Genomic DNA, 113,875 nt, shown 5'->3' on the forward strand with positions numbered 1-113,875 from the left:
TCCATGAAGGCGCGCAGCTGCTCGCGCAGCGCCTCGACGCGTGGGCTGTAGGCGAAATCCATGGCTAACCTCTGCTGATCGGGAAACGATGCAGCCACCTTAGCCCCCGCTGCCGCTAAAGCAACGAGGCTACGGCGACTGAATCAGGCCCGATAAGCACGGAGCGAAGCCCCAGCCGAATTGACCCTGATCATGACTGCGACTGGCAAAACTGGTATGCAGCACAGCCTCACCAATGCAGGTAGAACATGCCCTTGGCGAGCAGCACGATACCGATCATCTGCAGCAGGATCGCCCAGTGGATGGCACGGTAGCGGGTGGGCGTCATGCGTCCCTTGCGCAGCAGGACGGCGACCAGGCCGAAGGTGATGAACACGCCGATCGCCAGCAGAATCTTCAGCGCCAGCAAGGTGGCGAAGCTGCTGGCAAACGGATCGGCCAGCGCCTCGCGGTGATACCAGCCCAGGCCGATGCCGGCACCGTAGACGAACAGCACCACCCAGTGCAGTACCACCCGCGAACGCGCCCCGACCGCACGCTCCACCAGCGGCATGACTTGCTCGCCGACCTGCTGGCGGATGCGGCCGAGGATCATCACCTCGAAGAACAGCGTGCCGATGAAGAAGATCGCGGCCAGCAGATGCACCACGTGCAGAACGGAATAACTCATCAGCGCCTCCTCGGTGTCAGTCAGCCGCGATCATCCCCCAACACCCGCCGCGGGACTACCTGCCCGCCGTCATTTCGCCGCCGCGGTGATCCGAGCGCCGTCACGTTCTATGTGCTGCCCCTGCAGGAAGCGGTCATCAGATGTACGAATGCGAGCAACGCTGCCATCTTCGCGCTTGACCACATACAGCGTCTGTTCGAGCCCGGCAGCATGCTGCGCGCCCTGCCCCATCAGGTAGCCGATGCCGCCACCGACCAGCGCCCCGACCGGGCCACCCGCCGCAGCTCCGAGCATGAAGCCACTGAGCCCACCGAAACCGCCGCCGACCGCCCGGTCTTCGTGGACTTCCAGAACCTCGTCTGCGCTGGCCAGACCGCTTGCCAGAATCGCTGCTGCTGCCATCAGAACCATTGCCTTTTTCATGTCACGCTCCTATCGAGTAATGAGTTGCACCCATTCTCTTCTTCACGAAGCGTGCCCAATATTTAACCCAATAAAATCAGATAGATAATAAATTAAGGGTATATATGACCAACCATCTATAAGTCATAAAAACCATTCATAGAGTATTTTTTACCCTAGCGCTTCAGTATCTTTTACCTAGACTCAGAGGCAGGCTCCGGAGGTACTGATGATCCAGTGCAAACGCGCATACGAACCGCCGTCGCTGGAAGACGGCCAGCGCATACTGGTCGACCGGTTGTGGCCAAGAGGTTGCCGCAAGGACACCCTGGCGCTGCACGCATGGCTGCCGGACCTGGCGCCTTCCACGGCACTGCGCAAGGCGTTCAAGGGCGGGGAGATCGGGTTTGCGACGTTTCGCCAGCGCTATCGGGACGAACTGGCCGGCCACCCCGAACACTGGTGGGCGCTACTGGAGATGGCCGGGCGCGGCATGCTGACGCTGATCTACGCCGCGCAGGACGAACGTCAGAACAATGCCCGGGTGCTGGCCGAATGGCTGGAGGAGGAAATACAGCGACTGGAGCGTCCCAGCTCGCCGGCCTGCCTTGCCGGCGAACTGGACGGAAGGATCAACGGCGACGGTTGACCGTCATGGCCGCGCGAATCAGGTCGGCGCCGATTTCCGCTTCATAGGTTTTCCAGACCGGCAGCATCCGCTCGCGCCAGGCCTGGCGTTCTTCCGGCGTCAGAGTGATCAGCTGGCTGCTGCCGCTGGCGAGAATGCGCTCGCGATCGCGGCGATTCACGGCCGCGGCCTCTCGGTTCACCGCCTGGGTCACCTCGAGAATGATGCCTTCCAGCTCCGAGCGTACGGCGAAGGGCATGCTCAACCAGAAATCGTTGTTGGTAATCAGCATGTAGTCGAGCACGCCGTGGTTGCTCTCGGTGATGTACGGCTGAACGCTGTGCATGTTCTGGCTGAGGATGTTCGACCAGGGATTCTCGGCGCCCTGGACCACACCACCCTTGAGCGATTCATAGACCTTGGCGAACGGCAGCACGACCGGCTTGGCGCCGACGACGGCGAACTGCGACTCGAGCACCGGCGACGGCTGGATGCGGAAGGCCAGCCCACTGGCATCGCTCGGCTTGCGCAGCGGTGTGGTCGCGGATAGCTGCTTCAGGCCGTTGTTCCAGTAAGCCAGGCCGTAGACGCCATGGGACGCCATCGAACGCAGCAGCTCACGCGCCGCCTCGCGCTTCTGGAAACGCTGCAGCGCTTCGGCGTCATCGAACAGGAAGGGCAGGTCGAACAGCTGCAGTTTCTTGGTGTAGGGCGCGAACTTCGACATCGACGGCGCCAGCAGCTGCACCTTGTTGTCGAACAGTGCCTGCATCTCCTCGGCATCGCCGACCAGGGTCGAGTTCGGATAGACCTCGACCTTGATCTTGCCTGCCATGCGCTCCTCGACCAGCTGCTTGAGCAGCAGCGCGCCCTTGCCCTTGGGCGTGTCGTCCGCCACCACGTGGGCGAACTTGATGACGATCGGCGCATCGGCGGCCATCGCCGGAGCACTCAACCAATACAGGGCTGCGATCAGCGCAGCGACACAATACTTGTACATCTGACCCCCAACGGGAAAAGCCCGAAGGCGCCTCGTGAGCACCGTTCGAGTAGTTGATCGATTTTGATAAGGCCTGGGCTGGCGCAGGCGCGCAGCCGGTCTTTTATCTGAGGCGGCCAGATCAGCGCGTGTGGCAGTCGCCGGCTGGCCTTTATTGGAATGTGGCTGGCGAGGAAATCGGCGCGAGAGCCGTCGCCAGCCAGACGAAAGTCTAGTGATCAACGCGTGCGGCACAAGGCCGAAAAAGCCCGACCAGCTCTCAAAACGAGACTTTGGTCGTAATTCGGCAGGCTTTGCCACAGGGCCTGCGGGAACGCTCCGGCAGCAGAGGCCGGAGCTGTCGGGTCAGCGACGATTGACGGTCAGCGCCGCGCGCAGGATGTCACTGCCGATCTGCGCCTCGAACGACTTCCACACCGGCTGCATCTTCGCCCGCCAGGCCTGGCGCTGCTCCGGCGTCAGGGTGACCAGCGTGGCGCCGCCACTGGCGAGCAGCTGTTCGCGTTCACGCGCGTTGATCGAGGCGGCCTCGGCGTTCACCGTCTGGGTGACCTCGAGCAGGATGCCGTCCAGCTCCGAGCGCACCGCAAAGGGAATGCTGGTCCAGAACCTGGAGTTGGTCACCAGCATGTAGTTGAGCACGCCATGGTTGGTTTCGGTGACATAGCTCTGCTGGCTGCTGCCGCTCTGTCCGCGGATGTTCGACCAGGGCCCCTCGGTGCCCTGCACGGTGCCACTCTGCATCGCCTTGGACACCTCGGAGAACGGCAGGCGCACGGCTTTGGCATCCACCGCGGCGAACTGCGCCTCGAGCACCGGCGACGGCTGGATACGGAACGCCAGACCCGCCGCATCGGCCGGATTGCGCAGCGGCTGATTGGCCGACAGCTGCTTGAGGCCGTTATTCCAGTAGGCCAGCCCGTAGATGCCCCGATCGGCCATCGAGCGCAGCAGCTCGCGGCTGGTTTCGCGCTTCTGGAAACGCGCGACGGCCGCCTCGTCGTCGAACAGGAACGGCAGGTCGAACACTTCCAGCTTCGGCGAATACTCGATGAACTTGGACAGCGAGGGCGCCAGCATCTGCACCTTGTTGTCCAGCAGTGCCTGCATCTCGTCGGCGTCGCCGACCAGCGTCGAATTCGGGTACACCTCGACCTCGACCTGGCCGGCCAGGCGCTCGCGCACCAGCTTCTGGAACAGCAGCGCGCCCTTGCCCTTCGGCGTGTCGTCGCCGACCACGTGGGCGAACTTGATGACGATGGGTTCCGCGGCTTGCGTGATGACTGGCGACAACAGCAGGAACAGCGCCGCACAGGGCGCAACAACCAGAGACTTGAACAACTTTTTACCCCCACGGGAAATAAGCTCGGCACGGCGCCTCGTGAGCTCCGTTCGAGTGGTTTTGCGATTGGATGTGGTTCAGCCCACGCCTGGTAGGGCGCTGCCGAGATGTGTAGCGCGGGATCAGCGCACGGCGAACGAATTCGCAGGCTGATCTTTATTGGAATGGCGGTGACTGTTCAGTATCGGTTGGATATGCCCGGTCATCGAGCCGCGAAGTGTTGGCCATCAGCGGCTCTGGCACAAGGCTCGAAGCTCCGACCAGCTCTCAAAACCGAACATTGCATCGTTCAACCTCGGCGAACTTTATCGCCGCCGCCGGCTTCTACTGGCAACGCCCCGCCACCGGCCAATGCAATGACGCCCGCACAAACCGACCCGCAACCCATCGTGATCGACTGCCTGATCGTCGGCGGCGGCCCCGCGGGCCTCACCGCGGCACTGTACCTGGCGCGCTTCCGACGCAGCTGCATGGTGGTGGACGCCGGCTCGAGCCGGGCTTCGTGGATTCCGCGCTCGCGCAACTACCCGGGCTTTCCACCAGGCATCAACGGCAACGACCTGCTGGCAAGGCTGCGCGAACAGGCCAGCGGCTATGGCGCCCGCCTCGAACAGGGCCACGTCGAGCACATCGAGCCCCACGCCGAAGGCTTCAGCGTGCGCTACGGTGATCGCCTGTGCATAACGCGGCGGATCATTCTCGCCACCGGAATCGAGGACACGCTGCCGGACATGCCCGGCGTCGAAAAGGCCATCGACGAAGGCAAGGTGCGGCTGTGCGCGATCTGCGATGGCTACGAGGTCGATGGCGACAACGTCGCGGTCTACGGCGAGGCGGAAAGCGCCATCACCCACGCGGTGTTCCTGCGCACCTTCACCGACCGGGTCACCGTGATCGTGCATGGCGAGCAGGATGCCTGCGATCAGGCCATCGCCCTGGCCGAGCACTACGCCATTCGCCTGATCGGCGACCGCGTCGAGTCCCTGCACCCCTGCGAGACCGGCATCGAACTGCTGACCTGTCGCGGCGAGCGGCACCACTTCGACATCATCTACCCCAGTCTCGGCGCGCGCTTTCGCTCCGAACTCGCCGTGCAGCTCGGCCTCGACTGCGACGAGTGCGGCGGCGTTAATGTGGACGAACATCGGCAGACTTCGCTACGTGGCCTCTATGCGATCGGTGACGTGACCATGGGCCTGAAGCAGATCAGCGTCGCCATCGGCCAGGCCGCGCAGGCCGCGACCGCCGTGCACAACAGCCTGGAAGCCAACCCCTGGGGTGGCTCGGCGGCTACCCGCGCCTAGAGCAGTTCGCGCAGAAGCCTCCTCCCGGCGAATCGCGCCGCGGCCGAAACCCGGCAACATCCATGCGCCACCGAAGGTCCAGTGGCCTGCGCGGTGAGTTGGTTGAGGCAAGTTCGGATGAACATGGCTCCAAGACAAGGCGCTGCGACTAGTCATAGCGGGCTATGGTAAGGAGCAGCAACGCAGTATCGGGGCCATGGGCGCCGAAATTGACCCACTGAACTTACCAAACAGGCCACTAGACTTAGACAAGCCTCGCAGCGGAGCCCCTCATGTCACTCAGCGTCTTCGACCTGTTCAAGATCGGCATCGGCCCGTCCAGCTCGCACACCGTCGGACCGATGCGCGCGGCGCTGCGCTTTGCCGAGGGTCTGCGCAACGAGGAACTGCTCGCCACCACCGACCACCTCAGGGTCGAGCTGTACGGCTCGCTCGGTGCCACCGGCAAGGGCCACGGCAGCGACAAGGCTGTGCTACTGGGGCTCGAGGGCGAGCTACCGGAGCGCGTGGACACCGCAAGCATTCCCCTGCGCATGGCGGCGATGCGCGAATCCCACGAGCTGCGTCTGCTGGGTGAGACAACCATTCGGTTCGATATCAGCAATGACCTGCAATTCATCCGCAAGCCGCTGGCCTTCCATCCCAACGGCATGATTTTCCGCGCCTTTGACGCCGCCGGCCTGCAGGTGCGCAGTCGTGAATACTATTCGGTGGGCGGTGGTTTCGTGATCGACGAGCAGGCCGCCGGCGACGACCGCATCGTCGAGGATGCCACCACGCTGCCCTACCCCTTCCACAGTGCCGCCGAGCTGCTGCAGCACTGCACCGGACACGGGCTGTCCATCAGTCAGCTGATGCTGGCCAACGAGGCGGCTTGGCGCCCGGAGGCGGAAACCCGCGCCGGCCTGCTGCGCATCTGGCAGGTGATGCAGGACTGTGTCAAAGCGGGCTGCCGCACCGAAGGCGTCATGCCCGGCGGCCTCAAGGTCCAGCGCCGTGCCGCCGGGCTGTACCGTCAGCTCAGCGAACACCCGGAAGCCAATCTGCGCGATGCGCTGAGCGTACTCGACTGGGTCGACCTCTACGCCCTCGCGGTCAACGAGGAGAACGCCAGCGGGGGCCGCGTAGTCACCGCGCCGACCAATGGCGCCGCCGGGATCGTACCGGCGCTGCTGCACTACTACATGCGCTTCATTCGTGGTGCCAATGAGGATGGAGTAGTGCGTTTCCTGCTGACGGCGGCGGCCATCGGCATCCTCTACAAGGAAAATGCGTCGATCTCCGGGGCCGAGGTTGGCTGCCAGGGCGAGGTCGGTGTGGCCTGCTCCATGGCTGCCGGGGCGCTGTGCGAGGTGCTCGGCGGCACGCCGCAACAGGTCGAAAACGCCGCCGAGATCGGTATGGAGCACAACCTGGGACTGACCTGCGACCCGGTCGGCGGGCTGGTTCAGGTGCCCTGCATCGAGCGCAACGCCATGGGCGCGGTGAAGGCGATCAACGCCGCACGCATGGCCCTGCGTGGCGACGGCAGCCACTTCATCTCGCTGGACAAGGTGATCCGCACCATGCGCCAGACCGGCGCCGACATGAAGAGCAAGTACAAGGAAACCGCCCGTGGCGGGCTGGCGGTGAACATCATCGAGTGCTGAGGTTGATGCTGCGCATGTGCAAGTGCGCCCCCAAGACCTGATGCCCTCCGGCATAGCGCGCGGGCTGCCCACGAATCAACTGGGCGCGGCCAAACCGGCCCAGCCGAGACGGCGCGGCGTAGCTCACGCCTCCGCCTTGCCCACCCCATGCTCGCGCAGTTTGTTGGCGATGGTGGTGTGCGACACGCCAAGTCGCTTGCCCAGCTGGCGGCTGCTCGGGAACTGCTTGTACAGCCCTTCCAGCACGGCCTTCTCGAAGCGCCCGACGATGCTCGCCAGATCGCCCTCCAGGGAGAAGTCGCCCAGCGGCTGCGCCGCGCCGTAGCCCGGCAGGCGGATGTGCTCGGGCTTGATGGTACCGCCCTCGCACAGCGAAACCGCCTGGAACAGTGTGTTCTCCAGCTGCCGCACGTTGCCCGGCCAGTGGTAGCCGGCCAGCCGCTCCAGCGCCTGCGGCGAGAGCGTCGGCAGCGGACAGCCGATCTGCCGGCTGGCCTGGTCAATGAAGTGCAGCGCCAGCGGCTGCAGGCCGTCGAGGCAATCGCGCAGCGGCGGGATATGCAGCGACAGCACGTTCAGCCGGTGATAGAGATCCTGGCGAAACTGTCCGCTGGCGCAGAGCTCGGAGAGATCGAGCTGGGTCGCGCAGATCACCCGCACATCGAGATAGACCTCCTCGTCGCTGCCGACCCGACGAAAGCCGCCGTCCTGCAGAAAGCGCAGCAGCTTGGCCTGCAGCCGCGGGCTCATCTCGCCGACGCCATCGAGAAACAGCGTGCCGCCAGCCGTGAGTTCCAGCAGACCGAGCTTGCCTTCCGGCCGCGCACCCTCGAAGGCGCCGGGGCCGTAGCCGAACAGCTCGGTCTCGGCCATCGACTCCGGCAGGCCTGCGCAGTTGAGCGCCATGAACGGCGATTGCCCGCGCGGACTGGACAGGTGACAGGCGCGCGCCAAAAGCTCCTTGCCGGTGCCGGTCTCGCCTTCGATCAGCAGCGGCGCATCCAGCGGTGCCATGCGCCGCGCCTCACGCACCACCGCGGCCATCACTTTCGAGCTCTGGAAGATGCTGTCGAAGCCGCGCAGCTCCTGTTTGCGCACCTGGTAGATCCGCTCGCCGACCCGGTCGGCGCGATGCAGGGTCAGTACCGCGCCGGCCAGTGCCTCGCTGTCGTCGTGTTCGGATTGCAGCGGCGCGATGTCGGCGAGGAAGACATCGCCCTTGATCTTCACCCGCAGGCCGTTGATCCGCGCCTTGTTGGCGCGCACCAGTTCGGGCAGGTCAAAGTCCTCGGCGTAGCGCGACAGGCTCATGCCCGGCACTTCGTCGACGCGCACACCGAGCAACTGCGCGGCGGCACGATTGGCGGCAACGATGGCGCCGCTCATGTCGATGGACAGCACCGGAAACTCCAGCGCGCCGAGCAGCGCGTTGAGTTCCAGGGAATGCCGCTCGCTGGGCATCAGGCTGACCTTGCGTAGCTCGAACACGCCGGGCAGCGCCTCGATCTTCGGCCGCAGGGCCTGCAGCTGCAGGTTCATCAGGTTGGGACAGTGGAGGTAGATGGCGTTGCCCTGCTCGCCGCCGACCTCGCCACGGGCGACGTTGATGCCGTAGTCGACCAGCAGGTTGAGCATGTCGCGCAGGATGCCGACGCGGTTCTGGCAGAGAATCTTGATACGCATGGCGAAGCCCTGTTGTTTTGTTGTGGGGCCGACGGCGCTTCGGTCGAGCGCCGCAAATTTCCGTCAAGATTATTTGCCAGATAAGCCGCTTGGCAATGCCGCCGATCCGGCCGCTGACGAAAACGTCAGACTTTCCTTACAGACAACACCAGGCAAGGTGCGACATCGCGCCACAGCGGGACTCGCCGAGGGTACGTCTTCGCGTTCGAATGAGGGCAACAACAAGATGCCCAAGCGGCCAGGAGTACCGATGAAGACGACCCACTACGTAGCCCGCGAACCGGACGCGCAGGGGCACATTCATTACCCCGACGCCGAACACGCGGTGTGGCAGACGCTGGTCGAGCGGCAGCTGAAGCTGCTCGAAGGACGCGCCTGCCAGGAATACCTCGACGGCCTCGACCAGCTCGCCCTGCCCCGCGAGCGCATCCCGCAGCTCGGCGAGATCAATCGTGTGCTGGAGGCAACCACCGGCTGGCAGGTGGAGCGCGTACCGGCGCTGATCCCCTTCCAACGCTTTTTCGAACTGCTGGCGAGCAAGCGCTTTCCCGTCGCCACCTTTATCCGCACCCCGGAAGAGCTGGACTACCTGCAGGAACCGGACATCTTCCACGAGATCTTCGGTCACTGCCCGCTGCTGACCAATCCGTGGTTCGCCGAATTCACCCACACTTATGGCCAACTCGGCTTGAAGGCCAGCAAGGAAGAACGGGTGTTTCTCGCACGGCTGTACTGGATGACCGTCGAGTTCGGTCTGGTGGAAACCCCGGCCGGGCTGCGCATCTATGGCGGCGGCATCCTCTCGTCGCCGAAGGAGACGCTCTACAGCCTGTCCGCCGAGCCGGAGCGGCAGCCGTTCGATGCCAGGGAAGCCATGCGCACGCCCTATCGCATCGATATTCTGCAGCCGCTGTACTTTGTCCTGCCGGACCTCAAGCAGCTGTTCGATCTGGCCCAGCAGGACATCATGGCGATGGTGCGTGAGGCCATGCGCCTGGGGCTGCACCAGCCGAAGTTTCCGCCAAAGGCGGCGTAGTGGTGGACAACGTCGCAGGCCGGTTCACGCGTTTCGCAAGACACCGTTCGGCCTACAGGCCAGGCGTGCTGGTCGAAGCCGACGCTGACCTACCCCCCCTGCGGAAGGAACCTGGCCGCGAATCCTCTTGCCTTGTAGGGTGGATAACGCCGAAGGCTTATCCACGCGGCCGCCGCCACACCACCCGCCATTTCACCTACCCTTTCCAATCATCAAACAAAAGGACCGACACGATGACCGCCCTCGCCCAAGCCCAGTGCGAAGCCTGCCGCGCCGATGCACCCAAGGTATCCGATGAAGAACTGGCCGAGCTGATCCGCGAAATCCCCGACTGGAACATCGAAGTGCGCGGCGACCACATGGAGCTGGAGCGTGTCTTCCTGTTCCGCAACTTCCGCCACGCCCTGGCCTTTACCAATGCCGTCGGCGCCATCGCCGAGGAGGTCGGCCACCATCCCGCCCTGCTCACCGAATGGGGCAAGGTCACCGTTACCTGGTGGAGCCACGAGATGCGCGGCCTGCACCGCAACGACTTCATCATGGCCGCGCGTACCGACCAGCTCGCCGCCAGCGCGGAGGGCCGCAAGTAATGCACTTCGGCCAGATTCCCCGCGTGCCCGGCGATCCGATCCTCGGCCTGATGGACCTGTATCGCGCCGATACCAACCCGGCCAAGCTCGACCTCGGCGTCGGCGTCTACAAAGACGCCCAGGGCCTGACGCCGATCCCGCGCGCGGTGAAGCTGGCCGAGCAGCGCCTGGTTGATAGCGAGCAGACCAAGAGCTACATCGGCGGCCACGGCGACGCCCAGTTCGGTGCCCTCTTGCTGCGTCAGGTGCTCGGCAGCCGCGCCATTGCCCTTGGCGAGCAGCGTGCCGGCTGCACCCAGGCGCCGGGCGGCACCGGCGCGCTGCGCCTGGCCGGCGAGTTCATCGCCAAATGCCTGCCAGGGCGCAGCATCTGGCTGAGCGATCCCACCTGGCCGATCCACGAAACCCTGTTCGCCGCCGCTGGCCTGCGCGTGCAGCACTACCCCTACGTCGGTGCCGACAACCGGCTCGATGTCGACGGTATGCTCGCCGCACTGCAGCAGGTGCCGGCCGGCGACGTGGTGCTGCTGCACGCCTGCTGCCACAACCCCACCGGCTTCGATCTGGATCACGACGACTGGCTGCGGGTGCTGGAGGTGGTGCGTGCGCGCGAGCTGCTGCCACTGTTCGACTTCGCCTACCAGGGCTTCGGCGACGGACTGGAAGAGGACGCCTGGGCAGTTCGACTGTTCGCCGAAACGCTGCCGGAAATGCTCATCACCAGCTCCTGCTCGAAGAACTTCGGCCTCTACCGCGAGCGTACCGGCGCGCTGATCGCCGTCACCAGCGATGCCGAGCGCCTGCTCGACGTGCGCAGCCAGCTCGCGTCGCTGGCCCGCAACCTCTGGTCGACGCCACCGGCCCACGGCGCCGCGGTGGTGGCGACGATCCTGGCCGATGAGCCGCTGCGGCAGATCTGGCAGGACGAGGTGGAAGCCATGCGTCGGCGCATCGCCAGCCTGCGGCAGGGGCTGGTCGAGGCGCTGACGCCCTATGGGCTGGCCGAGCGCTTCGCGCACATCGCCCAGCAGCGAGGGATGTTCTCCTATACCGGCCTTACCGCCGAGCAGGTACGTCGGTTGCGTGCCGAGGATTCGGTGTATCTGGTGGAAAGCGGACGGGCCAACGTCGCCGGGCTGGATGCCGAGCGCCTGGATGCGCTGGCCAAGGCCATCGCACGGGTGGTTTCGAACTAATCGAGGTGCGCGCCGGTGACGCCGCTTCTGGCGACGCCGCCGGGTACGCCGGAGCGAGGAGACAGTCGCGCGGCTCGTGACCACGCAGCTGGCTGCCGAAGCAGCGCTGGCACAGTAGCGCGGCAAGCTTTCAGCCGGCTTTCAACGCGCGCCCACGCTGCCTATGCTGAGCGATAGTCGTCCGACCGTTTGCCGCCATGCCTGAATCCAGCGACCTCCAGCAACAGCTCGCCGCCCTGCACCAACAGGGCTTCGTGCTGCTGCCTGCGGTGATCGATCCGCCAACGATCACGGAGCTGCGTGAAGCCATCAACCGGCTCGAACCCATCCATTGGGACTACCAGGGCCTGGTCGACGACCACTTCAAGTGCGTGTTCAATCGCTCGTCTTTCTGGTTGCGCTTTCTCGATCTGCCCGGCGTGATCGAACTGGCCGAGGCGGCGCTCGGCACGGACTGCCACATCATCGGCCAGACCGCCTGGCGCAGCCGCCCGGGCTTTATCGGCGGCGAGCTGCACGCGGACTATCTAGCCATGGAGCTGCCGGAAAGCCTGCTTGCCGACCCCACCTTCGAGCTGCCGATGCAGGTCTGTACCGCGCACCTGTACCTGGACGACATCGACGCCGACCTCTGCCCGACCCTGGTGATCCCCGGCAGCCACCGCGCCGGACGTAGGCCGCGCCCGGGCGAAGCGCAGTGGCACGGCCGCGCGGCCGAGCCGGTGCTGTGCAACGCCGGCGACGTGCTGCTGTTTCGCAGCGACCTCTGGCACGCCGGCAGTCGCAACCGCACGACCGAGCGCTGCCGCTACCTGCTGCAGATCCACTACGGCCGACGCATGGTGGCGCAGAAGTTCTCGCCCTACCTGCACTTCAGCTTCAACCCCGAAGTGCTGGCCGCCGCCACGCTGCGACAGCGTCGCCTGCTCGGCGAGCACGAAGCGGCCGAATACGACTGAAACCCCTGGCACCGAACCTGCATCGACCGAGGCCCGCCGCGCCCGCGCGGCCATTGACTCGCATTCGCCAGATGAGGATTCGCCATGATCAGCAGTCGTGAACAGGTCACCCAGATGATCGTCTCCGCCAAGGTGCGCAAGGGCCTGAAGTGGGCGCATGTCGCCGAAAGCATCGGCATGTCCAAGGAGTGGACCACCGCCGGCTGCCTCGGTCAGATGGCCTTCGACAAGGCCCAGGCGGAAACCCTGGGGCAGCTCTTCGAACTCTCCGACGAGGCCGTCGCCTGGCTGCAGATCGCCCCCTACAAGGGCTCGCTGCTCACCGCGGTGCCGACCGACCCGCTGATCTACCGCTGGTACGAGCTGGTCAACGTCTACGGCACCACCATCAAGGAGCTGATCCACGAGGAGTTCGGTGACGGCATCATGAGCGCCATCGACTTCTCCATGGATATCCAGCGCCAGAGCGACCCCAAGGGCGATCGCGTCAACGTCGTGCTGTCCGGCAAATTCCTGCCCTACAAGAGCTACTAAGCGGCCGGGCCAAACCCATCAGCGGGTGCAGATCTCCCCGCGTGCCAGGCTTTCCACGCTGTTGCCCAGCGGGTCGGTGGCACTCAGGTCCGCACCACGTCCGCGCAGCACCTGGAGCAATGCCTTGCGCTGGCCGGGATCGCACTCGCTGGCCAGCTGGGGAGAGAACGTCGCTCCGCTTGCGGTAGCTTCGCGCTAGGGCGCCATTCCGGTGCGCGCATCCAGCTCGTTGCACCAGCACGAGCCAGCCTTGATGAAGGCGTCATCGCGTGCGCGCCGAGTTGGCCGATCGGTCAGCAATGGCATGGCATCTGCAATCTGGCTGCATCCACCTTTGCGGAGCATCCACCATGAAACAGCCCGTCGATACCGACTACCCCTTGAGCGAAGTGCCAGCCGGCGCGCGCAAGGGGCTGTGGTCCACCTCCATCCTGCTGTTCGGCTTCACCTTCTTCACCGCCACCATGTTCGCCGGCGGCAAGATCGGCCTGGCCTTCGACTTCAAGACCATGCTCTGGGCCGCGGTGATCGGCAATCTGCTGCTCGGCGCCTATGCCGCAGTGCTCGGTCTGATCGCCTGCCGCAGCGGGCTGAACTCGGTACTGATGGGGCGCTTCTGCTTCGGCGAAGTCGGCAGCCGGCTGTCCGACTTCCTGCTCGGCTTCACCCAGATCGGCTGGTACGCCTGGGGAACGGCGACCATCGCCATCGTCCTTGTGCGGCTGCTGGAGTTGCCGGAAAGCTGGACGCTGCCGTTGATGGTGCTGTTTGGTTTCGGCTTCTGCCTGACCGCCTTCGTCGGCTACAAGGGCCTCGACCTGCTCTCGCGCATCGCGGTGCCCGCGATGCTGGTACTGCTGATCGCGTCGCTGTGGACCGCCACCCGTGACATTGGCGGGCTGGACGGCCTGCTCGCCGTGCAACCGGGCGACACCCTGACCCTCGGCATGGCCATCACCATGATCTTCGGCACCTTCGTCAGCGGCGCGACCCAGGCCACCAACTGGACGCGTTTCGCCCGCAGCAGCAAGGTCGCGGTATGGGCCAGTTTGATCGGCTTCTTCATCGGCAACGGCCTGATGATCATCGCCGGCGCCTACGGAGCAATCGTCTACCAGCAGCCGGATATCGTCGAAGTGCTGGTGCTGCAGGGCCTGTCGATGGCCGCGGTGGTGATGCTCTTCCTCAACCTCTGGACCACGCAGGACAACACCATCTACAACTTCGCCGCTGCCGGCTGCAACCTGCTGCGCACCGAGCGCCGCCGCCTGGTGACCCTTGGCGGCGCCTTCGTCGGCACGCTGCTGGCGCTGGGCGGCATGTACGAACTGCTGATCCCCTTCCTGATCCTGCTCGGCTCGATCATTCCGCCCATCGGCGGCGTGATCATGGCGGACTACTTCTACCGTCATCGTGGGCAATACCCGAAACTGGCCGAGGCGCGCCTGCCGAAATACAACAGCCTGGGCCTGGCGGCCTATGTGCTGGGCGCCGCCTGCGCCTATTTCTCGCCCTGGGTGGCGCCCATCGTCGGCATACTGGTGGCCGCCGCAGCCTATATTGTGCTGTACGAGGGTCAGCGCCTGGCCCTGTCGCGCACGGTGCTGACGCAAACCGACGCACGCTGATCAAGGAGTCACCATGAACATCCTCAACGCCCGCCTGCGCGGCCGCAGCGGCCTGTACCGCATCGAACTGGACGGCGCGCGGATTGCCGCCATCAGCTCGCAACAGGCACCAGCCGAAGCCAACGAGGGCGATATCGACGCCGCCAGCAATCTGGTGGTGCCGCCCTTCATCGAGCCGCACATCCACCTCGACGCCACGCTGACCGCCGGTCAGCCGGCCTGGAACATGAGCGGCACGCTGTTCGAGGGCATCGAGCGCTGGGGCGAGCGCAAGGCGCTGGTGACCCACGAGGACACCAAGGCACGGGCGAAGAAGACCATCGACATGCTGGTCGACCACGGCATCCAGCATGTGCGCACCCACGTCGACGTCACCGACCCGACGCTGTCGGCGCTGAAATCGATGATCGAGGTGCGCGAGGAAACCCGCCACCTGATCGACCTGCAGATCGTCGCCTTCCCACAGGAGGGCATCGAGTCGTTCAAGGGCGGTCGCGAGTTGATGACCGAGGCGATCGCCATGGGCGCCGATGTGGTCGGCGGCATTCCGCACTTTGAGAACACCCGCGACCAGGGCGTCAGCTCGATCAAGTTCCTCATGGACCTGGCCGAGCGCAGCGGCTGTTTGGTGGACGTGCACTGCGACGAAACCGACGACCCACAGTCACGCTTTCTCGAAGTGCTCGCCGAGGAGGCGCGGGTGCGCGAGATGGGCGAACGCGTCACCGCCAGCCACACCACGGCGATGGGCTCTTACGACAACGCCTACTGCTCCAAGCTGTTCCGTCTGCTCAAGCTGTCGAAGATCAACTTCGTTTCCTGCCCGACCGAGAGCATCCACCTGCAAGGCCGCTTCGATACCTATCCCAAGCGCCGCGGCCTGACCCGTGTGGCCGAGATCGACCGCGCCGGGATGAACGTCTGCTTCGGTCAGGACTCCATCGTCGACCCCTGGTATCCGCTGGGCAACGGCAACATCCTGCGCATCCTCGAAGCCGGGCTGCACATCTGTCACATGCTCGGCTACGAGGACCTGCAGCGCGGCCTGGACCTGATCACCGACAACAGCGCACGGACGCTGAACCTGGGCGAGCGCTACGGACTGGAAGTGGGGCGCCCGGCCAACCTGCTGGTGCTGTCGGCGCCGGACGACTACGAGATGCTGCGCACCCAGGGCCATGCCCTGCTTTCGGTGCGCAATGGCGAAGTACTGATGCGCCGCACGCCGGCGCAGATCCAGCGTTACTGAGCGGCGGCTGTAACGTTGCGCAAACGGTTGATGTTGGCCATCTCCTCGGCCGGTGTCAGCTTCAGCTGCGAGAGATAGGCCGCCAGCGCCTCCACGTCTGTCGCGGAAAGCTGCGCGGCGACGCCAATCATCACCGAACCTGCGCGGCTGGGATCGTTCTCGCGGAAACGCGTCAATGCCTTACGGATGTACTCGTCCGGCTGTCCGGCCAGCCGCGGCATGGTCTCCATGCCCTCCGCATGCGCGCCATGGCAGCCGGTGCAGGTGGTCTGGAAGATCTTCTCGCCGGTATTGCGCAAGGCTGCATCCGTCGCACCTTCCGGCGGATTGACCTTCTGCTGGCTGAAGAACACCGCGATGTTCACCCGCTCCTCCATGCTGAGGTTCTGCGCCAGCTTGGACATGACAAAGTCGGTGCGCTCGCCGCTGGCGAACTTCTCGAAGGCGTGGAACAGGTATCGCGGATTCTGCCCGGCAAGATTGGGAATGTGCTTGCGCTTGCTGTTGCCGGTTTCGCCGTGGCAATAGGAACAGAACACGGCGCGTTCCTGACCGGCCAGGCTGGCCTGCTCGCGCCGTTGCTCATCGGCCATGACGTAGTTGAAGCGCTCGACGACCGCCTCGCTGGCATGAGTCAGCGGAACGAAGCAGGCGAGCAGGGCAAGAGCGAGCGTACGCATGAGGAGGCATCCGTTACTGAAGTAGTTAGTGGACTGTTTGGGTTCAGTTGGTCAATTTCGGCGCCCATGGCCCCGATACTGTGTCGCAGCGCCTAGTCTCGGAGCCCTGTTCATCCGAACTTGCCTCGACCCACTCACCGCACAGGCCATTAGGATTTTTTGGGCATCCGACTATAAAAAGCGCCAGGCCAGCGGACCCCGGCACAGGTCAACAAAAGTGCTGTTGTGCGAGGCGTCGGCGCCATCCGTGAGCCGCGTCACACGTCGCCGCCGGACGTGAGGACAGGAACATGACACTCATGCCGTAGCTGGCGCTTTTTCCGCCAAATGACAGAAGTGCGCGCCTTTGCCGCATTGACGATAGAAAAAATCGATGAAGCGTTTTGCTGGAAACGCCAGACAGGAAGGAGGCATTCGACTAAAGTAGCAACCCTTCACCACCGAGGAGCCGTAACCCCCATGCTAGATGGACATGCAGAGCTGACCATGACCGTGCTGATGACGCCGGACAAAGCCAATTTTTCCGGCAACGTACATGGCGGCACGCTGCTCAAGTATCTCGACGAGGTCGCCTACGCCTGCGCCAGCCGCTACGCCGGGCAGTACGTCGTCACCCTCTCGGTGGATCAGGTGGTGTTCCGCCAGCCGGTGCATGTTGGCGAACTGGTCACCTTCCTCGCCTCGGTCAACTACACCGGCACCACTTCGATGGAGATCGGCATCAAGGTCGTCACCGAAGACATTCGCGAGAAGACCGTGCGCCATACCAACAGCTGCTTCTTCACCATGGTCGCCCTCGGCGAAGACGGCAAACCGGTAGCGGTACCGCCGCTCAACCCGAAGACACCTGAACAGCAGCGTCGTTTCGCCCAGGCCTACCAGCGCCGCGAAATACGCCGCGAACTGGAACATCGCTACAGCGAGCTACGCGCTGGCAACGAGCGCCTCACCGCCGTGAAGTAAGCGCTACTCCGTGAAACCACGTGGAATCCGGCCAGCCTGGATTCCACGGCGGCCCCAAATTTGTAACAAAACCTTATACAATGCACGGCTTTCCGCATCCCGCCCCCTGAGGATCTGCCGTGAGCTCGCTGCCACCCTGCCCCAAATGCAACTCCGAATACACCTACGAAGACGGCCAGATGCTGGTCTGCCCCGAGTGCGCCCATGAGTGGTCCGCCACCGACGGCGCGGCTGCCGCGAGCGAAAGCGACAAGGTGATCAAGGACTCGGTAGGCAACACGCTGCAGGATGGCGACACCATCACGGTAATCAAGGACCTCAAGGTCAAGGGCTCGTCGCTGGTGGTCAAGGTCGGCACCAAGGTGAAGAACATCCGCCTGGTCGACGGCGACCACGATATCGACTGCAAGATCGACGGCATCGGCGCGATGAAGCTGAAGTCCGAGTTCGTCAGAAAAGTCTGAGCCGCGATGCTCGTCCGAAAGCCCGGCATTCGCCGGGCTTTCGCGTTTCAGAGCAGCCGCAACAGCCAGTCCAGCCGCTCGCGGGTAAAGCCGCTACCAACGAACAGCAGATCGATCCAGAACGCCTGGTGCAGCACCACGATCAGCCAGAACGCCAGCTGATAGTTCAGCTTGCGGGTCTTGTGGCGAAAGACCTGCTGCGCCACGAGCGCACCCGGCCAGCCGCCGACCAGCTCGAAGAAATGCAGTGTGGTTTCCGGTGTGCGCCAGCGATCCTTCAGCGCGCTGTGCTTGTCGCGCCAGTAGAGGACGAAGGTCAGCAGGCTGGCGACGGCATAGATCGCCAACGGCAACACCGCACCGAGGCGCAGGAGGCTACCCGCCAACGGCAGCAGACAGAGCAGCCCGAACAGCACCAGCTTGATGGGAAGCTGCTGGATGTTGCCGGCGACCAACTGGCGAGCAGGCTTGCCAGCGGCCCGCGCCGTCGCGCGCGGACGGGCCTGTTGCTCGGCCGGCTTGCGCTGACTGCCCGGGCGCTGGCGAATCGCTGGCTGGTCCAGCGTCAGCGGCGCATCCAGCCGCAGATGCTCGGCACGTAGCCGGCCCTGGGGATCGCGCCCCGACACGTAGAGCACACGATCACCAACCAGCGGCCGACGCTCACCATGCACGGCCGAGATATGCGCGAAGACATCCTCACCGCCCTGCTCCGGGCGAATGAAGCCGAAGCCCTTCTGGTCGTTCCAGCTTTTCAGCGTGCCTCGCTGTTCCATGCACCGCAATCCATGTGATCAAAGCCGCGCATGCTAACCGAGCTCGGCATGCGTTGGCAGCACGCCGCTATGGCCATGGCACGGTGGTCGGCGTTATGGTCGGACGATCTCCAGTCCAGGGAAGAAGCATGGCCAGCAAGCCCAACAGTTCGAACAAGCAGAAGCACCTCGCCGTGCTGATCGACGCCGACAACGCGCCTGCCGCCATCGTCGAAGGGCTGTTCGAGGAGATCGCAAAATACGGCGTCGCCAGCGTCAAGCGCATCTACGGCGACTGGACCAAACCCAACCTCGGCAGCTGGAAGAAGGTGCTGCTCGACTACTCGATCCAGCCGATCCAGCAGTTCGCCTACACCTCGGGCAAGAACGCCACCGACAGCTCGCTGATCATCGACGCCATGGACCTGCTCTACACGCGGCGTTTCGACGGCTTCTGCCTGGTTTCCAGCGACAGCGACTTCACTCGTCTGGCCGCACGCATCCGCGAGGAGGGCCTGACGGTGTACGGCTTTGGCGAACAGAAGACGCCCTCGCCCTTCGTCTCTGCCTGCGACAAGTTCATCTACACCGAAATCCTGCGCGCCGATGCCGCCAAAACGACATCCGAGCCACCGTCATCCGAAAAGCTCGCCGCAGCCGCGGCTCAGGTGGAAGAGACGAGCAAGCCGCCGAAGGCCGGCGACAAGGGCGACACCATCAAATGTCAGCAGGTGCCGGTGGACTTCATCGCCAAGGTGCTCGACGACCTGTCCGAGGAGGACGACTGGATTCAGCTGGGCACTCTCGGACAGAACATCAGCAAGCTGCGTCCGGCCTTCGATCCGCGGCTGTATGGCTGCAAGAAGCTCAGCGACCTGATCGCCAACCAGCCCAAGCGCTTCGACCTGGAATCACGGGGCAGCAGCGCCACCGGCGGCAAGGACCTCTACGTGCGCCTACGCAAACCCGGCAAGCACTGAGCACCGCCACTCAGCTCGCCTGCTCGTCCGGCGCATGGCAGCAGACGCGGTCCCGGCCCTCATGCTTGGCGCGGTACAGCGCGGCGTCGGCACGGCGCAGCAGGCTGTCCACCGTGTCCGTCGCGTTTAGCTCGGCGACACCGGCGCTGAGGGTCTGCGTCTGGCCAGTACTGAAAGACAGCGCCCGCGACTGCTCGCAGAGGCGCTCGGCAAACGTCAGCGCCTGCCGATCGGTGGTTTCGGGGCACAGCACCAGAAACTCCTCACCACCCCAACGTCCCACCGCGTCACTGCCGCGCAGGCAACCAACCAGTAGATCGGCAAACTCCTTGAGCACGCGGTCACCCATCTGGTGACCGAACTCGTCGTTGATGGATTTGAAGTGATCGATATCAAGCATGACGATCGACAGCGGCCGGCTGTAACGCCGTGCCTGCGCCAGCGCTCTGGCGAAACGCCGATCCAGGGCGGCGCGGTTGGCCAGCCCGGTGAGCGGATCAGTCTGCGATTTGACCTGCAGCTGCTCGTTCAACCGGCGCAGCCGGCCAATCCAGAACAGGCTGGTCAGCATCATCACCGAAAAGACCACCACGATCTGCACGACCAGGCGATAGTCGGTGCCCGACTCGACGCGAATCGGCGCATGCCTGTTGGCGATCTGGTTAAGCTCCCCCGGGGTGATCGTCGCAATCGCCTTGTTCAGAATGTCGCGCAACACCGGCTCGCTCTTCAGCACGCCGATGCGAAACTGATTGTCGAGACTCGTCAGTTGCCCGGCGATCTTCAGATTGAACCAGCCTTCGCGGCGAATGGTGTAGGCGGCCACGGTCAGCGAGCGCACGGTGAGATCGGCCTTGCGCTCGTTCACCAGCGCCAGCGCCTGGGCATCCGTGTCGGTGCTGATGACGCGCAACCGGGGAAAGTCCCGCCGAACGCTTTCCTCGACGAACGTGCCCGCCGGCAAAGCGACCGTTACGTCTTCGAGCGCGGACAAGTCAGCCACATAGGGATGGTCTTCCCGCGCGATCACCACATTGGCGTCGGTGAACAGCGGTTGGGTGAAGATCAGCCAGGCATCACGCACCGGCGTCTGGTTGAGGAAGCTGAGCAGCTGGCAGCGGCCAGCCTGGGAGAACGCCACCGACTGGCCCCAGTCGCTGGTCGCCACGATATCCAGTTGCAGCCCCGCCCGTTGTGCTACCAGCCGCAGCAGGTCGGCGGCGATCCCTTCATGCTCCCCGCGGGCATTGAGCATCTCGAACGGCAGCCAGTCCGGGTCGACACAGATGCTGACCGAGCGGTTGCCAGCCAGCCAGTCACGTTCGGCTGCGTCAAGCTCGAGCGTTACATCGGCGGTTGCCGCTGCACCACCTGCAAATGCCAGCAACGCCAGAAGCAGATACCTAGTCACTTCAGCCACCCTCGGGAGGAGCGCACGTAACATTGGCGACGGCTGCAGTTCAACACGGCGCAAATGGCACGGCAAGATCAATCATGGCTTTGAGCCATCACAAATCATGCCAACCATTTTTTTGACGCTTCTAATCATTTGCAATCATTGATTGGCGCAGCGATCGAACCGACCCCCGGTCAGCTCTTCTAAAGGGGACCAAATAGTGGAGGTTTCAATGAGCAAGCAGCTATTTCTCGCCTGCGGTCTGGCGCTCTGCGCCCCGCTGGCGTTCGCACAAACGCCGCCGCCGGAAGTGGTCACCCACCTCAACGGCCTCGATGTTGAGATCAGCCCAATGGGCGTGCCGGCCAAATCCGAGGGGGTCGAAGGCGAGCTGCTTGGCGTGCGGGCGGTGAAGGTGATGAACCGCACGGGCGGCCAGATCACCTGCGAGTTCCATGTACCGAACGACGCGCGCTCGGATACCTCAGCGTCGCCGGTTTTCACCGTCGCGCCAAATACCCAGCGCACCGAGCGGGTTCCCGGCGACTACTCGCCGGACGAGCCCTACGCGGAGATCACCTGCCGCTCCAGCGACCTGAGCCCAGCGCAATAAGCGCCGCGGCCTTCAGCGGCGCTCCTCGCGGATAAAGGGAATACCCAGAGCGCCGGGCTGGTTGCCCGCCACGTTCTTGCCGCTGGCGACCCAGATCATCACCGCCAGGGTCACGGCGTAAGGCGTCATCAGCACGAAGTACTGCGGCAGGCGCACGCCGGCGGCGGCCAGTTGCGGGATCAGCGCCTCGATGCAGCCGAACAGCAGCGCTCCGGCCAGGGCCTTCCACGGCGACCAGCGCGCGAAGATCACCAGCGCTACGGCGATCCAACCACGGCCGCCGGTCATGTCGGCGATCCACAGCTTGGTGCTGAGCACCGAGATATAACCGCCGGCCAGGCCGATCAGCGCGGAACCCGCGAGAATTGCTGCGAGCCGATAACCGAGCACGGAAATCCCTGCTGCATCCGCAGCCTGCGGGTTCTCCCCGACCGCGCGCATCCGCAGGCCGGTAGTGGTGCGGGTGAGAAACCAGACCACGGCAAGAAAGATCAGCGGCGTCATGAACACCAGCGGGTTCTGAACAAAGACCTTGCCCAGCAGCGGCAACTCCGACAGCGGCCACAGCTCCACCGCACCCAGCCCCTTGATTGGCTTGTTGGTCCAGTCCAGCAGCGTGCCGAGCAAGCCGGTCAGGCCCTGGCAGAAAAATACCAAGGCGAGCCCTGCGATCACCTGGTTGATGCGCAGCACCAGCACCATCAGCGCGAACAACAGCGACACCACGGCAGCCGCGCCCATCGCCATCAGCAGCGAAGTGCCGTGGCTGCCGAACGCCAGTTGCGCGCCAATCCCGGCCAGGGCGCCCACCAGCATCAGCCCTTCGGCGCCCAGCGCCAGGACGCCCGCCCGTTCCGTGAGAATCAGCCCCAGCGCCGCTAGGGCGAAAGGCACGGCGAAGTCCGGTGTGTTGCCTAGCCAGTTGGCGATCATGTCCATCAGCTTTCGCCTCCCTGAACGCGGCGGATACGGTGGCGGATAAAGAAATCCGAGGAGGCGACGCAGATCACCAGGATCGCCTGGATCAACTGCACCATGGAAAACGGGATCTGGTAGAACACCTGCAGGCTGCGCCCAGCGACGAACAGCATCGCCATCAACAGCGCCACCACCAGCGCCGCCACAGGGTTGTTGCGCGCAAGAAAGGCGATGAGAATTCCGGAGAAGCCGTAGCCCTGATAGAACGACTGGGTCAGCCGCCCCTCCTGCCCGGCAGTGACGAGAAATCCGGCGATCCCGGCCATGGCACCGGAAACCAGCACCGTGCCGATGATCATCTTTTGCACCGGCACGCCCACCGCGCCCGCCACCCGCGGGTTGGCATCAACGAAGCGCAGGTACAGCCCGGCGCGGGAAATGCCGAGAAACCATAGCGCCAGCAACGCGACGAACACGGCCAGCGGCACTGCCGCGCTGATGCCGTCGAACAGCTCGGGCAGGCGCTCGAACGGCTGGAATTGCGGTGAATAAGGGAACGAGCTTTTCGGGTCTTTCCAGCTTCCGTACAAAAGGTGCAGCAGGAAATTGATCGCCAGGTAGTTGAGCATCAGCGTCGAGATGATCTCGTTGACCTTCAGCCGCAGCTTGAGCAACACCGGCGCCAGCGCCCAGAGCAGCCCGCAAAAGATCGCCGCAGCGAGCATCAGCGGCAGGCGCAGCGTTTGCGGACCGACCTCGAACAGGGAGATCGACGTCGCACCGATGGCGCCCCAGATCATCTGCCCCTCGAGCCCGAGGTTCCAGAACTTGGCGCGAAACGCCATGCAGCCGGCCAGGCCGACGAGGATCATCGGCGATGCCTGAAACAAGACCGCTTTCAGGCTCTGCGCATCGAACACCGTGAGAATGACAAATTCATTGAGCAGCTCGCCGGCCGGCACGCCTGCGGCGATCAGGATCGCGGCGGAAATGCCCAGCCCCAGCAACAGGGCTAGACCGATGATCGCAGCCTGCCAATGCCAGGCCAGTTGCTGGCGGATCTCCAGTGCGTAACGCCGCGACAGCAGCGGCTGTTTCGGGCGCTCGGTCGCTTGCGCAGCTTGCTCCAGCATCACGGGGCGTACCTGTTCATTCATGGTTTACCCCTTCTGGATTCAACTCGCCATGGCTCAGCTCCCCATGGCTGACCATCGCCCTACCAATGGCCTGGCGATCCGCCGGCCGGTCGAATTCCGCGACAATGCGCCCGGCGTTCATCACGCCGATTCGATCCGCCAGGGCCAGCACTTCGTCGAGGTCTTCGCTGATCACCAGCACGGCCGCGCCGGCATCGCGGGCGGCGCGTAGGCGGCCATGCACGGCTGCGGTGGCGCGTACGTCGAGCCCGCGGCTAGGGCTATGTACCAACACCAGTTGCGGGTCGCGGGAAAACTCGCGGGCGATCACCAGCTTCTGCGCGTTGCCGCCGGAAAGCAGCGCGGCCTTCTGCTTCAGCGAGCGCACGCCCTGCACGTCGAACCCGGCTACCGCCTCGGCAGCGTCTTCCTCCAGACGCTTGCGCCGGAGATTGAAGAACGAGCCATAGCGCCCGCTGTGGATCTGCCCGACACCGAAGTTCTCCGCCACCGAGAGCTCGCCAGCCAGCGCGGTGCCGTAGCGGTCGGCCGGGATCGAGGCGATGCGCAACTCCCGGCGCTGTTCAGAGCTGGCCCGGCGCAAGTCGCCAAAACCGGTCAATTCCAATGCGCCTTCGCAGGACTCGGGCAAGCCCATCAGCACATTGGCCAACTCGCTCTGGCCATTGCCGCCGACACCGGCGATGCCGTAGATCTCGCCCGCGCGCAGGCCCAGGTTCACGCCATTGAGCACGCCGTGGCCACCCGCGCCCGTCGACCTGAGATCACGCACCTGCAGCCGCACCTCGCCCGGTATCGCCGGCTGGTATTCGCTGGCCGGCGCCGACTCGCCCACGGTCAAGCGCACCAGCTCGGGCACCGAGACCGTTTGCGGATCGAGTGTTTGTATCGTCCGACCGCCCCGCATCACGGTGACGCGATCGGCGAAGCGCTTCACATCGCTCATCTTGTGAGTGACCAGGATTACCGCCGCGCCCTGCCGTGCGAAGGCGCGCACCGTTTCCAGCAGGCGCTCGGCCTCCCCATCGGTGAGTACCGCCGTCGGCTCGTCGAGGATCAGGATCCGCGCACCGGCCAGCAGCACCTTGAGAATTTCTACCCGCTGCTGCTCGGCCACCGATAGCGACTCGGTGACCTTGCGCGGGTCGATGGTGAAACCAAGCTCTGCCGCCTTGTCGCTGATCCGCTGTTCCAAAGCCGTCAGCCGCTGCCGGTGGCTGCCCGCGAAAGCATGATTGCCGGGCCCCACGGGCAGCCCCAGCTGGATGTTCTCGGCCACGGTGAAGGGCTTCACCAGCTTGAAGTGCTGATGAACCATGCCGATGTGGTAGCGGCTGGCATCCCGCGGGCCGCTGAACCGCACCGCATTGTCGTTGATCAACAGCGATCCGCTTTCCGGTGCGTAGAGGCCGGCGGCGATGTTCATCAGCGACGACTTGCCCGCGCCGTTCTCGCCGAGCAGCGCATGCACCTCACCCCACTTGGCGGTGAAGTCTGCCTGGGACAGAGCCATGAAGCCGTCGAACGACTTGCTCACCCCGGTCAGCTGGATCGCGTTCAGGTTGCTCATTGCTGGGTGATCACTCCCTTGACGAACCAGTCCATCTGCCACAGCGCAGGGTCGGCCATGACCTCACCAGCGGCGATGCGCTCGGTGCCGTCGCGGTCGAGCATCGGGCCGGCGTAGATCTGCTTCTCGCCTTTGAGCAGCTCTTCGCGGGCAGCCATGATCTTGGCCTTGTCCGCTTCGGAAACCGCCGGGCCGCAGCAGGCCGCGTCGGTGCCGCCCTCGGCCATGGACAGCAGCGCGCCGTTCTCCGGCGGCGTCCAGTTGCCGGCGCTGATCTTCTTCAGCTCCGGCGCGAGGAACTTGTCCCAGACCCAGACCGATGAGCAGACGGTGGCGTCAGGGGCGAACTCACTCATGTCGCGATGGTGCCCGGTGCCGTGCACGCCGCGCTCCTGGGCGACGATCTGCGGTGTCGGGCTGTCGACGTGCTGGCCGAGCACGTCGGCGCCAGAGTCGATCAGCGCCATGGCGGCGGCGCGTTCCTTGACGGGGTCGTTCCAGGCGCCGGTGTAGACCACGGTGACGGTGGCATCCGGGTTGATCTGCTGCGCGCCAAGGGCGAAGGCGTTGACCGTCCAGTTAACCTGGCCGAAAGGATTGGCGGCGACAAAGCCCAGCTTGCCGGTCTTCGACGCCGCGCCCGCAGCCATCCCGCACAGATACTGGCTTTCGTAGGTGCGCCCGTAGAAGGATTCGAGGTTGCCGCTGTTGGTGGTGCCCGAGCCGTTGAGGAAGGCCACATCCGGATACTTGTCAGCCAATTCCTTGAAGGTGTCGGAATAGCCGAAGGCAGTACCGATGATCACGTTGGCGCCGCGCTGGATCAGCCGGTCCACCGCCGGGCGGATCGAAGAGGCGTTCTCCGGCACGCTCTCGACGTACTGGATCTTGGTATCCAGCTCGGTTTCGAGCTTCTGCCGCGCCTCGTCGAAGGCCTGGGTCCAGCCGCCGTCATTGCGCGGGCTGATGTAGAGCATGGCGATCTTCGCCGGTTTATCGAGCGTCAGCCCCTGCCCTTCCTGCGCCGAAGCCAGGCCCGCCGCGCCTGTCAGGCCGAGAGCCACCGCCGCACACAAGGTCCGTTTCATGAACTTATTCAGCATTTTTAATTTCCTGATGGTGGGATCGTCAAAGCATGTGGTTGATGCGGAACACGTTTTTCTCGGGGTCCAGCAGCACCGCTTGGTACCAGTGGTAGTAGGTTTCGTAAGGCGCCTTGATCAGCGTCGCGCCCATGGCGACGGCAATGGGCACCAGGCGGTCGACCTCGCCTTGCGAATCGACGTCGATGTTCAGCAGGAACTTGCAGCCGCGGGTGTCGGCGAATTCGTCCAGCCGCAGCAGTTCATAGGCTTCCGGCGCGTTGAAGCCGATGCAGCTCTTGCCGGTATCCAACCCGCGAAAGATCGGCGAGGCGATTTCGGGAATGTTCCGGAAGCCGAACAGCTCGCGGTAGAAGCCGCTCAGGGCTTCGATGTCGCGGGCGAAGACGTTGACGTAGGAAAGGGTGCTCATGCGACCTCCAGCCCTTTGCCGAAGGTGGTCTGCTTGACGAACTTGGAGAGCAGGTTGTCGCCAGAGGTGACCGGCGCGTGGCGTGGCGCTTCGCCCTCGCTCAGGCATCCCGGCAGGCACTCGATCAGCGCGTCGTAGTTGGGCTGGTGGAAGAACACAAGTGACTGTCGCCCGTTGTCGGCAGGGCTGTCCTCAGGCGGATTGACCACCCGATGCAGCGTGGAAATCCACTGATCGTTGGTCCACTGCATCATCAGGTCGCCGATGTTCACGGCGAAGCCGTTCTCCACATAGGGCACATCCACCCATTCGCCCTGACGGTTGCGCGCCTGCAAACCGCCCAGCGCGTTGTCCGGCTTGACGATGGTCAGGCTGCCGTAATCGGTGTGGGCGCTGGCACGCAATTGCCCGGGCTCCACCGCGCCCTTCACGTCCGGATAGCTGAGGCTGCGGAACATGCTGATGTGCTTGTCGATCTTGTCGTCGAAGAAGGTTTCCGGCAGCTCCAGTGCCAGGGCGAAGATGCGCATCAGCGACTGCGACAGCTCGCTCATGGCAGCGAAGTACTCGCGATAGGCCTGCTCGAAGCCTTCGATGCCGGTGGGCCAGACGTTTGGCGCGAAATGCGGGCCGGCTGCGGCGCAACGGTAGTAGTCCTCATCCGGCACATCGCTGGGCCCGATGGAAAAGGATTCCTTGAGATCGCCGGGCGCGGCCTCCTCCATCGAATACGACAGGCTCTCTTCGGCGATGGCGCTGTAGCCGCGCACCATTTCCGGGCTGGGCCGGTCGACCTTGCGCTTTTCCGGCAACGGCAAGGCGAAGAACTGCCGCGTCAGCCGCGACACGCGCTCGATCAGTTCAGTGGGGATCTGGTGATTGGTGATGACCAGAAAACCGATGTCGCGACAGGCCTGGTCAACGGCCTTGGCTACCTGGGCCTTGCCCTCCGGCGTGCCGGCGAAATACGGCGCGAGGTCGATGATGGGAACGTATTGCAGAGTCATGGATGACGCACTCCTCTGACGCAAGGCTGAAACCTGAGCGCGTCGCCGATGGCGCGGGCGCTTCTCTGTATGCGTGACGCTGCCGCCCTTTTGCACACGGGCGACTTTCTAGGAGAGAGCAGAAAGCGTGCCACCGGATCGATTCGCTTACAGATCAGTGGCTTAGCGATTTGACCAGGGCAAAACGGATCAAATGGTCCGGTTCAGAGCACTTGGTTTGTGCGCGAGGCACGAAAAATGGGCGCGAGCAGCAATGGCCGAGAGCTGCGCGCCGCTCGGCGATATGAGTGAACTAACGGTCGCACAGCACGATCCCCTCTTAAGCACCTTCAGAGCGATCCGCGCCGCGCAGGGCTGGTCGAAAGCAATGAGGAGTTCCTTGTGACCGTCATCACCTACCGCACCACAGAAACCACTCACAGCGTTTCCCGCCACGTGCCGCATCCGCTGCACTCGATCCTACTGGCCGGGAGCGTGCCGTTGTTTCTCGGCGCACTGCTGAGCGACGTCGCCTACTTTCGCAGCTACCAGATTCAATGGAGCAACTTCGCCTCCTGGCTGATCGCCGGCGGCCTGGTGTTCTGCGGGCTGGCAATCCTGTTCGCGGTCGTCAACCTGATCAAGGCCAGGCACAGGACAGGGCGACCGCTGATCTATCTGCTGGTGCTCGTGGCGACCTGGGTAGTCGGTTTCATCAATGCCCTGCAGCACGCCAAGGACGCCTGGGCAGTCATGCCGACCGGCCTGGTGCTCTCGGTGATCGTCACTCTGCTGGCCTGCGCCGCCGCGTGGATCGGCCTTTCCAACCTGCGTGACGGAGGTGAAGCATGAAGCACACCAATGCACTCTCCGCCCTGACCATCGCGTTGTTCCTTAGCGCCTGCGGTGGCGATGAGCAGGACGCCGCCAGCCTGTATGGCGCCAACCCCAAACTGCCGGAACCCGACCGCGGAATGCTGCCGAGCATGAAGATCGCCGAGCCGACACCCTGGGGCGATGCAACACCCACGGTGCCGGAAAACTACAGCGTGACGGCGATAGCCACCGATCTGCAGATCCCGCGACAGACCCTGGTGCTGCCCAACGGCGACATCCTTGTGGCCGAAGGTCGTGGCGGCAATGCAGCCAAGCTGAAACCGAAAGACGTGATCGCCGGTTACATCAAGGCGCAGGGCAACACGTCGGTCAAAAGCGGTAACCGGCTGACCCTGCTGAGAGATGCCGATGGCGACGGCCGCTACGAAATGCAGAACGTCTTCGCCGATGAACTTAATGCCCCCTATGGACTGGCCTTCCACGACGGCAACCTCTACGTCGCCAACCAGGACGAACTGGTGCGTTTCGAATACGAGGAAGGTCAGACCGAAGCCAGCGGTCCGCCGACCAAGGTCGTTGACCTGCCCTCGGAGATCAACCACCACTGGACCAAGGCGATGACCATCAGCCCCGATGGCCAGTACCTCTACGTCGGCATCGGCTCGAACAGCAACATCACCGAGCGCGGGATGGAAGCCGAGGTCGACCGCGCCGTGGTCTGGCAGATCAACACCAAAACCGGCGCCTACAAGCCCTACGCCACCGGCCTGCGCAACCCCACGGCCCTGGCGATACTGCCCGGCACCGACCAGCTGTGGTCGGTGGTCAACGAGCGCGACGAACTGGGCGAAAACCTGGTGCCGGACTACCTGACCTCGGTGCAGGAAGGCGGTTTCTATGGCTGGCCCTACAGCTACTGGGGGCAGAACGTCGACGATCGCGTCCGTCCGCAGGACCCGGACAAGGTCAAGCAGGCGATCACCCCGGACTACGCCTTGGGCGCCCACGTCGCCGCGCTGGGCCTGGACTTTTCCTCGGATGTCATGGGCGAGCAATTCACCGAAGGCGCGTTCGTCGGCGAGCACGGCAGCTGGAACCGGGAAGATCCGTCCGGCTACAAGGTGGTCTTCGTGCCGTTCCGCGATGGCCGCCCGGCAGGCGAACCTGTCGACTTCATGACCGGCTTCCGCAAGGACGGCAAAACCCGCGGTCGTCCGGTGGGCGTGACCGTCGACCCCAGCGGAGCCCTGATCGTCGCGGACGACCTGGCCAATGTGGTCTGGCGGGTGACGCGCAACCAGTGACGAGTAGCAGGCCGGTGACCGCGCGGTTACCGGCTGCTCGTCATGCGCCTGCAGGTTGGTCCCTTGCGGCTTTCTTGAAGGCATAGGATGACCTTATGGCGCAGCGCTCGCCGCGAACAAATGGAAGAACTCAGGGGAAGCCGGCAAGCCTGGGTGCGCTGCTGGTGGTGCTTGCCGCACTTTGCTGAGGACTATCGGGTGGGATAGGCGGCGTCCTCATTAGCGAGGGCTGGAGCCCCACCGTAGTCTCGCTCTACCGGGGCCTGATCGGCCTCGTGTGCGTGCTCATCTGGCTGGCATTACGCCCGGCCGGCAGTGGAATGACGAGCCACAGGCTGTGGTTCTGGTCGGTAATCGCCGGCATCGGCGTGGCGGGCAACTTCTCTTTTTACTTCTTGAGCATCGCCGAGGGCAGCGTTGCGGTGGCAGCGACCCTGATGTACTCAGCGCCGGTGTTCGTCTACCTGGCATCCTTCGCGTTCGGACTCGAAAGGCCGACGCTGTTCAAATGGGCAGCAATCGCAACGGTGATGCTCGGCGTCATCTTGCTGACCGGTATCCATGACGTCGGCGCGAGCGACATTACGCTCGTGGCAGCCGGAGCCGGCCTGCTATCCGGTTTGTCCTATGCGGCTTTTATTTTTGCGTTCAAGTACGCGGCGCCCCACGGCAGTCCTCAGGCGATTCTCGTCATAGCGTTCGCGGTGCTCGTTGGCATACTCGCCTCGATGAGCGACGCGCAACAGGCAGCGTCGGTGCCAGGCGCCCCGAGTTGGCCACTGTTCATCGTTCTGGGTGTGGTCGGTGCAGGGCTGTCCTTCATTCTGTACATCGTCGGGCTCAGACATACCGCACCGGCTGTGGCGTCCATCGTGGCGATGGTCGAGCCGGTAACCGCTTCGCTCTTCGGCGTCGTGGTACTGGATGAGAGTCTGGCAGCGCTGCAGATCCTGGGCATGGGGCTGATTCTATTGACGGTGACTGCGCTGGGCCTCCAGGGCAGAGAACCGAACGAGATGTAACGATCCGGCTCGTCGAACGCTCGCCTTTCCTGACAGTCTCTACCCGACAATTCCCGCTGGACCTTGCGCATGCTCCGCTCCATCCACCACGTCGCGATCATCTGCTCGGACTATGTCGTATCGAAGCGCTTCTATACCGAGACGCTGGGGCTGACGGTGATTGCCGAGCATTACCGCGAGGCGCGTCGCTCCTACAAGCTCGACCTCGCGCTGCCGGATGGCGCTCAGCTCGAGCTGTTTTCCTTTCCCGATGCGCCGCCGCGCCCTTCACGACCGGAGGCGCAGGGATTGCGGCATCTGGCGTTTGCGGTGGACGACGTCGCGCAGTGCAAGGCATGGCTGGAGCGTCAGGGCGTTGCGGTGGAAGCGATTCGGCTGGATGAGTACACCGGTCGCCGATTCACCTTCTTCGCGGACCCGGACGGCCTGCCGCTGGAGCTGTACGAAGCGGCGCCGGCCGTGGATTGAGCCTGCACGGGTATCCGTCTGACAGCGGGGGCGATAACCAGCGCGCCGGCAACGCAGAACCGATGCCACCCGCATCTCCTCCCGTAATGCTCGACCTCCTCGCCGTCACCGCCACGTAACAATCCGGCCCTAGCGTGTTCTGGCTGTCCCCCACACTGACCGCCGAGGCCCGCATGAGAACTCCGACCCGCCTGACCCGCACCGTATTGTCCACTGCCCTGTCCTTGGCCTTGTTGCCGCTGGCCTCGCAGGCGGCACCTCTCCGCGCCGCAGACTACTTCGAGCGGGTCGCGACCTTCCCGGTCTTTCGCAACCTGGGTGCCGATGAGGATGCCACCCGGCAGACCGTAGCCGAGATCACCGCGGTGAGTCGCGACGGCCGCACGCTGATCTACACCGACAGCCCTGGCGAGCGCATCGGCCTGGTGGACATTCGCGATCCGAAATCGCCGCAGCCGGCGGGCTTTATCCGGCTGGAAGGCGAACCGACCTCGGTCGCCGTACATCGCCACTACGCGCTGGTCGCGGTGAACACCTCGCTCGGCTTCACCCAGCCCGATGGTGTGCTGGCGGTGTTCGACATTCGCAATCCGGCGCAACCCAAACGCGTCGCCACGCTGCCCATGGGTGGCCAGCCGGATTCCATTGCCATCAGCCCGCGGGGTCGCTATGCCGCGGTGGCGATCGAGAACGAGCGCGACGAAGACCTCAACGACGGGCTGATCCCACAGCTGCCGGCCGGCTTTCTGCGCATCGTCGACCTCAAGGGTCAGCCGTCGCGCTGGCGCACGCGGGACGTCGACCTGACCGGCCTGGCCGAGGTCGCGCCGGGTGATCCGGAGCCTGAGTACGTCAGCATCAACGACCAGGACGTGGCCGCCGTCACCCTGCAGGAAAACAACCACATTGTGCTGGTCGACCTGCGCCGTGGCCGGGTGATGCGCCACTTCAGCGCCGGCCAGGTGGATCTGCAAGGTGTGGACGTCGAGGAGAACGACCGCATCGAACCGGTCGGCGTGCTCGCTGGCAAGCGTCGCGAGCCGGATTCGATCGCCTGGGTCGGGCCGCTGCTGGCGACCGCCAACGAGGGCGACTACGAGGATGCCGAAGGCGCGGAAGGCGGCAGCCGCAGCTTCACCCTGTTCGACTACAACGGCCACGTCTGGCACGAGGCCGGCGCCTCGCTGGAACACGCCTTCATCCGCGCCGGGCACTACCCGGAAAACCGCTCGGAGAACAAGGGCATCGAGCCGGAGGGCATCGCCGCGGCGCGTTTCCGCAAGCACAGCCTGCTGTTCGTCGGCAGCGAGCGCGGCAATGCGGTCGCCGTCTACGACGTGGCCCGCCCCTGGGCGCCGGTGATGCATCAGTTGCTGCCTACGGGCTTGGGGCCGGAGGGCATCCTGCCGATCCCGTCGCGCAACCTGCTGGTGGTCAGCAGTGAAGAAGACTCGGCCGAGGACGGCTACCGGTCGACGCTCTCGATCTACCAGTACGGTGCCAAGACCGCACCTTACCCGGAGATCCGCTCCACTGATCGCGACCTGATCTCCTGGGGCGCGCTGAGCGGCCTGGTCGCGGACCGCAGCCAGTCCGACCGCCTCTATGCAGTACCGGACAGCTACTACAAGGCGTCGCGGATCTTCAGCATCGACACCAGCCAGACACCGGCACTGATCGACCGCCAGATCGAACTGCGCAAGGCTGGCACGAGCGTCGACTACGATCTGGAAGGCATCGCCCAGGCCAGCAATGGCGATTTCTGGCTGGCTTCGGAAGGTAACGGCAAGGCCAGGCCGAACCTGCTGATCCACGCCAACGCCAGGGGCGAAGTACTGGACGAGTTCGCCCTGCCCGCGGAGGTCGCCGCCCAGCAGACCAGCAACGGTTTCGAGGGCGTCGCGGTGGTCGGCGAAGGCGCCAGCACCCGCGTCTACGTGGCCGTTCAACGCGAGTGGAAGAACGACCCCGCCGGGCGGGTGCGCATCGGCGTGTTCAACCCGGGCACTGGTGAATGGGGGTTCATCCACTACCCGCTCGACGCCGCAGCCGAGGGCGGCTGGGTCGGATTGTCCGAGCTCACTTCAATCGACAACGGCCAGTTCCTGGTGATCGAGCGCGACAACCAGCAGGGCCCGGCGGCACAGATCAAGCGCCTGTACCGCATCGACCTGAATGGCCTGCAGCCCGCCGCTGAAGGTCAGCGCTTCCCGCTCGCAAGCAAGCGTCTGGAGCGCGATCTGCTACCTGATCTGAAGAGCACCGGTGGCTGGGTGCTGGACAAGGTCGAAGGTGCGGCGGTCGACAAGCAGGGGCGTCTGTTCGTCGTCACCGATAACGACGGGGTCGAGGATGCCAGCGGCGAGACGCGTTTCATGCGGTTCGGGACGGTCAAGCGCTGAGATCCGGCAGCTTCATGCGGAGCGGCAGACCCGCTCCGCATGCTCGGTCAGCTGTCGCGGGCGCGCTTGATGCGGTGATCCCAGCGGCGCTTGGCGAAGCGGCGCATGTTCGGGATGTCGTCCGTTTCGTCCATGATCGGCTGGCCGATGATGGTTTCCATGATGTCTTCCAGCGTCACCAGGCCGCGCCAGCTGCCGAACTCGTCGTAGACCAGGCACATGTGCTGGCGCTCGTGCAGCAGCTGAGTCATCAGGTTCTCGACGCTGGTCATTTCCGGCGCGACTTTCATCGGCTTCATGATCGTCGAGACCGGCGCCTCGTCATCGGTCGCTGACAGGGCGTCATAGCGGAACACCACACCCAGCGGGCTCTCGTTGTCGCCGATCACCGGGTAGCGCGAGAACTGGCTGTCGGCAACCTGCTCCTTGAATGCGCCAATGCTGGTCTCCGGCGACGTGTAGTCGCACACCGTACGCGGTGTCATGACGTCACGGACCTTGATCTCGTGCAGGTCGAGGATGTTCCTGATGACACGCTGCTCGTCCTCGTCGAGGCTCTTGTTCTCGCGGCCAAGCACCGTCAACGCCTTGATCTCCTGGCGGATGTCGTGCTCCGGCTCCTTGCCACCGACCAGCCGCATGATCATGTCGGACAGGTAGATGAAGGGCTTCAGAATCCAGATCATGCCGTTCAGCAGAGGCGGCAGGTACGGCGCCAACGTGCGCCAGTAACGGGCACCGATGGTCTTGGGCAGGATTTCCGAAAGCACCAGGATCAGTACCGTCATCACCGCCGAGGCGATACCGACATAGCCGTTGCCAAATACCACGGTGACCTGCGCACCGACACCGGTCGCGCCAACGGTGTGGGCGACGGTATTCAAGGTCAGGATGGCCGCGAGTGGCTGGTCGACCTTGTCTTTCAGTTCCTTGAGGCGCTCGTACAGCTTCGGACGGGTCGTCTTCTGGTGCGCGATAAAGCTCGGTGTCAGCGAGAGCAGTGCGGCTTCGAGGATCGAACAGATGAATGAAACGAGGATGGATAAGACAGCGAACGCTATCAGGAGGGTCATGTAAGGGAGATTTCATTGCCAATGGCAGGCCAATTTACAGCAAAGCCGCCGAGCGTTAGCCGGATGCCGCGATGGGCTTGCAACATTTCATTTCCCCGTATGAACGAACGCGCTGGATACACTGATTTCGACAGCAGCCGACAATGGAGTTCATCCCCTCGATCGGCGCCCTTTTCCGGCAACTCGCACGCTTGTTTCCCGACGCGCTCCTCGGCTAGGGTGCGGTCCTCGACGAAACGGCCCTTCAGGAGCATTGCAGATTGATCAGAACAGGGATGTTGGCGCTGGGTTTGCTGATGGCGCTCACGGCACAGGCGGCCGAACAGCGGGTCTATCTGGTCGCCACGGTACAGCTGGACGGCACCAGCCTGGCGCAGAGCGCGTTTCTACATGAGCCGGATATCACCGAACTGGAGGGTTGCCGCGAAGCGGTACGCGAGGGCCAGCGCGCCCGTGACTGGCAGAAATACCATCACATCTTCCGGAACGATCTTTTCAAGGGCTTCGCCGGCCACATGCATTATCGCTGCGCCTTCAGCGATCTGCAGTTCAGCAGCTGGCACGATGGCCCGCGCTACAACCAGCCCTACCTGATCGCTGTCGACGAGAACGCCATGCTCAGCGTGGCACGGACGCCAAGCCAGGCCCAATGCATGAGCCGCCTGCGCGCGCTGCCGGCTGCCCGGCAGGCGCAGAGCTTCTGCGCCATGGGCAACCAGCAGATCAAGCCCTGACCGCCCGACCTTCCAGCCGAGTGGCGGCAGGCATCCGCCCTACCCCGGCTGATAGCTGCCCGGCACCGGCGCGAAGGATACGCCAAAGCGGTTCCAGGCATTGATGGTGGCGATGGCCAGGGTCAGGTTGGCGAGCTGAGCCTCGGAAAAATACTCACGCACCTCCTCGAACAGCTGTTGCGAAACGCCTTGCGGCAACAGGGTGTTGGCCTCGGCCCAGGCCAGCGCGGCGCGTTCGCGGTCGGTAAAGAACGGGGTTTCGCGCCAGGCACTCAGGGCATAGATGCGCTGCTCGGTTTCGCCGAGGGCGCGGGCGTCCTTGGTGTGCATGTCAAGGCAGTAGGCGCACCCGTTAATCTGCGAGACGCGGATCTTGACCAGCTCCATCAGCGGTTTGTCGACGCCGTCCTCGCGGCGACTCTGCCGCGCCAGGTAGGTTTCCAGCCCGATCATGGCGGTCATCACATCGGGGGCGGCGGCCTGGTAGTTCATGCGCATGGTGGTCACTCCTCGGTTTGAATGTGCAGCCAAGGCTACGCAGCCGCCGAGCTGAGCTATTGTAGATTTTCGACATCTTTGAACGCCGCCTTCCATGTCCGCCCTGCACGAACGACTGCCACACATCAGTGGCTTCCTGACTCGCCCGCCCGCGCCAGCACTGGCTGCCTATGTGCAGCGTTTCTGGTGGCTGGAGGGTGACGCCGCCACGGTCTACGACGAGCAGATGCTGCATCCGGACGGCGCCTGTGGGGTCATCTTCAATTTCGCCGACCCGCTGGCCTTCGATGGCCATTTGCACAAGCCTCGTGCATTGATCGCCGGGCCGCAGCTTGCCAGTTCGCGATTGCAACTGGCTGGGCAGGTGAGGCTGATGGGCGTGCGCTTTCGCCCTGGGATGGGCGCGGCGTTCTTTGGCATCAGCCTGGATGAGCTGGCGGGCTTTCATAGCTCAGACTGGCAGCGACTGGGGTTTGCAGGGATGGTCGACCAACTGGCCGAGCTGAGCCGCGAGGCGCAGCAACTGCTGGTAGAGCAGGAATTGATGAGACGTCTGCAGGCGACTCAGGAGCGACGCTTCCCAGTGCAACAGCTACTGTCGGAGATCACCGCGACCGAGGGCCGTGCACGCCTGGCCGACCTCCTCCAGTCCGTACCGCTCGGCCAGCGCCAGCTGGAGCGCCTGTTCCGCCATCATGTAGGAATGACCCCCAAGCAGTTCAGCCGCATCCAGCGCGTAGCGCTGGTGCGCAACCAGCTGCGCGCGGGCCAGCCGTTACTGGACACCGCCCTGGCCTGCGGATACAGCGATCAGGCGCACTTCATTCATGACTTCAAGACGGTGGTCGGCATGACGCCGGGGCGATATCGGGCGAGCAAGGTCAGTCGATAACTGCGCCCCATTGCGAGCGACCCGTCACGTCCGGCTGGAAAAACGATCGGCTCACATGCTGCTGACGCCAGCGACACGCAGTTCGCAGCCAGCTCAGATGGCTTTGCTGAGCGCCTCGAGCAGCTGGGCGATCTTCTCTTCGTTTCGCTTGTAGTAGGTCCAGGGACCGATACGCTGCGACGTCACCAACTGCGCGCGCTGCAGCGCCGCCAGGTAATTCGAGACGGTGGACTGCGACAACCCCACACGCTCCTGGATGATGCTGACGCAGACACCCAGCTGTTCGGGATCGGCTTCCTGCTCGGGGAAGTTGGCCTTCGGGTCCTTCAGCAGGGTAAGAATGGCCAGGCGTGTGGGGTTATCCAGGGCCTTCAGCGCTTCACTGACGTCTATGCTCATATCCGCGGCAGGTAATGGGTTTTCGCGATCTTACGATACTTTGTCGGTGCTGGCTGCGTGCACTCCACGGGAGCGCACGCATGCCGACTCAGTGCGCGTACGCCGGGTAGTCGATGTAACCCTTTTCGGTGCCGCCATACATGCTGCTGGCATCCAGCGGATTCATAGGCCAACCGTGGGCGATACGCGCCGGCAGGTCAGGGTTGGCAATGAACGGACGGCCGAAGGCGATCAGGTCCGCCCAACCGGCTTCGATCGCCGCGGTGGCGCGCTCCGGGGTGTACTTGCCTGCGTAGATGATCGTGCCGCTGAACGCCGCACGCACCGCCTCGCGGAAACTGCTGGGCAACTCGGGCGCGCTGTCCCAATCGGCCTCGGCCAGTGATACGTACGCGACGCCGATGGTTTGCAGAATCTTCACCGCTTCGATGTAGGTCTCATGCGGGTCTTGCTCCACCAGGCCAAGGTAGACGCGCTCCTCATCCGTACTGGCGAACAGCGGCGCAAAGCGAACCCCCACGCGCTCGGCTCCTATGGCGTCGGCTATCGCCTGGACCGCTTCGCGCAGAAAACGCAGTCGGTTCTGCAGCGAACCGCCGTATTCGTCAGTCCTGCGATTGGTGTGGGCGGAAATGAACTGGTTGACCAGGTAGCCGTTGGCGCAGTGAATCTCGATGCCATCGAAGCCTGCTTCAATCGCGTTGCGTGCGGCCTCGGCATAGAGCTGTACCAGCTCTTTGACTTCGGCATTGGACAGCGCCCGCGGCATCGAGGGCTCGACCAGCGCGCCCTCGCCCGGTCCCGTTTCGATAAAGACTTTGACGTTGGTCGCCGCAATGGCGGACGGCGCAACAGGTTGGGCACCACCGGGTTGCAGCGAGGTGTGCGAGACACGGCCGACATGCCAGAGCTGGGCGAAAATCACGCCGCCCTCAGCGTGCACCGCCTGGGTAACGGCCTTCCAGCCTTCGACCTGCTCAGGGCTGTGGATCCCGGGCGTCCAGGCATATCCCTGGCCTCGCGGCTCGATCTGAATGCCTTCCGTCACCATGAACCCTGCACTGGCACGTTGCTGGTAGTAGGTCGCCATTACGGCGTTTGGAATATTGCCCGGTTGCGAGCTGCGCGAGCGTGTCAGCGGTGGCAGCACGATGCGGTTACATAGCGTGAAGGAACCAAGCGAGGCAGGTGTAAAAAGAGCTTTATGATTCATAACGTAAGATTTAGATATCGTGAATTCTAGATATTAAATAATGGAGGCTGCCTCACTGAATGTGAGTACCGCCCCGTGAGGGCTGTGCAGTCGGGTATACCGCAACTGCGACAAGAAACCGATCGTCGACCTCATATCGATAAATGTCAATATCTAGATTTTAATTGAGCCAGGAATATGTGCATTGGCAAGATCCGTGGGAACCTTGTCATTGCGACAGCGGCGCCTCGGCAGCAGACTGCAGGCATCCACCCTGAGAGCTGCACCATGGACGCCACCCGCACCGTCGCCTGCCTGATCTACCCGGATGTGATGAGCCTCGATGTCACCGGCCCGATGCAGGTGTTCGCCTCGGCCAATGTCGAGCGGCAGCGTCAGGGCCTGCCGAGACATTACGAGCTGATGCTGCTCGCTGCCAGCGTCGGCCCGGTCGCCACCTCGGCGGGGCTGAAGCTGGTGGCGGATGCGAGCTGGGCCGTGTGCGATCCGGCCACGCTGGATACCTTGCTGGTTCCGGGCGGTGTCGGCGTGGATTCGCAGAAGCACGACCAACCGCTGCTCGACTGGCTGCGGGCCGCCGAACCCAGGGTGCGGCGCCTGGGCTCGGTCTGTTCCGGCGCGCTGATCCTGGCCGAGGCCGGGCTGTTCGATGGACGCAAGGCGACCACGCACTGGGCGGACCTCGCTGCGCTGGGCACGTACCCGACCATCGAGGTGCAGGGTGACCGGTTGCACACCTATGACCCGACCGATCCGCAGGCGGCTCATCTGTTCAGCTCGGCGGGCGTCACGGCGGGCATCGACCTGGCGCTGGCGTTGGTCGAGGCCGATCTCGGCCGCGCGTTGGCGCTTTCGGTTGCTCAGCGGCTGGTGATGTTTCTGCGCCGGCCGGGTGGGCAGACCCAGTTCAGCCCGATGCTGGCGGCGCCGAGTGGCGGCGTGGCGCGCCTAGCCGCATTGCTGGAATGGATTCCCGGGCACCTGGGCGATGACCTGTCCATCGAGGCGCTGGCCGCCCAGGCGCATATGACGCCGCGCACCCTGTGCCGTCTGTTCAGCCAGGAAACCGGCATGGGGCCGGGCCAGTACATCGAACGGGTGCGCCTGGAAGCCGCGCGCAATCTGCTGCTCGACGCCCAGGCCTCGATCGCGACGGTGGCGCGGCTGACCGGCTTCGGCCATCCGGAAAACCTCAGGCGAAGCTTCCAGAAACACCTGTCGGTCAGCCCGCGGGACTTCTATCAGCGCTTCGGCTGACGCTTCGTCCGAACCTCGCTCACCGTTCACAGCTTGCCCGGCTTATCGCCAGGCAGCGCTGTGCCCGCTCATCACCCTCAAGGGGCCTCGCCATGCACCTATTGTTCAGCAACCCTCAGGTCCTGCGCCTGTTCATCGCCCAGGCGCTGTTCTGGTCCTGCTCGATGACCGGGATCATCTTCACTTCCATCGTCGGGCTGCGCCTGGCGCCGGCGGCGGGCCTCGCCACCCTGCCGCTGGCCCTGCTGATGCTCGGCGGCCTGCTCGCCCTGCAACCACTGGCGGGGCTGATGCAGCGCCGCGGCCGTCGCGCCGGCTTTCTCATCGGTGCGTTGGCCGGCGTGTTGGGCGGACTGATCAGCGCGTTGTCGCTCTGGCTCGACAGCTTCACCCTGCTCTGTCTCGGCGCTCTGCCCATCGGCGCCTACCAGGCCTCGGCGATGTACTACCGCTTCGCCGCGCTGGAAGCGGTGAGCGACGCCTTCAAAGGGCGTGCCACCGCCTGCGTGATCGGCGGTGGCGTGCTGGCCGCGCTGATCGCGCCCACGCTCGGCCACATGGCGCGTGATCTCGCCAGCGTTCCCTTCGCCGGCACCTATCTGTTGATCGCCAGCCTCGCGGCGCTGGGCGTGCTGGTGCTTGCTGGATTGCCGGCAAGCAGCGGAACGCCCGGCGTTCAGCCCGCCCTGCCAGCAGTCAGTTGGCAGGCACTGCTGGCGCGGCCGACCATTCGCGCCGCGGTGCTGACCACCGCCGCCGGCCACGGCCTGATGATCCTGGTGATGAACGCCACGCCCCTGGCGATGCATGGCGAAGGTCTGGATCTGCAGGCCAGCGGTCAGGTCATCCAGTGGCACATGCTCGGCATGTTCCTCCCGGCATTCGTCGCCGGGCCGCTGGTGGACCGCTTCGGCTGCCGGCTGGTCGCCTGTGTGGGTGGAGGATTGCTGATTGCCAGCGCGGTGGTCGCGCTGCTCGGCGTCAGCCACTGGCATTTCCTGCTCAGCAGCTGCCTGCTAGGCATCGGCTGGAACCTGATGCTGGTCGCCGGCACCACCCAGCTGGGCCAGGGCCATGCCGCAAGCGAGCGCGCCCGGGCACAGGGCCTGATGGAGCTGAGCAACGGCAGCGTCGCCGCGGTGATGTCCTTCGCCTCTGGCGCGTTGATCGCTCAGGCTGGCTGGGCGGCGGTGAACATCGGGCTGCTGCCCATCGTGACGCTGGTGGTGCTGGCGCAGGTTGCGCAGGGCTACCGGCAAAGGCAGGCGGTTTGAAGGCGCGGCGACTGCTGGCACCACCCGGCGGAGCTCAACGCTCAGGATTCACCCGTCCCTGAAAAGGAAAGGCTCCGCCGGCCTCCAGCACACGTTCCAGCGAACGCGCCTCCTCACGGCTCGAAGTAATCCGGAAGCGGATGTAGCAACGCTCTTCGAGAAACGCCTGCCGACCCGCTTCCGCTCGGAGGTCGTATCCGTCGATCTCGCGAATCTTTGCGGCGCCGTTCTCCTCGGCGACGACTACCGTCACGGCCTCGATGAAGCCTGCACCGGTAATCGAAACGTAGGCCCAACCGATGTCCTGCGATTGCCGGGCGGGCCAGTCATCCATGAATTCGACGTGGCCATCCACTGCGCCCGGCCCATCGCCGTAGGAGGTCATGTCGGCATAAGCCTGCTGCAGTTGCGCTGCGGAATATCGCTGCTGCGCCTGCGTTGAGAGAAGAGCATGAGCCTCGGTGAAGTCGCGGGAAACGAGCGCGCGGGCGAAGTTGGTGGCGGTCGACACGGTGACGTCCTTAGCCCGCGGGTTTGCTTGCGGCGCCTCCTCGAAGCAGGCGGAAAGGCTCAGCGCGATCAGAGTAATCGACAGCAGTTTCAGGCCGAGCCAGCTCAGCGTGGAGCGTGGCGGCTTGATGGAAAGCATGCTCAACGCGGCCTCACCCCATCGAGGATCAGCGACTGCAGGCTCTTGAGCGTTTCCTCGAAGAACGCCGGATCATCCAGGGTCTTGCCGGCCACGGCCTCGACCTGCACGCGGAAGTCGGCGTAGTGCTGGGTGGTCGCCCAGAGCGAGAAGATCAGGTGATGCGGCGCGATGGGTGCGAGCTTGCCGGCGTCGATCCAGGCCTGGATCACCGCGACCTTGTTCTCGACCAGGTCGTGCAGCGGCTGCTGCAGCTCGCCCAGCAGCAATGGCGCACCCTGCATGATCTCCATGCAGAACAGCCGCGATTCGGCGGGATGGTCGCGGGAGAGTTCGAGCTTGACCCGCAGGTAGTCGCGGATCGCCTCGACCGCGTCCTGCTCGACGCTGAATGCCTGCAGCGGCTGCAACCAGACCTCCAGCAGCTGACGCAGGACGTTGGTGTATAGCTCTTCCTTGTTGCCGAAGTAGTACAGCAGGTTGGTCTTGGAAACGTCTGCCTGGGTCGCCACCTGGTCGAGGCTGGTGCCGTGCAAGCCGAAGCGGGAGAACAGCTCCAGCGCGGCCTGAAGAATGCTGGCGCGCTTGCTTTCGATCATGCGCAGGCGGCGGTCCTGGGCGCTGGCGCTCGGTACGCGGGCTGCGCCCTTTGGCCGTGGTGTCTTGCTGGCGGTAAGGCGCTTGCGGGGCGGAACGGGGGGCTGGTCTGTCACGGGATTACCGGATGGGTTCGAACGAGGCGCTACTGTAGCGCGGCGAGCGTGCGGCGCACGAGCGACGAAGGCAGCAAGCGACTGCTGCACGATCTTCGTGCGCCGCGCACAAACCAGGTGCTCCGATTCAGACCAAATGGTCCACATCGCACCACACAAGCAACTTATCTCGTTGATAAAAAAGGAAATTAACTTTCTGGCCTGCATCCTGCTAATGCACCCTCGACCCTGCCCGTCACGTTCGGGCAGCGCTTTCTAGCCATTGCGTACAGAGGTGCTACCCATGGATGTTGGTGTTTTCATTCCGATCGGCAACAACGGCTGGCTCATCTCCGAGAATGCGCCGCAGTACATGCCGAGCTTCGAGCTGAACAAGGCCATCGTGCAGAAGGCCGAGGGTTACGGCTTCGACTTCGCGCTGTCGATGATCAAGCTGCGCGGCTTCGGTGGTAAGACCGAATTCTGGGAGCACAACCTGGAATCCTTCACGCTGATGGCCGGCCTGGCGGCGGTCACCAGCAAGATCCAGCTGTTCGCGACTGCCGCAACGCTGACCCTGCCGCCGGCCATCGTCGCGCGCATGGCCTCGACCATCGACTCGATCTCCGGCGGGCGCTTCGGGGTGAATCTCGTCACCGGCTGGCAGAAGCCGGAATACACGCAGATGGGCATGTGGCCGGGCGACGAATTCTTCGGCACCCGTTATCAGTATCTCGGCGAATACGCTCAGGTGCTGCGCGACCTCTGGGCCACCGGCCGCAGCGACTTCAAGGGCGAGCACTTCCAGATGGAAGACTGCCGCGTCAGCCCGACACCGCAGGCGGACATGAAGATCATCTGCGCCGGCTCATCCGATGCCGGCATGGCCTTCTCGGCGCAGTACGCCGACTACAACTTCTGCTTCGGCAAGGGCGTGAACACCCCCACCGCCTTCGCCCCGGCCACCGAGCGACTGCTCAAGGCCACCGAGAAGACCGGCCGCCACGTCACCTCCTGTGTGCTGTTCATGGTGATCGCCGACGAAACCGACGAAGCCGCCCGGGCCAAGTGGGAGCACTACAAGGCCGGCGCCGACGAGGAAGCCATCGCCTGGCTCGGCGAGCAGGGCGCCGCCGACAAGGGCGCCGACAGCAACATCCGGCAGATGGCCGATCCGACTTCGGCGGTGAACATCAACATGGGCACGCTGGTGGGCTCCTACGCCAACGTCGCGCGGATGCTCGATGAGATCGCCACCGTGCCCGGCATGCAGGGCGTGATGCTGACCTTCGATGACTTCCTCGAAGGCGTCGAAGCCTTCGGCCAGAAGATTCAGCCGCTGATGCAGAGCCGTCGGCACGTCACCGCGCTGAAGGAGTCGGCCTGATGAGCGCCGCCGAACAGATCTCCGGCTACGGCCTGAGCGCCACGGACGAGCCCGTGCAGCTACCGGCACGCCCCGAGCCGCTCGCGATGAAGGCGAGCGAAACCGCGCTTGTCGTGGTGGATATGCAAAACGCCTATGCGACGCGCGGCGGCTATCTGGATCTGGCCGGCTTCGATGTGTCGGCGACCCAGCCGGTGATCGCGAAGATCCGCCAGGCGCTGAGCGCGGCCCGCGCCGCCGGCATACAGGTGATCTTTCTGCAGAACGGCTGGGACAACGGCTACGTCGAGGCGGGCGGGCCGGGTTCGCCCAACTGGCACAAGTCCAATGCGCTGAAGACCATGCGCAAGCGTCCGGAACTGGCCGGCACCCTGCTCGCCAAGGGTGGCTGGGATTACGCGCTGGTGGACGAACTGGCGCCGCAGCCCGGCGACATTCTGGTGCCCAAGCCGCGCTACAGCGGTTTCTTCAATTCGCAGCTGGACAGCACCCTGCGTGCCCGTGGCATCCGCAACCTGGTGTTCACCGGCATCGCCACCAATGTGTGCGTGGAATCGACCCTGCGCGACGGTTTCCACCTGGAGTATTTCGGCGTGGTGCTGGCCGATGCCACCCACCAGGCCGGGCCGGAGTTCGCCCAGCAGGCCGCGCTGTACAACATCGAGACGTTCTTCGGCTGGGTCTCCAGTGTCGACGCCTTCTGTCAGAGCTTCGCGACCGCACCCAGCGTGGCTGTTGCCAGCTGATTACACCCCAGTGCCCGACCGCGGCGCCCGCAGAGGCGTCCGTTGGGTTCGCCTGAATGCCTTGCAAGGAATCAACGACATGCCCAAGCAATCAATCATCCCCGCCGGCTCCGGCAAACCGCTCGCCCCCTACGTGCCCGGCTCCATGGCCGATGGCGTGGTCTACGTCTCCGGCACCCTGCCCTTCGACAAGGACAACAACGTGGTCCACGTCGGCGACGCCGCCGCGCAGACCCGCCATGTGCTGGAAACCATCAAGGGCGTCGTCGAGGCCGCCGGCGGCAGCATGGACGACGTCACCTTCAACATGATCATGCTCACCGACTGGGCCAACTACGCCAAGGTCAACGAGGTGTACGCCGAGTACTTCCCCGGCGAGAAGCCCGCGCGCTACTGCATCCAGTGCGGACTGGTGAAACCCGATGCGCTGATCGAGATCGCCAGCATCGCCCACGTCGGCCAATAGCGCCTGCCGGAGCGGGCCAGCCGGCGCGCCGGCGGCCCGCTGATCGACTGCACGGAGGGAGTGACATGCACTACGAACTTCATGGCCGCATGGAGCCGGATGCACCGACCCTGGTGCTCAGTTCCGGCCTCGGCGGCGCAGCTGCCTTCTGGACGCCGCAGCTGCCGGCGCTGACCCAGGACTACCGGGTGCTGGTCTACGATCAGCTGGGGACCAACAAGAGCCCGGCGAACCTGCCGGCGGGCTATTCCATCGAGTCCATGGCAGTGGAGTTACTGGAGCTGCTGGACACCCTGGGCATCCGCCGCTGCCACTTCATCGGCCATGCCCTCGGTGGGCTGGTCGGCTTGCAGATCGCCCTGCTGCGGCCGCAGTTGTTGCAGAGCCTGGTGCCGATCAATGCCTGGAGCAGCCCCAACCCGCACAGCGCCCGCTGTTTCGCAGTGCGCCTGAAGCTGTTGCACGACAGCGGCCCGGCGGCCTATGTGCAGGCGCAGGCGCTGTTCCTCTACCCGGCCGACTGGATCGCGGCCAACAGCGAGCGACTGGCACGCGACGATGCCCATGCACTGGCGCACTTTCCGCCGACGATGAATCTGGTGCGGCGCATTGAGGCACTGCTGGCCTTCGATATCGAGGCCGAGCTGCCGCGCATCACCACCCCGACCCTGCTGATCGCCAACCGCGACGACATGCTGGTGCCCTGTCAGCGTTCGCAGCACCTGGCTGACGTCCTGCCCAATGCCCAACTGGCGTTGCTGAACTACGGTGGCCACGCGTCCAGCGTCAGCGACAGCGAACCCTTCAACCAGATCCTGCTGGACCATCTTGCCAAGCAATGCGGCCAGGTCGCAGCAGCCTGAGGACCCGAACATGCACGCCCCCATCGACTCGAATGCCCTCGCCACGCTGTTCAGCGAGGCCCGCACCCACAGCGCCTGGCTGGACAAGCCAGTGCCCGACGCCCTGCTCGAACAGCTCTACGAGCACGTCCGCCTCGGCCCCACCGCAGTCAACAGCTGCCCGGCGCGCTTCGTCTTCGTGCGCAGCGCCGAGGGCAAGCAGAAGCTGGCGCCCTGCCTGTCCAAGGGCAACCTGGACAAGACCCTGGCCGCGCCGGTGACGGTGATCGTCGCCTATGACGAGGACTTCCCGGAGACCCTGCCGGAGCTGTTTCCCTTCGCCGACGCGCGCAGCTGGTACGCCGGCCAGCCGGCACTGATCACCGAGAACGCGCTGCGCAACAGCTCGCTGCAGGCCGGCTACCTGATCCTCGCCGCCCGCGCTTTGGGGCTCGATTGCGGACCGATGTCCGGCTTCGACGGCAAGGCACTGGACGAGGCCTTCTTCGCCGGTACGAGCTGGAAATCAAACCTGCTGATCAACCTCGGCTACGGCGACGCCAGCAAGCTGCGCGACCGCCTGCCACGCCTGCCCTTCGACCGCGCCTGCGTCCTCGCCTGATGGAGAACCGATCATGCAACTGGCTCAATGCGAAACCACCAGTCAATTCAGCGCTCCAGTGATTCGTGAGGATTATCGTGATGCCATGGCGCGGCTGGCCGCGGCGGTCAACATCATCACCACCGACGGCCCCAGCGGCCGCGCCGGCTTCACCGCCACCGCGGTGTGCAGCGTCACCGACGAACCACCGACGCTGCTGGTGTGCCTGAACCGCAGCGCATCGGCACATCCCATCGTCACCGCCAACGGGCAGCTGTGCGTGAACACCCTGGCCGGCGCACAGCGGGACTTGTCCAACCTGTTCGGCGGCAAGACGCCCATGGCAGAACGCTTCGCCGCAGCACAGTGGAGCACCGGCGTGACCGGCGCGCCGCTGCTCGACGGCGCCACGGTGTCGTTCGACTGCCGCATCAGCCACAGCGCCAGCGTCGGCACCCACGACATCCTCTACTGCGAAGTGCTCGCCGTGTACCGCCGCGACAGCAGCGATGTGCTGGTGTACTTCGGCCGCAACTACCACGGGCTGCCCGGCACCGTCTGACGCCCAGCGCCCATCAACACCCGAGCCCGCCGCGCGATCCGCGCCGCGGGCTTTTTCTTTGCCTCGGAACAACGCGCTCACCGGTGCGCCGCTCGACACGCAAACAGCGCTTGCATCACGAACATAATTGTTATGTTATAACTCTCACATTATTTCCGACACGTGCCTCCCGATGACCGAAGCCGAACTACTCGCCCAGCCCGCCGAGGCGTACATGAACGCCGACCAGCAGGCCTTCTTCCGCGACCTGCTTTTGCGCCAGCGTGCCGAGCTGCAGGCGCGCATCGAGGAGGAATTCCAGGCGCTGCGCGAACAGGAGCCGAGCAGCGATCCCGCTGACATCGGCAGCGCCGAGGAACAGCGTCACTGGCAGCTGCGCGTGCTGGAGCGGGAGAAAAAGCTGCTCGACAAGATCGACGCCGCGCTGGATGCCATCGCTCGCGGCGAGTACGGCTGGTGCGCCGAAACCGGCGAACCCATCGGCCTGCAGCGCCTGTTGCTGCGCCCCACCACGACGCTGTCGATCGAGGCGAAACAACGCCAGGAACAGCGCGAAAAACACCAACGATCCGCCTGAGAGACCGCCATGAACCGCCTCCCCGTTACCGTCCTGTCCGGCTTCCTCGGTGCCGGCAAGAGCACGTTGCTCAACCACATCCTGAAGAACCGCGAAGGCCGCCGCGTCGCGGTGATCGTCAACGACATGAGCGAGATCAACATCGACGGCAACGAGGTGCAGCGCGGCGTCAGCCTCAATCGCGCCGAGGAAAAGCTGGTCGAGATGAGCAACGGCTGCATCTGCTGCACCCTGCGCGAAGACCTGCTCGAGGAAGTCGGCAAGCTCGCCCGTGAGGGCCGCTTCGACTACCTGTTGATCGAGTCCACCGGGATTTCCGAACCGCTGCCAGTGGCCGAAACCTTCACCTTCCGCGACGAGCAGGGCCAGAGCCTGGCCGATCTGGCACGGCTGGATACCATGGTCACGGTGGTCGACGGGGTTAACTTCCTCCGCGACTTCCAGGAGGCCGAGAGCCTCGCCAACCGCGGCGAAACCCTTGGTGAGGACGACGCGCGCTCGGTCACCGAGTTGCTGATCGAGCAGGTGGAGTTCGCCGACGTCATCCTGATCAGCAAGATCGACCTGATTTCCGCCACCGAGCGCGAAGAGCTGACCGCCATTCTCGGTCGCCTCAACACCCACGCCGAGATCCTGCCGATGAGCATGGGCCAGGTGCCGCTCGACCGAATCCTCGACACCGGCCGTTTCGACTTCGAACGCGCCGCCCAGGCGCCGGGCTGGCTCAAGGAAATGCGCGGCGAGCATGTGCCGGAAACCGAAGAATATGGCATCGCCTCGACCGCCTACCTGGCGCGCCGGCCGTTCCACCCGCAACGCTTCTACAACTTCCTCAACCGCGAGTGGAGCAACGGCCGCCTGCTGCGCTCCAAAGGCTTTTTCTGGCTGGCCACCCGGCCAGAGGAAGCAGGCAGTTGGTCCCAAGCCGGTGGGCTGATGCGCTACGACTATGCCGGCCGCTGGTGGCACTTCACCCCTGAATCGGCCTGGCCGAGCGACAGCGAAAGCCGCACGGCAATTCTGGCCAAGTCCCGCGGCGAGTTCGGCGACTGCCGCCAGGAGCTGGTCTTCATCGGGCAGAACATCAACTTCGACCAGCTGCGCCGCGAACTCGACGCCTGCCTGCTGAACGACAGCGAGTGGGCCGTGGGCGTCACCGGCTGGCTGCGCCTGCCGGACCCGTTCGGCCCCTGGCACGAGCAGGTCGCCTGATGCTGGCGCAGCAGATCATCCGCTCACAGCCGCGCCAGTTGCTGGGCGACTCCCCGGCAGTACTCGGCGAAGCGCTGAACGATGGCGTCAACCTCAGCGTATGGCAGCGCCAGCTGCCGCTGCATATTGCCGAGTTCGCCGAAACTCTCCTGGCACTGGGCGAGCCATTGGCGGAATCGCTGACCCTCGAACCGCCCGGCGACGGTGAGCTGCAACTGCCAACCCTGGCGGCGGCCTATCGGGACCTTGCCGGCCATGCCGGTTTCGTCGCCGACGTGGCCTGGCTGGTGCGGGCGTTCAGCTGCCTGGTCGACGCGCGGCGTATCGGCCTGCGCCTGCGCGTGCTGGACAAACCCATGTGCCCGCGCTTTCACGTCGATCACGTACCGCTGCGGCTGATCACCACCTACGCCGGCGCAGGTAGCGAATGGCTTCAGGAGGGCGGCATGCAGCGTCGGCGCCTGGGCGATCCGACAGCCGAACCGACTGATCCGGCTGCCATCCAGCAGCTCGGGGTTGGCGACGTGGCGTTGTTCAAGGGGGAGAAATGGCTGGGTAACGAAGGCGCCGGGATCATTCATCGCTCGCCGCAGGCGACAACGGCTGAGCGCCGTCTGATCCTGACGCTGGACTGGCTGAGCTGAAGCAAAAGGGCCGCAGCTGCGGCCCTCCGAATCGGCGACCGATCAGGCTGCCATCTTTTCGCACTCTTCAGCGCACTTGCGACAGGCCTCGGCGCAGGCCTGGCAATGGTCGTGCTTGTGCTTGCCGCACTCCTCGGCGCAATCGCGACAGACCTGCGCGCAGAGCTTGCAGAAGGCTTTGGCATAGGCACTGTCGCGGGTCATCAGCACTGCTGCGATCGCACACATGTCGGCGCAGTCACGATCGAGTTCGATGCAGCGCGCCATCATCTTCACGTCGTCCTCGCGCAAGCAGGATGCCGCGCAGGTCTCGCAGACCAGTGCGCAATTGGAACAGGCCTGGATACATGACTGGTAACTGGAATTGAGCATGGAATGTCCTCCATCCGATGTGCCAGCGAAATGCGGTACGGCGGGGCCTTCTCCAGGCCATGCGCGCAACCGCACCCTACTAGATAGGGGTTGGACGGTCTGTCGAAGTTCAATCCATTCGCCGGATGGCCTCTTGCAGGACGACGCAGCGCAGCCGCGGCGGCGCCGCTACAATGGCCGCCCCGCAAACCATCACCGACGCCGTAACTGCCATGCCCTTCACCCTGTCCGCGCCCTGCGAATTGCTGGAAGTCATCAGCAAAAGCCGCTTCCTGGCCAAGGCCGCACCGGTGCAAAGCCCGGAGGAAGCGCAGGCGTTCGTCCAGGCGGTCAGCGATCCCACGGCGACCCACAGCTGCTGGGCGTGGAAGATCGGCAACCAGTACCGTTTCAGCGACGACGGCGAGCCCGGCGGCACGGCGGGTCGGCCGATGCTCACCGCCATCGAAGGGCAGGACTTCGACCGGGTCGCGGTGGTGGTGATCCGCTGGTTCGGCGGCATCAAGCTCGGCACTGGCGGCCTGGCCCGTGCCTATGGCGGCACCACGGCGAAGTGCCTGCAGGCCGGCGAACGCAGCGAGCTGGTGTCGCGCTCGCGCTGTCGCTGTCATTGCCGCTTCGCCGAGCTGGCGCTGTTCAAGGCACGCCTGGCGGAATTCGAGGCGCTGCTGGAAGCCGAACATTTCGATGCCGAAGGCGCGACCCTGGAGATTGCCCTTCCCGCCGCTCAGCTGCAGCCGCTGGAGAGATTGCTCGCTGATATCACCCGAGGGCGCAGTCAGCTGGAAGCCATGGACTAGACGCGTCGTTGCCCACAAATACTGTGGACGCAATTGTGGATAACAATTGTATGGCCGCCTGGAAAGCGCTCCCGGCGGGCGTCCGGGAAAACTGCACAATTTTTGATCAATCAGCCGTACGCGCCCCAACGGGGTGCGTTAAGCGCTTGAATTACTGTGTTTTTTGACTGATCAGTCGGCTACTGACGTTTTGCTATCAATCGCGTTCTGCCAGCTCGAGGTTATGCCCGAATTGAGTGGAGAACTTTGTGGATAACGTTGGGAACAACCGCGCCAGCGCCCGTCAGATCTGGGCTGCAGACCGCTGGTCAATTAATCGCCAAATCGCGCTAGCCGCAATGAACCGGTCATTCGGCTGTCATCCAGAATTGCTAGGCGGGACAAACTGGTCATCTGGCATATCAGTTGCTCCAACCCACCGATAGAATGCCCGCACACCCGAAAGACGAGAATTTCGCGATGCACGACTGGCTCAACAATCTGCCCAAGGCCGAACTCCACCTGCACCTGGAGGGCTCGCTGGAACCCGAACTGATGTTCCGCCTGGCCGAGCGCAACAAGATCGCCCTGCACTGGAACGACGTGGAGGCACTGCGCAGCGCCTACAACTTCGGCAACCTGCAGGAATTCCTCGATCTCTACTATGCCGGCGCCGACGTGCTGCGCACCGAGCAGGATTTCTACGACCTGACCTGGGCCTACCTGCAGAAGTGCGAAGAGCAGAACGTGGTGCATACCGAGCCCTTCTTCGACCCGCAGACCCACACCGACCGCGGCGTGCCGTTCGAGGCCGCGCTCAACGGCATCAGCGCGGCGCTGGCCGATGGCCGTGAGCTGCTGGGCATCAGCAGCGGGCTGATCCTCAGCTTCCTGCGTCATCTGCCGGAAGAGGAAGCCTTCAAAACCCTGGAACAGGCGCTGCCCTATCGCAAAGCGTTCTTTGCAGTCGGCCTCGACAGCTCCGAAGTCGGCCACCCGCCGAGCAAGTTCCAGCGCGTGTTCGACAAGGCGCGTGCCGAAGGCTTCCTCACCGTTGCCCATGCCGGCGAGGAAGGCCCGCCCGAGTACATCTGGCAGGCACTGGATCTGCTCAAGGTCAGCCGTATCGACCACGGCGTGCGTGCGGCCGAAGATCCGAAGCTGATCGCCCGGCTAATCGAGGAACAGATTCCGCTGACCGTCTGCCCGCTGTCCAACACCAAGCTCAAGGTGTTCGACGACATGCGCCAGCACAACATCCTCGACCTGCTGGAGCAGGGCGTGAAGGTCACGGTGAATTCCGATGACCCGGCCTACTTCGGCGGCTATGTGACGGAGAACTTCATCGCGCTGCACGAGAGCCTGGGCATGACCGAGGAGCAGGCCCGCCGCCTGGCGCAAAACAGTCTGGACGCACGGCTGGCCTATTGAGCCATTCGTCGGCGCCCGGCCGACCTGCGACACCATGGCTCGCCGCGCGAGCCATGGCTGCGCCTAGACTGTGCGGCGACCCACACACGAGGAGATCGCCATGCACATTCTCGTCCGCCCGCTGACGCCGTCACCCGACAGCGCCTGGCAGGTGTGCCTCGACCGGCAGAAAGTCACCTTTCGCAGCGAAGCCGAGGCGCGCGCCTTCGTCGAAACCCTGCACCGTCGCCTGCAGGCGCCGCATCCCCTGCCACTCAGCGCCTGACAGTCATTCCGTACTGGCGCGCGCCGTGGTGTAGGCGACGATCGTTGCCAGCAGGCCGCACAGGCTGATGATCGCCGCCAAGGGCACTGCGGTGCCATTGTGCAAAACCCCCACCGCGGAAGCGGCGATGGCGGCAATGGTGAACTGCATGCTGCCGAGCAAGGCCGAGGCGCTGCCGGCATTGGCGCGCTGGTCGGCCATGGCGCAGGCCGTGGCGTTCGGCAGCAGGCAACCGAGACAGGACACGCAGCAGAACAGCGGAATCAGCAACGGCCAGAGCGAGTCGGGCTGTGCCGCCGCCACTGCCAACAACGCCAGCGCACTGCCGAAGAAGAACCACACCCAGCGCCGCACCCAGAACTCCGGCCCGCGCCAGCGCACCAGCCGCACGTTGACCTGCGCCATCAGGATGAAACCCGCCGCATTGACGCCGAACAGCCAGCCGAAATGCTCGGGTTTGACGCCATACAGTTCGATGAAGACGAACGGCGAGCCGGTGATGTAGGCGAACATGCCGGCCATGCACAGCGCACCGGTCAGCACGTGGCCGATGAAGAAGCGATCACGGAACAGCCGCAGATACTGCCCGAGCGCACCGGACATCGGCTGACGCGGCAGCCCGGCAGGATAGGTTTCCGGCAGCCAGAGCGTGACCGCCACCAGGCACATCGCGCTGAACAGCGTCAGCAGGATGAAGATCGACGGCCAGCCGAACGACGCCAGCAACGCGCCGCCCGCCACCGGCGCGAGGATAGGCGCCAGGCCCATCACCAGCATCAGCTGCGAGAACACCTTGGCGCTGGTCATCGGGTCGCACAGGTCACGCACCACGGCACGCGCTACCACCATGCCGGCACAGCCACCGAGCGCCTGGACGAAACGCACGCCGATCAGCCAGTCCATGGACGGCGCAAAGGCGCTGGCCAGCGATGCCAGGGTGAACAGTGTCACACCGACCAGCAGCGGCCCGCGCCGCCCATAGCGATCGGCCAACGGCCCGTAGACCAGCTGACCGATGGCCAGGCCGACGAAATAGGCCGCCAGCGAAAGCTGCACGTGATCGACACTGGTGCCGAACGACTCCGCCAGCAAGGGGAACGCCGGCAGGTACATGTCGATCGCCAGGGGACCGAACGCGCTGAGCGCGCCCAGTATGAGAAGAATCCGCAGGGACATCAGAGGCTCGCAAGCTGGAAAGAAGACGTGGCCGGGTGAGTTGTTGGGACCTCGACCGTGCCCGGGAATTTGCACCGGCGTGCAAGATGCTGTTACATACACCGCCGATTGTAAACATGCATCACGACGAGATGCGCCGTTACACTGGCCGCCCTCCATCGCTGCTGGACGCCCGAAGCAGCCGTCATCTGCCTGAATCTGCCCATGCGCCGAACCAAAGAAGAAGCCGAAAAAACTCGTATCGCCATCCTCGCGTCTGCCGAGCGGCTGTTTCTGGACAAGGGGGTGGCCCACACCAGCCTCGACCAGATCGCCCGTGACGCCGGTGTGACGCGCGGCGCGGTGTACTGGCATTTTCAGAACAAGGCGCACCTGTTCCACGAAATGCTCAACCAGATTCGCCTGCCACCGGAGCAGATGACCGAGCGCCTGTGCAGCTGCGATCAGCAGCAGCCGCTACAGGCACTGATCGCCCTGCGCAACCTGACGGTCGAGGCTATCAGCACCCTGGCCAGCAACGAGCAGAAGCGCCGGATCTTCACCATCCTGCTGCACAAGTGCGAATTCACCGATGAACTGCGTGAAGCCGAGGAACGTCACCACGCCTTCATCAACCAGTTCATCGATCTGTGCGAAAACCTGCTGCGCAACGCCTCGACCTGCCTGCGCCCCGGCGTCACGCCGCGGCTCGCCGCGCTGTCGCTGCACGCCCTGGTGGTCGGACTGTTCACCGACTGGACGCGCGACACCGAACTGTTCGCGCCAGAGGTCGATACCAGGGCGCTGATCGACCCGCTGTTCCGCGGCCTGGTCCGCGACTGGCCGGACGATCCCGACCAGCCTGCCGCGTGAGCGATCAGCTCACCTGGTAACCCTCTTCGCTGATCGCCTGGCGAATCGCCTGCTCGCTGGCGCTGCTCTGGACCTGCACCGTTCCGGCCGCCAGGTCCACCTGCACCTGCGCCTGCGGGTCCAGCGCCTGGATGGCCTGGGTTACCGCACGCTCGCAGTGGCTGCAGGTCATTCCGCTCACGTTGAATACTTGCATCGTCGCTCTCCTCGTCTGCTGAAGGCGCCGATTCTCGACCTTGCCACCCGGGCAAGGTCAAGGCACCTGCTGTCGCAGATCATGGTGTTGACCTTGCCATAGGGTTAAGGTCGATCCTGCAGCCATCGCAATCCGAGGAGTCACTGCCATGTCCAGCGCCACCCATACGCTGCCGGTCAGCGGTATGACCTGCGCCAGCTGCGCCGGCCGCGTCGAGCGGGCCCTGCTCAAGGTGCCGGGCGTCGCCGCGGCCAACGTCAACCTGGCCAACGAACAGGTGCGTATCGAAGGCGATGACCTGGGTGTGGCGACGCTGATCGAGGCCGTGGAAAAGGCCGGCTACGGCGTACCGCTGCAGAGCATCGAGCTGAACATCGAGGGCATGACCTGCGCCAGCTGCGTCGGCCGGGTCGAACGCGCCCTGCTCAAGGTGCCAGGCGTGCGCAGCGCCGCGGTGAACCTGGCCAGCGAGCGTGCGCATGTCGAGGTGATCGGTACGCCGGACCCCGCCGTGCTGATCCAGGCGGTCGAGGCCGCAGGCTACAAGGCAAGCGCCGGCGACCAGCAGCGCCCCGAAGAAGATGCCGAGCGGCGCCTGCAGCGTGAACGCTGGGCGGTGATCGCCGCCCTGTTGCTGGCCGCACCGCTGGTGCTGCCGATGTTCGGCGAACTGTTCGGGCAGCACTGGATGCTGCCAGCGTGGATCCAGTTCCTGCTCGCCACCCCAGTACAGTTTATCCTCGGCGCACGCTTCTACATGGCTGGCTGGAAGGCGGTGCGTGCTGGCGCCGGCAACATGGACCTGCTGGTCGCCATCGGCACCAGCGCGGGTTACGGTCTGAGCCTCTATCAATGGTGGGCGACGCCGGCCGGGCAGATGCCGCACCTGTATTTCGAGGCCTCGGCGGTGGTGATCGCCCTGGTGCTGCTCGGCAAATACCTGGAAAGCCGCGCCAAGCGCCAGACCAGCGCCGCCATTCGTGCGCTCGAAGCCTTGCGCCCAGACCGCGCGACGCGGGTAGTCGACGGCCGCGAGGAAGATGTCGCCATCGCCGCGCTGCGCCTGGAAGACCTGGTGATGGTCAAGCCAGGCGAGCGTTTCCCGGTGGACGGTGAAGTGGTCGAGGGCGAGAGCCAGGCCGACGAAGCGCTGATCAGTGGCGAAAGCCTGCCAGTGAACAAGGCGCCAGGCGACCGCATCACCGGCGGCGCGATCAATGGCGAGGGCAGGCTGCTGGTGCGCACCACTGCGCTCGGTGGCGAGACCGTGCTGGCGCGGATCATCCGCCTGGTGGAAGACGCCCAGGCAGCCAAGGCGCCGATCCAGAAGCTGGTGGACAAGGTCAGCCAGGTGTTCGTCCCGGCGGTACTGGTGATCGCCGTGTTCACCCTGATCGGCTGGCTGCTGACTGGCGCCCCGGTCGAGGTCGCGCTGATCAACGCCGTGGCCGTGCTGGTCATCGCCTGCCCCTGCGCCCTGGGTCTGGCCACGCCGGCGGCGATCATGGCCGGCACCGGCGTGGCCGCGCGCCACGGCATCCTGATCAAGGACGCCGAGGCGCTGGAAGTCGCCCATGCGGTCACGGCCGTGGCCTTCGACAAGACCGGCACGCTCACCTCGGGCAAGCCGCAGATCATCCACCTGCATGCCGTGGACGGCGACGAAGCGCGGATACTGCGCCTGGCCGGCGCCCTGCAGCGGGGCAGCGAACACCCGCTGGCGCGCGCCGTGCTGGAGCGCTGCGAAGCCGACGGCATCGCCGTGCCGGATGTACAGAAGAGCCAGGCCCTGAGCGGCCGCGGCATCGCCGGAACGCTGGATGGTCAGCAGCTGGCGCTGGGCAACCGGCGCATGCTCGAAGAGTACGGCCTGCAGCCGGGCGAGCTGCTGGAAACCGCCCAGCGCTGGGAAGCCGAGGGTCGCACCCTCTCCTGGCTGGTGGAGCATGCGCCCGAGCCGCGTATCCTCGGCCTGTTCGCTTTTGGTGACAGCCTCAAGGACGGCGCCGCAGCAGCGATTGCCGGGCTCGCGGCGCGGCATATCCGCAGCCACCTGATCACCGGCGACAACCGTGGCAGCGCGCGGGTGGTGGCCGAAGCGCTGCACATCGATGACGTGCATGCCGAGGTGCTGCCAGCGGACAAGGCCGCCACCGTGGCGGAGCTGAAGAAAGGCGGCGCCGTGGTGGCGATGGTCGGCGACGGCATCAACGATGCCCCGGCCCTGGCCGCAGCGGATGTCGGCATCGCCATGGGTGGCGGTACCGATGTGGCCATGCATGCCGCCGGCATCACCCTGATGCGCGGCGATCCGCGGCTGGTACCGGCGGCGCTGGAAATCAGCCGGCGCACCTACCGCAAGATCCAGCAGAACCTGTTCTGGGCCTTCATCTACAACCTGGTGGGCATTCCGCTCGCCGCCTTCGGCTTTCTCAGCCCGGTGGTGGCTGGCGCGGCGATGGCCCTGTCGAGCGTCAGCGTGGTGAGCAACGCCCTGCTGCTGCGTTCCTGGAAGCCGGAAGAATGATCGGGAGCACGCCATGAACATTGGTCAGGCAGCCAAGCACAGTGGCCTCACGGCGAAGATGATCCGCTACTACGAATCCATCGGCCTGCTCACGCCGGCCGGGCGTGGCGCCAATGGCTATCGCCACTACAACGAGCGCGACCTGCATCAGCTGGCCTTCATCCGCCGCGCCCGTGACCTGGGTTTCTCGCTGGAGGAGGTCGGCAAGCTGCTGGCGCTGTGGCAGGACCGTCAGCGCGCCAGCGCCGACGTGAAAGCCCTGGCCGGCGCGCACATCGACGAGCTGAACCGCAAGATCGCCGAGCTGGTCGGCCTGCGCGACACCCTGCAGGAGCTGGTCGACCACTGCCAGGGCGATGATCGCCCGGACTGCCCGATCCTGCAGGGCATCGAAAGCGGCTGCTGCAGCGCCCCGTCATCCCGCCCCTCCCCAATCACTGCGCCTGGCAAAGGCTGATGCCAACGCGGGCCGCCCCGGCCCGCGCCCCCTGCTCCAGGATTCGCTGCGACCATTCCTCGATTTACATTCAAGTTCGTATGCTCGCGGCCGAAAGAGGGCCCGAAGACACCCGCGGGCCGCCGGCAAGGCACCCGCTCGGATCGAACTATTCATCTGATTGGAATGACATGAACAACTGGTTTGCAAACATCGGCGTCAGCAGGAAGCTCACACTGGGCTTCGGTGCCGTGCTGGTCTTGACCCTCATCCTCGCCTGGAACGGCTGGGGCAGCCTCGGCAGTGTCATCCAGCGCAGCGGCTGGATGACCGAGATCTCATTGCTGAACAAGACGCTGACCGACCTGCGTATCGCCCGCCTGCAATTCATGCTGGCCAATGGTGACAACGAATCCACCGAGCGTCTGGACAAGAACCTGGGCATTTACCTCGCCCAGCAGACCAAGCTGCTGGAGACCTTCAAGAACCCGGTCAACGTCGCCCAGCTCAAGGAGCAGGCCGGCTACAACGCGCAGTATCAGAATTCGCTGAACGACATGCGCAAGGCCTATGCCCAGGCCAACGCCTCGCGGCAGATCATCGACCAGGCCGCAGGCCGTCTGAGCGAGCTGATGGCTGGCGTGAACCGTCAGGTGCTGCAGCTCTCGGACTATGACGAGGGCCGTTTCGCACAATTCCAGGCGATCACCCAGATCGAAGACGACGTGCAGCGTGCGCAGTACCTGCTGCGCGTCTACATGAGCAGCCCGGGTGCCGAGGCGGCGAAGGCGATCTACGCCCAGCTCGACGCCGCGCAGGCCACCCTCGGCCGTCATGCCGGCGCACTGGACGCCGACAGCGGCGCGGCGCTGCAGCAGATGCGCACGGTGCTCGGCGAGTACCGCAGCGCCATCGAGGCGCTGGAGAAGGCCACCCAGGCAATCGCCAAGGCGCGCCAGGAGATGACCGACCAGCAGAAGGAAATCGTCCGTATCAGCGACTCGCTCTACCAGTTCCAGCTCGACCAGCTCGACGTGGAAAGCGCCGCAGCACGCACGCGCCTGATCGTCAGCGCGCTGCTGGCCCTGGTGCTGGGCATGCTGGCCGCCTGGCTGATCACCCGGCAGATCATCCTGCCGCTGCGTGCCACCCTGGCCGACGTCGAGCGCATCGCCTCCGGCGACCTCAGCGCCACCGCACAGGTTCAGCGCCGCGACGAGCTGGGCGTGCTGCAGCGCGGCATCCAGCAGATGGGCTCGACCCTGCGCGAGCTGATCGGCGGCATCCGCGATGGTGTCAGCCAGATCAGCGCCGCCGCCGAGGAGCTCTCGGCCGTCACCCAGCAGACCAGCGCCGGCGTGAACAGCCAGAAGGAAGAAACCGATCAGGTCGCCACCGCCATGCACGAGATGTCGGCGACCGTTCAGGAAGTCGCGCGCAATGCCGAACAGGCCGCGCTGGCCGCCACCGAGGCGGACGGCGAAGCCCGGGAAGGCGATCGCGTGGTCACCGAGGTGGTCACCCAGATCGAACGCATGGCCAGCGCCGTGGTGCGCTCCACCGAGGCGATGACCGCACTGCAGCAAGAGAGCGACAAGATCGGCAGCGTGATGAACGTGATTCGGGCGGTGGCCGAGCAGACCAACCTGCTGGCGCTCAACGCCGCCATCGAAGCCGCCCGTGCCGGCGAGGCCGGACGCGGATTCGCCGTGGTCGCCGACGAGGTCCGCGGCCTGGCGCAGCGTACGCAGAAGTCCACCGAGGAAATCGAAGGGCTGGTCGCCGCGCTACAGAACGGCACCCAGCAGGTTGCCTCGATCATGCACACCAGCCGCGACCTGACCGACAGCGGCGTCGAGCTGGCGCGCCGTGCCGGCGCGTCGCTGGGCAGCATCACCCGCACCGTGTCGAACATCCAGGCGATGAACCAGCAGATCGCCGCGGCCGCCGAGGAGCAGAGCGCGGTGGCCGAGGAGATCAGCCGCAGCGTGGTGAACGTGCGCGATGTGTCGGAACAGACCGCCGCCGCCAGCGAGGAAACCGCGGCGTCGAGCACCGAGCTGGCCCGTCTGGGCGGTCAGTTGCAGTCGATGGTGAGCCGCTTCCGGCTCTGACGGAACCTCGCGAGGCAGGCCCTGCCTCGCGCGGTGGAAGGCTCAGCTGGCCTGGGATTGCAGGTAATTCTGCAGACCGATGCGGTCGATCAGGCCGAGCTGCTGCTCCAGCCAGTAGGCGTGGTCTTCCTCGGTGTCGTGCAGCTGCAGCGCCAGCATGTCGCGGGTCGGGTAGTCGCCGTGCTGTTCGGCCAGCGCGATGCCCTGGGCCAGCGCGGCGCGCACCTTGTACTCCAGCGCCAGATCGTTGCGCAGCATGTCCGGCACAGTGTGCCCCGGATTGATCGGCTCCGGCGTCATGTCCGGGGTGCCTTCGAGAAAGAGGATGCGCTGCAACAGTGCATCGGCGTGCTGCGTCTCTTCTTCCATCTCGTGATTGATACGCTCGTAGAGCTTGCTGAAGCCCCAGTCGGCGTACATCCGCGAATGCAGGAAATACTGATCGCGCGCCGCCAGTTCGCCGCGCAACAGCTCCTTCAGATAGTCGATTACCGGTGCCTGGCCTTGCATTGCGTATTCCCCATGAGTGATGCGCCTTCAACAGCGGGCAAGCATCCCCGCTGAGTTCACGACGGTCAAGCGCTGCAGAGCCGCAGCCGCGCCCCCTTGAGTGTGGCAGAGCCTCGGCAGAAGTCGACCGCCCGGTCACATGCTTGTGCGCGCATTGTCGGCGAACTCCTGCGCAGACGCGGGGCTCTACTGTCAGTCCCAACGGGTGCCAGCGCGCCCGCAACGCCGATCAGACAGGAGCCCCGATGACGTCGACGCGAGCATTCCCAGTGTCCCGTGCCTGGTTGACGGTCATCGTCTGTGCGCTGCCGCTGCTCGGTGGTTGCTCCTCGGAAGCCGAGCCGGCACCCGTGCCGCCACGGGTGGCCCTGGTCGAGCCGTTGCAGGCGGCCGAGCCGAAAGCCGAGGCGCTACGCTTCTCCGGCGTGGTGCAGAGCGTGACCTCCACGCAACTGTCATTCGAGGTGGCCGGGCGTATCGAGCGCATCCTGGTCGACGAAGGCACGCGGGTGCGCCGCGGGCAGGCGCTGGCACAGCTGGATCGCACCGACTATCGCCTGCAGATGCGCGAAGCCGAGGCACGCCTGCGTCAACTGGAAGCGGATCTGGCGCGCAAGCGCACGCTGCTCGCCGAGGGCATTCTCGCCCCCGCCGCCATCGAAGCGCTGCAAGCCAACACCGTGGCCGCACGGGTGGCGCGCGACAGCGCCCAGCGCGACCTCGATCACAGCACGCTGAACGCGCCGTTCGATGGCGTGGTGGCGCGCCGCCTGGCCGAGCCGGACATGGTGGTCGCGGTAGGCACGCCGGTATTCGAGATGCAGGACAACCGCCATATCGAAGTCAGCGTCGACCTGCCGGAAAGCGCAGCGCTGAGCATCCCGCTCGGGCCCGAGCTGCAGGCCGAGGCTGAACTGGTGATCGCCGATCTGCGTCTGCCGCTGCGCTACAAGGAGCACAGCACTCAGCCACGCGAAGGCGCGCGCACCTACCGTCTGGTGCTGCAGGGTGAGCCACCGGAGGATTTCAATCTGCTGCCAGGCATGGCCATGCGCGTCAGCATCGAACGTCCGGCGCAGCCGCAGACGACCCGCGACGCCTTTCGCCTGCCGTTGTCGGCGCTGCAGACCGGCAGCGACGGTCAGCATTTCATCTGGCAGGCCGACGATGGCCGCGCGCGGCGGCTGGCCGTGGACCTGCAGCAGGTTGAAGGCGATCAGGCACTGATCCGTGGCGAGGGCCTGCAGGCGCAGCTGCCGATCATCGTCGCTGGCGGCAGCAAGCTGCACGACGATCAACCGATCGAAGCGAAGGAGCGGAACTGAGCCGATGGATTTCGCCCGCTACGCCATCACCCGCCCGGTCAACATCTGGATTCTGGTACTGATCTGTCTGTTCGGCGGCACCCTCGCCTTCTTCGAGATCGGTCGCCTGGAAGACCCTGAGTTCACCATCAAGCAGGCCATCGTCAATGTGCAATACCCCGGCGCCACGGCGCTGGAGGTCGAGCAGCAGGTAACCGAGCCGCTGGAGAGCGCCATCCAGCAGATGTCGCAGATCAAGGAGATTCGCTCGCGCTCAATGCCGGGCATCGCCGAGATACGCGTGGAGATGCAGGATCGCTACGACGGCGATGCGCTGCCGCAGATCTGGGACGAGCTGCGTAACAAGATCGACGATGCCCAGGGCGACCTGCCGCCGGGCATAGAACCGCCGATGGTGAATGACGATTTCGGTGATGTTTACGGCATCTTCTACGCCCTGACCGGTGACGGCCTGACGCTCAAGGAACTGCACGAAACCGCCAAGGACCTGCGCCGCGCCCTGCTCACTGCAGATGGCGTCGGCAAAGTGGAGATCGCTGGGGTACAGGAAGAGCGCATTCTGGTGGAGGTCGATCAGGCGCAGCTGGCCGCACTGGGCGTCGCCCCCGACGAGATCGCCGCGGCGCTGGCCGATACCGATGCTGCCGTCGATGCCGGCGGGGTCGGTGCCGGCGACTTTTTCGTACGCCTGCGCCCCAGCGGCGCCTTCGATTCCCTCGACGAGTTGCGGGCGCTGCCAGTCGGCCAGGGCCCGCAGCGGGTCGAACTGGGCGCCATCGCGAAGCTCTCGCGGGAATACGCCGAGCGGCCACAACAGATCATCCGCCACAACGGCCAGCAGGCTTTAACGCTCGGCATCAGCGGGGTATCCGGGGCGAATATCGTCGAGGTCGGGCATAGCGTCGAAGCGGTCCTGCAGGCCAACGAGCACCGCATGCCGCTGGGCGCCGAACTGCATCCGCTGTACGAGCAGCACCAGATCGTCGATGAGTCGGTGAACAGCTTCGCGCTCAACGTGTTCCTCTCGGTGGCCATCGTGGTCGGCGTGCTGTGCATCGCCATGGGTCTGCGCGCCGGCATCATCATTGGCGCGGTGCTGTTTCTCACCGTGCTCGGCACGCTGCTGGTGATGTGGCTGGCGGGCATCGAGTTGGAGCGGATTTCCCTCGGCGCACTGATCATCGCCATGGGCATGCTGGTCGACAACGCGGTGGTGGTCTGTGACGGCATGCTGGTGCGCCAGCGCCAGGGCAAGAGCATCCTCGAAGCCTCCCAGGAAACGCTGCAACAGACGCAGTGGCCGCTGCTCGGCGCCACCATCATCGGCATCCTCGCCTTCGCCGGCATCGGCCTGTCCCAGGACACCACCGGCGAATTCCTCTTCTCGCTGTTCTTCGTCATCGCCGTGTCGCTGCTGCTCAGCTGGCTGCTGGCGCTGCTGCTGGTGCCGCTGTTCGGCCATTACCTGCTGCGCAATGCCAAGACCGACGAGGACCCGGACGCGGCCTACAACGGCCCCTGGTACAACCGTTATCGGCGGCTGGCCGGTGGCGTGCTGCATCGGCCGTGGCTGACCATCGGCGTGCTGGTGGTGCTGACGGTGCTCAGCGCAGTGATCTTCACCCGCCTGCCGCAGAGCTTCTTCCCGCCGTCGAGCACACCGCTGTTCTACGTCAACCTGTTCCTGCCCCAGGGCACGCACATCCGCGATACCGCACGCATCGCGAGCGACGTCGAGGAGTACCTCGCCGAGATGGAAGGCGTCAGCGGCGTGTCCAGCTTCATCGGCGCCGGTGCCTCGCGCTTCATGCTGACCTACATGCCGGAGCAGCCGAACTCGTCGCTGATGCACTTCCTCGTGCGCACCGAGGATGCCGAGCTGATCGACGGCCTGGTGCGGCAGATCAACCAGGAATTGCCGCAACGCTACCCCTCGGCCGACGTCTCGGCCGCGCAGTTCATGTTCGGCCCCAATGCCGAGGCCAAGCTGGAAGCGCGCATCAGCGGCCCGGATATCGAGGTGCTGCGCGCGATCTCCGCCGAGGGTCGCAAGCGGCTGCAGGATGAGGGCAAGGTGTTCAACGTGCGCGACGACTGGCGTCAGCCGGTGCTGGTGCTGCGCCCGCAACTGGCGCTGGATCGCCTTGCCGACGCCGGGCTGACGCGCCAGGCGGTGGCGCGCGCCCTGGCCGCCGGTAGCGAGGGCCAGCGGGTCAGCCTGCTGCGCGAGCGCGACGAACTGATCCCGGTATTACTGCGTGCCGCGCCGGAGGACCGTGTCGGCAGCGACGACCTGCTGCAACGGCTGATCTGGAGCCCCGCCGGCACCGGCTACGTGCCGCTGGCGCAGGTCGCCGATGGCATCGAGCCGATCAGCGAGGACAGCATCATCGTGCGCTACGACCGCGAGCGCACCATCTCCATTCGCGCCGAGCCGCGCGATGGCGAGAACACCAACAAGGCACACCAGCGCATTCGCCCGCTGATCGAGGGCATCGAGCTGCCAGTCAACTACAGCCTCAAGTGGGGCGGCGATTACGAACAGTCCTCCGAGGCCCAGCAGGCGCTGGCCAGCACGCTGGCAGTGCCCTACCTGGCGATGGTGCTGGTCACCGTGTTGCTGTTTGCCCGGGTGCGCCAGCCGCTGATGATCTGGCTGGTGGTGCCCATGGCCATTTGCGGGGTGAGTTTCGGCCTGCTGCTTACCGGTCAGGCATTCGGCTTCATGGCGTTGCTCGGCCTGCTCAGCCTGACCGGCATGCTGATCAAGAATGCCGTGGTGCTGGTGGACGAGATCGACCGCCAGATCGCCGACGAAGTACCGCGCCTGACCGCCATCATCGAAGCCTCAGCGTCGCGCCTGCGACCGGTGATGATGGCCGCCGGCACCACGGTGCTGGGCATGGTGCCGCTGCTGTTCGATCCGTTCTTCGCCAACATGGCGGTGACCATCATGGGCGGCCTGGGCTTCGCCACGCTGCTGACCTTGCTCGCGGTGCCGTGCCTGTACCTGCTGTTCATGAAAGTGCGCCAGGAGGAAACCGCATGAGCGCCAAGCCTCTGGCCGTCCCACTGCTGCTCGTTCTGGCCCTGGGCGCCTGCTCCAGCGCACCGCAGCACGCCGAACCTCAGCTGCCGGAGGCCTGGTTCAGTGCCGCCGGCAGCCACGCGGCGGATGCCGAGACATTGGCTGCCTGGTGGCGCCAGTTCGATGACCCGCAGCTCACCGCGCTGGTTAGCCGCGCCATGCAGCAGAACCACGATGTACGCCTGGCGATGGCGCGCGTCACCGCAGCGCGAGCCCAGCTGCGCCAGTCGCGCGCCGGCCTGCTGCCGAGCTTCGATCTGCCTGGTTCGGCCAGCCGCCAGTGGAACGAGAACGATCAGGAAGCCGAACCCGACAGCCCGCTGGCCGACTTCATCCCCGACGACGACGTGATCAGCTTCGATACCTGGGAGCTGGCGCTGCAGGCGACCTGGGAGCTGGACCTGTTCGGCGCCACCCGTGCGCGACGTGACAGTGCCGCCCAGCAACTGCGCTCAGCCGAAGCGCAAACGATCGCCGCACGGCTGGCCGTGGCCTCAAATACAGCCCAGGGCTATCTGCAGCTGCGCGCATTGCAGGGCCAGCGCGCCTTGCTGGTCGAAGGCATCGAAGTGGCGCGCGAACTGGAGCGTATCGCCGGGCTGCTGTTCCACGCCGGCGAAGTGACCCGGCTGGACGTCGAAGCCACATCCGCCGAGCGGGCGTCGCTGGAAGCCGATCTGGACGAGCTGGACATTCACCTGGCCGAAGCGCAGCTGGCGCTGGACACCCTGCTCGCCGAGCCGCCGGGCAGCACCGCTGCACGTCTCGCCGCCAGCGCGCCGGTGCCACTGGCCGAGCAGCGCATCGCCCCGGGCCAGCCCATCGACCTGCTGCGCCGCCGCCCGGATCTTATCGCCGAAGCCGCACGGCTGGACGCCGCCGAGCTGCAATCGCTGGCCGCCCGCCGCGATCTGTTCCCCAAGCTGGCGGTGCAGGCCGCGGTGGGCCGCTCCGGCTTCGCTCTGGGAGACGCGATATCCGGCGCCTCGAACTTCGCCCGGGTCGGCGCGACGTTCGGCCTGCCATTGCTCGACTATCCTCGCCGCGGCGCCGCCATCGACCTCGCCGATGCCGAGGGCGAGACCGCCTATGTCGCCTTCGAACAGGCGCTGGCCCAAGCCCTGGAGGAAGTCGAACGGGGCCTGACGAGAATGGCCGGTCAGCAGCGCAGGCACGCATCCCTCAACCGCACCCGCGAGCACCGTGAACGGGCGCATCGGCTGGCGCAGCGCAGCTACGAGCTGGGTGAGGCGAACCTGAGCGAGGTACTGGACGCTCAGCGCGGTGCGCTACAGGCCCGCCAGCGGGCGCTGGAAGGCCGGAGCGCGCTGGCGACGGCGCAGGTGGCGTTGTATGTGGCGTTGGGGGGTGGGTGGAAGGCGGCGTCCGCGGATACCGCGGACGCTGGGGAAAACTCTACAGAGCAATCGACGCACTGAAGACCTTAACTGGCCGGATTCTTTGAAGACTCCCGCTAGTCGGCAAAAACACAGAAGCAGCAGTCTCCGGGGTTCGCCAGAGACTGCCGATCAGCCTTTCATCCACGGCGGCTCCGGCGGCTCATCCTTCGGCGCATCGTCCGCACCGCGCAAGGCCTCACGGCGCTCCTGCTCGGCCAGCGTGGCCTTGATCTCCCGCATTACCGCATCGATATCCGCGGCATCTTCCGGCTCGGCAAATTCCCCGGTCAGCTCGGTCTCGGTGGTCAGCTTGCCCTGCTCGTACAGCGCCCACATCTCCTTGGCGTACCGGGTGAACTTGAGTTCCGGCGCGAACTGTCCGAAATAGGCCGACATGTTGCCAACATCGCGCTCGAGCATTTCGAACGCATGGTTGTTGCCGGCCGCATCCACCGCCTGCGGCAGGTCGATGATCACCGGGCCGTGCTCGTCGAGCAGCACGTTGAATTCCGACAGATCACCGTGCACCAGCCCCGCGCAGAGCATCTTGACCACTTCGTGGATCATGAACGCATGGAACTCGCGGGCGTCGTCCGGATGCAGGTCGACGTCGTTCAGTCGCGGTGCGGCATCGCCATCTTCGCCGGCGATCATCTCCATCAGCAGCACGCCGTCGAGAAAGTCGTAGGGTTTGGGAACGCGCACGCCGGCATCGGCCAGGCGGAACAGCGCCGCAACCTCAGCGTTCTGCCAGTTGTCTTCCTTCTCCTTGCGCCCGTGCTTGGAGCCCTTGGCCATCGCGCGCGCATCGCGGCTGCTGCGCACCTTACGGCCTTCCTGGTATTTCACGGCCTGGCGGAAGCTGCGCTTGTTGGCTTCCTTGTAGACCTTGGCGCAGCGCAGCTCATCGCCACAGCGCACCACGTATACCGCTGCTTCCTTGCCGCTCATAAGCGGCCGCAGCACCTCGTCGATCAGGCCATCCTCGATCAGCGGTTCGAGTCGTTTAGGCGTTTTCATCAGCGGCTTGCAGGTCCTTCTCGGTCAGGGCGATGCTGCAGGTTACGGCAATCACGGGGCGGCTTCCATGCTCCCCATCGACTTTGAAAGCACGCTTTGGATTGGCGCACGTCCGGCCAGGACCGACAATTGCAGCATCAACCAGGGGAGTCGCGCGATGCTCGACCAGGACCGCTGCTGGCAAGCGCTATGCGAACGCGATGCCGCCTTCGATGGCCGCTTCGTGTTCGCCGTGCGCTCGACCGGTATTTTCTGCCGACCCAGCTGCCCAGCACGCCGGCCAGCTCGCGAGCGGACGGCGTTCTACACCGATCCAGCAGCAGCCCAGGCCGCCGGTTACCGGCCATGTCGCCGCTGTTCGCCCTGCGGCCCGAGCCCGAGCGAGCAGCTCGATGCACTGGTGATCGCCGCCTGCCGCCTGCTCGACGAAACCGAGACGCCGCTGCCGCTGCAGCAGCTGGCCGCGCGCATCGGGCTGTCGCCGGCCTACCTGTCACGAGCATTCAAGGCGCGCACCGGCATGACCCCGCGGGCGTGGTCGGCGGCGCGCCGCCGCGAACGTCTGGAAACCCACCTGACCGAGGCCGACTCGGTACTCGATGCCGCCCTCGCTGCCGGCTACTCCGGCACGCGGGCCCCTTATGCGGACGCCCAGGCACTGACACCGGCCCAGCGCCGCCGCAAAGGTGCGGGCGAAACCCTGCGCTACGCCCTGGCGCCCTGCCCACTCGGCCAGCTGCTGGTCGCCAGCAGCGACAAAGGCATCTGCGCCCTGCTGTTCGGCGACGACCAGACAGCGCTGGAAGACGAGCTGCGCTCACGCTTTGCCGCGGCACAGTTGCAGCGCGACCAGGAAGGCCTGGGTGAGTGGCTGCAGGCAATCGTCAGCCAACTGGAAGAACCGCAGCGTGCCGCCCAGCTGCCGCTTGACCTGCGCGGCACGGCCTTTCAGCAGCGCGTCTGGCAGGCGTTGCAGCAGATTCCCGCCGGCGAGACGCGTCGCTACGGTGAGCTGGCGGCAACCCTCGGCAGCCACGCCCGTGCGGTCGCCCGCGCCTGCGCCAGCAACCCCGTCGGCCTGCTGGTGCCCTGCCATCGCGTGGTCGGCAGTCATCAGGCGCTGACCGGCTATCGCTGGGGGCTGGAACGCAAGGCGGCGTTGCTTGAGCGCGAAGCACAAGGAGACTCGGGAGCCTGAGCGGATTTCGGCGGTCGGATACTTCAGTGCCGCCAACCGCAGGAAGCCCGCCATGACCGATCTGAAGCGTTACCGCATCCACTACTGCATCAACGGCGAGCCCGCCTCGCTGCTGATCAGCTCGTTCGAAGTGCCCGGTCTGGAGCAGGCCGAACTGGAAATACTGCTGCATTACGTCCGCGAGCCGCGTGCGGCGGTCGACGCCCCCTGGGAAAACCCGATACGCCCCAGCGAAGCCAGCCGGCTTGAAGAGCTGGGCGTCAGCGACATTCAGATCGAAGAGGAAAGCCACTGAAGGCCATGTAGCATTACGCGCCCGCCCACCGCCGACCGTACGGAGCCTGTCGTGCAGCTTATCGACACCCATACCCACCTCGATTTCGAGATGTTCGATGATGACAGGACCCAGGTCATCGCCCGCAGCGCGGCCGCTGGCGTCGAGCGCATCGTGGTACTCGGCGTGCACGAAGCGAATCTGGAGCGGGTCTGGCAGCTAGCCTGCGAGCAGCCAGCGGTTCATGCCGCGCTTGGCCTTCACCCGGTGTTCATCGCCGAGCACCGGGACGAGCACCTGGGCAAGCTGCGCGACTGGCTGGAGCAGCTACGCGGTGAGCCTAAACTCTGCGCCATCGGCGAGATCGGCCTGGACTATTACGTCGAGGACCCGGACATCGAGCGCCAGCACGAACTGCTCGAAGCGCAGCTGGCGCTGGCTGCGGAGTTCGAGCTGCCGGTGCTGCTGCACGTACGCCGCGCCCACGCACCGATGATCGCCATTCTCAAACGCTACAAGCTGCAGCGCGCCGGCATCGTGCACGCCTTCAGTGGCAGCTGGGAGGAAGCTCAGGAATACCTGCGCCTCGGCTTCAGGCTCGGCCTCGGGGGTGCCGGTACCTGGCCACAGGCGCTGCGCATGCAGCGGGTGCTCAAGCAACTGCCGCTGGAGGCCATCGTGCTGGAAACCGACTCGCCGGATATCCCACCAGCCGGCCACGCCGGCGAGCGCAACAGCCCGGAACTGCTGCCGGATATCTGCCGGATGCTGGCCGATCTGAAGGGTGTCAGCGCCGAAGAGCTGGCCGCAGCCAGCTATCGCAACAGCTGTGAACTGTTCGGCTGGCCGCAGCCCTGATCATCGCCGCGGTCAGACCCGGAACGCGCCGATCAGCTGCTGCAGGCGTCCCACCAGCTGGGACAGTTCGCGACTCGCCTGCTCGGTGTGCCCGGCGCCCTCGGCGGTGCGCTGGCCGGCCTCGTTGATCGCGACGATATTGCGATCGATATCGTGCGCCACGGCTGTCTGCTGCTCAGCCGCAGCGGCGATCTGCTGGTTCTGATCGACGATCAGCCCCACCGCGCCGAGGATGTTTTCCAGCGCCTGCTCGACCCGCCCCGACTGGCCAACGGTGTCTTCGGCCAGCGTATGGCTGGCATGCATGGTTTTCACCGCTGCGCCGACACCATTGTGCAGACGAGCGATCATCTGCTCGATTTCCGCGGTGGACTTCTGCGTCCGCTGCGCCAGCCCGCGCACCTCGTCTGCGACCACCGCGAAGCCACGGCCCTGCTCGCCCGCACGCGCGGCCTCGATGGCCGCATTGAGGGCCAGCAGGTTGGTCTGCTCGGCGATGGTCTTGATCACGTCCAGCACCTGGCTGATCGCCTTGCTGTCGTCGGCCAACTGGTTGATCACCTGCACCGACTGCTCGATCTCGACGGCCAGCCGCTGGATACCGCCGACCTGCGCTACCACCAGCTCGCGCCCGCTGACGGTTTCCTCGTTGACGCTCTGTGCGCTGCCAACTGCGGCCTCGGCACTGCTGGCGACCTCCTGGGCGGTGGCGGACATCTCGTTCATCGCCGTGGCGACCTGCTCGATCTGCCCACGCTGCTCGGATACCGTCTGATTGCTCTCGCCGGAGACGCTTTCGACCCGCTGTGCCTGGCGTTCGACTTCGGCGACGGTCTGCCCGACTCGCTCGATCAGCTCGCGGATCTGCGCCACGGTGGTATTGAACACCTGGCCCAGCTCGCCAAGCTCATCGCGGCTCTGTACCTGATAGCGCACGGTCATGTCACCGGCGGCGACCTTGTCCATGATCCTGCCGAGACTGTGCAGCGAGGCGCGCGTCGAGGCGTAGAAGCCTGCGTACAGATACGCCACCAGGCACAGCACCACCGCCAGTGCCGAAAGCAGCAGGGTCATGAGCAGGCGCTTCTGCTCCAGCCGCTCGGCAAGCTCCACCTCGAGGAAACCGAGAATGGCGTCGTTCAGCTCGTAGGTCTTGGCCATCTGCGCGCTGATGCGCTCGTAGAACTGCTCCCAAGGCAGGTCCAGCGCCTCGGCCATGATCACCTCGTCCTGCAGGATTTCGCTGCTCGCCTGCAGGGACTCACGGCTGGCGGTGGCGAAGGCGTCGAGCCGGGTACGCGCGGCCTGGCTTGCGCCCAGGGCATCCTGCAACTGTGCGGCGTACTGCGCCTGCTGCTTTTCCAGTTCCAGCACGAGGTTGTCCAGCGTATTGCTGGCATCGGAGTTCAGGTAGCCCTGGCCGAACGTGTAAGAGCCCACCGCGCGCCCCTCGCCGAGCGATGCGCTGATGGCCGGGGTTACCGTGGTCAGCAGCTCGGCCAACAGACGGACCTCACGCTCGAGATCCTGGCTGAGGCCGGACTGGCCGGCGACGAGCTTGATCATCACCTGCGACTGGCCCAGCAGGGACTCGGCCATGGCTGCCTTGGACTGCAACGATTGCTCGGCCTGGGCGGCGTTCAGCCCGGTCACCAGTTCGTCGCGACGGCTATTGAATTCAGCCACCTGCTCAGGCGCATCGCCAACGGGGACAAGTGCCTGCAGCTGCGCTGCCAGCGCGCTTTCGACGCGGTTCAAGCGAGTCTGCAGCGCCTCGACATTGCCGGTCTGGCCGATGATCGATTCAATATGCACGAGGTCTTTCCAGTCCTCCATGCTGCGCCGCACCTGCAAGGTCGAGCCAAGCAGTTCGAGACTCTGCAGCTCGTTGCGGGTACCGACATATGCCCGGTACGAGTCGCGAACCAGGTAGTAGTTGCTCAGCAGCATGGGAACGAAAAACAGGACGCTGACCAGGCTGAACTTCATACCGAAGCTCAGGCGGTTCATGAACGCAATCGCGGGATACAACAGACTATTCACACGACGTCTCCCAATTTTATTGGTATTGGCTTGCACGCAATTGCAACGCGCAGCAGGGCTCGTCAGAGAGTGGCATCTGCCCGGGTTATACGGGATATCGGTAGGCGTTTTTGTAACTTAAGGTAATGGCCAAATGATGGCTCTTCGACTGATATCAACCAGACGCTCGGCGAGGCGTCTGGCCTGCGGGTTACGGCGATTCGGCGGTGGAACCCCATACAGAGGCGTTATGGACTTCCATTAGCGGCGCCGCTGGCCAAGAGCCTCAGGCGAGGATCGTCCAGACTGCGATCACCGCATACCAGAACACCCGTGTACGTACGAGCAATGCCGCGATCCCGTCGAGCCTCGCGATGCCCGCCTCGCCGTCGACCGCGGGCGGCAGATCGGCGGCCAACGGACCGGCATCGGCCAACAGCCGCCGGGCTGGCACATCCCAGCTCAGCAACTCGTGCAGCAGCGCCCGGTTGACCGCGACGAAGTTGCCGACCAGCGCAAAACTGCCGAGCAACACCCGCACCGGCAACCAGTCGAAGGCATGCCGCAGCTGCTCGGCCCGCTCGCGCAACCCTTCGAGCTCGGTGTGCTCGGCGCACAGCGCCAGCAGCCGGTACGCCAGCGCCGCCATCGGCCCGAGCAGCAGGTACCAGAAGATCACCGCAAAAAAACCCTCGTGGCTGCGCCACAGCAGCCAGGACTGCACCGCTGCCAACAGGCTCGGCGGGTCCTGGGTCTGCAGGCCGGCGTCACGTTCGGCGGCCAGCGCGGCGGCCTCCTCATCTCCACGGCGCCAGGCGTCGCGGAACGCACCGAGTTCAGCCTTGGCATGGCCGCGGCCGAGGCTGTAGAGCAGCACCAGCAGATGCACAGGCAGGCTCAGCCACCCGTAGGCCAGCGGCTCCAGTGCCAGCAGCACCAGGCCGAGCAGCAGCACCGGGAGCAACACCAGCAACAGCAGCGCCAGCCAGGGCGTCTGTCGCAGACGCGGGCTGGCCTCCACCTGGCGCAGGCGCGTCAGCCAGGGGCTGTCGTATTGCAGCCGCGGCCGCCAATCAGAGAACTTCTCCACCAACAGCACGAGCAGGATCACCAGAAAACTCATCGTCCTTTCCTTTCGTCAGCAGGTAATGGAAGCCGCACGCAGCCGCTGCCAGTCGAATGCCGGGCCGGGATCGGTCTTGCGCCCCGGCGCGATATCGCTGTGGCCGCAAACCCGCTCGGGGGTAATCGCTGGAAACGCGCCCTGCAGTACCCGGCACAATCCGATCAGCGCCTGGTATTGCGCCTCACTGAAGGGTTGGTCGTCGGTCCCCTCCAGCTCGATGCCGATGGAGAAATCGTTGCAGCCCTCGCGACCGTCGAAGCAGGACACGCCGGCGTGCCAGGCACGATCCAGACAGGAGACGAACTGAGTGATCGCGCCATCACGCTCGATGAGAAAATGCGCCGACACCTGCAGCTCGGCGATCTCCTCGAAAAACGGGTGCTCATGGCACTGCAGACAATTCTGGAAGAACTGCTGAACCTTGCCGGTGCCGAACTGCCCCGGCGGCAGGCTGATGTTATGGATCACCAGCAGGGAAATCTCGCCGGCCGGCCGCTGGTTGAAGTTCGGTGACGGGCAGTGGCGAACGCCCTGACACCAACCGGTAGCGCAATCCAGAATCATCGTAGGGTCCGAGCTGACAACAGGCCCGCAGGCTAGCGCCTGCGAGACGCCAGCTGCAAGCGTCGCCACGGGCGCGGGCAATCCCGGTTACAACTGCTTTAGCTACTCGGCCGCTCCAGACAAGCGCCGCGCGGCGGCCTTTTCTTCCCGCCGCGATGCCAGCCGGTCGGCCAGCCGGGTCGGCTCCGGCAGGCGATAGCGCGTGACATAACGCATCACCAGCTGCGGTGCGGTGACGATGCTGACCCGGTTACCCGGGGAAATGATCAGCGGCCGCACCTTGTCCTTGCTGCGCAGCACGCAGCCGATCACTTCGCCGGTCTTCTTGTCGCGCAACTCGACCTGTGCACCACGCGCCAGTTCCAGCTCGTCGTGCGCCCCGGTGAGCAGCTTCTTTGCCACGCCGATGGTGGGCAGGCCGGTCACCACGCCCAGGTGAGCAGCAATGCCCAGGCGGCGCGGGTGGGCGATGCCGTGGCCGTCGGAAAAGATCAGGTCGGGAACGGCCGGCAGTTCGCCGAGCGCCTGCAGCACCGCGGGTAGCTCACGGAACGAAAGCAGGCCCGGAATGTAGGGCATGTTCGTCGGAATTCGCGCCAGGCTGCTGCCGACCAGCTCCAGGGTATCAGCATCCAGCAGCACTGCCGCGGCGCGGGTGATAGTGCCGCCATCCTCGAAACCGACATCCACCCCGGCGATCAATCGCAACGGTGGGAAGTCATCCTGCAAGCTCACCTGCGCCGCCAGGCTCTGCTGCATCGCACGCGCCGCGGCCGGGCTGCCGTCCCAATCGCCAAAAGGGGCTGTCGGATACTGACTGCTTTCACTCATCTCTTCGCTCCTGTGCATCAGCGGTTCGACGCCGGGTCGCTGTGACGGTTCAGCCGCATCGCTTCAGGGAAGGCTGGACAGATGCATGCAAAAATAGGACGCTCCAGCCGCCACACGGCAGATTTACCCTGTTACTCACCACAATAATTAGAATCGCATGCCCAATCTCGCCTCGATCCAGCGCGTCAGCATACTTGCCACCGAAGGGGTGTTCGCCTCGACACTCACCCAGGCCAAGGATTTCTTCCACATGGCCAGCCTGCGCTATGGCAAACAGCTCGGCCTTGACCTCACCCCTGCTTTCGAAACCCGTCTGGTCAGCCCGGACGGCAAGGCGGTAAATACCTTCAGCGGTATCGCCATCGCCGTGGATAGTCCGCTGGATGACGCCGATATGGTGATCCTGCCGGCCTTCTGGGGAGATTTCGATGCGCTCTGCGCGCAGCATCCGGGTGTGATGCCCTGGTTGCGCGAGCGTCACGCAGCAGGCAGCGTCATCTGTGGCGAAGCCACCGGCGTGTTCTGGATGGCCCAGGCGGGCCTGCTGGAAGGCCGCGAGGCGACCACCCACTGGCGCTTTGCCAATGACTTCGTCGAGCGCTTCCCCGGTGTGGCTTTCAGCGCCGACAAGCACCTCACCGACAGCGACAACCTCTACTGCGCAGGCGGCACGACCTCGGCCTGCGACCTGTACATGTATCTGGTCGAGCGCTTCTGCGGCGCACACGTGGCCCAGGGCATGGCGCGTGACGTGCTTTACGAGCTACAACGCAGTTACAGCCCGGGGCGCTTGGGTTTCGGCGGGCAGAAGCTGCATCTGGATACGCGGATTCTGCAGATACAGGAATGGCTGGAAGCCAACTTCGCCGAAAAGTTTCGCTTCGAGGACGTGGCGCGGCAGCATGGCATGAGCATTCGCAACTTCATGCGCCGCTTCCAGGCAGCCACCGGCGACAAGCCGCTGCACTATCTGCAACGCCTGCGGATCGAGACGGCGAAGAGCCTGCTCGCCACCACCGGCAAGAGCATCAAGACGATCAGCTACGAAGTGGGCTACGACGATGCGAGCTTCTTCGCCCGCCTTTTCCGCCAGCACACCGAGCTGTCACCCAATCACTACCGGCAGAAATACCGGCCTGAGTCGTAAGGGCGACCACGGAACAGCCAAGGCTGGCTTGCTGAAGCAGGTACCGACAGCTGGCATACGCCTTCTTGACGAAGACCGCGCCTACTAAGGCGCAGTGCCAGACGTTGCGAGAAAGCGGCCTTTGGCCGCGAAGAGTCGGTCTTCGCGGCCACGCCATGGTCAGGGCTTGTGCGGCCGCGACAGGTACTCGTGCGATTGCATTTCCAGCAGACGGCTCAGGGTGCGCTGGAATTCGAACTCCAGGCGACCACCGGTATAGAGGTCCTTGAGCTCGACCTCGGCAGAGATGATGAGCTTGACGTTGCGGTCGTAGAACTCGTCGACGAGGTTGATGAAGCGGCGCGCCATGTCGTCCTTGGTGACACTCATCTGCTCGACATTGGCCAGCAGGATGGCGCCGAATATCTTGCCCAGTTCGATGTAGTCGTTCTGGCTACGCGGCCCGTCGCAGAGCTCGCGGAACTCGAACCAGGCCACATCGTTGCCGGTCTTTACCGCACGGATTTCGCGGTTCTCGATCATCAGTGCGTCCTTGTCGACGACCCGGCAGTTCTCCGGCAGCAAGCTCTTGAAGCTGCGTTCCAGGCTCTGCTCGGCCTCGGCATCGAGCGGGAAGTGGAACAGCTCGGCCTGTTCCAGCGCACGCAGGCGATAGTCGATGCCGCTGTCGACGTTGACGATCTCGGTGTGCTTCTTCAGCAGCTCGATGGCCGGCAGGAAGCGCGCGCGCTGCAGACCGTCCTTGTACAGACCGTCCGGCACGATGTTGGAGGTCGCCACCAGGCTCACGCCGTTCTTGAACAGCTCTTCGAGCAGCGTGGCAAGAATCATCGCGTCGGTGATATCGGAGACGAAGAATTCGTCGAAGCAGATCACCCGCGACTCGTCGGCGAAGCGCTTGCCAATGATGGTCAGCGGGTTCTTTTCGCCCTTGAGCGTCTTCATTTCCTCGTGCACGCGCTTCATGAAGCGGTGAAAGTGCGTGCGCGTCTTCTGCTTGAACGGCAATGCGTCGAAGAAGGTATCAACGAGGTAGGTCTTGCCGCGGCCAACGCCGCCCCAGAAGTAGATGCCCTTGATCGGCTCCTGCTGTTTCTTGCCGAACAGCTTGCCGAGCAGGCCGCTCTTGCTGCGATCGTCGGCCACCAGATCGTCGTACAGACGTTGCAGGTGACGCACCGCATTTTCCTGGGCGGCATCGTGGAAGAAGTCAGGACGTTTCAGGTCGGCCTGATAGCGCTCAAGAGGGGTCATGGCGGAGTCTGGGTAGTGAAACGGGGCCGACACTTTAGCCGCGCCCTCGGTGGTTGGCAATTTACTCAGGTCGTTCAAGCGTCAGCCCTCCTGGGACACCCATTCTTGGAGATTGCCGCGAAGCCGCGGAACGCAGTCGCGGGGTACGTTCCGCCCTGGCGGCAGCACGTCAGTCGACGAGCGTGGCCAGCGCCTCGCGTACCCGCAGCATGGCGGCATCGAGCGCTTCGGCGCTCTCATAATGTGGGCTGTCGGCGACGCATTCGTCGTCCAGCCACAGGGTGAATTGATCGCCTTCGTCCTCGCGAAGTTCCAGCGCGTCCGGCCCGCCGGCAATCAACCGCTGGGTCAGGCTGCCGATCGCCTTCGGGTTGCTCAACGGACGGGACAGCAGCAGCTCCTCGCCGTCGGGCGCAAAGAAACGAAAGCGGAACGCGCCGTCGGCCTCGCGGAAGCTGGCGAAGCGCGCCACCTTGCTGGACTTCTTCTTGGCTGGCGCTGCACTTTTAACTTCGCTACGGAAGTTGCGCAGGCCCACCGCTTCGCGCAGCTCACCAAGGAACGGCGTGGCGATTCGGCGCGCCTTGGCCGCGCCCGCCTGGAGAATGTCCTCCAGCTCGGCGGGCTTGGTGATCAGCTGGTGATACAGCTCGCGCGCCTCGCCCAGCTCGTTGTCGAGCAGCTCGAACAGGCGCTGCTTGGCATCGCCCCAGGCCAGCCCGTCGAGCAGCTCCTGGCGGAACGCATCCTGCTGCTGCGCGGTGGCGAACGCCTGGTAGAGGGTGAACAGGTGCGAGCTGTCGGGGTCCTTCGGCTCGCCCGGCAGGCGCGAGTCGGTGACGATGCGTGCGATCGCGCCCTTGAGCTCCTTGGCGCTGCCGAACAGCGGAATGGTGTTGTCGTAGCTCTTCGACATCTTGCGTCCGTCAAGGCCGGGCAGCGTGGCGACGCCTTCCTCGATCACCGCTTCCGGCAGGGTGAAGAACTCACGACCGTGACCGAACAGATGATTGAAGCGCTGAGCAATGTCGCGGGCCATTTCCACATGCTGGATCTGGTCGCGGCCAACCGGCACCTTGTGCGCGTTGAACATCAGGATGTCCGCCGCCATCAGCACCGGGTAGCTGTAGAGTCCCATGGTCACGCCGGCATCCGGGTCCTCGCCGTTCTCGACGTTCTTGTCCACCGAGGCCTTGTAGGCGTGGGCACGATTGAGCAACCCCTTGGCGGTGACGCAGGTGAGCAGCCAGGTCAGCTCGGGGATTTCCGGAACGTCGGACTGACGATAGAAGGTCACGCGTTCGGCATCGAGGCCGCATGCCAACCAGGTCGCGGCAATCTCCAGGCGCGAGCGCTGGATACGCAGCGGGTCATCGCACTTGATCAGCGCGTGGTAGTCGGCCAGGAAATAGAAGGAGTCGGCGGCCGCGTCGCGGCTGGCCAGGATGGCCGGGCGGATCGCGCCGGCGTAGTTGCCCAGGTGCGGCGTGCCGGTGGTGGTGATACCGGTCAGGATGCGGGTAGTCATGCAGTCATTCTCGATCGTTGAGCGCGGCGGAGAGGAGCAGGTTCGGGCATCAAAGCCGCGGGGCTACCAGTTCCTTCAGTTCCACCAGCTTGCCATGAAAAAAGTGGCCGCATTCTGCCACTTTCAGCAGCTCATGGGGGTGCTGCAGCTGCGCGGAAAAGGTGTACACGGACTCGGCATCGATGACCTCGTCCTGCTCCGGCTGGATGATCGTCAGCTGGCAATCGTCAGCCAACGACAGCTCGACGAGGCGCGACACTGCCGGCGCCACCATCATCAGCCGCTGTACCGCCACGCCCTCCGCGTTCAAACGGTGGGCCAGCTTGCCGGCGACGAACCCGCCGAAGGAGAACCCCAGCAGCGTCAGCGGCAGCTCCGGATTCTGCTCGCGCAGCCAACGCAGCGCAGCCTCGGCGTCATCCACCTCGCCCTCGACCATGTCATGCGCGCCGGCGCTGCCGCCGACACCGCGATAATTGAAGCGCAGCGTGCTGTAGCCGGCGTCGCGAGCGGTGCGCTGCAGGGTCGAGACCACCTTGTTCAGCATGGTGCCGCCCTTGACCGGGTTCGGGTGGCAGATCAGCGCGAGCCCCGCCGGCTGCGATTGATCGAAGTACAGCGCTTCAAGGGTGCCGCAGGGGCCGTCGAGATTGAGGGGGGTTTCGCGTTTCAACAAAGCAGGAACTCCGTGACCTTGGGACGAGTCGACTCGTCTTGCTAACTAGCTGCCAATAACCGCCGCCTCGCGTCGCGGTATACAGAGCAGGTACGAGACGTTAACGTAAGCACAGCCGTTTATATAGAGGAAGGACTCGTGGAACAGACCCTCGCGACCTGGTTGCTCCCGATCGTCGGCCTGATCGCCGGCATCGCCATCGGTTATCTGGTGGCACGCAGCAGCGCACCAAACCGCACACAGCGTCAGGTCGATGACCTGCAAGAGCGTTTCGACACTTATCAGAGTGAGGTGGTTACCCACTTCAACACCACCGCCAGCCTGCTGCGCAAACTGACCAACAACTATCAGGACATTCAGGATCACCTGTCCGACGGCGCCAGCCGCCTCGCACTCGACGAACAGACCCGTCAACGCCTGATGGCCGCACTGCACAGCGAAGAGAACCACGGCACTCGTGAGCGTCTCTCGTCGCCGGCCTTCACCGAGCCGCCGAAGGACTATGCGCCCAAGGGCGACGACACCCCCGGCACCCTGCACGAGAATTTCGGCCTGAAAAGCCGTCACTGACCGATCCGCCTGGCGCAGCCGCTGCGCCAGGCACCGCAACCTCTCCCCGCCCTTACTGCCGCAAGCGCATCGACAGATCCACCGCCCGCACATGCTTGGTCAGCGCGCCGATGGAGATGTAGTCCACCCCCGTTTCCGCCACGCTGCGCAGCGTTTCATCGCTGATGCCGCCCGACGCTTCGAGCTTGGCCCGCCCCCCATTGATGGCCACCGCGGTGCGCATGTCATCCAGACTGAGCTCGTCCAGCATGACGATATCGGCACCTGCTAGTAGCGCCTGCTCAAGCTCGCCCAGACTCTCCACCTCGATCTCCACCGGCTTGCCCGGCGCGATGCGATGTGCAGCAGCAACCGCCTCGGCGATGCCACCGCAAGCGGCGATGTGGTTTTCCTTGATCAGGAAGGCGTCGTACAAACCGATGCGGTGGTTGTGGCAGCCACCGCAGGTAACGGCATACTTCTGCGCCAGGCGCAGCCCGGGTATGGTCTTGCGCGTATCGAGCAAACGCACGCCGGTCCCGTCGACCATGTCCGCGTAGTGACGACAGCGAGTCGCCACACCCGACAGCAGTTGCAGAAAATTCAGCGCACTGCGCTCGCCGGTGAGCAGCGCCCGCGCCGGCCCCTCGAGATGGAACAGCACCCGGTCAGCCCCGACACGGTCACCATCGGCAACCTGCCAGTGAACCGCAACGCGTGGGTCGACTTGGCGGAATACGGCGTCTACCCATGCCGTTCCACTGATCACTGCCTCCTCGCGAGTGATGACCGACGCATGCGCCAGCCGCTCGGCTGGAATCAACTGCGCCGTGATGTCACCACTGCCGACGTCCTCGGCGAGCGCGCGACGAACGTTGGCATCGATTTCTGCAGATAGATCGGCAAGTGTAAGATTCGGCATGGCTGACTCCTGAAGATTGCGCGGAGTATAAAGGCTGATTGCTCGCTAACGCAGCGCCAACCTGCGCATCCCGGACGGGTATTCGAGAGGCTTTTTTTACCTCCCGGCGGAAAACCTGCGAGTATCTGTGAGCCAAGTCATGTCCAATGAAAAACCGGCCTTGGCATCGCAATCCGATGCTTATAATGCCCTTCAAGAATATTGACGCCACCGAAATGGCGACACCTTACTGACGAGGTGTCGTTGTAAAATCAGACCGCTCGGCTATGCTGCGCTGGATCCGGTTCGACAGAAGAAACCCGCACTAGATTGCGGGCTCGCCCGGAACCTTCCGCCTTGCCCTGCCGATTTGGTTACCCTTACAAGACGCTGTTTGAAGCTGGCGTTGTGACCGCCGTTAAGCAGGCGACCGCAGGAGAGTCTCGATGCGAACCGATGCGAAAGTGGTGCACCTGAACAAGGCAGCCCCTGAGCACAAGCCTTCTTCACCAGCAGGCCGCCTGCCTGTGGCGCTCATCAGCGTGCGCGACAAGGCCGCCCAACAGCTGCGTCAGGCCTTGCAGTCGCTGTTCGACAACGCCGATGACTCGCTCTTCGAAATCGCCGATCGTGCGAGCAGCAACGTCGAACAGAACGCGTTTTTCGAAGCCATGCGTGATTTGCGCATGAAGCGCCGCAACATCGAACGCGGCTTTCTGCAACAGCTGTTCGAAGCATTCGCCAAACTCAATCAGTATGAGATCGGCAAGCCGCCGGTGCTGGACAATGTGTCGTTCGACAGTCTTTCACTTGTGCAGAACGATGAGCTGGAAGAGTCGGTAGCCGTCGACACCATGGTCGCGAAAGTCATGAGTCGTGCGGCTCAACCGCTGGGGCACCTGACCACTCGTTTCAATGCGCTGATCAGCAAGAAGCTCGATGACAAGAGCAACCCGCTCGGCCCGCACGCACTCTGCGACTACTTCATCGAGGCCAGCAGCAGCCTTGGGGTAGAGATCAAGGTCAAGCTGATCATCTTCAAGCTCTTCGAAAAATACGTGCTCGGGGATATCGACCAACTCTATGCCGAAGCTAACCAGACCCTGGTCGCTGCCGGCATCCTGCCAGAGCTGCACTCCGCCCCGCCCCGCCGCCAGCAGCGCCCCGGCGCGCCAGCCGGAAGCCATGCACCATCAGCACCACTTGGCCAGGCTGCACATGTCGACGAGGGACTGCAGGAAGCCGCATTCAGCGCACTGCACAGCCTGCTTTCAGAGCTCCGTGGTAGCAGCATGCTGCCGGCGCGCAACATCCCCAGCGATGCGATCCCGATCTCCAGTGGCGACCTCCTCCGCCTGCTGTCGCACATGCAGGCGCGCGCGCCGCAGACCGTCGACGAGTTCGATCTTCAGGAGCAGCTGGCCGGCCTGCTGAGCCGAGTCAGTGCCAAGACCGGCAAGTCCCGCGTGGTTGGCGAGATAGACGACGATGTGATCAACCTCGTCTCCATGCTGTTCGAATTCATACTCGATGACCGCACCCTGCCCGACTCGCTAAAGGCCCTGATCGGTCGCCTGCAGATCCCGCTTCTCAAGGTCGCGGTATTGGACAAGACCTTCTTCAGCCGCGGCAGCCATCCGGCACGCCGCCTGCTTAACGAGATTGCCTCGGCAGCGATGGGCTGGGGCGATCAGGATGAAGCGCAGCGGGACAGTCTCTACCAGAAGATCGAGCAGATCGTGGCTCGACTGCTCAACGACTTCACTGACGATCCGGCCATTTTCTCCGAGCTGCTGGCCGACTTCCTTGCCTTCATCGGCGATGAGCGCCGCCGTAGCGAGCTGCTCGAGCAACGCACCCGCGATGCCGAGGAAGGCCGCGCCAAGGCCGAGATCGCCCGACAGGAAGTTGAGCGCGCCCTGAACCAGCGCTTGCTCGGCAAGACGCTTCCGGAAGTCGTGGTGCGGCTGCTACAGGAAGCCTGGAGCAAGGTTCTGCTGCTTACCTGTCTGAAACACGGCACCCAGTCCGAAGAGTGGCAGGCCGCCCTGGACACGATGGACGATCTGGTGTGGAGCGTTACCCCTCACGAAGACGAAGAATCGCGCGCACGCCTGCTGGAGCTGGTCCCGAGCCTGCTTAAAGCGCTGCGCGACGGACTGGTCAGTGCCGCCTTCGACCCTTTTTCCACCGGCGACTTCTTTACCCAGCTCGAAGCGCTCCATGTCCAGACCCTGCAGCGCTTCCAGCAACCGCAGAGCGCTCCCAGCGAGGCGCCAGCGGACGACAGCACTTCAGCGGAGTCAGCGGCAACTCCGATAGCAACCACACCGGCAATGGTCGAAGTGGTCGACGAGATCGTCCTGCTTGCACCTGGCGAGAGCCGCGAGCAGGAACCGGAAATCAGCCTGCCGGATAACGATGTCGCGCTGGTCCAGGTCGACAATCTGCGCGTCGGCAGCTGGGTGGAGTTCCAGGAAGACGAAGAACACAAGCTGCGCTGCAAGCTGGCAGCGGTGATCAAGCCCACCGGCAAGTACATCTTCGTTAATCGCACCGGCATGAAAGTCCTGGAAAAGACCCGCATGGGCCTGGCGACCGAATTCCAGCGCGGCGCCATTCGGCTACTCAACGACACCCTGCTGTTCGACCGCGCGCTGGAGTCGGTCATCGGCAACCTGCGCAAGCTGAAGAACACCTGACAACCCCCAAGGGCATGCCGCCCGGCATGCCCGCCAGCCCTCCGCGCGGCAAAGCGCCGCACTTCGCGCTTGGCTTTTGACCCTGCACAGCTAGAATGCCTGCATTCCATTCGAGGTGCCCATGCCAAGCCGCCTGAAGCCCGAAGATCAGCAGCGCGTCGATGAATACCTCCGCGCCCCGCAACACCAGGTCGAGCGCCAGCCGTTTCGCCCCTGGCTTCTTCTGCTTGTGGTACTGGTCGTGGTGATCGGGCTCGGGTTATTGAGCCGCCTCTTGAGCCGCCTTGTGCTTTGAGCTCCGCTCGCCAGGCCGCCCCGCCGTTTCCCTTGCAGCTATGAGTCACTCCCATGTCACATCGAGTCGTAATCGTCGGCGGTGGCGCCGGCGGTCTGGAGCTTGCTACCCGCCTGGGTAGAACCCTGGGCAAGCGTGGCAAAGCCCGCATCACCCTGGTCGACGCCAACCTCACACACATCTGGAAGCCGCTGCTGCACGAAGTCGCCGCCGGCTCCTTGAACTCGTCCGCTGACGAACTCAACTACGTCGCTCAGGCCAAATGGAATCACTTCGAGTTCCAGATGGGCCGCATGGCAGGCCTGGATCGCGCGAGCAAATGCATTCGACTGGAAGCGACGCGCGACGAGTTTGGCGTGGAACTGGTCCCGTCACGCGCACTGAACTACGACACGCTGGTGATTGCCGTCGGCAGCACGACCAACGACTTCGGCACCTCGGGGGCTTCCGAGCACTGCATCTTCCTTGATACGCGCGAGCAGGCCGAGCGCTTCCACCGGCAACTGCTGAGCCATTACATGAAGGCGCATGCAGGCGAGGGTGCCTCGAGCAACATCAGCATGGCCATCGTCGGAGCCGGCGCTACCGGCGTGGAGCTGGCTGCAGAACTGCTGCACGCCGCCAAGGAGCTGGCGGCCTACGGCCTTGATGGCATCAAGCCGGAGGATGTAAACATCACCCTCATCGAGGCCGGCCCGAAAGTCTTGCCGGCACTGCCTGAGCGCATCAGCCAGCCGGTGCACCAGACACTGCTGGACCTGGGTGTCACGGTGCTCACAGGCGCCGCCGTCAGCGAAGTCACCGCCGAAGGCCTGCACACCAAGCAGGGCGAGTTCGTCCAGGCCAGCCTCAAGGTGTGGGCCGCCGGGATCAAGGCACCCGCCTTCCTTCACGAACTGGATGGCCTGGAAACCAACCGCATTAACCAGCTGGTTGTCCACCCGACACTGCAGAGCACGCGCGACGAGAACATCTTTGCGTTCGGCGATTGTGCCGCCTGCCCACAGCCGGACAGCGACCGCAATGTCCCCCCCCGCGCACAGGCAGCCCACCAGCAGGCCTCGATGCTGGCCCGCTCGATCCACAACCGACTGGAAGGCAAGCCGCTGCCGACCTATCGCTACAAGGACTACGGCTCATTGATTTCGCTATCAAGCTTCTCGGCAGTAGGCAATCTGATGGGTAACCTGACCGGCAACGTGATGCTCGAAGGCTGGCTGGCACGGATGTTCTATATCTCGCTCTACCGCATGCACCAGATCGCGCTGTATGGCATCGCTCGCACGCTGCTGATGATGCTTGGCGACAAGCTCAGCCGCACGACGGAGCCGCGCCTGAAGCTCCATTGACGCAGAAAAGGCGCACCCCCGGGTGCGCCTTGAATGTGCCGAGAAGAAATCGCAGGCAATAAAAAAGCTGGATGTCCGCGAGAACATCCAGCTTTTTATGCTTCCTGAGAAGCCCGTATGGTGGGTCGTGTAGGATTCGAACCTACGACCAATTGGTTAAAAGCCAACTGCTCTACCAACTGAGCTAACGACCCAAAAATGGTCGGGGTAGGGGGATTCGAACTCCCGACATCCTGCTCCCAAAGCAGGCGCGCTACCGGACTGCGCTATACCCCGATTGGAATTTGGCTCCGCGACCAGGACTCGAACCTGGGACCCAATGATTAACAGTCATTTGCTCTACCGACTGAGCTATCGCGGAACAACTTCAATTCCAGCTCTTCAGCGTTACGTTACCGCCTCAGAGGCGCGCCATTTTACGGTTCCCGGCTCGCCTGTCAACCCCAAAAATGCGATTACTGACAACACTTTGCGTTCACCCGGCGGCACCCGCGAAAACGCTGCTCCAACGCGGCTACCTGGGAGGTGTGCTGCACCCCGCAGGTAGCCACCCCGCTCAATCGAAGACGATCTGCTCGCCCTCTACCCGCGCCTTGACGCTGCTGCCCGGCGCGAACTGACCGGAGAGAATCTGCTGCGCCAGCGGATTCTCGATCCAGCGCTGGATCGCCCGTTTGAGCGGCCGCGCTCCGTAGACCGGGTCGTAACCGATGGCGATCAGCTTGTCCATCGCCTCTTGACTGAGTTCCAGGCTCAATTCGCGCTCGGCCAGGCGCTTGCGCAGGCGCCCGAGCTGGATGTCGGCGATACCGGCGATCTGCTCGCGACCGAGCGGATCGAACACCACCACCTCGTCGATACGGTTGATGAACTCCGGTCGGAAGTGATGCGCCACCGCATCCATCACCGCAGCCCGCTGCGCATCGGGATCACCAACCAGCTCCTGGATCTGCGCAGAGCCCAGGTTGGAGGTCATCACGATCACCGTGTTCTTGAAGTCCACCGTCCGCCCATGGCTGTCGGTCAGGCGGCCGTCTTCGAGCACCTGCAGCAGCACATTGAAGACGTCTGGATGGGCCTTCTCTACCTCGTCCATCAACACCACCGAATACGGTTTGCGACGCACCGCTTCGGTCAGGTAACCGCCTTCTTCGTAACCGACGTAGCCCGGCGGCGCACCGATCAGGCGCGCAACGGAGTGCTTCTCCATGAACTCGGACATGTCGATGCGGATCATCGCCTCCTCGGTATCGAAGAGGAACTCGGCCAGCGCCTTGCAAAGCTCGGTCTTGCCCACCCCGGTCGGGCCGAGAAAGAGGAACGAGCCGCTCGGACGATTCGGGTCGGCCAGACCGGCGCGCGAGCGGCGCACGGCATTGGATACGGCCACCACGGCTTCGTGCTGACCGATGACGCGAGTGTGCAGCATGTCTTCCATGCGCAGCAGCTTGTCGCGCTCGCCTTCGAGCATCTTGGAGACCGGAATACCGGTCCACTTGGAAACCACCTCGGCGATCTCCTCGTCGGTCACCTTGTTACGCAGCAGCTGGTTTTCTTTCTTGCCATGCTGATCGACCATCTCCAGGCTGCGCTCGAGGTCCGGAATGATGCCGTACTGCAGTTCGGCCATGCGCGCCAGATCACCCTTGCGCCGCGCTGCTTCGAGCTCGGCCTTGGCTTGTTCGATCTTCTGCTGGATCTGCGCCGAACCCTGCACCTCGGCTTTCTCCGACTTCCAGATTTCTTCCAGATCGGCGTATTCGCGCTCCAGCTTGGCGATGTCGTCTTCCAGCTTGGCCAGGCGCTTCTTGGTGGCCTCGTCGTCTTCCTTCTTCAGCGCCTCACGCTCGATCTTCAGCTGGATCAAGCGGCGATCCAGGCGATCGAGCTCTTCGGGCTTGGAGTCGATCTCCATGCGGATACGGCTGGCGGCCTCGTCGATCAGGTCGATGGCCTTGTCCGGCAGCTGGCGATCGGTGATATAGCGGTGGCTGAGCTTGGCCGCGGCGATGATGGCGCCATCGGTGATGGTCACGCCATGGTGCACTTCGTAGCGCTCCTTGAGGCCACGAAGAATGGCGATGGTGTCTTCCTCGCTTGGTTCGTCGACCAGCACCTTCTGGAAGCGACGCTCCAGGGCGGCATCCTTCTCGATGTACTGGCGGTATTCATCGAGAGTAGTGGCACCTACGCAGTGCAGCTCGCCGCGCGCCAGGGCAGGCTTGAGCATGTTGCCGGCATCCATGGCGCCTTCCGCCTTGCCCGCGCCGACCATCGTATGCAGCTCGTCGATGAACAGGATGACGCGACCCTCCTGCTTGGACAGCTCGTTGAGCACCGCCTTGAGGCGCTCCTCGAACTCGCCGCGGAACTTGGCCCCGGCAATCAGCGAGCCCATGTCCAGGGCCAGCAAGCGCTTGTCCTTGAGGCCGTCCGGGACCTCACCGTTGACGATGCGCTGGGCCAACCCCTCGACGATGGCGGTCTTGCCCACGCCCGGCTCACCGATCAGTACCGGGTTGTTCTTGGTCCGCCGCTGCAGCACCTGAATGGTGCGGCGGATCTCGTCGTCACGACCGATCACCGGGTCGAGCTTGCCGTCCTCGGCGCGCTTGGTCATGTCCACGGTGTATTTGTCGAGCGCCTGCCGCGATTCTTCGGCGTTGGGATCATTGACCGCATCGCCGCCGCGCAGATTGCTGATGGCGTTCTCCAGCGCTTTCTTGCTTACACCCTGAGCCAGCAGCAGCTTGCCCAGACGGGTGTTGCTGTCCAGCGCTGCCAGCAGCACCAGCTCACTGGAAATGTATTGGTCGCCCTTCTGCTGGGCGAGGCGGTCAGCCTGATTGAGCAGGCGCGCCAGGTCCTGCGAGAGATTCATGTCGCCAGTGGGGTTCTGTAGCTTCGGCAGCTGGTCGAGCTCTTTGGTCAGCGCCTGACGCAGCGCTGCGATGTCGAAGCCGACCTGCATCAGCAACGGCTTGATCGAGCCGCCCTGCTGCTCAAGCAGCGCCTGCATCAGGTGTAACGGCTCGATGGAGGGGTGATCCAGGCCGACGGCTATGGACTGGGCATCGGAGAGCGCAAGCTGCAGCTTGCTGGTCAAACGATCGATACGCATGGATGTTCATCCTCATGTGAAGCAGGCCGGCGCCGTGACTCGCGCCATATACGAAACCTGCGAGATGCAGCATAGATGAGGATGATTGTTGGAGATTCAAGGCGGATGACATTGATACAGGTCATGCCAGGACCGCAGAGTCATGGCTGACTTCACCGCTAGCGCGCCAATATCACTCGAGCCAGATCAGACTGGCGAAGCGGCCTGTGTGCGCGGCACGCCGATAGGAGTAGAAGCGCGGATCGCTGAAGGTGCACAACCCGCCACCGTAAACCGCGTCTACGCCCGCGGCAGCCAGACGGATACGCGCTAGCTGGTAGATATCCGCCATGAAGCGTCCCGGGTTGCGACTTGCAACGAACGCCGCGGCAGCCGACGAATGCTGCGCGAGGAATGCATCGCGCACTTCGGGCCCAACCTCGAATGCCGCCGCCCCGATCGCCGGCCCCAACCACACCAGCAGTTCATCGGCAGGTACCGCCAGCGCTTCGAGCGTCGCCTCGAGCACACCACCAGCCAGCCCGCGCCAGCCAGCGTGAGCCGCGGCGACTCGGGTCGCAGCATGATCACAGAAAAGTACCGGCAGGCAGTCCGCAGTCAGTACCGCACATCCCAGACCCGGCGTCTCGCTCCAGCTAGCATCGGCGGTCACGCGATTTCCTGGAGCGGCCTGGACAGCGACACTCGAATGCACTTGCTCCAGCCAGACTGGTTGGCAACCGAGCACGTCCTGAAGATGCTGGCGATTCCAGGCCACCGCGGCAGGCTCATCACCGACGTGATCACCCAGATTGAAGCTGTCGAACGGAGCGCGACTGACGCCGCCCTGCCGCGCGGTCACACAGGCGCGAACGCCGGGCGGAGCAGGCCATTCCGGCACGAGCCAGTCACCGCCCCACGCACTCACCCGACGAAGGCCTCTCGGTCCTGTTGCAGCAGCGTCAGCAGCCAGACGAAGTCATCCGGCAACGGCGACTCCCATTTCATCCTCTGCCCGGTAACAGGATGATCGAGTTCGAGGAAGCGCGCGTGCAGCGCCTGGCGAGGGAACTCGCGAAGCGTTTGCACCAGCGTCGGATTCGCCGCCGGCGGAATGCGGAAACGCCCGCTATACAGCGGGTCACCGACCAGTGGATAGCCAAGATGGGTCATGTGCACCCGAATCTGGTGGGTACGCCCGGTTTCCAGCTTGACCCGCACATGGGTGTGCGAGCGAAAGCGCTCCAGCACGCGGTAATGGCTGACCGCCGGCTTGCCGCCCTCCACCACCGCCATGCGCTGACGCTGCTGGCCATGCCGACCGATCGGCGCGTCGACCGTACCACCAGTAATGATCACGCCGATGACGATCGCCTCGTAGATGCGGCTGACGCTACGCGCCTGCAACTGCTCGACCAGCCGGGTTTGCGCCTGCAGCGTCTTGGCCACGACCATCAGACCGGTGGTGTCCTTGTCCAGGCGATGAACGATGCCGGCACGCGGGACGTTGATCAGGTCCGGCACGTGATGCAGCAATGCATTGAGCAGCGTGCCGTCGGCATGGCCGGCCGCAGGGTGCACAACCAGGCCAGCAGGCTTGTCGATCACCAGGATCTGATCGTCCTCGTAGACGATCTCAAGCGGAATGTCTTGCGCGACCCACTCGCCCTGCGCCTGCTGTTCGGCACTCAGCTCGAGCACGGCGCCAGCATGCACGGTGTCGCGAGGGCGCAGCACGGCGCCATCCACGGTGAGCAGGCCATCCTTGATCCAGGCCGCGAGACGCGAGCGCGAGTGTTCGGAAAAGAGCTGCGCCGCAACCTGATCGAGACGTTGCCCGCCAAGGTCAAACGGCACTTCGGCGCGGAGTTGGATGGCCTGTTTGGAAGTCGTGGACATACGGCGAGATAGGTTCGTCTGAGAGAGGCAGGCGACATCCGTTGGTAACGGACGGGCCCGGGGACCGCAGATGGCGGAGCGGCCTTTGGTTTCGGCTACACGCTTGTGTTTAAATACGGCGTCTTTGTCCCGGCGCACCGGGGCGCTCATCATAACAGGACGGCTCCGCGCGAGACAGCCAGCCGTCACAGGGACGCAAGCCGCCATGCAAGTGAAACACCTGCTGCTGATCGCCATTCTCGCCCTCACCGCCGCCTGTTCATCCAACGAAACCGTCGACGAGAATCTGGGTGAAGTCGAGCTGTACCAGCAAGCACAGGCCGACCTGGACAACAAGAGCTATACCAGCGCCATCAGCAAACTCAAGGCCCTGGAGTCGCGCTATCCATTCGGGCGCTTCGCCGAGCAGGCGCAACTCGAACTGATCTACGCCTATTACCGCAACGTCGAGCCGGAAGCCGCGCGCTCGGCGGCGGAGCGTTTCATCCGCCTGCATCCGCAGCATCCGAACGTCGATTACGCTTACTACCTCAAGGGCCTGGCCTCCTTCGATCAGGACCGCGGCCTGCTGGCCCGCTTCCTGCCGCTGGACATGACCAAGCGCGACCCAGGTGCCGCCCGCGACTCGTTCAACGAATTCGCCCAGCTCACCAGCCGCTACCCTAACAGTCGCTACTCGCCTGACGCCAAGGCGCGCATGGTCTACCTGCGCAACCTGCTGGCGGCCAACGAGATACACGTCGCCCACTACTACCTCAAGCGCCAGGCCTACGTCGCAGCAGCCAACCGCGGCCGTTACGTTGTGGAGAACTTCCAGGGCACGCCGGCCGTGGCCGACGGGCTTGCCGTGATGACCGAGGCCTACCAGCGCCTGGGCCTCGACGATCTCGCCGAAACCAGCCTGCAGACTCTGCAGCTCAACTACCCGGATCACGCAACGCTCGAAGACGGCAAATTCACCCCTGTCGAGACGGAAGACGACAACCGCAGCTGGCTGAGCAAGGCCACCCTCGGCCTTATCGAAGGCGAGGCTCCCCGCCCGGACACCTCGCGGGCCAATCGCGATGTGCTCCGTCAGTATGAAACGGCCGCTCAGGACCTTCCCGAAGAGCTTCGCCCGGTACTCAAGGAAGCAGAGCAGCAAGGCGAAAAGCGCTCCTGGTGGAGCCGCCTGACCTTCGGCCTGTTCGACTGACCGCTGACCGACTTCCGCAGCGCCGTCCTTGCATTCGGCGCGCGCGGCGAAACGGGCCGGCAGTGACCGGGCTCAATTGATCGCAGGCCACCACGCTTAATCAGGGAGGAATCGATATGGGTCTGTTTCGCCTGCTGTTCTGGATTGCACTGATTGGCGCCGCGTTCTGGCTGTGGCGCCGTTTCGCGCAGAAGAAAGCCGCCCCCAAGCCTCGCCAGACCACCCTGCCAATGGTGCGTTGCGCTCAGTGCGGCGTGCACGTCCCGCAGGACCAGGCGCTGCAGTCGCAGGATCGCTGGTACTGCAGCCGCGCTCACCTGGAGCAGGACAGCACTCCTGGTGGGCACTGAAAACCTCACCTTCTTTGGCGATCAGGGACGGCGGATTCTCCGCCTGTACCACCTCTATCGGCTGACTATCGGCCTGGCGCTGGTTCTGCTGATCAGCGCCGACCTGCACAACGACCTGCTGGAGATGAGCAACCCGCAGCTCTTTCAGTACGGCGCCTGGATCTACCTGATCCTCAACATCATCGTCGCCGTGCTGGTGCAGAACCCGGAGCGCGATCTGCCCGTGCTCGGGCTGGCGCTGATGGACGTCATCCTGCTGTCCGGGCTGTTCTACTTCGGCGGTGGCACCCCGAGCGGTATCGGCAACCTGCTGATAGTCGCCGTTGCCATCGCCAACATACTGCTGCGCGGCAGGGTCGGTTTCTTCATCGCCGCGGTTGCTGCGACGGGCCTGATCTACCTGACCTTCTACCTCAGCATTCAACGCCCCGAAGCCAGCAGCCAGTACGTTCAGGCCAGCGCACTCGGCACGCTCTGCTTTGCTGCCGCCTTCCTGGTTCAGGGGCTGGCTCGCCGCCTGCAGGTCAGCGAGACGCTGGCGCGCCAGCGTGCGGAAGAGGTGGCGAACCTGGAGGCGCTCAACGCGCTGATCCTCCAGCGCATGCGTACCGGCATCATGGTGCTGGACCCGCAGGAGCGCGTTCTGCTCGCCAATCAGGGGGCTCTGCAATTGCTCGGCCAGGACTCGCTGGCAGGCGAACGCCTCGCACCACGCTGCCCAGAACTGCTCAAGGCACTGCAACAGTGGCGAGGCAATCCGACCCTGCGCCCACCGAACCTCAGGGCAACGCCTGGCGGCCCAACGCTGCAGCCGAGCTTCGCCGCGCTGCAGCACGGGAACAAGCTCGACACACTGGTGTTTCTCGAAGACATCTCGCAGATCGCACAGAAGGCACAACAGCTCAAGCTCGCCTCCCTCGGACGCCTCACAGCCAGCATTGCCCATGAAATCCGCAATCCACTGGGCGCCATCAGCCATGCCGCGCAGCTGCTTCAGGAATCCGAAGAGCTGGACGGACCTGACCGCCGTCTGGCACAGATCATTCAGGATCATTCACGGCGGATGAACCTGGTGATCGAGAACGTCCTCCAGCTTTCCCGGCGGCGCCAGGCCGAACCCCAGCTGCTGGACCTGAAGTACTGGCTGCATCGTTTCGCCAGCGAGTTCCGCCAGGGGCTCGGCCCGCAGCAGACCCTGCACCTGGATACCGTGGGCAGCTCGCTGCAGACCCGCATGGACCCCAATCAGCTGACCCAGGTGCTGACCAACCTGGTCCAGAACGGGCTGCGCTACAGCGGCCAGCAGAATCCGCGGGCGCAGGTCTGGCTCCGCCTGTTCCGTGACGAAGCCAGCGACCTGCCTATCGTCGAAGTGCTCGATGACGGCCCTGGTATCGCGGCCGAGCAACTTCAGAACATCTTCGAACCGTTCTTCACCACCGAAAGCAAAGGCACCGGGCTGGGGCTATATATCTCCCGCGAGCTGTGCGAAAGCAACCAGGCACGCTTGGACTACCGCGAGCGACCCGAGGGCGGCAGCTGCTTCCGCATCGTCTTCGCCCACCCGCGCAAGCTGAGCTGAGCCTCGCTGCCGGCAACACATCACACATCGACCAAAGCGACAGCCACGACACAGCCGGCGGAGTTAACATGCTCCTCAGCCGCAATCCCCGGCGACAATCGCTTCACGAATCAAGAGCAGGACCATGACCGCGCGCCAGAAAGCACTGATCATCGATGACGAGCCGGATATCCGCGAACTGCTGGAAATCACTCTTGGCCGCATGAAACTCGATACCCGCAGCGCTCGCAATCTCAAGGAAGCGCGCGAATGCCTGGCCCGCGAGCATTACGACCTGTGCCTTACCGATATGCGCCTGCCCGATGGCAGCGGCCTGGAGCTGGTGCAATACATTCAGCAACAGCACCCGCAGCTGCCGGTGGCGATGATCACTGCATACGGCAGCCTGGATACCGCCATTGGCGCGCTCAAGGCCGGGGCATTCGACTTTCTCACCAAACCGGTGGACCTCAACCGCTTGCGCGAGCTGGTCGGCACGGCCCTGCGCCTGAGGGCGCCTACAGCGGAAATGCCGGTGGACAGCCGCCTGCTCGGCAGCTCGCCACCCATGAAGACCCTTCGCAAGCAGATCGGCAAACTCGCCCGCAGCCAGGCGCCGGTTTATATCAGCGGCGAGTCCGGCAGCGGCAAGGAGCTGGTGGCCCGACTGATTCACGAGCAGGGTCCTCGCAGTGAAAAGCCCTTTGTGCCCGTCAACTGCGGCGCGATCCCGTCGGAACTGATGGAAAGCGAGTTCTTCGGCCACAAGAAAGGCAGCTTTAGTGGCGCCATCGAGGACAAGCCCGGGCTATTCCAGACCGCCAATGGCGGCACGCTGTTCCTCGACGAGGTAGCCGACCTGCCGCTGCCGATGCAGGTCAAGCTGCTGCGCGCGATCCAGGAGAAGGCTGTACGCGCGGTCGGCGGCGCTCAGGAACTAATGGTCGATGTGCGCATCCTCTGCGCCACCCACAAGGACCTCGCCAGCGAAGTGGCCGCAGGTCGTTTCCGCCAGGATCTGTATTACCGCCTGAATGTCATCGAACTGCGCGTGCCGCCACTGCGCGAGCGTCGCGAAGACATCGGCCTGCTCGCCGAAGCCATGCTTCGGCGTCTTGCGGCGGAGTGCGGTGACAGCAGCGCTCGCCTGCACCCGGATGCTCTGGCCAAGCTGGAAAACTATCGCTTCCCGGGGAACGTTCGTGAGCTGGAGAACATGCTCGAGCGGGCCTACACACTCTGCGAGGGCGATGAGATCAAGGCGGGCGATCTACGCCTGGCAGACAGCCCAGGCGTATCGGAGAACGGTGAAGCCAGCCTGGCGCAGATCGACAATCTGGAAGATCACCTGGAAGAGATCGAGCGCAAGCTGATCATGCAGGCGCTGGAGGAAACCCGCTGGAACCGCACTGCGGCGGCCCAACGGCTGGGGCTGACCTTCCGTTCGATGCGTTATCGGTTGAAAAAACTCGGACTGGACTGAGCGATGAGCCAGATTGGCGTCGAGTCACTCAGACACGACGCTTGCTGGAGGTGCTCGCCTTACCCCTGCGTCAGCAAGTTGCGCAGATCGATGATCGCCGCATTGGCACGGGAGATGTAGTTGGCCATCACCAGCGAGTGATTGGCCAGCACGCCGTAGCCGCTGCCATTGAGCACCATCGGACTCCACAGCGGCTCCTGCGCGGCCTCAAGCTCGCGGATGATCTGCCGCACGCTGATGGTGGCGTTCTTTTTCGCCAGCACGTCGGCGAAATCAACCTCGATTGCGCGCAGCAGATGTGACAAGGCCCACGCCTGACCACGCGCCTCGAAGAAGACGTTGTCGATCTGCAACCACGGCGTTTCGACGACCTCCTCCTTGACCTGCGGCACGACGCCCGCACGCTCCTGTTCGGGCGCAACATCGGCATCCAGCCGCACCCGGCCAACGCTGGCAGAGAGGCGCTGGGACAGCGAGCCGAGCCGCGTGGCGGCATCGCCCAGCCAGTTGTTAAGGTTGTCAGCACGCGTGTAGAACAGCGCCTTGGGCTGCGGATCGCTGAGCCGAGCCAGGTAGCGATCCAGGCCGCGGATAGCGTTGCGGTACTCGGACTCGGAGGCCGGCAATGCCCAGCTGCGATTGTCGAAGTTGAACAGCGGCTCGGCCTTGGCCAGATCGGTGTCCTCGGTCGACTGCGACTGCGAGCGGGCGAAGTCCTTGCGCAGCGCCCGAGCGAGATCGCGCACCTGCACCAGCACGCCATATTCCCAGCTCGGCATGTTGTCCAACCACAGACCCGGCGGCGCGATATCGTTGCTCAGGTAGCCACCCGGCTTATCCAGCAAGGTACTGGCAACACGCTTGAGCGTTTCCACGGTGGTATAGCCGCTGACCAACTGCCGCTGTGAGGCCTCGGCTGCCTGGCGGCCGCTCTGCTGTACGGGAAACAGATCGGGCTCGCGGCTCCAGTGCCAGCCGAGCACCAAGGTAACCAGCAGGTACACGCCCAGCAGGACGGCAAGAACCAGCAGAAGCGGATTACCCTCCCGCCGTCCGGCCCCGCCGGAAGGGCCACTCGAGCGGCCGAGACGAGCGAAGCGATTCTTCCAGTCCAACATGGGCAATGTGTCCTTCTCGCGAGTTCTGGGGTTCGACCGCACGACGTCGGAGACGTTGCGCTGACATGTCTTTACTATAACGCAGGGCCCCTGTTCACTCAGCGCCAAATTGAGAACCACTACCGCACAGTGGACTTCCAAAGCACCGCCGCAGTGATAGCATGCCGCCACCATAAAGCCAGGGCAGCGCACCCTGTGCACCGGGAAGAATCGCGATGTCGGATCAGGAAGAACTCAAGCAGCATTTCGCCCAGCGGGTCATTCACCAGGCACGCGAAGTGCTGGAAGTTTGGCAGCAACTGCAACGCAGCGAATGGAACGAGGACTACCACGCTGCCCTGACCGAAGCGACGACGCGGCTGCGGCGCTTCGCCGACCGCTTCGAGCAGACCGAGCACAGCGAGCTTGCCCTGAGCATCGAAGATTGCCTGAGCGACGTCCGGGACAACCGTGGCCGTCTCTCCAGCAGCACCATCTCCACCCTCAGCCAGCTGATCTACCGTCTGGCGCGCACCGGGCTGCGCCACAGCGATCCACATAATCAGTCGTTTCTGCCGCCACTGAGCAAGCCGGTGTACATCGCCCTGCAGGATCAGCAGCGCGCCGAACACCTGGTACGCCAGCTGGACTTTTTCAGCATGTCCGCGCAGGCGTTCAGCAATGTCGCGGCCTTCCGCACCGCGATGCATCGCCGCCATCCGGCCGCGATCGTCATGGAGGTGGATTTCAATGGTCCGAGCGAAGGGCTGCGCCTCGCCGAGCAGGTCCAACAGGGGCTGGAATCGAAGCTGCCGATGCTGTTCTTCAGCCACCTGGAAACCGATACGCCAACGCGCCTTGCTGCGGTGCGCGCCGGTGGCCTGGAGTTCTTTACCGGCACCCTCGACGCCAGCAGCCTGCTGGAGAAGATCGAAATATTCACCCGCACGGCGCACTACGAACCGATCCGCGTACTGATCATCGACGACTCCCGGGCCCAGGCCACCCACACCGAGCGAGTGCTTAACAACGCCGGCATCGTCACCCAGACACTGATCGAGCCGATTCAGGCCATCGGCGCTCTGGCCGAGTTTCAACCGGACCTGATCATCCTCGACATGTACATGCCCGAGTGCCAGGGCACCGAACTGGCCAAGGTTATTCGTCAGCACGAGCGCTATGTCAGCGTGCCGATCATCTACCTCTCGGCCGAGGACGACCTGGACAAACAGCTCGACGCCATGGGCGAAGGCGGCGACGACTTCCTCACCAAGCCAATCAAACCCAGTCACCTGATCGCCACCGTGCGCACCCGCGCGACCCGCGCCAGAAGTCTGAAGGCACGCATCGTCCGCGACAGCCTGACCGGGCTCTACAACCACACCCACAGCCTGCAGTTGCTCGAGGACGCCCGCTTCCGTGCGCGCCGCGACAACAGCCCGCTAAGCTTCGCCATGCTGGATATCGACCACTTCAAGCAGGTCAACGACACCTTTGGCCACCCAATGGGCGACCGGGTGATCAAGAGCCTCGCGCTGTTCCTGAAGCAGCGTTTGCGCAAGACCGATCACATCGGCCGCTACGGTGGCGAAGAGTTCGCTGTGGTATTGCCGGACACGCCAGCGGACGTCGCCTGCAAGGTACTCGACGAGATCCGCCAGCGCTTCGCGGAGATCCGCTTTCCCGCCCAGCCCCACGACCTCAGCTGCACCTTCAGCTGCGGTATCACCGAGCTGGCCGGCGATGCCGAGGTCAAGACGCTCACCCAACAGGCCGACGAAGCGCTGTATCGCGCCAAGCATGGCGGCCGCAATCGCGTCGAACGCTACTGACACGACGGATACCCCAATCGCCACGTCTGACAGCGCCTCGCAGAGGCGGCGACCTGGCAGGCCCGCGCTCGCTGTAACGCGAATGACATCAAACTGCCATACCTTGCAAGCCTCCTGATTCGTTCTGCGAGGCGAGGATGCGCCTGAAGTCGCTCACCACTCTCAACACCCTGCTGCTCATTGCTGTCTGTCTCGCGCTGGGTGCCACGCTCTGGTGGTCCGAGCGTGCCATGGAGCGCCCCTACCTGCTCATGGCGCGTTACCTGGGGCTGTCTCAACAGTTCCAGCATCAGGCAGCGGAAAATATTCAGGGCTATCTCGCCAGCGGTGACGCATTGCGTCATAGCCAGGCGCAGCAGGCGCTCACCGATCTCCAGCGCGACGTAATCGAACTTCCGGATGGTCTGGCGGAAACGCTACGCCCGAGCCTGGAAGAGCTGGTCCGCTTCACCGCCACTGACCTGCTCGCGGCTGGCAAGCTCGCCGGCGATCCGCAGGGCTTGCTGCTGCAGGCAGAGCGCGAAATGGCCGGAGCGCTGTCGCAGCTCGACGACTACCAGGCGGAAGCCGATCATCCGAGCGCGCGACACTATCAACAGCCTCTTTTCTCGGCCGGGCAACAGCTGCTGCGGCTCAGCCACGCAAGGGGAAAGCTGGTCGCCTCCGGCCGGGATGAACTGGCCAGCGAAGTGGAGCAGACCCTGCATAACCTCGAACAGGACGCCGCAAAGCTCGAGGCACTGCCGTTACTCGGGGTGCTCGCAGCCGAGCAGTCGGCCGCGAGCAATTTCGCCGCCCTGCTCGACCTCGGCGATGCCGCGAAGCAGACCAGTGAAGACCAGGGCGTTGCGCTCAAGCGCGAGCTGACCAGCCTGATCAAGCGCTACCCGGCCGAACTGCAGCGCACCCGGCAGCTGATCCGCCAGCGCAGCGAGCTGCTGCAGAGCAGCGCCGGCAAGATCGATGCCGTGCAACAGGCCCTGGCCGAGCTGGAGCCGGCGGTACGCGCCGAGCATGGCCGTATCCAGGCCGAGGTGCGCATGCTGCAGGGCGGCATCATCCTGCTGATCCTGCTGATCGCCCTGGCCATCGATCGTCTGCAACGCCAGCTGACCCGAGCTCTCGGTCAGCTGGTGCCGGCACTTTCGGAATGGGCCGAGGGAGACTTCGCCAGCGATGCACGGATCGAGTCGAAGATCCGCGAGATCGCCGATATCGAAAGCTCGCTCAATCGCCTGCGCAGCTACCTGCTTGGCCTGGTCGGAACCCTGCGCCAGCAGGCGACCCAGGTCGCAGCCAGCAGTCGAAGCCTCGACGAAATGAGCAGCGACCTGCACGAAGGCGCCCAGCGCCAGACCGGCGATACCGCACAGATACGCGATTCGCTGAGCGAACTGGAGGCCACCATCCAGCAGGTCGCCGATGGTGCCGGAGAAGCCGCCGAGGCGAGCCGCGCTGCGGCGCGCGCCGTGCATCAGGGTCAGCAGGTGATCGGCCAGAGCCTGACCGGCCTGCATGGGCTGGTCAGCGAAGTGCAGGACAATGCGGCGGCGATCGAACGCCTGGCCGACGAAACCACCACCATCGGCAACGTGCTGACGGTGATCCGTGCCATCGCTGAGCAGACCAATCTGCTCGCGCTGAATGCCGCCATCGAGGCGGCCCGCGCCGGCGGTCATGGACGCGGTTTCGCCGTGGTGGCCGACGAGGTGCGCTCACTGGCGCAGCGCACCAGCGGCGCCACCGAAGAAATCCAGCAACTGATCGGTCGCCTGCAGCTGGCGGCACGGCAGTCGGTCGAGGCGATGCGCAGCCAGGTCGAGCATGCGCAAAGCACGGCGAACCTCGCCGAAAGTGCCGATCAGGCACTGGACGAGATCGTCTCGACCATCGCCACCATCAGCCGCATGGCCGAACAGATCGCCCAGGCGACCGCCCAGCAGGGCGAAGCGGTGGGCGAGATTCGCGGACACAGTGAGCGTATCCACCAGCTCGGCGACGCCAACCTGAATCACATCAGCCGGGGACGTGAGCAAAGTGCGCAGATGCTGCAGCTGGGCAGCGAACTGGATCGCGCGACCCAGGCGTTCAGATTCTGAAAAAGAAAACGGAGCCTGCCGCTCCGTTTCCTTATGCCGGCAAGCCTCCCTACCGCTAGCGGGGTGCGACCGGACGCTGCGGCTTACCACCCTTGCCAGCCGGCTTGCCGCTCTTTTCCGCCTTGCGCCGGGCCTCGGCCGCGGCCTTGGCCTGCTCGCGCTTGTCCCAGGCGTTACCGTCATGGCTGCGTGGCGGCAGGCCGTTGTGCTGGGTGAGGATCTTGCCGCCCTGCCCGGCCTTCTTGCTGCCGACTGGCGTCGAGTTCTTGCGCCGCGCGCTCTGGTAGCCCTCGGTGGCCGGCTGGTGCGCCGGGATCAGCTGGTGCTTGCCATTGCCGATCAGGTCGGCGCGGCCCATACGAATCAGCGCCTCACGCAGCAGCGGCCAGCCCTTGGGATCGTGATAGCGCAGGAAGGCCTTGTGCAGGCGCCGCTGCTCCTCGCTCTTGACCACGGTGACGCCTTCGCTCTTGTAGGTCACCTTGCGCAGCGGGTTCTTGCCGGTGTGGTACATGGCGGTGGCCGAGGCCATCGGCGACGGATAGAACGCCTGCACCTGGTCAGCGCGGAAGCCGTTGGCCTTCAGCCACAGGGCGAGGTTCATCATGTCCTCGTCGGTGGTGCCGGGATGCGCGGCGATGAAGTACGGGATCAGGTATTGCTCCTTGCCCGCCTCTTTCGAGTACTTCTCGAACATGCGCTTGAAGCGATCGTAGCTGCCGATGCCCGGCTTCATCATCTTGTCCAGCGGCCCACGCTCGGTGTGCTCCGGCGCAATCTTCAGGTAGCCGCCGACGTGGTGGGTGACCAGCTCCTTGACGTACTCCGGCGACTCCACAGCGAGGTCGTAGCGCAGACCGGAGGCGATCAGGATCTTCTTCACGCCTGGCAGTGCGCGCGCCTTGCGGTAAAGCTCGATCAGCGAGCTGTGGTCGGTGTCGAGGTTCTCGCAGATGCCAGGGAACACGCAGGACGGCTTGCGGCAGTGCTTCTCGATGTCGTGGCTCTTGCAGGCCAGGCGATACATGTTGGCAGTCGGCCCGCCGAGATCGGAGACCACGCCGGTGAAGCCCGGTACGTTCTTCATCTCCTCGATCTCATGCAGGATCGACTCGTGGGAACGGCTCTGGATGATGCGGCCCTCGTGCTCGGTGATCGAGCAGAAGGTGCAGCCACCGAAGCAGCCACGCATGATGTTCACCGAGAAGCGAATCATCTCGTAGGCCGGGATCTTCGCCCCGGCATAGGCTGGATGCGGCACCCGCGCATAGGGCGCGGCGAACACGTAGTCCATTTCCTCGGTGGTCAGCGGAATGGGCGGCGGGTTGAGCCACAACTCACGATCATCGTGACGCTGGACCAGCGCACGGGCGTTACCGGGGTTGGTCTCCAGGTGCAGCACGCGGTTGGCGTGGGCATACAGCGCCGGGTCGTTGCGCACCTTCTCGAACGACGGCAGGCGGATCACCGTGCGATCACGCTCGAGTTTCGGGTGCGGCAGCAGCTCGACCGGGCGGGCTTCGTTCGGGTCGTCCTGCGGCCCCTTGTCCTTCTCGATGGCGCAGGCGGACAGGTCCTGCGTATTGACGTAGGGATTGATGATCTTGTCGATCTTGCCCGGACGGTCGATGCGCGTGGAGTCGATCTCGAACCAACCCTCGGGCGTGTCCTTGCGGATGAACGCGGTGCCGCGCACGTCGGTGATCGCTTCGATCGGTTCGCCGCGGGCCAGGCGCTGCGCCACCTCGACGATAGCGCGCTCGGCGTTGCCGTAGAGCAGCACATCCGCCGTGGCATCCATCAGGATCGAGCGACGCACCTTGTCCGACCAGTAGTCGTAATGGGCAATGCGGCGCAGCGAGGCTTCGATGCCGCCAAGCACCACCGGAACGTGCTTGTAGGCCTCCTTGCAGCGCTGGCTATAGACCAGGCTGGCGCGATCGGGCCGCTTGCCTGCCAGGCCGCCCGCCGTGTAGGCGTCGTCGGAGCGCACCTTGCGGTCGGCCGTGTAGCGATTGATCATCGAGTCCATGTTGCCGGCGGCGACACCGAAGAACAGATTCGGCTCGCCGAGCTTCATGAAGTCGTCTTTGCTGTGCCAGTCCGGCTGGCTGATGATGCCGACGCGAAACCCCTGCGCTTCGAGCAGTCGGCCGATGATCGCCATGCCAAAGGACGGATGATCGACGTAGGCATCACCGGTGATGATGATGATGTCGCAGGAATCCCAGCCGAGCTGATCCATCTCCTCCCTGCTCATTGGCAGGAACGGCGCCGGACCGAAACACTCGGCCCAGTACTTGGGATAGTCGAACAATGGCTTTACGGCGTGCATGGCGGGAAACCGGGACAACGAAAACGGGCGCGGAATATAGCACAAAAAATAACCAAGTCCGACCATCACGCAGGGTCTTTATCGACCTTCGCGACGGGCGCGCGAAGTGTCACTGCCGCCCGCTATACTCGCGCGACTCAACCATTGCTTCGAGCCCGGGAGTGTCTGGTGCGCGTCGTCCTTTTCGCCTTGCTCCTGAGCCTTTGCAGCCAGGCCTCCGCTCATGCCGAAACCGCCCTCCTGAGTGCCAGTGACAGTGGCCGCGGACTGAATGCCCACGTCACGCTGCTGGCCGATCCCGGAGCCGAGCTGAACATCGACGACCTGCAACGCCCGGACGTAAAGGCGCGCTTCGTGCCAGCCGAAGGCAAGGCCAGTGTCGGACAGAGTCCGCATCCCTGGTGGATCCGCGTCAGCCTGCAACGGGAAAGCGATGCACCGTTTCAATGGTGGCTGGAAGTCGGATCGGTAACCCTGAAAGACTTGCGCATCTATTTGCCGGACGGCAACGGTGGCTGGATCGAGCGGCAATCCGGCGAACTGGTCGGGTTCAACGAAGGCCGCGACCATGCCTATCGGCGCATGCTGTTCAGGCTTCCGCCACTCGGTGACAGCCAGCCGGTGACCTTCTACCTGCGCAGCTACGACCCCGCCGGGAACTCCTTTCCGCTCAAGGTCTGGCAGCTCGATGACCTGCAGGAGCAGGCGGTGGGCGAAAACCTGTTTCTCGGCCTGATCTACGGCGTCATCCTGGCGATGCTGCTGTACAACCTGTTCATCTTTCTCAGCCTGCGCGACAGCGCCTATTTCTGGTACGTGGTGACCACCACCGGCGCGTTGCTGATGATCCTGGCGATGACCGGCCATGGCTTTCAGTACCTCTGGCCGAACGGCCCGGTGCCCTTCTGGCTCGACCGCATCAGCATCCCGGCACTCTGGGGGTTCAGCGCCTGCCGCTTCACCCAGACGCTGTTGCAGACACGCCAGTTCGTGCCCTGGGCGCATCGCCTGCTGACCTTTGCCTTGACGCTGTATGCCACCGCCGTGCTGCTCAACGCCTTCGGTTGGCGCGCGTTCGGCGCCTGGGTATTCGTGGCGCTGGCGCTCACCGCGATTCCCGCCTCGCTGTGGGCTTCGTTCCGTCGCTGGCGCCAGGGCTATTTCCCCGCACTGCTTTATCTGCTCGGCTTCGGCGTGATCCTGGGTAGCGTCAACCTGCTCCTGCTGCGCGCCACAGGTGTGGTTCAGCCCGCGGCCTGGAACGCCTACCTCTTTCCGCTAGCGGTGACCGCAGAATCCATTCTGTTCTCCTTCGCGCTGGCCTACCGCATCCAGATCCTCAAGCAGGAACGGGCAGCAGCGCTGGAGCATGCCGATCAGGAAAAGAGCGCGCGACTGAGGCAGGTTCAGGCCAGCGCCGAGCAGCTCAGCCTGGCAGTGGAAACCCGCACCGCCGAGCTCGCCGAAGCCAACCGGCATCTCAGCGAACGAGAAGTCGAACTGAAGCAGGTCGCTTTTCACGACGCACTGACCGAGCTACCCAACCGGCGCTATCTCATCGAGCGTGTCGAGATGGCGTTGAGCGATGCCCGACGCCGCGGTGAATCCATCGCCCTGCTGCTCATCGACCTGGACCACTTCAAGCCCATCAACGATGGCCACGGCCACGATGCCGGCGATCTGCTGCTGCGTACGCTCAGTCAACGCCTGCGCGACCTGGTGCGCAGCAGCGACATGGCGGCACGCCTGGGCGGGGATGAATTTGCAGTACTGCTGACCGGCCCGAACGTCGAACAAGACGCCGCCCAGATCGCCGAGCGGCTGCTGCACGAGCTGTCGCAGCCGGTGCCCTACCGCGACGTCACGCTGGCCGTCACGATTAGCGTTGGCGCCGCATTCTTTCCACGCCATGCCGATGGATTTTCACAGCTGTACAAAGCTGCCGACGAGGCCCTCTACCGAGCCAAGCATCAAGGGCGCGGGAACTGGGTCCAGCAGGAAGAGCAAGCACGGCCCGCCGATCAACCGATGTAGCGGCGCGGTACACGCCCGGTCACCTTGGTCAGCAGCTCGTAGCCGATGGTCCCGCAGGCCTGGGCCAGCTCGTCGATTGGCATCTGCGCGCCCCACAACTCCACGGCATCCCCTACCTGCGCCTGCGGCAGATCGGTGAGATCCACCGCCAGCATGTCCATCGAGACCCGGCCGGCCAGCGGCACCCGCTGGCCATGAATCACCACCGAGGTGCCCGAAGGCGCGGCACGCGGGTAACCATCGGCATAGCCGCAGCTGACCGTGCCGATTCGCGAGGCGCGTTGCGCGACCCAGCTGGCGCCATAGCCGACACTTTCACCTTCGGACACATCACGCACGGCGATCAGGGCACCGGTCAGCGTCATCACCGGGCGCAATCCAAGTTCCTGCGCACTCAGCTCGGCGAACGGCGTGGCGCCATAAAGCATGATGCCGGGACGAATCCAGGCCATATGTGCCTGCGGCAACGCCAACACCGCGGCAGAGTTGGCCAGCGAGCAATTATCGAACTCCAGGGCCAGCAATTCGCTGTAGCGCTCCAGCTGCAACTCGGTCAGGGCATGACCGCGCTCATCGGCGCAGGCGAAGTGGCTGATCAGGTTGAGCTCGCCAACCTGTGCCTTGCCCCTGAGCCGCGCATGGCATTCGCGCAGGCCGTGCAGGGTGAAGCCCAACCTGTGCATGCCCGAATCCAGCTTCAACCACACATTCAACGGCCGCGGCAGATCGGCCGCCAGCAACCAATCGGCCTGACGCTGATCCTGGATGGCAACATCCAGCCCAAGCTCGGCGGCGCGCAAATACTCAGCCGGCTCGAAACAACCTTCCAGCAGCAGGATGCGGGCATCGGGCGCACTGAGGCGAACCTCTTCCGCTTCTTCCAGGCAGGCCACGGCATAGCCGTCGGCAATCTCGCTTAGCGCCGTAACCGCTTCCCGTGCGCCATGCCCGTAGGCATTGGCCTTGACCACGGCAAACGCCTGGCGCTGCGGGGCGCATTGCTTGGCGAGCAGGTAGTTGTGACGAAGCGCGGTCAGATCGACCGTGGCAACCAGCGGACGCATGAAGTTTTTCCTGTACAACAGCGGGTGGGCGAAATCTTACTCCTGTGGACCGGGCCGCGCAGGCTGGCGTTCGGCTGAGTCGGGCGGCAACAACATACAGCCCGCCGTCAAAAACGCCACAGCAGCTACGCTTATTCGTCGTCGAACTGGTAGCTGCCCGGTGCCAGGTTCTCGAAGCGTGAATAGCGGCCGAGGAACGCCAGACGCGTTGTGCCGATCGGGCCGTTACGCTGCTTGCCGATGATAATTTCGGCGACGCCCTTGTACTCGGTTTCGGGGTGATAGACCTCGTCCCGGTAGACGAACATGATGATGTCGGCGTCCTGCTCGATTGCCCCCGATTCACGCAAGTCGGAGTTCACCGGGCGCTTGTTGGGGCGCTGTTCGAGCGAGCGGTTGAGCTGCGACAGGGCGATCACCGGACAGTTGAATTCCTTGGCGAGGCCCTTGAGCGAGCGCGAAATCTCGGAAATCTCGTTGGTCCGGTTGTCGCCGCTCGAGCCTGGGATCTGCATCAGCTGCAGGTAGTCGACCATGATCATGGCGATCTCGCCGTGCTCACGGGCCAGGCGCCGCGTCCGCGCACGCATCTCCGACGGGCTGATGCCGGCGGTATCGTCGATGAACAGCTTACGGTCGTTGAGCAGATTCACCGCGGAGGTCAGCCGCGGCCAGTCGTCGTCCTCAAGCTTACCCGCGCGGACCTTGGTCTGGTCGATGCGGCCGAGCGAAGCGAGCATACGAATGACGATGGAGTCCGCGGGCATTTCCAGGGAAAACACCAGTACCGCCTTGTCGGTGCGCAGCACGGCATTCTCGACAAGGTTCATGGCGAATGTTGTCTTACCCATGGACGGACGACCGGCAACGATGATCAGGTCAGCCGGTTGCAGTCCGTTGGTGGCTTCGTCGAGATCGGTAAAGCCGGTGGACAGGCCGGTGATCGCCTCACCCGCATTGAAGAGGGTGTCGATACGATCGATGGCTTTGACCAGGATGTCGTTGATGCCGATCGGTCCGCCGGTCTTGGGCCGCGCTTCGGCGATCTGGAAGATCAGGCGCTCGGCTTCGTCGAGAATTTCTTCGCCGGTACGCCCCTGTGGCGCGTAGGCGCTGTCGGCGATCTCGTTGCTGATGCCGATCAGCTGGCGCAATGTGGCGCGCTCGCGAATGATCTGCGCGTAGGCCTTGATGTTCGCCACCGAAGGCGTGTTCTTCGCCAGCTCACCGAGATAGGCCAGGCCGCCGACCTGCGGCAGGTGCCCTTCCTTGTCCAGTTGCTCGGACAGGGTGACCACGTCGAACGGCGAGTTGCGCTCGGCCAGGGTGAAGATGGCGCGGAAGATGAGGCGATGATCGTGGCGATAGAAATCGCCATCGGATACCTGGTCGAGCACGCGCTCCCAGGCATTGTTGTCCAGCATCAGGCCGCCAAGTACCGCCTGCTCTGCCTCGATGGAGTGCGGCGGTACCTTGAGCGCTGCGGTTTCCAGATCGTATTGCTGGGGGACACTGATGTCGTTCATGGCACTCGGAATTCGAAACTACAAAAAAACAAAGGGCACGTTCCACTCGCGTGGAAACGTGCCCGATGTTACTCGTCAGGCACCAGCGGTGCCAGACGATGGCTTAGCCGGCTACGACGATCAGCTTGACGGTCGCTTCGACGTCGGTGTGCAGGTGCACAGCTACGTCGTACTCACCAACCTGACGGATGGTGCCGTTCGGCAGACGGACTTCGCTCTTCGCTACTTCAACGCCAGAGGCGGTCAGTGCGTCGGCGATGTCGTGAGTGCCGATGGAACCGAACAGCTTGCCCTCATCGCCCGCGGTAGCGGTGATGGTGACTTCCAGTTCGGCCAGCTGAGCGGCGCGAGTTTCGGCAGAAGCCTTACGCTCGGCAGCAGCTTTTTCCAGGTCAGCACGACGAGCTTCGAACTCGGCGATGTTGGCTGCGGTAGCAGCAGTAGCCTTGCGCTGCGGCAGCAGGTAGTTGCGACCGTAACCAGACTTGACGTTTACCTTGTCGCCCAGGTTGCCCAGGTTTGCGACTTTTTCCAGCAGGATGACTTCCATTTGAGTCTTACCTCTTAACTTTTAACCTTCACCGTTCGCAGGTCCCGCGCCATTCTTACCGGCTGCGCGACCACGAAAATCAAACAGACTGTCGACAATGGCCAAAACGGCCAGTAACGGATAAATCAACTGCATGAACAGCACCAGCGTGACGTACAGCCCCACCAGCCAGAATCGCGGCAGACGCCCCTGAGCCACCAGCCCGTGCATTAGCGCGATACCGGCAAACACCAGCGGTACACTGCACAACGGCGTCAAAACCGCCAGCTGCGCACCCAGGTTCGGTCCAAGCAGCATGCCGACCAGCAGCAGCACCGCCAGCAGTGGCGGGAACCGCAGCGTACGAAACTCACTGCCGAAACCGCCCGGGTTGTACAACGCTGCCTGCCAGTAACGACCAAGCATTAGGCTAAGCAGGGTGACGACCTGCAGCAGTGCAGCCAGAAGGCCGGTCAGTACCGGTGCCAACAAGGACTCCAAGCGTCCGCGCTCCTCCACCGAAAGCTGCTGATAGGCGCCTGACAATGCGTCAGGCAACACTTTCTGCAGTTCGCTGGCCAGCGCCGCAATGGGCTCGCCGAACACCGCACCGAGAGCCCAGACATACAGCAGTCCAAGGCCCACACTGCACAACATCACCCGCACCCACGAAGCCTGACTGCGCAGCAGTAACGCCAGCCCCAGCGAGCCCAGCAATACCAGCAGGGTTCGCGGATCGCCGAAGTACCACCAGGCCAGTGCCGGCAATACCGCCCAGACCAGCACACCCAACGCATCGTTGAGGCCACGGCGCAACAACACCAGGCTGCCCGCGGCTGCACTCAGCCAGAACAACATGGGCAACGCTGCAGCACCCGCCACCACGAAGATGGCTTGCATACGGCCGCGCATGATGAACTCAGCCAGGGCACGCATGCGATTTATCCTTTACTTCTGTCGACCAGCCGGATCAACGGCCGTGGCTGTCGGTGTAGGGCAGCAGGGCCAGGTAGCGGGCGCGCTTGATAGCGGTAGCCAGCTGACGCTGATAACGTGCCTTGGTTCCGGTGATACGGCTAGGAACGATCTTGCCGGTCTCGGAGATATAGGCCTTCAGGGTGTTGAGATCTTTGTAGTCGATCTCTTTCACGCCTTCGGCGGTGAAACGGCAGAACTTACGACGACGGAAAAAACGTGCCATGAAATAGGCTCCTCAATAGATCCGTGGATTACTCGTCAGCGTTGTTATCGCTGTCACTGTCGCTCTCGTTGGAGCCGTCAGTGTTGTCAGGGCGATCACGACGCTCGCGGCGCTCGCTACGGTTTTCCTCGGCCTTGAGCATTTCAGACTGTTCGGTCTCGGCTTCGTCGCGACGAATGATCAGGTTACGGATGACGGCGTCGTTGTAGCGGAAGTTGTCTTCCAGCTCGGCCAGGGCCTTGCCACTGCACTCGACGTTCAGCATCACATAGTGAGCCTTGTGCACGTTGTTGATGGCGTAAGCCAGCTGACGACGGCCCCAGTCTTCCAGGCGGTGAATCTTGCCACCGTCTTCTTCGATCAGCTTGGTGTAACGCTCCACCATGCCGCCGACCTGCTCGCTCTGGTCCGGGTGAACCAGAAAGATGATTTCGTAATGACGCATAATTGCTCCTTACGGGTTGCAGCCTGCCGACTAAGCGGTCAGGCAAGGAGTGAATGACTTATTGTCTTGCTTGCAGGTAGGCGCGCAAACGCCTGCCGTCCAGGCAAGGGGCGCCATTCTAGAGAAGGGCTGACAGCGGCGCAAGGCGAACTGGTGAATATTTAACCAGCTTTAGACATTCAGTTGCGCAGCGCCGCACGCTCGGCGCGAATACCATCGAGCAGCTCGCGAACCTGGTGGATATCGTACGGCTTCAGCATGGTACGCAACCGATCGAGACCCACATCCGAAGCATTGACCGCATAGCCCGAGGCGATCACCAGCGATAACCTCGGGTGACGCGCACTAGCTTCACGCGCCAGATCGATTCCGCTCATCCCGGCTAGGCCGACATCCGTCAGCAGCACGTCGAAAGGCTGCTGCCCCAGCGCCTCCAGGGCCTCTTCCGCTGTCTCGCTTGCGACGACCTGATGCCCTAGCTCCATCATCACTTCACCGGTAAGCATGCGCAGGGTCGGGTCATCCTCGACGAAGAGAATCTTCAGACTGGCATCATCGGCCGCGGGGTTTTCCACGACATCGTCAGGCTGCGGGTCGCCCGCCACCGCTTTGGCCGGACCTGCCGAGAGTTCACCTCCCGCGCCCTGCCGCTGCCCGTCATCGACGCAGCGCGGCAAATGCACATGCACGGCGGTACCACCGCGCTCGCCGCTCTCCAGCGTAACGAAGCCACCGCTCTGCTTGACGAATCCATAAACCATGCTCAAGCCGAGACCGGAGGCATTGCTGTCCTGCTTGGTGGTGAAGAAGGGTTCGAATGCCCTTGCGCGCACGTCGTCACTCATGCCGCCGCCCTCGTCGATGACACTGAGCAGGACGTAATCGCCACGCGAGTTGCCAGGCGCATCCTCGCCCAGCTGGCGATTCTCCAGACGCAGCACCACACGTCCGCTACCCGCCATCGCATCGCGCGCGTTGGAAGCGAGGTTCAACACTACGCTCTGCAGATTGCCGACATCGGCGAACACCGGCCATGGCTCGCCCAGCACCTCCAGCTCCAGCTGTACCGCCGAACCCAACGCCCCATTTAGCAGCTCGTGCATCTGCTCAAGCAGCTCCGGCAAGTGCACCTGGCGCGGCAACAATGGTTGGCGGCTGGCGAAAGCCAGCAGCTGCGACGCCAGACGCGCACCCTTCTCGACCCCGCTGACGGCCGAGTCCAACCGTCGCGCTGCAGTCTGATCGCTACCGAGACCACGCCGCAGCAGCTGCAGGTTGCCTCCGATGATCTGCAGCATGTTGTTGAAGTCGTGCGCGATGCCACCAGTCAGCTTGCCCACTGCCTCCAACCGCTGAGCCTGCTGCAGGGCCTGTTCGGCCACCTGTCGCTCGGCCTCACTTTGCTGCAGCGCCAGGGTTCGCTCACGGACCAGCTCTTCCAGGTGATCGCGATAACGCTGCAGCTCCGCCTCGTTGCGCTGCTGCTCGGTCACATCCTGCCCTTGAACGAAGATGCCAATGACCCCGCCGTCGTTCTCGACGATCGGCTGCAAAACGAAATCCAGAATCGCCTCTTGTGGCTCCTTGTCCGGATGCCGTCTCAGGAACAGCGATACACGTTTGCCGACATACGGCTGACCGGTGCGATAGACCTCGTCGAGCAGACCGATGAGGGCCTGCCCCTCGATCTCGGGCAATCCCTCGCGAACCGTCTTGCCAAGCAGCTGACGGTGCCCGGTGACCTGCCGATAGGCATCATTGACCAGTTCATATACATGATCAGGGCCGCGCAGAAAGCAGACGAACCCAGGCGCCTGCGCGAACAGACGGCGCAGCTGCTCGCCTTCGGACTGCAGCAGCCTGGCACGGGACATTACGCCTTGCTCCAACTGCTGCAAGGGCTGCCGACCGGCTGCCGCCTGACTCAACGAGTCTTTCATTGCCTGCAGCTCGGTAATGTCCGAGGTGTGCTGCAGAATCGCAACGACCTCTCCCTGCTCATCCAGGATTGGCGTGTGCGTGGCGCTCCAGTAACGATCCTCGTAAACCGGGCCAAGCGGCGTTTGTCGCGCGATGGAGTAACGAATCACCGGCAACGTATCGACTGCCTTGCGGCTGAGCACCCGCGCAAACGAATCGAGCAACTCTTGCACTCGGGTCATCTCGGGACTGAGCGGGTCGGCAGCGAAGGCCTCATGAAGGCGCTGACCCTGGATATCCGTCAGTTTTCGCCCGGTAAGCGTCAGGTAAGCGGCATTCGCATCCAGAATGACCAGGTCACGATCAAGCAGGACATAAGCATTCGGGGATAGGCGGAACAGACTTTCGAAAGACGGGCGCTGTTGCATACAACCTCCATGGTACGAGCCTGACGCCGCGTAACTAACCCAGCAAGGCTCCGGCAGCACCCGGAGCCCTCAAGCAAAATATGACGAGAAACCGCTATCCGCGGACGGGCCTGGACACCGATTGACCGCAAAAAGGTCAATCGGTTTCAGATCAGCAGGTCAGGCGCTCAGCCAGCGACCTTGGCGCTCTTGCGCTGACGCAGCGCCTCGAACAGGCATACGCCGGTCGCCACAGAAACGTTCAGACTGCTGACGCTGCCGGCCATGGGCAGGCGCACCAGATAATCACAGTGTTCACGCGTCAGGCGCCGCATACCGCGACCCTCGGCGCCCATGATAAGCACGATGGGCCCGGTGAGATCCTGATCGTAGAGTGATTGCTCGGCTTCGCCCGCCGTCCCCACGACCCATAATCCACGCTGCTGCAGCTTCTCCAGCGTACGCGCAAGGTTGGTCACGGCAACCAGCGGAATCACTTCCGCCGCACCGCAGGCAACCTTGCGCACGGTGGCATTGAGAGTGGCCGATTTGTCTTTCGGCACGATCACGGCGAGCGCACCGGCCGCGTCCGCGGTGCGCAGACAGGCACCGAGGTTGTGCGGATCCGTCACACCATCCAGCACCAACAGCAGCGGCGGACCATCGGCGCGATCGAGCAATTCCTCGAGCATGGCCTCACCCCAAACCTGACTGGGGCTCACCTCGGCGACCACACCCTGATGCACGCCTTCGACCCAGGCATCCATCTCCCGCCGCTCACACTGCCCGACACTCACACGTGCCTGAGCAGCCAGCTCGATCACCATCTGGGCGCGCGGATCGCCGCGCCCCTCTGCCAGCCATACCTGCTTGACGCGCTTGGGATGATGGCGCAGCAATGCCTCGACAGCGTGCAGGCCGTAGATCTTTTCCAGCTGACTCATGACTTGGCCTTGCGCTTTCTGGCACCGCCACTCGAGCCGGTGGGTTTGTCACCTGACTTGGCTGCAGATTTCGGCTTGGCCGAGCCTGATCGCGACTTGCTCCCGCCCGCCGCCTTCTCGCTCTTGCCCTTCCTGCCGCCCTTCGCCTCGGCGAGCAATGCCTTCTTCAGCTCTCGACTCTTGCGCACATCGGCATTGCCCGGCTCGCGTCCACGGCTCGCACCGTCACGCTGCCCCGGAGCAGACTTGGTACCACCACCGATCAGCTCGAAATCGATCTTGCGCTCATCCAGATCGACGCGCATGACGCGCACCTCGACGCTGTCGCCGAGACGGAAACTGCGCCCACTGCGCTCACCGGACAACCGGTGGTGCAACGGATCGAAGTGGTAGTAGTCACCCGGCATGGCAGTGACATGCACCAGCCCTTCTACGTAGATGTCTGTCAGCTCGACGAACAGGCCGAAGCCAGTCACCGCAGTAATCACACCAGGGAAGGCCTCGCCGACACGATCCTTCATGAACTCGCACTTAAGCCAGTTAGTGACGTCGCGGGTAGCTTCGTCGGCGCGTCGCTCGGTCATCGAGCATTGCTCGCCCAGCTGTTCCAGCGCGGCTTCGTCGTACGGATAGATTCGCGCCTTGGGCATGCTGGTGGCGCCTTCGCGGCGCACATGAGGCGTGTCTCGACGGGAGCGGATGACACTGCGAATGGCGCGATGCACCAGCAGATCGGGATAACGCCTGATTGGCGAAGTGAAGTGGGCGTAAGCCTCGTAGTTCAGGCCAAAGTGACCATTGTTCTCGGCGCTGTATACGGCCTGACTCAGCGAGCGCAGCATGACCGTCTGGATCACATGGAAATCCGGGCGCCCCTGAATCTGCTCCAGCAGCGCCTGGTAATCCTTCGGCGTCGGACCTTCCTTGCCCTTGTGCAACGAGAGACCCAGTTCACCGAGAAAGGCGCGCAGCTTTTCCTGACGCTCCAGCGGCGGCGCATCGTGGACACGATAAAGCGCTGGGATCTCATGCTTCTGCAGGAATGCCGCCGTGGCGACGTTGGCGCAGAGCATGCACTCCTCGATCAGCTTGTGCGCATCGTTGCGCTCGGTCGGCTTGATCTCGGCGATCTTTCGATCGGCACCGAAGACGATACGCGTTTCCTGGGTCTCGAAATCGATCGCGCCGCGGGTATGACGCGCCTTGAGCAGCACCTTGTAGAGCGAATAGAGCTGCTTGAGATGCGGCAACACTTCGGCGTACTCCCCGCTCAGCCGCTTGCCTTCGGCTGACTTGGGCTGCTCCAGCATCGCGCTGACCTTGTTGTAGGTCAGTCGCGCATGCGAATGAATCACCGCCTCGTAGAACTGGTAGTCGGTCATCTTTCCCGACTTGCTCAGCGTGATCTCGCAGACCATGGCCAGGCGATCGACCTGCGGATTCAGCGAACAGAGCCCGTTGGAAAGCTGCTCAGGCAGCATCGGCACCACCCGCTCAGGGAAGTACACCGAGTTGCCGCGAACCACGGCCTCCTTGTCGAGCGCCGAGTCGACCTTGACGTAGTGCGACACGTCGGCAATGGCGACATACAAGCGGAAACCTCCTGTCAGGAGCTTCCAGCCGCCAGGCTTCTCGCAATAGACCGCATCGTCGAAGTCGCGCGCGTCTTCACCATCGATGGTCACGAACGGTAGATGGCGCAGATCGACGCGCTTGTGCTTGTCCTTTTCCTCGACCTCGGGCTTCAGCCGGGACGCTTCCTTCAACACTGCTTCCGGCCAGACATGCGGGATATCGAAGCTGCGTAGCGCCACGTCGATTTCCATGCCCGGCGCCATGTAGTTGCCGATCACCTCGACGATGTCGCCTTGCGGCTGGAAGCGCTGGGTCGGCCAGTGAGTGATCTTGACCTCGACAAACTGCCCCGGTTTGGCGTCGAGCGCGCGGCCCGGCGTCACCAGCACTTCCTGCTGGATTTTCGGGTTGTCAGGAATGACAAAACCGACGTCGCTCTCAATGTGGTAGCGACCAACGATGCTTTCGTGCGCCCGACTGATCACTTCAACGATCGCGCCCTCACGACGCCCACGCCGATCAAGCCCGGCAACGCGCGCCAGACAGCGGTCGCCGTCGAACACCAGGCGCATCTGCGCGGGGCTGAGAAACAGGTCATCGCTGCCGTCATCCGGGATGAGAAAGCCGAAGCCGTCGCGGTGCCCACTGACGCGACCGCAGACCAGGTCCAGCTTGTCCACCGGGGCATAGGTGCCGCGCCGGGTGTAGATTAGCTGACCATCGCGCTCCATCGCTCGCAGGCGGCGACGCAGCGCTTCGATATCTTCTTCGGACACCAGTCCGAACTCTTCAACCAGCTCTTCGCGGGCCGCCGGGGAGCCGCGCTCACCGAGATGCTGGAGAATCAGCTCGCGACTGGGAATGGGGTTGTCGTACTTTTCCGCTTCACGAGCGGC

The 113,875-nt window shown here is 64.3% G+C and carries 105 protein-coding genes and 3 tRNA genes (2 of these 108 running past the window's edge); 57 read left to right on the forward strand and 51 right to left on the reverse strand.

Annotated elements, in window-relative coordinates; all coding sequences use genetic code 11:
* The 3 genes from BM275_RS16465 to BM275_RS16475 form a co-directional block, all read right to left on the reverse strand.
* Positions 1-62: the beginning of an acyl-CoA dehydrogenase family protein gene (locus BM275_RS16465; RefSeq protein ID WP_090522360.1), read on the reverse strand. It extends 1,189 nt beyond the left edge of the window; 62 of the gene's 1,251 nt are visible here — the first part of the coding sequence; its start codon is at positions 60-62; its stop codon lies beyond the left edge, outside the window.
* Positions 63-229: 167 nt separating this feature from the next.
* A complete protein-coding gene (locus BM275_RS16470; RefSeq protein ID WP_090522363.1) occupies positions 230-670 on the reverse strand; it encodes a CopD family copper resistance protein in 441 nt (146 codons plus the stop codon).
* Positions 671-739: 69 nt separating this feature from the next.
* Entirely contained in the window at positions 740-1,093 is a 354-nt protein-coding gene (locus BM275_RS16475) for a hypothetical protein (RefSeq protein WP_042927114.1), read from the reverse strand.
* Between the two features lie 208 nt (positions 1,094-1,301).
* On the opposite strand from BM275_RS16475, the gene BM275_RS16480 reads away from it, so the two are divergent.
* A complete protein-coding gene (locus BM275_RS16480; protein WP_090522366.1) occupies positions 1,302-1,721 on the forward strand; it encodes a DUF488 domain-containing protein in 420 nt (139 codons plus the stop codon).
* Here the strand turns inward: BM275_RS16480 and BM275_RS16485 are convergent.
* Positions 1,705-2,700, reverse strand: coding sequence for a TRAP transporter substrate-binding protein (locus BM275_RS16485; protein ID WP_208607484.1), 996 nt, complete (start codon positions 2,698-2,700; stop codon positions 1,705-1,707). The two genes, BM275_RS16480 and BM275_RS16485, sit on opposite strands and share 17 nt — an antisense overlap.
* A gap of 345 nt (positions 2,701-3,045) precedes the next feature.
* The gene (locus tag BM275_RS16490) at positions 3,046-4,041 is read right to left on the reverse strand and encodes a TRAP transporter substrate-binding protein (RefSeq protein WP_090522369.1); all 996 of its coding nucleotides are present in this window, start codon (positions 4,039-4,041) and stop codon (positions 3,046-3,048) included.
* A 357-nt stretch (positions 4,042-4,398) separates the two neighbouring features.
* Between BM275_RS16490 and BM275_RS16495 the strand changes: the two genes are divergently transcribed.
* The gene (locus tag BM275_RS16495; protein WP_208607486.1) at positions 4,399-5,346 is read left to right on the forward strand and encodes an NAD(P)/FAD-dependent oxidoreductase; all 948 of its coding nucleotides are present in this window, start codon (positions 4,399-4,401) and stop codon (positions 5,344-5,346) included.
* 272 nt (positions 5,347-5,618) lie between these two features.
* On the forward strand, positions 5,619-6,995 hold the full coding sequence (locus tag BM275_RS16500) for an L-serine ammonia-lyase (RefSeq protein ID WP_090522371.1): 1,377 nt from the start codon (positions 5,619-5,621) through the stop codon (positions 6,993-6,995).
* Between the two features lie 123 nt (positions 6,996-7,118).
* On the opposite strand, the gene BM275_RS16505 is transcribed toward BM275_RS16500, so the two are convergent.
* The gene (locus BM275_RS16505) at positions 7,119-8,678 is read right to left on the reverse strand and encodes a sigma-54-dependent transcriptional regulator (RefSeq protein WP_090522373.1); all 1,560 of its coding nucleotides are present in this window, start codon (positions 8,676-8,678) and stop codon (positions 7,119-7,121) included.
* A gap of 250 nt (positions 8,679-8,928) precedes the next feature.
* Between BM275_RS16505 and phhA the strand changes: the two genes are divergently transcribed.
* The 7 genes from phhA (at position 8,929) to codA (ending at position 15,870) form a co-directional block, all read left to right on the forward strand.
* Complete coding sequence (phhA, locus tag BM275_RS16510; RefSeq protein WP_090522375.1) at positions 8,929-9,714, forward strand: phenylalanine 4-monooxygenase; 786 nt, start codon at positions 8,929-8,931, stop codon at positions 9,712-9,714.
* A gap of 233 nt (positions 9,715-9,947) precedes the next feature.
* Positions 9,948-10,304, forward strand: a complete 357-nt coding sequence (locus BM275_RS16515) for a 4a-hydroxytetrahydrobiopterin dehydratase (RefSeq protein WP_011914586.1) — start codon at positions 9,948-9,950, stop codon at positions 10,302-10,304.
* Positions 10,304-11,500: an amino acid aminotransferase gene (locus BM275_RS16520; protein WP_090522377.1), complete on the forward strand. Its 1,197-nt coding sequence runs from the start codon at positions 10,304-10,306 to the stop codon at positions 11,498-11,500. The genes BM275_RS16515 and BM275_RS16520 overlap by 1 nt, the downstream gene beginning before the upstream one ends.
* A 197-nt stretch (positions 11,501-11,697) precedes the next feature.
* Positions 11,698-12,459, forward strand: coding sequence for a phytanoyl-CoA dioxygenase family protein (locus tag BM275_RS16525; protein ID WP_090522379.1), 762 nt, complete (start codon positions 11,698-11,700; stop codon positions 12,457-12,459).
* Positions 12,460-12,543: 84 nt separating this feature from the next.
* Positions 12,544-12,993, forward strand: a complete 450-nt coding sequence (cynS, locus tag BM275_RS16530; protein ID WP_090522382.1) for a cyanase — start codon at positions 12,544-12,546, stop codon at positions 12,991-12,993.
* Between the two features lie 350 nt (positions 12,994-13,343).
* Positions 13,344-14,621, forward strand: coding sequence for a cytosine permease (codB, locus tag BM275_RS16540; protein ID WP_090522384.1), 1,278 nt, complete (start codon positions 13,344-13,346; stop codon positions 14,619-14,621).
* Positions 14,622-14,634: 13 nt separating this feature from the next.
* Positions 14,635-15,870, forward strand: a complete 1,236-nt coding sequence (gene codA / locus BM275_RS16545; protein ID WP_090522386.1) for a cytosine deaminase — start codon at positions 14,635-14,637, stop codon at positions 15,868-15,870.
* Here the strand turns inward: codA and BM275_RS16550 are convergent.
* The gene (locus BM275_RS16550; protein WP_023445041.1) at positions 15,864-16,550 is read right to left on the reverse strand and encodes a c-type cytochrome; all 687 of its coding nucleotides are present in this window, start codon (positions 16,548-16,550) and stop codon (positions 15,864-15,866) included. The two genes, codA and BM275_RS16550, sit on opposite strands and share 7 nt — an antisense overlap.
* A 459-nt stretch (positions 16,551-17,009) precedes the next feature.
* On the opposite strand from BM275_RS16550, the gene BM275_RS16555 reads away from it, so the two are divergent.
* A complete protein-coding gene (locus BM275_RS16555) occupies positions 17,010-17,513 on the forward strand; it encodes an acyl-CoA thioesterase (RefSeq protein ID WP_042927133.1) in 504 nt (167 codons plus the stop codon).
* Between the two features lie 119 nt (positions 17,514-17,632).
* Entirely contained in the window at positions 17,633-17,977 is a 345-nt protein-coding gene (locus BM275_RS16560; protein ID WP_023445042.1) for a zinc ribbon domain-containing protein YjdM, read from the forward strand.
* A 47-nt stretch (positions 17,978-18,024) separates the two neighbouring features.
* On the opposite strand, the gene BM275_RS16565 is transcribed toward BM275_RS16560, so the two are convergent.
* On the reverse strand, positions 18,025-18,753 hold the full coding sequence (locus BM275_RS16565; RefSeq protein ID WP_090522387.1) for a DUF1294 domain-containing protein: 729 nt from the start codon (positions 18,751-18,753) through the stop codon (positions 18,025-18,027).
* Between the two features lie 128 nt (positions 18,754-18,881).
* Here BM275_RS16565 and BM275_RS16570 point away from each other — a divergent pair, with 128 nt between their 5' ends.
* Positions 18,882-19,712, forward strand: coding sequence for an NYN domain-containing protein (locus BM275_RS16570; RefSeq protein WP_014819131.1), 831 nt, complete (start codon positions 18,882-18,884; stop codon positions 19,710-19,712).
* Positions 19,713-19,722: 10 nt separating this feature from the next.
* Here BM275_RS16570 and BM275_RS16575 read toward each other — a convergent pair whose 3' ends face one another.
* Positions 19,723-21,123, reverse strand: coding sequence for a diguanylate cyclase (locus BM275_RS16575; RefSeq protein WP_090522389.1), 1,401 nt, complete (start codon positions 21,121-21,123; stop codon positions 19,723-19,725).
* Between the two features lie 217 nt (positions 21,124-21,340).
* On the opposite strand from BM275_RS16575, the gene BM275_RS16580 reads away from it, so the two are divergent.
* On the forward strand, positions 21,341-21,721 hold the full coding sequence (locus BM275_RS16580; RefSeq protein WP_090522392.1) for a hypothetical protein: 381 nt from the start codon (positions 21,341-21,343) through the stop codon (positions 21,719-21,721).
* A gap of 12 nt (positions 21,722-21,733) precedes the next feature.
* On the opposite strand, the gene BM275_RS16585 is transcribed toward BM275_RS16580, so the two are convergent.
* Genes BM275_RS16585 through BM275_RS16610 form a run of 6 tightly spaced genes read right to left on the reverse strand, consistent with a single transcriptional unit; the run spans position 21,734 to position 27,888 of the window.
* Positions 21,734-22,660, reverse strand: coding sequence for an ABC transporter permease (locus BM275_RS16585; protein WP_090522394.1), 927 nt, complete (start codon positions 22,658-22,660; stop codon positions 21,734-21,736).
* On the reverse strand, positions 22,660-23,796 hold the full coding sequence (locus BM275_RS16590; RefSeq protein ID WP_090522396.1) for an ABC transporter permease: 1,137 nt from the start codon (positions 23,794-23,796) through the stop codon (positions 22,660-22,662). Before BM275_RS16590 ends, BM275_RS16585 begins: the two co-directional genes overlap by 1 nt.
* The gene (locus BM275_RS16595) at positions 23,789-25,366 is read right to left on the reverse strand and encodes an ABC transporter ATP-binding protein (RefSeq protein ID WP_090522398.1); all 1,578 of its coding nucleotides are present in this window, start codon (positions 25,364-25,366) and stop codon (positions 23,789-23,791) included. The genes BM275_RS16590 and BM275_RS16595 overlap by 8 nt, the downstream gene beginning before the upstream one ends.
* Positions 25,363-26,469, reverse strand: coding sequence for a BMP family ABC transporter substrate-binding protein (locus tag BM275_RS16600; RefSeq protein WP_090522400.1), 1,107 nt, complete (start codon positions 26,467-26,469; stop codon positions 25,363-25,365). Before BM275_RS16600 ends, BM275_RS16595 begins: the two co-directional genes overlap by 4 nt.
* 25 nt (positions 26,470-26,494) lie before the next feature.
* Positions 26,495-26,881 (reverse strand): VOC family protein, encoded by a 387-nt coding sequence (locus BM275_RS16605; RefSeq protein ID WP_090522402.1) that lies wholly within the window; start codon positions 26,879-26,881, stop codon positions 26,495-26,497.
* Positions 26,878-27,888: an isopenicillin N synthase family dioxygenase gene (locus BM275_RS16610; RefSeq protein WP_090522404.1), complete on the reverse strand. Its 1,011-nt coding sequence runs from the start codon at positions 27,886-27,888 to the stop codon at positions 26,878-26,880. The genes BM275_RS16605 and BM275_RS16610 overlap by 4 nt, the downstream gene beginning before the upstream one ends.
* 381 nt (positions 27,889-28,269) lie before the next feature.
* On the opposite strand from BM275_RS16610, the gene BM275_RS16615 reads away from it, so the two are divergent.
* The 5 genes from BM275_RS16615 (at position 28,270) to BM275_RS16635 (ending at position 33,900) form a co-directional block, all read left to right on the forward strand.
* Positions 28,270-28,719 carry a DUF2231 domain-containing protein gene (locus tag BM275_RS16615; RefSeq protein ID WP_090522406.1) on the forward strand — a complete coding sequence of 150 codons (450 nt, stop codon included), beginning with the start codon at positions 28,270-28,272 and terminating at the stop codon, positions 28,717-28,719.
* Positions 28,716-30,008, forward strand: a complete 1,293-nt coding sequence (locus BM275_RS16620; protein WP_090522408.1) for a PQQ-dependent sugar dehydrogenase — start codon at positions 28,716-28,718, stop codon at positions 30,006-30,008. Before BM275_RS16615 ends, BM275_RS16620 begins: the two co-directional genes overlap by 4 nt.
* Before the next feature lie 218 nt (positions 30,009-30,226).
* Positions 30,227-31,030 carry a DMT family transporter gene (locus BM275_RS16625; RefSeq protein WP_255779768.1) on the forward strand — a complete coding sequence of 268 codons (804 nt, stop codon included), beginning with the start codon at positions 30,227-30,229 and terminating at the stop codon, positions 31,028-31,030.
* A gap of 69 nt (positions 31,031-31,099) precedes the next feature.
* Positions 31,100-31,498: an SMU1112c/YaeR family gloxylase I-like metalloprotein gene (gene gloA2, locus BM275_RS16630; RefSeq protein WP_090522410.1), complete on the forward strand. Its 399-nt coding sequence runs from the start codon at positions 31,100-31,102 to the stop codon at positions 31,496-31,498.
* A gap of 173 nt (positions 31,499-31,671) precedes the next feature.
* Positions 31,672-33,900, forward strand: a complete 2,229-nt coding sequence (locus BM275_RS16635) for an esterase-like activity of phytase family protein (protein WP_090522412.1) — start codon at positions 31,672-31,674, stop codon at positions 33,898-33,900.
* Positions 33,901-33,947: 47 nt separating this feature from the next.
* On the opposite strand, the gene BM275_RS16640 is transcribed toward BM275_RS16635, so the two are convergent.
* A complete protein-coding gene (locus BM275_RS16640; protein ID WP_014819118.1) occupies positions 33,948-34,973 on the reverse strand; it encodes a CNNM domain-containing protein in 1,026 nt (341 codons plus the stop codon).
* A gap of 275 nt (positions 34,974-35,248) precedes the next feature.
* Here BM275_RS16640 and BM275_RS16645 point away from each other — a divergent pair, with 275 nt between their 5' ends.
* Positions 35,249-35,707 (forward strand): hypothetical protein, encoded by a 459-nt coding sequence (locus tag BM275_RS16645; RefSeq protein WP_090522414.1) that lies wholly within the window; start codon positions 35,249-35,251, stop codon positions 35,705-35,707.
* Between the two features lie 39 nt (positions 35,708-35,746).
* Here the strand turns inward: BM275_RS16645 and BM275_RS16650 are convergent, their stop codons facing one another.
* Entirely contained in the window at positions 35,747-36,205 is a 459-nt protein-coding gene (locus BM275_RS16650) for a carboxymuconolactone decarboxylase family protein (protein WP_015275696.1), read from the reverse strand.
* A gap of 94 nt (positions 36,206-36,299) precedes the next feature.
* On the opposite strand from BM275_RS16650, the gene BM275_RS16655 reads away from it, so the two are divergent.
* Positions 36,300-37,097, forward strand: coding sequence for a helix-turn-helix transcriptional regulator (locus BM275_RS16655; RefSeq protein ID WP_090522416.1), 798 nt, complete (start codon positions 36,300-36,302; stop codon positions 37,095-37,097).
* A gap of 93 nt (positions 37,098-37,190) precedes the next feature.
* Here BM275_RS16655 and BM275_RS16660 read toward each other — a convergent pair whose 3' ends face one another.
* Together BM275_RS16660 and BM275_RS16665 are read right to left on the reverse strand one after the other, a co-directional pair.
* On the reverse strand, positions 37,191-37,496 hold the full coding sequence (locus BM275_RS16660) for an ArsR/SmtB family transcription factor (protein WP_090522418.1): 306 nt from the start codon (positions 37,494-37,496) through the stop codon (positions 37,191-37,193).
* A gap of 88 nt (positions 37,497-37,584) precedes the next feature.
* A complete protein-coding gene (locus BM275_RS16665) occupies positions 37,585-38,709 on the reverse strand; it encodes an alkene reductase (protein WP_090522420.1) in 1,125 nt (374 codons plus the stop codon).
* 267 nt (positions 38,710-38,976) lie between these two features.
* Between BM275_RS16665 and BM275_RS16670 the strand changes: the two genes are divergently transcribed.
* Positions 38,977-39,966 (forward strand): GlxA family transcriptional regulator, encoded by a 990-nt coding sequence (locus BM275_RS16670; RefSeq protein WP_090522528.1) that lies wholly within the window; start codon positions 38,977-38,979, stop codon positions 39,964-39,966.
* A gap of 92 nt (positions 39,967-40,058) precedes the next feature.
* Positions 40,059-41,240 carry an MFS transporter gene (locus tag BM275_RS16675; protein ID WP_090522422.1) on the forward strand — a complete coding sequence of 394 codons (1,182 nt, stop codon included), beginning with the start codon at positions 40,059-40,061 and terminating at the stop codon, positions 41,238-41,240.
* Positions 41,241-41,274: 34 nt separating this feature from the next.
* Here the strand turns inward: BM275_RS16675 and BM275_RS16680 are convergent, their stop codons facing one another.
* A complete protein-coding gene (locus tag BM275_RS16680; RefSeq protein WP_090522424.1) occupies positions 41,275-41,889 on the reverse strand; it encodes a hypothetical protein in 615 nt (204 codons plus the stop codon).
* A 2-nt stretch (positions 41,890-41,891) separates the two neighbouring features.
* A complete protein-coding gene (gene rutR / locus BM275_RS16685) occupies positions 41,892-42,602 on the reverse strand; it encodes an HTH-type transcriptional regulator RutR (RefSeq protein WP_090522530.1) in 711 nt (236 codons plus the stop codon).
* 283 nt (positions 42,603-42,885) lie between these two features.
* On the opposite strand from rutR, the gene rutA reads away from it, so the two are divergent.
* From rutA to BM275_RS16730, 9 genes are all read left to right on the forward strand, one after another.
* Positions 42,886-43,968 carry a pyrimidine utilization protein A gene (rutA, locus tag BM275_RS16690; RefSeq protein ID WP_090522426.1) on the forward strand — a complete coding sequence of 361 codons (1,083 nt, stop codon included), beginning with the start codon at positions 42,886-42,888 and terminating at the stop codon, positions 43,966-43,968.
* Positions 43,968-44,714 carry a pyrimidine utilization protein B gene (rutB, locus tag BM275_RS16695; RefSeq protein ID WP_090522428.1) on the forward strand — a complete coding sequence of 249 codons (747 nt, stop codon included), beginning with the start codon at positions 43,968-43,970 and terminating at the stop codon, positions 44,712-44,714. Before rutA ends, rutB begins: the two co-directional genes overlap by 1 nt.
* Before the next feature lie 79 nt (positions 44,715-44,793).
* A complete protein-coding gene (gene rutC / locus BM275_RS16700; RefSeq protein ID WP_014819103.1) occupies positions 44,794-45,180 on the forward strand; it encodes a pyrimidine utilization protein C in 387 nt (128 codons plus the stop codon).
* Between the two features lie 65 nt (positions 45,181-45,245).
* Positions 45,246-46,043 (forward strand): pyrimidine utilization protein D, encoded by a 798-nt coding sequence (gene rutD, locus BM275_RS16705; protein ID WP_090522430.1) that lies wholly within the window; start codon positions 45,246-45,248, stop codon positions 46,041-46,043.
* A gap of 10 nt (positions 46,044-46,053) precedes the next feature.
* Positions 46,054-46,644, forward strand: a complete 591-nt coding sequence (locus tag BM275_RS16710; RefSeq protein ID WP_090522432.1) for a malonic semialdehyde reductase — start codon at positions 46,054-46,056, stop codon at positions 46,642-46,644.
* 13 nt (positions 46,645-46,657) lie between these two features.
* Positions 46,658-47,185 (forward strand): NADH-dependent FMN reductase RutF, encoded by a 528-nt coding sequence (rutF, locus tag BM275_RS16715; RefSeq protein WP_090522434.1) that lies wholly within the window; start codon positions 46,658-46,660, stop codon positions 47,183-47,185.
* Positions 47,186-47,357: 172 nt separating this feature from the next.
* A complete protein-coding gene (dksA, locus tag BM275_RS16720) occupies positions 47,358-47,762 on the forward strand; it encodes an RNA polymerase-binding protein DksA (protein WP_090522436.1) in 405 nt (134 codons plus the stop codon).
* 9 nt (positions 47,763-47,771) lie between these two features.
* The gene (gene zigA, locus BM275_RS16725) at positions 47,772-48,974 is read left to right on the forward strand and encodes a zinc metallochaperone GTPase ZigA (protein ID WP_090522438.1); all 1,203 of its coding nucleotides are present in this window, start codon (positions 47,772-47,774) and stop codon (positions 48,972-48,974) included.
* Positions 48,974-49,618, forward strand: a complete 645-nt coding sequence (locus BM275_RS16730; protein ID WP_090522440.1) for a DUF1826 domain-containing protein — start codon at positions 48,974-48,976, stop codon at positions 49,616-49,618. The genes zigA and BM275_RS16730 overlap by 1 nt, the downstream gene beginning before the upstream one ends.
* 42 nt (positions 49,619-49,660) lie before the next feature.
* Here BM275_RS16730 and BM275_RS16735 read toward each other — a convergent pair whose 3' ends face one another.
* The gene (locus BM275_RS16735) at positions 49,661-49,990 is read right to left on the reverse strand and encodes a four-helix bundle copper-binding protein (RefSeq protein WP_023447147.1); all 330 of its coding nucleotides are present in this window, start codon (positions 49,988-49,990) and stop codon (positions 49,661-49,663) included.
* 212 nt (positions 49,991-50,202) lie between these two features.
* On the opposite strand from BM275_RS16735, the gene BM275_RS16740 reads away from it, so the two are divergent.
* The 3 genes from BM275_RS16740 (at position 50,203) to BM275_RS22290 (ending at position 52,465) form a co-directional block, all read left to right on the forward strand.
* The gene (locus BM275_RS16740) at positions 50,203-50,790 is read left to right on the forward strand and encodes an IMPACT family protein (protein WP_041016077.1); all 588 of its coding nucleotides are present in this window, start codon (positions 50,203-50,205) and stop codon (positions 50,788-50,790) included.
* Positions 50,791-51,249: 459 nt separating this feature from the next.
* Positions 51,250-52,200 (forward strand): adenosine deaminase, encoded by a 951-nt coding sequence (locus BM275_RS16745; RefSeq protein WP_090522442.1) that lies wholly within the window; start codon positions 51,250-51,252, stop codon positions 52,198-52,200.
* 100 nt (positions 52,201-52,300) lie between these two features.
* Entirely contained in the window at positions 52,301-52,465 is a 165-nt protein-coding gene (locus BM275_RS22290; protein WP_014819093.1) for a hypothetical protein, read from the forward strand.
* A 3-nt stretch (positions 52,466-52,468) separates the two neighbouring features.
* Here the strand turns inward: BM275_RS22290 and BM275_RS16750 are convergent, their stop codons facing one another.
* Positions 52,469-53,641 carry a Bcr/CflA family multidrug efflux MFS transporter gene (locus BM275_RS16750; protein ID WP_090522444.1) on the reverse strand — a complete coding sequence of 391 codons (1,173 nt, stop codon included), beginning with the start codon at positions 53,639-53,641 and terminating at the stop codon, positions 52,469-52,471.
* Positions 53,642-53,845: 204 nt separating this feature from the next.
* Here BM275_RS16750 and BM275_RS16755 point away from each other — a divergent pair, with 204 nt between their 5' ends.
* Positions 53,846-54,493 (forward strand): TetR family transcriptional regulator, encoded by a 648-nt coding sequence (locus tag BM275_RS16755; RefSeq protein ID WP_023447151.1) that lies wholly within the window; start codon positions 53,846-53,848, stop codon positions 54,491-54,493.
* Between the two features lie 4 nt (positions 54,494-54,497).
* On the opposite strand, the gene BM275_RS16760 is transcribed toward BM275_RS16755, so the two are convergent.
* Positions 54,498-54,689 carry a heavy-metal-associated domain-containing protein gene (locus tag BM275_RS16760; RefSeq protein ID WP_014819090.1) on the reverse strand — a complete coding sequence of 64 codons (192 nt, stop codon included), beginning with the start codon at positions 54,687-54,689 and terminating at the stop codon, positions 54,498-54,500.
* A 148-nt stretch (positions 54,690-54,837) separates the two neighbouring features.
* Between BM275_RS16760 and BM275_RS16765 the strand changes: the two genes are divergently transcribed.
* From BM275_RS16765 to BM275_RS16775, 3 genes are all read left to right on the forward strand, one after another.
* A complete protein-coding gene (locus BM275_RS16765) occupies positions 54,838-57,216 on the forward strand; it encodes a heavy metal translocating P-type ATPase (RefSeq protein WP_090522445.1) in 2,379 nt (792 codons plus the stop codon).
* Positions 57,217-57,229: 13 nt separating this feature from the next.
* Entirely contained in the window at positions 57,230-57,673 is a 444-nt protein-coding gene (gene cueR / locus BM275_RS16770) for a Cu(I)-responsive transcriptional regulator (protein WP_014819088.1), read from the forward strand.
* A gap of 170 nt (positions 57,674-57,843) precedes the next feature.
* Complete coding sequence (locus tag BM275_RS16775) at positions 57,844-59,766, forward strand: methyl-accepting chemotaxis protein (protein ID WP_023447154.1); 1,923 nt, start codon at positions 57,844-57,846, stop codon at positions 59,764-59,766.
* Between the two features lie 42 nt (positions 59,767-59,808).
* Here BM275_RS16775 and bfr read toward each other — a convergent pair whose 3' ends face one another.
* On the reverse strand, positions 59,809-60,276 hold the full coding sequence (bfr, locus tag BM275_RS16780; RefSeq protein ID WP_014819086.1) for a bacterioferritin: 468 nt from the start codon (positions 60,274-60,276) through the stop codon (positions 59,809-59,811).
* Positions 60,277-60,521: 245 nt separating this feature from the next.
* Here bfr and BM275_RS16785 point away from each other — a divergent pair, with 245 nt between their 5' ends.
* From BM275_RS16785 to BM275_RS16795, 3 genes are read left to right on the forward strand one after another with little or no spacing between them, the layout of a single operon-like run.
* Positions 60,522-61,601: an efflux RND transporter periplasmic adaptor subunit gene (locus tag BM275_RS16785; RefSeq protein ID WP_041015981.1), complete on the forward strand. Its 1,080-nt coding sequence runs from the start codon at positions 60,522-60,524 to the stop codon at positions 61,599-61,601.
* Between the two features lie 4 nt (positions 61,602-61,605).
* Positions 61,606-64,650, forward strand: a complete 3,045-nt coding sequence (locus tag BM275_RS16790) for an efflux RND transporter permease subunit (protein ID WP_041015980.1) — start codon at positions 61,606-61,608, stop codon at positions 64,648-64,650.
* Entirely contained in the window at positions 64,647-66,128 is a 1,482-nt protein-coding gene (locus tag BM275_RS16795) for an efflux transporter outer membrane subunit (protein ID WP_090522447.1), read from the forward strand. The genes BM275_RS16790 and BM275_RS16795 overlap by 4 nt, the downstream gene beginning before the upstream one ends.
* A gap of 90 nt (positions 66,129-66,218) precedes the next feature.
* Here the strand turns inward: BM275_RS16795 and BM275_RS16800 are convergent, their stop codons facing one another.
* Entirely contained in the window at positions 66,219-67,109 is an 891-nt protein-coding gene (locus BM275_RS16800; protein ID WP_014819082.1) for a PA4780 family RIO1-like protein kinase, read from the reverse strand.
* Between the two features lie 157 nt (positions 67,110-67,266).
* Here BM275_RS16800 and ada point away from each other — a divergent pair, with 157 nt between their 5' ends.
* The 3 genes from ada to BM275_RS16815 are packed head-to-tail and all read left to right on the forward strand — an operon-like array spanning position 67,267 to position 69,439.
* Positions 67,267-68,307: a bifunctional DNA-binding transcriptional regulator/O6-methylguanine-DNA methyltransferase Ada gene (gene ada / locus BM275_RS16805; protein ID WP_041016076.1), complete on the forward strand. Its 1,041-nt coding sequence runs from the start codon at positions 67,267-67,269 to the stop codon at positions 68,305-68,307.
* 52 nt (positions 68,308-68,359) lie between these two features.
* Positions 68,360-68,602, forward strand: coding sequence for a hypothetical protein (locus BM275_RS16810; RefSeq protein WP_041015978.1), 243 nt, complete (start codon positions 68,360-68,362; stop codon positions 68,600-68,602).
* A 51-nt stretch (positions 68,603-68,653) separates the two neighbouring features.
* The gene (locus BM275_RS16815; protein WP_090522449.1) at positions 68,654-69,439 is read left to right on the forward strand and encodes a TatD family hydrolase; all 786 of its coding nucleotides are present in this window, start codon (positions 68,654-68,656) and stop codon (positions 69,437-69,439) included.
* A 12-nt stretch (positions 69,440-69,451) separates the two neighbouring features.
* On the opposite strand, the gene BM275_RS16820 is transcribed toward BM275_RS16815, so the two are convergent.
* From BM275_RS16820 to nfi, 4 genes are all read right to left on the reverse strand, one after another.
* Positions 69,452-71,482 (reverse strand): methyl-accepting chemotaxis protein, encoded by a 2,031-nt coding sequence (locus tag BM275_RS16820; protein WP_090522451.1) that lies wholly within the window; start codon positions 71,480-71,482, stop codon positions 69,452-69,454.
* 265 nt (positions 71,483-71,747) lie between these two features.
* Positions 71,748-72,584 carry a regulatory signaling modulator protein AmpE gene (gene ampE / locus BM275_RS16825; RefSeq protein ID WP_090522453.1) on the reverse strand — a complete coding sequence of 279 codons (837 nt, stop codon included), beginning with the start codon at positions 72,582-72,584 and terminating at the stop codon, positions 71,748-71,750.
* Between the two features lie 15 nt (positions 72,585-72,599).
* A complete protein-coding gene (gene ampD / locus BM275_RS16830) occupies positions 72,600-73,151 on the reverse strand; it encodes a 1,6-anhydro-N-acetylmuramyl-L-alanine amidase AmpD (protein WP_014819076.1) in 552 nt (183 codons plus the stop codon).
* A gap of 102 nt (positions 73,152-73,253) precedes the next feature.
* Positions 73,254-73,982, reverse strand: coding sequence for a deoxyribonuclease V (gene nfi / locus BM275_RS16835; protein ID WP_014819075.1), 729 nt, complete (start codon positions 73,980-73,982; stop codon positions 73,254-73,256).
* A gap of 157 nt (positions 73,983-74,139) precedes the next feature.
* Here nfi and BM275_RS16840 point away from each other — a divergent pair, with 157 nt between their 5' ends.
* On the forward strand, positions 74,140-75,129 hold the full coding sequence (locus BM275_RS16840; RefSeq protein ID WP_023447164.1) for a GlxA family transcriptional regulator: 990 nt from the start codon (positions 74,140-74,142) through the stop codon (positions 75,127-75,129).
* A gap of 159 nt (positions 75,130-75,288) precedes the next feature.
* Here BM275_RS16840 and zapE read toward each other — a convergent pair whose 3' ends face one another.
* The 3 genes from zapE to BM275_RS16855 all read right to left on the reverse strand — a co-directional run bounded on the left by zapE (position 75,289) and on the right by BM275_RS16855 (position 78,587).
* Positions 75,289-76,383 carry a cell division protein ZapE gene (gene zapE / locus BM275_RS16845; RefSeq protein WP_014819073.1) on the reverse strand — a complete coding sequence of 365 codons (1,095 nt, stop codon included), beginning with the start codon at positions 76,381-76,383 and terminating at the stop codon, positions 75,289-75,291.
* Positions 76,384-76,552: 169 nt separating this feature from the next.
* A complete protein-coding gene (locus BM275_RS16850; protein WP_014819072.1) occupies positions 76,553-77,911 on the reverse strand; it encodes a tryptophan--tRNA ligase in 1,359 nt (452 codons plus the stop codon).
* Positions 77,912-77,960: 49 nt separating this feature from the next.
* Positions 77,961-78,587, reverse strand: coding sequence for an alpha/beta hydrolase (locus BM275_RS16855; protein WP_090522455.1), 627 nt, complete (start codon positions 78,585-78,587; stop codon positions 77,961-77,963).
* 138 nt (positions 78,588-78,725) lie between these two features.
* Between BM275_RS16855 and BM275_RS16860 the strand changes: the two genes are divergently transcribed.
* A complete protein-coding gene (locus tag BM275_RS16860; RefSeq protein WP_003298586.1) occupies positions 78,726-79,157 on the forward strand; it encodes a Z-ring associated ZapG family protein in 432 nt (143 codons plus the stop codon).
* Between the two features lie 52 nt (positions 79,158-79,209).
* Here the strand turns inward: BM275_RS16860 and nadC are convergent, their stop codons facing one another.
* Entirely contained in the window at positions 79,210-80,058 is an 849-nt protein-coding gene (gene nadC / locus BM275_RS16865) for a carboxylating nicotinate-nucleotide diphosphorylase (protein WP_023447167.1), read from the reverse strand.
* Positions 80,059-80,483: 425 nt separating this feature from the next.
* On the opposite strand from nadC, the gene BM275_RS16870 reads away from it, so the two are divergent.
* The 3 genes from BM275_RS16870 (at position 80,484) to BM275_RS16880 (ending at position 84,383) form a co-directional block, all read left to right on the forward strand.
* Positions 80,484-82,739, forward strand: a complete 2,256-nt coding sequence (locus BM275_RS16870) for a DUF1631 domain-containing protein (RefSeq protein ID WP_023447168.1) — start codon at positions 80,484-80,486, stop codon at positions 82,737-82,739.
* Between the two features lie 121 nt (positions 82,740-82,860).
* Entirely contained in the window at positions 82,861-83,034 is a 174-nt protein-coding gene (locus BM275_RS16875) for a DUF3094 family protein (protein WP_003298581.1), read from the forward strand.
* 53 nt (positions 83,035-83,087) lie between these two features.
* Positions 83,088-84,383 (forward strand): NAD(P)/FAD-dependent oxidoreductase, encoded by a 1,296-nt coding sequence (locus BM275_RS16880; protein ID WP_023447169.1) that lies wholly within the window; start codon positions 83,088-83,090, stop codon positions 84,381-84,383.
* Between the two features lie 118 nt (positions 84,384-84,501).
* Here the strand turns inward: BM275_RS16880 and BM275_RS16885 are convergent.
* The 6 genes from BM275_RS16885 to rluD all read right to left on the reverse strand — a co-directional run bounded on the left by BM275_RS16885 (position 84,502) and on the right by rluD (position 89,382).
* Positions 84,502-84,577, reverse strand: a tRNA-Lys gene (locus BM275_RS16885).
* 5 nt (positions 84,578-84,582) lie between these two features.
* Positions 84,583-84,659 (reverse strand) — tRNA-Pro (locus BM275_RS16890).
* A gap of 9 nt (positions 84,660-84,668) precedes the next feature.
* Positions 84,669-84,744: transfer RNA gene (locus BM275_RS16895), tRNA-Asn, on the reverse strand.
* A gap of 195 nt (positions 84,745-84,939) precedes the next feature.
* On the reverse strand, positions 84,940-87,504 hold the full coding sequence (gene clpB, locus BM275_RS16900) for an ATP-dependent chaperone ClpB (protein ID WP_014819067.1): 2,565 nt from the start codon (positions 87,502-87,504) through the stop codon (positions 84,940-84,942).
* 172 nt (positions 87,505-87,676) lie between these two features.
* Positions 87,677-88,411 carry a peptidoglycan editing factor PgeF gene (pgeF, locus tag BM275_RS16905; protein ID WP_090522457.1) on the reverse strand — a complete coding sequence of 245 codons (735 nt, stop codon included), beginning with the start codon at positions 88,409-88,411 and terminating at the stop codon, positions 87,677-87,679.
* On the reverse strand, positions 88,408-89,382 hold the full coding sequence (gene rluD, locus BM275_RS16910; protein ID WP_014819065.1) for a 23S rRNA pseudouridine(1911/1915/1917) synthase RluD: 975 nt from the start codon (positions 89,380-89,382) through the stop codon (positions 88,408-88,410). The genes pgeF and rluD overlap by 4 nt, the downstream gene beginning before the upstream one ends.
* Before the next feature lie 205 nt (positions 89,383-89,587).
* Between rluD and BM275_RS16915 the strand changes: the two genes are divergently transcribed.
* The 4 genes from BM275_RS16915 to BM275_RS16930 all read left to right on the forward strand — a co-directional run bounded on the left by BM275_RS16915 (position 89,588) and on the right by BM275_RS16930 (position 93,971).
* Positions 89,588-90,577, forward strand: coding sequence for an outer membrane protein assembly factor BamD (locus BM275_RS16915; protein WP_014819064.1), 990 nt, complete (start codon positions 89,588-89,590; stop codon positions 90,575-90,577).
* A 116-nt stretch (positions 90,578-90,693) separates the two neighbouring features.
* Positions 90,694-90,927, forward strand: a complete 234-nt coding sequence (locus tag BM275_RS16920; RefSeq protein WP_014819063.1) for a PP0621 family protein — start codon at positions 90,694-90,696, stop codon at positions 90,925-90,927.
* Positions 90,917-92,509 (forward strand): sensor histidine kinase, encoded by a 1,593-nt coding sequence (locus BM275_RS16925; RefSeq protein WP_041015969.1) that lies wholly within the window; start codon positions 90,917-90,919, stop codon positions 92,507-92,509. The genes BM275_RS16920 and BM275_RS16925 overlap by 11 nt, the downstream gene beginning before the upstream one ends.
* A 124-nt stretch (positions 92,510-92,633) precedes the next feature.
* Positions 92,634-93,971, forward strand: coding sequence for a sigma-54-dependent transcriptional regulator (locus tag BM275_RS16930; protein WP_041015968.1), 1,338 nt, complete (start codon positions 92,634-92,636; stop codon positions 93,969-93,971).
* 59 nt (positions 93,972-94,030) lie between these two features.
* Here the strand turns inward: BM275_RS16930 and BM275_RS16935 are convergent, their stop codons facing one another.
* A complete protein-coding gene (locus tag BM275_RS16935; RefSeq protein WP_090522458.1) occupies positions 94,031-95,089 on the reverse strand; it encodes a DUF2333 family protein in 1,059 nt (352 codons plus the stop codon).
* 215 nt (positions 95,090-95,304) lie between these two features.
* Here BM275_RS16935 and BM275_RS16940 point away from each other — a divergent pair, with 215 nt between their 5' ends.
* Together BM275_RS16940 and BM275_RS16945 are read left to right on the forward strand one after the other, a co-directional pair.
* The gene (locus tag BM275_RS16940) at positions 95,305-96,900 is read left to right on the forward strand and encodes a response regulator (RefSeq protein WP_090522460.1); all 1,596 of its coding nucleotides are present in this window, start codon (positions 95,305-95,307) and stop codon (positions 96,898-96,900) included.
* Positions 96,901-97,037: 137 nt separating this feature from the next.
* A complete protein-coding gene (locus BM275_RS16945) occupies positions 97,038-98,999 on the forward strand; it encodes a methyl-accepting chemotaxis protein (protein ID WP_042926650.1) in 1,962 nt (653 codons plus the stop codon).
* A gap of 55 nt (positions 99,000-99,054) precedes the next feature.
* On the opposite strand, the gene BM275_RS16950 is transcribed toward BM275_RS16945, so the two are convergent.
* Entirely contained in the window at positions 99,055-101,334 is a 2,280-nt protein-coding gene (locus BM275_RS16950; protein ID WP_045667096.1) for a YgiQ family radical SAM protein, read from the reverse strand.
* Between the two features lie 168 nt (positions 101,335-101,502).
* Between BM275_RS16950 and BM275_RS16955 the strand changes: the two genes are divergently transcribed.
* Positions 101,503-103,368, forward strand: coding sequence for a diguanylate cyclase domain-containing protein (locus BM275_RS16955; RefSeq protein WP_090522462.1), 1,866 nt, complete (start codon positions 101,503-101,505; stop codon positions 103,366-103,368).
* Here the strand turns inward: BM275_RS16955 and alr are convergent.
* The 9 genes from alr to rnr form a co-directional block, all read right to left on the reverse strand.
* The gene (gene alr, locus BM275_RS16960) at positions 103,356-104,432 is read right to left on the reverse strand and encodes an alanine racemase (RefSeq protein ID WP_090522464.1); all 1,077 of its coding nucleotides are present in this window, start codon (positions 104,430-104,432) and stop codon (positions 103,356-103,358) included. The two genes, BM275_RS16955 and alr, sit on opposite strands and share 13 nt — an antisense overlap.
* A gap of 131 nt (positions 104,433-104,563) precedes the next feature.
* Positions 104,564-105,958, reverse strand: coding sequence for a replicative DNA helicase (gene dnaB, locus BM275_RS16965; RefSeq protein WP_014819054.1), 1,395 nt, complete (start codon positions 105,956-105,958; stop codon positions 104,564-104,566).
* Between the two features lie 103 nt (positions 105,959-106,061).
* Entirely contained in the window at positions 106,062-106,508 is a 447-nt protein-coding gene (gene rplI / locus BM275_RS16970) for a 50S ribosomal protein L9 (RefSeq protein WP_014819053.1), read from the reverse strand.
* Positions 106,509-106,529: 21 nt separating this feature from the next.
* Positions 106,530-107,423 (reverse strand): YybS family protein, encoded by an 894-nt coding sequence (locus BM275_RS16975; protein WP_014819052.1) that lies wholly within the window; start codon positions 107,421-107,423, stop codon positions 106,530-106,532.
* Between the two features lie 34 nt (positions 107,424-107,457).
* Positions 107,458-107,688 carry a 30S ribosomal protein S18 gene (gene rpsR, locus BM275_RS16980; RefSeq protein WP_003283112.1) on the reverse strand — a complete coding sequence of 77 codons (231 nt, stop codon included), beginning with the start codon at positions 107,686-107,688 and terminating at the stop codon, positions 107,458-107,460.
* 28 nt (positions 107,689-107,716) lie between these two features.
* On the reverse strand, positions 107,717-108,133 hold the full coding sequence (gene rpsF / locus BM275_RS16985; RefSeq protein WP_003298557.1) for a 30S ribosomal protein S6: 417 nt from the start codon (positions 108,131-108,133) through the stop codon (positions 107,717-107,719).
* A gap of 179 nt (positions 108,134-108,312) precedes the next feature.
* Positions 108,313-110,481: a PAS domain-containing protein gene (locus tag BM275_RS16990; RefSeq protein ID WP_045666713.1), complete on the reverse strand. Its 2,169-nt coding sequence runs from the start codon at positions 110,479-110,481 to the stop codon at positions 108,313-108,315.
* Positions 110,482-110,648: 167 nt separating this feature from the next.
* A complete protein-coding gene (rlmB, locus tag BM275_RS16995) occupies positions 110,649-111,404 on the reverse strand; it encodes a 23S rRNA (guanosine(2251)-2'-O)-methyltransferase RlmB (RefSeq protein WP_014819050.1) in 756 nt (251 codons plus the stop codon).
* Positions 111,401-113,875, reverse strand: partial view of a ribonuclease R gene (gene rnr, locus BM275_RS17000; RefSeq protein WP_042926642.1) — the 3' portion only. It continues 30 nt past the right edge of the window; only the last 2,475 of its 2,505 coding nucleotides appear in the window; the start codon falls outside the window, past its right edge — the gene reads right to left on this strand; the stop codon is at positions 111,401-111,403. Before rnr ends, rlmB begins: the two co-directional genes overlap by 4 nt.

Source organism: Stutzerimonas kunmingensis, from assembly GCF_900114065.1.
Classification (GTDB): domain Bacteria; phylum Pseudomonadota; class Gammaproteobacteria; order Pseudomonadales; family Pseudomonadaceae; genus Stutzerimonas; species Stutzerimonas kunmingensis.

Excerpts from the sequence above, each read along its gene's own strand:
- BM275_RS16590 (WP_090522396.1), bottom strand. The coding sequence starts at position 23,796 with ATGAATGAACAGGTACGCCCCGTGATGCTGGAGCAAGCTGCGCAAGCG.
- BM275_RS16870 (WP_023447168.1), top strand. The coding sequence starts at position 80,484 with ATGCGAACCGATGCGAAAGTGGTGCACCTGAACAAGGCAGCCCCTGAG.
- codA (WP_090522386.1), top strand. The coding sequence starts at position 14,635 with ATGAACATCCTCAACGCCCGCCTGCGCGGCCGCAGCGGCCTGTACCGC.
- rluD (WP_014819065.1), bottom strand. The coding sequence starts at position 89,382 with ATGTCCACGACTTCCAAACAGGCCATCCAACTCCGCGCCGAAGTGCCG.
- BM275_RS16495 (WP_208607486.1), top strand. The coding sequence starts at position 4,399 with ATGACGCCCGCACAAACCGACCCGCAACCCATCGTGATCGACTGCCTG.
- BM275_RS16950 (WP_045667096.1), bottom strand. The coding sequence starts at position 101,334 with ATGCACGCCGTAAAGCCATTGTTCGACTATCCCAAGTACTGGGCCGAG.
- BM275_RS16610 (WP_090522404.1), bottom strand. The coding sequence starts at position 27,888 with ATGACTCTGCAATACGTTCCCATCATCGACCTCGCGCCGTATTTCGCC.
- BM275_RS16600 (WP_090522400.1), bottom strand. The coding sequence starts at position 26,469 with ATGCTGAATAAGTTCATGAAACGGACCTTGTGTGCGGCGGTGGCTCTC.
- BM275_RS16550 (WP_023445041.1), bottom strand. The coding sequence starts at position 16,550 with ATGCGTACGCTCGCTCTTGCCCTGCTCGCCTGCTTCGTTCCGCTGACT.
- BM275_RS16880 (WP_023447169.1), top strand. The coding sequence starts at position 83,088 with ATGTCACATCGAGTCGTAATCGTCGGCGGTGGCGCCGGCGGTCTGGAG.
- BM275_RS16930 (WP_041015968.1), top strand. The coding sequence starts at position 92,634 with ATGACCGCGCGCCAGAAAGCACTGATCATCGATGACGAGCCGGATATC.
- BM275_RS16645 (WP_090522414.1), top strand. The coding sequence starts at position 35,249 with ATGTTGGCGCTGGGTTTGCTGATGGCGCTCACGGCACAGGCGGCCGAA.
- BM275_RS16555 (WP_042927133.1), top strand. The coding sequence starts at position 17,010 with ATGCTAGATGGACATGCAGAGCTGACCATGACCGTGCTGATGACGCCG.
- bfr (WP_014819086.1), bottom strand. The coding sequence starts at position 60,276 with ATGCAAGGCCAGGCACCGGTAATCGACTATCTGAAGGAGCTGTTGCGC.
- BM275_RS16670 (WP_090522528.1), top strand. The coding sequence starts at position 38,977 with ATGGACGCCACCCGCACCGTCGCCTGCCTGATCTACCCGGATGTGATG.
- BM275_RS16740 (WP_041016077.1), top strand. The coding sequence starts at position 50,203 with ATGCCCTTCACCCTGTCCGCGCCCTGCGAATTGCTGGAAGTCATCAGC.
- BM275_RS16640 (WP_014819118.1), bottom strand. The coding sequence starts at position 34,973 with ATGACCCTCCTGATAGCGTTCGCTGTCTTATCCATCCTCGTTTCATTC.
- BM275_RS16665 (WP_090522420.1), bottom strand. The coding sequence starts at position 38,709 with ATGAATCATAAAGCTCTTTTTACACCTGCCTCGCTTGGTTCCTTCACG.
- BM275_RS16745 (WP_090522442.1), top strand. The coding sequence starts at position 51,250 with ATGCACGACTGGCTCAACAATCTGCCCAAGGCCGAACTCCACCTGCAC.
- BM275_RS16515 (WP_011914586.1), top strand. The coding sequence starts at position 9,948 with ATGACCGCCCTCGCCCAAGCCCAGTGCGAAGCCTGCCGCGCCGATGCA.
- BM275_RS16800 (WP_014819082.1), bottom strand. The coding sequence starts at position 67,109 with ATGAAAACGCCTAAACGACTCGAACCGCTGATCGAGGATGGCCTGATC.
- rpsR (WP_003283112.1), bottom strand. The coding sequence starts at position 107,688 with ATGGCACGTTTTTTCCGTCGTCGTAAGTTCTGCCGTTTCACCGCCGAA.
- BM275_RS16735 (WP_023447147.1), bottom strand. The coding sequence starts at position 49,990 with ATGCTCAATTCCAGTTACCAGTCATGTATCCAGGCCTGTTCCAATTGC.
- cynS (WP_090522382.1), top strand. The coding sequence starts at position 12,544 with ATGATCAGCAGTCGTGAACAGGTCACCCAGATGATCGTCTCCGCCAAG.
- clpB (WP_014819067.1), bottom strand. The coding sequence starts at position 87,504 with ATGCGTATCGATCGTTTGACCAGCAAGCTGCAGCTTGCGCTCTCCGAT.
- BM275_RS16635 (WP_090522412.1), top strand. The coding sequence starts at position 31,672 with ATGAGAACTCCGACCCGCCTGACCCGCACCGTATTGTCCACTGCCCTG.
- BM275_RS16940 (WP_090522460.1), top strand. The coding sequence starts at position 95,305 with ATGTCGGATCAGGAAGAACTCAAGCAGCATTTCGCCCAGCGGGTCATT.
- zigA (WP_090522438.1), top strand. The coding sequence starts at position 47,772 with ATGAACCGCCTCCCCGTTACCGTCCTGTCCGGCTTCCTCGGTGCCGGC.
- zapE (WP_014819073.1), bottom strand. The coding sequence starts at position 76,383 with ATGACCCCTCTTGAGCGCTATCAGGCCGACCTGAAACGTCCTGACTTC.
- rutA (WP_090522426.1), top strand. The coding sequence starts at position 42,886 with ATGGATGTTGGTGTTTTCATTCCGATCGGCAACAACGGCTGGCTCATC.
- BM275_RS16680 (WP_090522424.1), bottom strand. The coding sequence starts at position 41,889 with ATGCTTTCCATCAAGCCGCCACGCTCCACGCTGAGCTGGCTCGGCCTG.
- BM275_RS16480 (WP_090522366.1), top strand. The coding sequence starts at position 1,302 with ATGATCCAGTGCAAACGCGCATACGAACCGCCGTCGCTGGAAGACGGC.
- dksA (WP_090522436.1), top strand. The coding sequence starts at position 47,358 with ATGACCGAAGCCGAACTACTCGCCCAGCCCGCCGAGGCGTACATGAAC.
- dnaB (WP_014819054.1), bottom strand. The coding sequence starts at position 105,958 with ATGAACGACATCAGTGTCCCCCAGCAATACGATCTGGAAACCGCAGCG.
- BM275_RS22290 (WP_014819093.1), top strand. The coding sequence starts at position 52,301 with ATGCACATTCTCGTCCGCCCGCTGACGCCGTCACCCGACAGCGCCTGG.
- cueR (WP_014819088.1), top strand. The coding sequence starts at position 57,230 with ATGAACATTGGTCAGGCAGCCAAGCACAGTGGCCTCACGGCGAAGATG.
- BM275_RS16605 (WP_090522402.1), bottom strand. The coding sequence starts at position 26,881 with ATGAGCACCCTTTCCTACGTCAACGTCTTCGCCCGCGACATCGAAGCC.
- ampD (WP_014819076.1), bottom strand. The coding sequence starts at position 73,151 with ATGATTCTGGATTGCGCTACCGGTTGGTGTCAGGGCGTTCGCCACTGC.
- BM275_RS16990 (WP_045666713.1), bottom strand. The coding sequence starts at position 110,481 with ATGCAACAGCGCCCGTCTTTCGAAAGTCTGTTCCGCCTATCCCCGAAT.
- rlmB (WP_014819050.1), bottom strand. The coding sequence starts at position 111,404 with ATGAGTCAGCTGGAAAAGATCTACGGCCTGCACGCTGTCGAGGCATTG.
- BM275_RS16760 (WP_014819090.1), bottom strand. The coding sequence starts at position 54,689 with ATGCAAGTATTCAACGTGAGCGGAATGACCTGCAGCCACTGCGAGCGT.
- BM275_RS16730 (WP_090522440.1), top strand. The coding sequence starts at position 48,974 with ATGCTGGCGCAGCAGATCATCCGCTCACAGCCGCGCCAGTTGCTGGGC.
- BM275_RS16810 (WP_041015978.1), top strand. The coding sequence starts at position 68,360 with ATGACCGATCTGAAGCGTTACCGCATCCACTACTGCATCAACGGCGAG.
- codB (WP_090522384.1), top strand. The coding sequence starts at position 13,344 with ATGAAACAGCCCGTCGATACCGACTACCCCTTGAGCGAAGTGCCAGCC.
- phhA (WP_090522375.1), top strand. The coding sequence starts at position 8,929 with ATGAAGACGACCCACTACGTAGCCCGCGAACCGGACGCGCAGGGGCAC.
- BM275_RS16710 (WP_090522432.1), top strand. The coding sequence starts at position 46,054 with ATGCACGCCCCCATCGACTCGAATGCCCTCGCCACGCTGTTCAGCGAG.
- BM275_RS16795 (WP_090522447.1), top strand. The coding sequence starts at position 64,647 with ATGAGCGCCAAGCCTCTGGCCGTCCCACTGCTGCTCGTTCTGGCCCTG.
- BM275_RS16975 (WP_014819052.1), bottom strand. The coding sequence starts at position 107,423 with ATGCGTGCCCTGGCTGAGTTCATCATGCGCGGCCGTATGCAAGCCATC.
- BM275_RS16920 (WP_014819063.1), top strand. The coding sequence starts at position 90,694 with ATGGGTCTGTTTCGCCTGCTGTTCTGGATTGCACTGATTGGCGCCGCG.
- BM275_RS16785 (WP_041015981.1), top strand. The coding sequence starts at position 60,522 with ATGACGTCGACGCGAGCATTCCCAGTGTCCCGTGCCTGGTTGACGGTC.
- BM275_RS16525 (WP_090522379.1), top strand. The coding sequence starts at position 11,698 with ATGCCTGAATCCAGCGACCTCCAGCAACAGCTCGCCGCCCTGCACCAA.
- BM275_RS16485 (WP_208607484.1), bottom strand. The coding sequence starts at position 2,700 with ATGTACAAGTATTGTGTCGCTGCGCTGATCGCAGCCCTGTATTGGTTG.
- BM275_RS16840 (WP_023447164.1), top strand. The coding sequence starts at position 74,140 with ATGCCCAATCTCGCCTCGATCCAGCGCGTCAGCATACTTGCCACCGAA.
- BM275_RS16565 (WP_090522387.1), bottom strand. The coding sequence starts at position 18,753 with ATGGAACAGCGAGGCACGCTGAAAAGCTGGAACGACCAGAAGGGCTTC.
- BM275_RS16475 (WP_042927114.1), bottom strand. The coding sequence starts at position 1,093 with ATGAAAAAGGCAATGGTTCTGATGGCAGCAGCAGCGATTCTGGCAAGC.
- ada (WP_041016076.1), top strand. The coding sequence starts at position 67,267 with ATGCTCGACCAGGACCGCTGCTGGCAAGCGCTATGCGAACGCGATGCC.
- BM275_RS16660 (WP_090522418.1), bottom strand. The coding sequence starts at position 37,496 with ATGAGCATAGACGTCAGTGAAGCGCTGAAGGCCCTGGATAACCCCACA.
- BM275_RS16620 (WP_090522408.1), top strand. The coding sequence starts at position 28,716 with ATGAAGCACACCAATGCACTCTCCGCCCTGACCATCGCGTTGTTCCTT.
- ampE (WP_090522453.1), bottom strand. The coding sequence starts at position 72,584 with ATGAGTTTTCTGGTGATCCTGCTCGTGCTGTTGGTGGAGAAGTTCTCT.
- rutC (WP_014819103.1), top strand. The coding sequence starts at position 44,794 with ATGCCCAAGCAATCAATCATCCCCGCCGGCTCCGGCAAACCGCTCGCC.
- BM275_RS16935 (WP_090522458.1), bottom strand. The coding sequence starts at position 95,089 with ATGTTGGACTGGAAGAATCGCTTCGCTCGTCTCGGCCGCTCGAGTGGC.
- alr (WP_090522464.1), bottom strand. The coding sequence starts at position 104,432 with ATGCGTCCGCTGGTTGCCACGGTCGATCTGACCGCGCTTCGTCACAAC.
- BM275_RS16585 (WP_090522394.1), bottom strand. The coding sequence starts at position 22,660 with ATGGACATGATCGCCAACTGGCTAGGCAACACACCGGACTTCGCCGTG.
- BM275_RS16595 (WP_090522398.1), bottom strand. The coding sequence starts at position 25,366 with ATGAGCAACCTGAACGCGATCCAGCTGACCGGGGTGAGCAAGTCGTTC.
- BM275_RS16650 (WP_015275696.1), bottom strand. The coding sequence starts at position 36,205 with ATGCGCATGAACTACCAGGCCGCCGCCCCCGATGTGATGACCGCCATG.
- BM275_RS16500 (WP_090522371.1), top strand. The coding sequence starts at position 5,619 with ATGTCACTCAGCGTCTTCGACCTGTTCAAGATCGGCATCGGCCCGTCC.
- rpsF (WP_003298557.1), bottom strand. The coding sequence starts at position 108,133 with ATGCGTCATTACGAAATCATCTTTCTGGTTCACCCGGACCAGAGCGAG.
- nfi (WP_014819075.1), bottom strand. The coding sequence starts at position 73,982 with ATGAGTGAAAGCAGTCAGTATCCGACAGCCCCTTTTGGCGATTGGGAC.
- BM275_RS16790 (WP_041015980.1), top strand. The coding sequence starts at position 61,606 with ATGGATTTCGCCCGCTACGCCATCACCCGCCCGGTCAACATCTGGATT.
- BM275_RS16915 (WP_014819064.1), top strand. The coding sequence starts at position 89,588 with ATGCAAGTGAAACACCTGCTGCTGATCGCCATTCTCGCCCTCACCGCC.
- BM275_RS16765 (WP_090522445.1), top strand. The coding sequence starts at position 54,838 with ATGTCCAGCGCCACCCATACGCTGCCGGTCAGCGGTATGACCTGCGCC.
- rplI (WP_014819053.1), bottom strand. The coding sequence starts at position 106,508 with ATGGAAGTCATCCTGCTGGAAAAAGTCGCAAACCTGGGCAACCTGGGC.
- rutF (WP_090522434.1), top strand. The coding sequence starts at position 46,658 with ATGCAACTGGCTCAATGCGAAACCACCAGTCAATTCAGCGCTCCAGTG.
- BM275_RS16850 (WP_014819072.1), bottom strand. The coding sequence starts at position 77,911 with ATGACTACCCGCATCCTGACCGGTATCACCACCACCGGCACGCCGCAC.
- BM275_RS16945 (WP_042926650.1), top strand. The coding sequence starts at position 97,038 with ATGCGCCTGAAGTCGCTCACCACTCTCAACACCCTGCTGCTCATTGCT.
- BM275_RS16775 (WP_023447154.1), top strand. The coding sequence starts at position 57,844 with ATGAACAACTGGTTTGCAAACATCGGCGTCAGCAGGAAGCTCACACTG.
- BM275_RS16570 (WP_014819131.1), top strand. The coding sequence starts at position 18,882 with ATGGCCAGCAAGCCCAACAGTTCGAACAAGCAGAAGCACCTCGCCGTG.
- BM275_RS16505 (WP_090522373.1), bottom strand. The coding sequence starts at position 8,678 with ATGCGTATCAAGATTCTCTGCCAGAACCGCGTCGGCATCCTGCGCGAC.
- BM275_RS16755 (WP_023447151.1), top strand. The coding sequence starts at position 53,846 with ATGCGCCGAACCAAAGAAGAAGCCGAAAAAACTCGTATCGCCATCCTC.
- rutD (WP_090522430.1), top strand. The coding sequence starts at position 45,246 with ATGCACTACGAACTTCATGGCCGCATGGAGCCGGATGCACCGACCCTG.
- BM275_RS16875 (WP_003298581.1), top strand. The coding sequence starts at position 82,861 with ATGCCAAGCCGCCTGAAGCCCGAAGATCAGCAGCGCGTCGATGAATAC.
- BM275_RS16520 (WP_090522377.1), top strand. The coding sequence starts at position 10,304 with ATGCACTTCGGCCAGATTCCCCGCGTGCCCGGCGATCCGATCCTCGGC.
- BM275_RS16580 (WP_090522392.1), top strand. The coding sequence starts at position 21,341 with ATGAGCAAGCAGCTATTTCTCGCCTGCGGTCTGGCGCTCTGCGCCCCG.
- BM275_RS16655 (WP_090522416.1), top strand. The coding sequence starts at position 36,300 with ATGTCCGCCCTGCACGAACGACTGCCACACATCAGTGGCTTCCTGACT.
- gloA2 (WP_090522410.1), top strand. The coding sequence starts at position 31,100 with ATGCTCCGCTCCATCCACCACGTCGCGATCATCTGCTCGGACTATGTC.
- BM275_RS16750 (WP_090522444.1), bottom strand. The coding sequence starts at position 53,641 with ATGTCCCTGCGGATTCTTCTCATACTGGGCGCGCTCAGCGCGTTCGGT.
- rutB (WP_090522428.1), top strand. The coding sequence starts at position 43,968 with ATGAGCGCCGCCGAACAGATCTCCGGCTACGGCCTGAGCGCCACGGAC.
- BM275_RS16675 (WP_090522422.1), top strand. The coding sequence starts at position 40,059 with ATGCACCTATTGTTCAGCAACCCTCAGGTCCTGCGCCTGTTCATCGCC.
- nadC (WP_023447167.1), bottom strand. The coding sequence starts at position 80,058 with ATGCCGAATCTTACACTTGCCGATCTATCTGCAGAAATCGATGCCAAC.
- BM275_RS16470 (WP_090522363.1), bottom strand. The coding sequence starts at position 670 with ATGAGTTATTCCGTTCTGCACGTGGTGCATCTGCTGGCCGCGATCTTC.